At 69.5% G+C, this 111,756-nt stretch carries 106 protein-coding genes and 14 pseudogenes (1 of these 120 only partly in view); 61 read left to right on the top strand and 59 right to left on the bottom strand.

Features of this window, described 5'->3' with window-relative positions; genetic code table 11:
• A protein-coding gene (locus ACFZDK_RS45990; protein ID WP_390982500.1) for a winged helix-turn-helix transcriptional regulator crosses the window boundary here: on the bottom strand, window positions 1-112 show its 5' portion. The gene continues 386 nt to the left of window position 1, outside the view; the window shows 112 of its 498 coding nt (coding positions 1-112); it begins with the start codon at window positions 110-112; its stop codon lies beyond the left edge, outside the window.
• 105 nt (window positions 113-217) lie between these two features.
• Between ACFZDK_RS45990 and ACFZDK_RS45985 the strand changes: the two genes are divergently transcribed.
• On the top strand, window positions 218-1,114 hold the full coding sequence (locus ACFZDK_RS45985; protein ID WP_390982497.1) for a short-chain dehydrogenase/reductase: 897 nt from the start codon (window positions 218-220) through the stop codon (window positions 1,112-1,114).
• A gap of 34 nt (window positions 1,115-1,148) precedes the next feature.
• Here the strand turns inward: ACFZDK_RS45985 and ACFZDK_RS45980 are convergent, their stop codons facing one another.
• Window positions 1,149-1,832, bottom strand: a complete 684-nt coding sequence (locus ACFZDK_RS45980; RefSeq protein WP_390982595.1) for a WHG domain-containing protein — start codon at window positions 1,830-1,832, stop codon at window positions 1,149-1,151.
• 272 nt (window positions 1,833-2,104) lie between these two features.
• Between ACFZDK_RS45980 and ACFZDK_RS45975 the strand changes: the two genes are divergently transcribed.
• The 4 genes from ACFZDK_RS45975 to ACFZDK_RS45960 all read left to right on the top strand — a co-directional run bounded on the left by ACFZDK_RS45975 (window position 2,105) and on the right by ACFZDK_RS45960 (window position 5,850).
• On the top strand, window positions 2,105-3,073 hold the full coding sequence (locus ACFZDK_RS45975) for an enoyl-CoA hydratase-related protein (RefSeq protein ID WP_390982494.1): 969 nt from the start codon (window positions 2,105-2,107) through the stop codon (window positions 3,071-3,073).
• A 7-nt stretch (window positions 3,074-3,080) separates the two neighbouring features.
• A complete protein-coding gene (locus tag ACFZDK_RS45970; protein WP_390982491.1) occupies window positions 3,081-4,004 on the top strand; it encodes an alpha/beta fold hydrolase in 924 nt (307 codons plus the stop codon).
• Between the two features lie 48 nt (window positions 4,005-4,052).
• Window positions 4,053-5,528 carry an AMP-binding protein gene (locus tag ACFZDK_RS45965; protein ID WP_390982487.1) on the top strand — a complete coding sequence of 492 codons (1,476 nt, stop codon included), beginning with the start codon at window positions 4,053-4,055 and terminating at the stop codon, window positions 5,526-5,528.
• 145 nt (window positions 5,529-5,673) lie between these two features.
• Window positions 5,674-5,850: a hypothetical protein gene (locus ACFZDK_RS45960; RefSeq protein WP_390982484.1), complete on the top strand. Its 177-nt coding sequence runs from the start codon at window positions 5,674-5,676 to the stop codon at window positions 5,848-5,850.
• Window positions 5,851-5,972: 122 nt separating this feature from the next.
• Here ACFZDK_RS45960 and tnpA read toward each other — a convergent pair.
• Window positions 5,973-6,365: pseudogene (gene tnpA, locus ACFZDK_RS45955) on the bottom strand (IS200/IS605 family transposase).
• A gap of 69 nt (window positions 6,366-6,434) precedes the next feature.
• Here tnpA and ACFZDK_RS45950 point away from each other — a divergent pair.
• Both ACFZDK_RS45950 and ACFZDK_RS45945 read left to right on the top strand, forming a co-directional pair.
• Window positions 6,435-6,649: pseudogene (locus tag ACFZDK_RS45950) on the top strand (helix-turn-helix domain-containing protein); the annotation flags it as partial.
• A gap of 395 nt (window positions 6,650-7,044) precedes the next feature.
• Complete coding sequence (locus tag ACFZDK_RS45945) at window positions 7,045-7,455, top strand: CGNR zinc finger domain-containing protein (RefSeq protein WP_390982482.1); 411 nt, start codon at window positions 7,045-7,047, stop codon at window positions 7,453-7,455.
• A gap of 34 nt (window positions 7,456-7,489) precedes the next feature.
• Here ACFZDK_RS45945 and ACFZDK_RS45940 read toward each other — a convergent pair whose 3' ends face one another.
• Window positions 7,490-7,999, bottom strand: a complete 510-nt coding sequence (locus tag ACFZDK_RS45940) for a winged helix-turn-helix transcriptional regulator (protein WP_390982479.1) — start codon at window positions 7,997-7,999, stop codon at window positions 7,490-7,492.
• A 158-nt stretch (window positions 8,000-8,157) separates the two neighbouring features.
• On the opposite strand from ACFZDK_RS45940, the gene ACFZDK_RS45935 reads away from it, so the two are divergent.
• A complete protein-coding gene (locus ACFZDK_RS45935) occupies window positions 8,158-9,171 on the top strand; it encodes a zinc-binding dehydrogenase (RefSeq protein WP_390982476.1) in 1,014 nt (337 codons plus the stop codon).
• Window positions 9,172-9,671: 500 nt separating this feature from the next.
• Here ACFZDK_RS45935 and ACFZDK_RS45930 read toward each other — a convergent pair whose 3' ends face one another.
• Together ACFZDK_RS45930 and ACFZDK_RS45925 are read right to left on the bottom strand one after the other, a co-directional pair.
• On the bottom strand, window positions 9,672-10,682 hold the full coding sequence (locus ACFZDK_RS45930) for a 3-hydroxyisobutyryl-CoA hydrolase (protein ID WP_390982473.1): 1,011 nt from the start codon (window positions 10,680-10,682) through the stop codon (window positions 9,672-9,674).
• Window positions 10,683-10,687: 5 nt separating this feature from the next.
• Window positions 10,688-11,908: an iron-containing alcohol dehydrogenase gene (locus ACFZDK_RS45925; RefSeq protein ID WP_390982470.1), complete on the bottom strand. Its 1,221-nt coding sequence runs from the start codon at window positions 11,906-11,908 to the stop codon at window positions 10,688-10,690.
• 524 nt (window positions 11,909-12,432) lie between these two features.
• Between ACFZDK_RS45925 and ACFZDK_RS45920 the strand changes: the two genes are divergently transcribed.
• Together ACFZDK_RS45920 and ACFZDK_RS45915 are read left to right on the top strand one after the other, a co-directional pair.
• Window positions 12,433-12,642, top strand: a complete 210-nt coding sequence (locus ACFZDK_RS45920) for a hypothetical protein (protein ID WP_390982604.1) — start codon at window positions 12,433-12,435, stop codon at window positions 12,640-12,642.
• A gap of 86 nt (window positions 12,643-12,728) precedes the next feature.
• A complete protein-coding gene (locus ACFZDK_RS45915) occupies window positions 12,729-12,854 on the top strand; it encodes a hypothetical protein (protein ID WP_390982467.1) in 126 nt (41 codons plus the stop codon).
• 193 nt (window positions 12,855-13,047) lie between these two features.
• Here the strand turns inward: ACFZDK_RS45915 and ACFZDK_RS45910 are convergent, their stop codons facing one another.
• The 6 genes and pseudogenes from ACFZDK_RS45910 to ACFZDK_RS45885 form a co-directional block, all read right to left on the bottom strand.
• Window positions 13,048-13,884, bottom strand: coding sequence for a hypothetical protein (locus tag ACFZDK_RS45910; protein WP_390982464.1), 837 nt, complete (start codon window positions 13,882-13,884; stop codon window positions 13,048-13,050).
• An 81-nt stretch (window positions 13,885-13,965) separates the two neighbouring features.
• Window positions 13,966-15,075, bottom strand: a complete 1,110-nt coding sequence (locus tag ACFZDK_RS45905; protein WP_390982462.1) for a tRNA-dihydrouridine synthase — start codon at window positions 15,073-15,075, stop codon at window positions 13,966-13,968.
• Window positions 15,076-15,161: 86 nt separating this feature from the next.
• A pseudogene (locus ACFZDK_RS45900) lies at window positions 15,162-15,831 on the bottom strand (SDR family oxidoreductase).
• Window positions 15,832-15,833: 2 nt separating this feature from the next.
• Entirely contained in the window at window positions 15,834-16,235 is a 402-nt protein-coding gene (locus tag ACFZDK_RS45895; protein WP_086766085.1) for a RidA family protein, read from the bottom strand.
• Between the two features lie 48 nt (window positions 16,236-16,283).
• Window positions 16,284-16,937, bottom strand: coding sequence for an NAD(P)H-binding protein (locus ACFZDK_RS45890; protein WP_390982460.1), 654 nt, complete (start codon window positions 16,935-16,937; stop codon window positions 16,284-16,286).
• Window positions 16,938-16,986: 49 nt separating this feature from the next.
• Complete coding sequence (locus ACFZDK_RS45885; protein ID WP_390982457.1) at window positions 16,987-17,418, bottom strand: VOC family protein; 432 nt, start codon at window positions 17,416-17,418, stop codon at window positions 16,987-16,989.
• Window positions 17,419-17,546: 128 nt separating this feature from the next.
• Here ACFZDK_RS45885 and ACFZDK_RS45880 point away from each other — a divergent pair, with 128 nt between their 5' ends.
• Together ACFZDK_RS45880 and ACFZDK_RS45875 are read left to right on the top strand one after the other, a co-directional pair.
• Window positions 17,547-18,209 (top strand): FCD domain-containing protein, encoded by a 663-nt coding sequence (locus tag ACFZDK_RS45880; protein WP_390982454.1) that lies wholly within the window; start codon window positions 17,547-17,549, stop codon window positions 18,207-18,209.
• Window positions 18,210-18,263: 54 nt separating this feature from the next.
• Window positions 18,264-18,551, top strand: a pseudogene (locus ACFZDK_RS45875) (integrase core domain-containing protein); the annotation flags it as partial.
• Window positions 18,552-18,803: 252 nt separating this feature from the next.
• Here ACFZDK_RS45875 and ACFZDK_RS45870 read toward each other — a convergent pair.
• Window positions 18,804-19,697 (bottom strand): LysR substrate-binding domain-containing protein, encoded by an 894-nt coding sequence (locus ACFZDK_RS45870; protein ID WP_390982452.1) that lies wholly within the window; start codon window positions 19,695-19,697, stop codon window positions 18,804-18,806.
• A 139-nt stretch (window positions 19,698-19,836) separates the two neighbouring features.
• Between ACFZDK_RS45870 and ACFZDK_RS45865 the strand changes: the two are divergent.
• Together ACFZDK_RS45865 and ACFZDK_RS45860 are read left to right on the top strand one after the other, a co-directional pair.
• A pseudogene (locus ACFZDK_RS45865) lies at window positions 19,837-20,656 on the top strand (3'(2'),5'-bisphosphate nucleotidase CysQ).
• A gap of 43 nt (window positions 20,657-20,699) precedes the next feature.
• Entirely contained in the window at window positions 20,700-21,296 is a 597-nt protein-coding gene (locus ACFZDK_RS45860; protein ID WP_390982449.1) for an NAD(P)-binding domain-containing protein, read from the top strand.
• Between the two features lie 124 nt (window positions 21,297-21,420).
• Here ACFZDK_RS45860 and ACFZDK_RS45855 read toward each other — a convergent pair whose 3' ends face one another.
• Window positions 21,421-21,660, bottom strand: coding sequence for a hypothetical protein (locus tag ACFZDK_RS45855; RefSeq protein ID WP_390982446.1), 240 nt, complete (start codon window positions 21,658-21,660; stop codon window positions 21,421-21,423).
• A 74-nt stretch (window positions 21,661-21,734) separates the two neighbouring features.
• On the opposite strand from ACFZDK_RS45855, the gene ACFZDK_RS45850 reads away from it, so the two are divergent.
• The 3 genes from ACFZDK_RS45850 to ACFZDK_RS45840 all read left to right on the top strand — a co-directional run bounded on the left by ACFZDK_RS45850 (window position 21,735) and on the right by ACFZDK_RS45840 (window position 26,191).
• Window positions 21,735-22,574, top strand: coding sequence for a LysR substrate-binding domain-containing protein (locus tag ACFZDK_RS45850; RefSeq protein WP_390982443.1), 840 nt, complete (start codon window positions 21,735-21,737; stop codon window positions 22,572-22,574).
• Between the two features lie 646 nt (window positions 22,575-23,220).
• Window positions 23,221-24,132, top strand: a complete 912-nt coding sequence (locus tag ACFZDK_RS45845; protein WP_390982440.1) for an alpha/beta hydrolase fold domain-containing protein — start codon at window positions 23,221-23,223, stop codon at window positions 24,130-24,132.
• 169 nt (window positions 24,133-24,301) lie between these two features.
• Window positions 24,302-26,191, top strand: coding sequence for an AMP-binding protein (locus ACFZDK_RS45840; protein WP_390982437.1), 1,890 nt, complete (start codon window positions 24,302-24,304; stop codon window positions 26,189-26,191).
• 280 nt (window positions 26,192-26,471) lie between these two features.
• Here the strand turns inward: ACFZDK_RS45840 and ACFZDK_RS45835 are convergent.
• Window positions 26,472-26,906: pseudogene (locus tag ACFZDK_RS45835) on the bottom strand (alpha/beta hydrolase); the annotation flags it as partial.
• 126 nt (window positions 26,907-27,032) lie between these two features.
• The gene (locus tag ACFZDK_RS45830) at window positions 27,033-27,617 is read right to left on the bottom strand and encodes a WHG domain-containing protein (protein WP_390982434.1); all 585 of its coding nucleotides are present in this window, start codon (window positions 27,615-27,617) and stop codon (window positions 27,033-27,035) included.
• Between the two features lie 91 nt (window positions 27,618-27,708).
• Between ACFZDK_RS45830 and ACFZDK_RS45825 the strand changes: the two genes are divergently transcribed.
• From ACFZDK_RS45825 to ACFZDK_RS45810, 4 genes are all read left to right on the top strand, one after another.
• Complete coding sequence (locus tag ACFZDK_RS45825; RefSeq protein WP_390982431.1) at window positions 27,709-28,155, top strand: anthrone oxygenase family protein; 447 nt, start codon at window positions 27,709-27,711, stop codon at window positions 28,153-28,155.
• Between the two features lie 99 nt (window positions 28,156-28,254).
• Window positions 28,255-28,605: an antibiotic biosynthesis monooxygenase gene (locus ACFZDK_RS45820; protein ID WP_390982427.1), complete on the top strand. Its 351-nt coding sequence runs from the start codon at window positions 28,255-28,257 to the stop codon at window positions 28,603-28,605.
• Window positions 28,606-28,743: 138 nt separating this feature from the next.
• A complete protein-coding gene (locus tag ACFZDK_RS45815; protein ID WP_390982424.1) occupies window positions 28,744-29,139 on the top strand; it encodes a VOC family protein in 396 nt (131 codons plus the stop codon).
• Window positions 29,140-29,318: 179 nt separating this feature from the next.
• Window positions 29,319-29,747, top strand: coding sequence for a DUF4267 domain-containing protein (locus tag ACFZDK_RS45810; protein ID WP_390982421.1), 429 nt, complete (start codon window positions 29,319-29,321; stop codon window positions 29,745-29,747).
• 119 nt (window positions 29,748-29,866) lie between these two features.
• Here the strand turns inward: ACFZDK_RS45810 and ACFZDK_RS45805 are convergent, their stop codons facing one another.
• The 3 genes from ACFZDK_RS45805 to ACFZDK_RS45795 form a co-directional block, all read right to left on the bottom strand.
• Window positions 29,867-30,154 carry a transposase gene (locus tag ACFZDK_RS45805; protein ID WP_390982418.1) on the bottom strand — a complete coding sequence of 96 codons (288 nt, stop codon included), beginning with the start codon at window positions 30,152-30,154 and terminating at the stop codon, window positions 29,867-29,869.
• 483 nt (window positions 30,155-30,637) lie between these two features.
• Window positions 30,638-31,111, bottom strand: coding sequence for a WD40 repeat domain-containing protein (locus tag ACFZDK_RS45800; RefSeq protein ID WP_390982415.1), 474 nt, complete (start codon window positions 31,109-31,111; stop codon window positions 30,638-30,640).
• Window positions 31,112-31,448: 337 nt separating this feature from the next.
• The gene (locus ACFZDK_RS45795) at window positions 31,449-32,072 is read right to left on the bottom strand and encodes a TetR family transcriptional regulator (RefSeq protein ID WP_390982412.1); all 624 of its coding nucleotides are present in this window, start codon (window positions 32,070-32,072) and stop codon (window positions 31,449-31,451) included.
• Between the two features lie 225 nt (window positions 32,073-32,297).
• On the opposite strand from ACFZDK_RS45795, the gene ACFZDK_RS45790 reads away from it, so the two are divergent.
• From ACFZDK_RS45790 to ACFZDK_RS45770, 5 genes are all read left to right on the top strand, one after another.
• Window positions 32,298-33,386 (top strand): alkene reductase, encoded by a 1,089-nt coding sequence (locus ACFZDK_RS45790; RefSeq protein WP_390982410.1) that lies wholly within the window; start codon window positions 32,298-32,300, stop codon window positions 33,384-33,386.
• 146 nt (window positions 33,387-33,532) lie between these two features.
• Window positions 33,533-34,018 carry a 2Fe-2S iron-sulfur cluster-binding protein gene (locus tag ACFZDK_RS45785; protein WP_390982408.1) on the top strand — a complete coding sequence of 162 codons (486 nt, stop codon included), beginning with the start codon at window positions 33,533-33,535 and terminating at the stop codon, window positions 34,016-34,018.
• Complete coding sequence (locus ACFZDK_RS45780; protein WP_390982406.1) at window positions 34,015-35,007, top strand: FAD binding domain-containing protein; 993 nt, start codon at window positions 34,015-34,017, stop codon at window positions 35,005-35,007. Before ACFZDK_RS45785 ends, ACFZDK_RS45780 begins: the two co-directional genes overlap by 4 nt.
• Window positions 35,008-35,110: 103 nt before the next feature.
• Window positions 35,111-37,294, top strand: coding sequence for a molybdopterin cofactor-binding domain-containing protein (locus tag ACFZDK_RS45775; protein WP_390982403.1), 2,184 nt, complete (start codon window positions 35,111-35,113; stop codon window positions 37,292-37,294).
• 121 nt (window positions 37,295-37,415) lie between these two features.
• Window positions 37,416-38,645, top strand: a complete 1,230-nt coding sequence (locus ACFZDK_RS45770) for an XdhC family protein (RefSeq protein WP_390982401.1) — start codon at window positions 37,416-37,418, stop codon at window positions 38,643-38,645.
• Between the two features lie 6 nt (window positions 38,646-38,651).
• Here the strand turns inward: ACFZDK_RS45770 and ACFZDK_RS45765 are convergent.
• From ACFZDK_RS45765 to ACFZDK_RS45745, 5 genes and pseudogenes are all read right to left on the bottom strand, one after another.
• Window positions 38,652-39,295 (bottom strand): annotated as a pseudogene (locus tag ACFZDK_RS45765) (RNA-guided endonuclease InsQ/TnpB family protein); the annotation flags it as partial.
• A 137-nt stretch (window positions 39,296-39,432) separates the two neighbouring features.
• On the bottom strand, window positions 39,433-42,411 hold the full coding sequence (locus ACFZDK_RS45760; RefSeq protein ID WP_390982398.1) for a family 78 glycoside hydrolase catalytic domain: 2,979 nt from the start codon (window positions 42,409-42,411) through the stop codon (window positions 39,433-39,435).
• 214 nt (window positions 42,412-42,625) lie between these two features.
• Window positions 42,626-43,894 (bottom strand): extracellular solute-binding protein, encoded by a 1,269-nt coding sequence (locus ACFZDK_RS45755; protein ID WP_390982395.1) that lies wholly within the window; start codon window positions 43,892-43,894, stop codon window positions 42,626-42,628.
• Window positions 43,895-43,926: 32 nt separating this feature from the next.
• The gene (locus ACFZDK_RS45750) at window positions 43,927-44,748 is read right to left on the bottom strand and encodes an ABC transporter permease subunit (RefSeq protein ID WP_390982392.1); all 822 of its coding nucleotides are present in this window, start codon (window positions 44,746-44,748) and stop codon (window positions 43,927-43,929) included.
• Window positions 44,745-45,587, bottom strand: a complete 843-nt coding sequence (locus ACFZDK_RS45745) for an ABC transporter permease subunit (RefSeq protein WP_390982388.1) — start codon at window positions 45,585-45,587, stop codon at window positions 44,745-44,747. Before ACFZDK_RS45745 ends, ACFZDK_RS45750 begins: the two co-directional genes overlap by 4 nt.
• Before the next feature lie 436 nt (window positions 45,588-46,023).
• Between ACFZDK_RS45745 and ACFZDK_RS45740 the strand changes: the two genes are divergently transcribed.
• Window positions 46,024-47,061 carry a substrate-binding domain-containing protein gene (locus tag ACFZDK_RS45740; RefSeq protein WP_390982385.1) on the top strand — a complete coding sequence of 346 codons (1,038 nt, stop codon included), beginning with the start codon at window positions 46,024-46,026 and terminating at the stop codon, window positions 47,059-47,061.
• Between the two features lie 22 nt (window positions 47,062-47,083).
• Window positions 47,084-47,818, top strand: a pseudogene (locus ACFZDK_RS45735) (transposase family protein); the annotation flags it as partial.
• Between the two features lie 109 nt (window positions 47,819-47,927).
• Here the strand turns inward: ACFZDK_RS45735 and ACFZDK_RS45730 are convergent.
• Window positions 47,928-49,310 (bottom strand): serine hydrolase, encoded by a 1,383-nt coding sequence (locus tag ACFZDK_RS45730; RefSeq protein ID WP_390982383.1) that lies wholly within the window; start codon window positions 49,308-49,310, stop codon window positions 47,928-47,930.
• Between the two features lie 138 nt (window positions 49,311-49,448).
• Here ACFZDK_RS45730 and ACFZDK_RS45725 point away from each other — a divergent pair, with 138 nt between their 5' ends.
• Window positions 49,449-50,144, top strand: coding sequence for a TetR/AcrR family transcriptional regulator C-terminal domain-containing protein (locus ACFZDK_RS45725; protein ID WP_390982381.1), 696 nt, complete (start codon window positions 49,449-49,451; stop codon window positions 50,142-50,144).
• Between the two features lie 143 nt (window positions 50,145-50,287).
• On the opposite strand, the pseudogene ACFZDK_RS45720 reads toward ACFZDK_RS45725, so the two are convergent.
• Window positions 50,288-50,532 (bottom strand): annotated as a pseudogene (locus tag ACFZDK_RS45720) (transposase); the annotation flags it as partial.
• A 102-nt stretch (window positions 50,533-50,634) separates the two neighbouring features.
• Here ACFZDK_RS45720 and ACFZDK_RS45715 point away from each other — a divergent pair.
• Window positions 50,635-51,534: pseudogene (locus tag ACFZDK_RS45715) on the top strand (RNA-guided endonuclease InsQ/TnpB family protein); the annotation flags it as partial.
• A 65-nt stretch (window positions 51,535-51,599) separates the two neighbouring features.
• On the opposite strand, the gene ACFZDK_RS45710 reads toward ACFZDK_RS45715, so the two are convergent.
• Complete coding sequence (locus tag ACFZDK_RS45710) at window positions 51,600-52,769, bottom strand: helix-turn-helix domain-containing protein (protein ID WP_390982379.1); 1,170 nt, start codon at window positions 52,767-52,769, stop codon at window positions 51,600-51,602.
• Window positions 52,770-52,922: 153 nt separating this feature from the next.
• On the opposite strand from ACFZDK_RS45710, the gene ACFZDK_RS45705 reads away from it, so the two are divergent.
• Entirely contained in the window at window positions 52,923-53,159 is a 237-nt protein-coding gene (locus tag ACFZDK_RS45705) for a hypothetical protein (protein WP_054230435.1), read from the top strand.
• Window positions 53,160-53,230: 71 nt separating this feature from the next.
• Window positions 53,231-53,359, top strand: a complete 129-nt coding sequence (locus ACFZDK_RS45700) for a hypothetical protein (protein WP_390982375.1) — start codon at window positions 53,231-53,233, stop codon at window positions 53,357-53,359.
• Between the two features lie 622 nt (window positions 53,360-53,981).
• Here ACFZDK_RS45700 and ACFZDK_RS45695 read toward each other — a convergent pair.
• Entirely contained in the window at window positions 53,982-54,812 is an 831-nt protein-coding gene (locus ACFZDK_RS45695) for a transglutaminase domain-containing protein (protein WP_390982372.1), read from the bottom strand.
• A gap of 389 nt (window positions 54,813-55,201) precedes the next feature.
• Window positions 55,202-56,536, bottom strand: a complete 1,335-nt coding sequence (locus ACFZDK_RS45690) for a recombinase family protein (RefSeq protein ID WP_390982369.1) — start codon at window positions 56,534-56,536, stop codon at window positions 55,202-55,204.
• 131 nt (window positions 56,537-56,667) lie between these two features.
• Here ACFZDK_RS45690 and ACFZDK_RS45685 point away from each other — a divergent pair.
• Both ACFZDK_RS45685 and ACFZDK_RS45680 read left to right on the top strand, forming a co-directional pair.
• Window positions 56,668-57,015 (top strand): annotated as a pseudogene (locus ACFZDK_RS45685) (zinc ribbon domain-containing protein); the annotation flags it as partial.
• Between the two features lie 53 nt (window positions 57,016-57,068).
• On the top strand, window positions 57,069-57,239 hold the full coding sequence (locus tag ACFZDK_RS45680) for a hypothetical protein (protein ID WP_390982601.1): 171 nt from the start codon (window positions 57,069-57,071) through the stop codon (window positions 57,237-57,239).
• Between the two features lie 245 nt (window positions 57,240-57,484).
• Here ACFZDK_RS45680 and ACFZDK_RS45675 read toward each other — a convergent pair whose 3' ends face one another.
• A complete protein-coding gene (locus ACFZDK_RS45675) occupies window positions 57,485-57,865 on the bottom strand; it encodes a hypothetical protein (protein WP_390982366.1) in 381 nt (126 codons plus the stop codon).
• A 541-nt stretch (window positions 57,866-58,406) separates the two neighbouring features.
• Entirely contained in the window at window positions 58,407-58,733 is a 327-nt protein-coding gene (locus ACFZDK_RS45670) for a hypothetical protein (protein ID WP_390982363.1), read from the bottom strand.
• A 402-nt stretch (window positions 58,734-59,135) separates the two neighbouring features.
• Here ACFZDK_RS45670 and ligA point away from each other — a divergent pair, with 402 nt between their 5' ends.
• Complete coding sequence (ligA, locus tag ACFZDK_RS45665) at window positions 59,136-61,226, top strand: NAD-dependent DNA ligase LigA (RefSeq protein WP_390982360.1); 2,091 nt, start codon at window positions 59,136-59,138, stop codon at window positions 61,224-61,226.
• 497 nt (window positions 61,227-61,723) lie between these two features.
• Here ligA and ACFZDK_RS45660 read toward each other — a convergent pair whose 3' ends face one another.
• Window positions 61,724-62,062, bottom strand: coding sequence for a thioredoxin domain-containing protein (locus tag ACFZDK_RS45660; RefSeq protein ID WP_390982357.1), 339 nt, complete (start codon window positions 62,060-62,062; stop codon window positions 61,724-61,726).
• Between the two features lie 409 nt (window positions 62,063-62,471).
• Window positions 62,472-63,611 (bottom strand): helix-turn-helix domain-containing protein, encoded by a 1,140-nt coding sequence (locus ACFZDK_RS45655; protein WP_390982354.1) that lies wholly within the window; start codon window positions 63,609-63,611, stop codon window positions 62,472-62,474.
• Between the two features lie 86 nt (window positions 63,612-63,697).
• On the opposite strand from ACFZDK_RS45655, the gene ACFZDK_RS45650 reads away from it, so the two are divergent.
• Together ACFZDK_RS45650 and ACFZDK_RS45645 are read left to right on the top strand one after the other, a co-directional pair.
• A complete protein-coding gene (locus tag ACFZDK_RS45650; protein WP_390982351.1) occupies window positions 63,698-64,753 on the top strand; it encodes an FAD-binding oxidoreductase in 1,056 nt (351 codons plus the stop codon).
• Window positions 64,754-64,760: 7 nt separating this feature from the next.
• Window positions 64,761-65,879, top strand: coding sequence for a fatty acid desaturase (locus ACFZDK_RS45645; RefSeq protein WP_390982348.1), 1,119 nt, complete (start codon window positions 64,761-64,763; stop codon window positions 65,877-65,879).
• A gap of 493 nt (window positions 65,880-66,372) precedes the next feature.
• Here ACFZDK_RS45645 and ACFZDK_RS45640 read toward each other — a convergent pair whose 3' ends face one another.
• From ACFZDK_RS45640 to ACFZDK_RS45630, 3 genes are all read right to left on the bottom strand, one after another.
• Entirely contained in the window at window positions 66,373-67,716 is a 1,344-nt protein-coding gene (locus tag ACFZDK_RS45640) for an RNA-guided endonuclease TnpB family protein (protein ID WP_390982345.1), read from the bottom strand.
• 387 nt (window positions 67,717-68,103) lie between these two features.
• Window positions 68,104-68,556 carry a hypothetical protein gene (locus ACFZDK_RS45635; protein ID WP_390982343.1) on the bottom strand — a complete coding sequence of 151 codons (453 nt, stop codon included), beginning with the start codon at window positions 68,554-68,556 and terminating at the stop codon, window positions 68,104-68,106.
• Window positions 68,557-68,898: 342 nt separating this feature from the next.
• Window positions 68,899-69,135 (bottom strand): hypothetical protein, encoded by a 237-nt coding sequence (locus tag ACFZDK_RS45630; RefSeq protein ID WP_390982340.1) that lies wholly within the window; start codon window positions 69,133-69,135, stop codon window positions 68,899-68,901.
• A 207-nt stretch (window positions 69,136-69,342) separates the two neighbouring features.
• Here ACFZDK_RS45630 and ACFZDK_RS45625 point away from each other — a divergent pair, with 207 nt between their 5' ends.
• Together ACFZDK_RS45625 and ACFZDK_RS45620 are read left to right on the top strand one after the other, a co-directional pair.
• The gene (locus tag ACFZDK_RS45625; protein WP_390982337.1) at window positions 69,343-70,143 is read left to right on the top strand and encodes a glucose 1-dehydrogenase; all 801 of its coding nucleotides are present in this window, start codon (window positions 69,343-69,345) and stop codon (window positions 70,141-70,143) included.
• Window positions 70,144-70,189: 46 nt separating this feature from the next.
• Window positions 70,190-70,939 carry a glucose 1-dehydrogenase gene (locus ACFZDK_RS45620; protein WP_390982334.1) on the top strand — a complete coding sequence of 250 codons (750 nt, stop codon included), beginning with the start codon at window positions 70,190-70,192 and terminating at the stop codon, window positions 70,937-70,939.
• A 28-nt stretch (window positions 70,940-70,967) separates the two neighbouring features.
• Here ACFZDK_RS45620 and ACFZDK_RS45615 read toward each other — a convergent pair whose 3' ends face one another.
• The 17 genes from ACFZDK_RS45615 to ACFZDK_RS45535 form a co-directional block, all read right to left on the bottom strand.
• On the bottom strand, window positions 70,968-72,020 hold the full coding sequence (locus ACFZDK_RS45615; protein ID WP_390982332.1) for an MBL fold metallo-hydrolase: 1,053 nt from the start codon (window positions 72,018-72,020) through the stop codon (window positions 70,968-70,970).
• Complete coding sequence (locus tag ACFZDK_RS45610) at window positions 72,017-73,573, bottom strand: AMP-binding protein (RefSeq protein ID WP_390982329.1); 1,557 nt, start codon at window positions 73,571-73,573, stop codon at window positions 72,017-72,019. The genes ACFZDK_RS45615 and ACFZDK_RS45610 overlap by 4 nt, the downstream gene beginning before the upstream one ends.
• A 61-nt stretch (window positions 73,574-73,634) precedes the next feature.
• Window positions 73,635-73,955 (bottom strand): EthD family reductase, encoded by a 321-nt coding sequence (locus tag ACFZDK_RS45605; protein ID WP_390982326.1) that lies wholly within the window; start codon window positions 73,953-73,955, stop codon window positions 73,635-73,637.
• 28 nt (window positions 73,956-73,983) lie between these two features.
• The gene (locus ACFZDK_RS45600) at window positions 73,984-74,364 is read right to left on the bottom strand and encodes a nuclear transport factor 2 family protein (protein WP_390982324.1); all 381 of its coding nucleotides are present in this window, start codon (window positions 74,362-74,364) and stop codon (window positions 73,984-73,986) included.
• Complete coding sequence (locus ACFZDK_RS45595; protein ID WP_390982321.1) at window positions 74,361-74,711, bottom strand: nuclear transport factor 2 family protein; 351 nt, start codon at window positions 74,709-74,711, stop codon at window positions 74,361-74,363. The genes ACFZDK_RS45600 and ACFZDK_RS45595 overlap by 4 nt, the downstream gene beginning before the upstream one ends.
• Window positions 74,712-74,846: 135 nt before the next feature.
• Complete coding sequence (locus tag ACFZDK_RS45590) at window positions 74,847-75,473, bottom strand: TetR family transcriptional regulator (protein ID WP_390982318.1); 627 nt, start codon at window positions 75,471-75,473, stop codon at window positions 74,847-74,849.
• A gap of 101 nt (window positions 75,474-75,574) precedes the next feature.
• Window positions 75,575-76,423 (bottom strand): enoyl-CoA hydratase-related protein, encoded by an 849-nt coding sequence (locus ACFZDK_RS45585; protein WP_390982316.1) that lies wholly within the window; start codon window positions 76,421-76,423, stop codon window positions 75,575-75,577.
• A gap of 32 nt (window positions 76,424-76,455) precedes the next feature.
• Window positions 76,456-77,238, bottom strand: a complete 783-nt coding sequence (locus ACFZDK_RS45580) for an SDR family oxidoreductase (protein WP_390982313.1) — start codon at window positions 77,236-77,238, stop codon at window positions 76,456-76,458.
• On the bottom strand, window positions 77,235-78,011 hold the full coding sequence (locus tag ACFZDK_RS45575; protein ID WP_390982311.1) for a glucose 1-dehydrogenase: 777 nt from the start codon (window positions 78,009-78,011) through the stop codon (window positions 77,235-77,237). Before ACFZDK_RS45575 ends, ACFZDK_RS45580 begins: the two co-directional genes overlap by 4 nt.
• Window positions 78,008-79,222 carry an acyl-CoA dehydrogenase family protein gene (locus tag ACFZDK_RS45570; protein ID WP_390982307.1) on the bottom strand — a complete coding sequence of 405 codons (1,215 nt, stop codon included), beginning with the start codon at window positions 79,220-79,222 and terminating at the stop codon, window positions 78,008-78,010. Before ACFZDK_RS45570 ends, ACFZDK_RS45575 begins: the two co-directional genes overlap by 4 nt.
• A gap of 12 nt (window positions 79,223-79,234) precedes the next feature.
• Window positions 79,235-80,206 carry a phosphotransferase gene (locus ACFZDK_RS45565; protein WP_390982304.1) on the bottom strand — a complete coding sequence of 324 codons (972 nt, stop codon included), beginning with the start codon at window positions 80,204-80,206 and terminating at the stop codon, window positions 79,235-79,237.
• On the bottom strand, window positions 80,203-81,414 hold the full coding sequence (locus ACFZDK_RS45560) for an acyl-CoA dehydrogenase family protein (RefSeq protein ID WP_390982301.1): 1,212 nt from the start codon (window positions 81,412-81,414) through the stop codon (window positions 80,203-80,205). The genes ACFZDK_RS45565 and ACFZDK_RS45560 overlap by 4 nt, the downstream gene beginning before the upstream one ends.
• A 10-nt stretch (window positions 81,415-81,424) precedes the next feature.
• Window positions 81,425-82,573, bottom strand: a complete 1,149-nt coding sequence (locus tag ACFZDK_RS45555) for a thiolase family protein (RefSeq protein ID WP_390982298.1) — start codon at window positions 82,571-82,573, stop codon at window positions 81,425-81,427.
• Window positions 82,570-82,941, bottom strand: a complete 372-nt coding sequence (locus tag ACFZDK_RS45550; RefSeq protein ID WP_390982295.1) for an OB-fold domain-containing protein — start codon at window positions 82,939-82,941, stop codon at window positions 82,570-82,572. The genes ACFZDK_RS45555 and ACFZDK_RS45550 overlap by 4 nt, the downstream gene beginning before the upstream one ends.
• Window positions 82,926-83,714, bottom strand: a complete 789-nt coding sequence (locus ACFZDK_RS45545; protein ID WP_365681579.1) for an enoyl-CoA hydratase/isomerase family protein — start codon at window positions 83,712-83,714, stop codon at window positions 82,926-82,928. The genes ACFZDK_RS45550 and ACFZDK_RS45545 overlap by 16 nt, the downstream gene beginning before the upstream one ends.
• A 92-nt stretch (window positions 83,715-83,806) precedes the next feature.
• On the bottom strand, window positions 83,807-84,952 hold the full coding sequence (locus ACFZDK_RS45540; RefSeq protein ID WP_390982291.1) for an acyl-CoA dehydrogenase family protein: 1,146 nt from the start codon (window positions 84,950-84,952) through the stop codon (window positions 83,807-83,809).
• 97 nt (window positions 84,953-85,049) lie between these two features.
• Window positions 85,050-85,844: an SDR family oxidoreductase gene (locus ACFZDK_RS45535; protein ID WP_390982288.1), complete on the bottom strand. Its 795-nt coding sequence runs from the start codon at window positions 85,842-85,844 to the stop codon at window positions 85,050-85,052.
• A gap of 61 nt (window positions 85,845-85,905) precedes the next feature.
• On the opposite strand from ACFZDK_RS45535, the gene ACFZDK_RS45530 reads away from it, so the two are divergent.
• The 6 genes from ACFZDK_RS45530 to ACFZDK_RS45505 all read left to right on the top strand — a co-directional run bounded on the left by ACFZDK_RS45530 (window position 85,906) and on the right by ACFZDK_RS45505 (window position 93,750).
• Complete coding sequence (locus ACFZDK_RS45530) at window positions 85,906-86,979, top strand: alcohol dehydrogenase catalytic domain-containing protein (protein WP_390982285.1); 1,074 nt, start codon at window positions 85,906-85,908, stop codon at window positions 86,977-86,979.
• Between the two features lie 157 nt (window positions 86,980-87,136).
• Window positions 87,137-88,495 (top strand): FAD-dependent oxidoreductase, encoded by a 1,359-nt coding sequence (locus ACFZDK_RS45525; protein WP_390982282.1) that lies wholly within the window; start codon window positions 87,137-87,139, stop codon window positions 88,493-88,495.
• A 188-nt stretch (window positions 88,496-88,683) separates the two neighbouring features.
• Window positions 88,684-89,553, top strand: a complete 870-nt coding sequence (locus ACFZDK_RS45520; RefSeq protein WP_390982280.1) for a branched-chain amino acid ABC transporter permease — start codon at window positions 88,684-88,686, stop codon at window positions 89,551-89,553.
• Between the two features lie 12 nt (window positions 89,554-89,565).
• A complete protein-coding gene (locus tag ACFZDK_RS45515; RefSeq protein ID WP_390982278.1) occupies window positions 89,566-92,091 on the top strand; it encodes an ATP-binding cassette domain-containing protein in 2,526 nt (841 codons plus the stop codon).
• 91 nt (window positions 92,092-92,182) lie between these two features.
• Window positions 92,183-93,337, top strand: a complete 1,155-nt coding sequence (locus ACFZDK_RS45510) for an ABC transporter substrate-binding protein (RefSeq protein ID WP_390982276.1) — start codon at window positions 92,183-92,185, stop codon at window positions 93,335-93,337.
• A 230-nt stretch (window positions 93,338-93,567) separates the two neighbouring features.
• Window positions 93,568-93,750, top strand: a complete 183-nt coding sequence (locus ACFZDK_RS45505; protein WP_390982273.1) for a hypothetical protein — start codon at window positions 93,568-93,570, stop codon at window positions 93,748-93,750.
• Window positions 93,751-93,919: 169 nt separating this feature from the next.
• On the opposite strand, the gene ACFZDK_RS45500 is transcribed toward ACFZDK_RS45505, so the two are convergent.
• Complete coding sequence (locus tag ACFZDK_RS45500; RefSeq protein ID WP_390982270.1) at window positions 93,920-94,297, bottom strand: hypothetical protein; 378 nt, start codon at window positions 94,295-94,297, stop codon at window positions 93,920-93,922.
• A 253-nt stretch (window positions 94,298-94,550) separates the two neighbouring features.
• Here ACFZDK_RS45500 and ACFZDK_RS45495 point away from each other — a divergent pair.
• A pseudogene (locus tag ACFZDK_RS45495) lies at window positions 94,551-95,314 on the top strand (transposase family protein).
• 204 nt (window positions 95,315-95,518) lie between these two features.
• Here ACFZDK_RS45495 and ACFZDK_RS45490 read toward each other — a convergent pair.
• The 3 genes from ACFZDK_RS45490 to ACFZDK_RS45480 all read right to left on the bottom strand — a co-directional run bounded on the left by ACFZDK_RS45490 (window position 95,519) and on the right by ACFZDK_RS45480 (window position 97,553).
• Window positions 95,519-95,761, bottom strand: coding sequence for a DUF5302 family protein (locus tag ACFZDK_RS45490; RefSeq protein ID WP_390982267.1), 243 nt, complete (start codon window positions 95,759-95,761; stop codon window positions 95,519-95,521).
• Window positions 95,762-96,656: 895 nt separating this feature from the next.
• Entirely contained in the window at window positions 96,657-96,947 is a 291-nt protein-coding gene (locus ACFZDK_RS45485) for an aldehyde dehydrogenase family protein (protein ID WP_390982592.1), read from the bottom strand.
• Window positions 96,948-96,983: 36 nt separating this feature from the next.
• Complete coding sequence (locus ACFZDK_RS45480; protein ID WP_390982265.1) at window positions 96,984-97,553, bottom strand: TetR family transcriptional regulator; 570 nt, start codon at window positions 97,551-97,553, stop codon at window positions 96,984-96,986.
• Between the two features lie 255 nt (window positions 97,554-97,808).
• Here ACFZDK_RS45480 and ACFZDK_RS45475 point away from each other — a divergent pair, with 255 nt between their 5' ends.
• From ACFZDK_RS45475 to ACFZDK_RS45465, 3 genes and pseudogenes are all read left to right on the top strand, one after another.
• Window positions 97,809-99,215, top strand: coding sequence for a carboxypeptidase regulatory-like domain-containing protein (locus ACFZDK_RS45475; RefSeq protein WP_390982263.1), 1,407 nt, complete (start codon window positions 97,809-97,811; stop codon window positions 99,213-99,215).
• 239 nt (window positions 99,216-99,454) lie between these two features.
• Window positions 99,455-100,034, top strand: a pseudogene (locus ACFZDK_RS45470) (aldehyde dehydrogenase family protein); the annotation flags it as partial.
• 112 nt (window positions 100,035-100,146) lie between these two features.
• A complete protein-coding gene (locus ACFZDK_RS45465) occupies window positions 100,147-101,058 on the top strand; it encodes an NAD(P)H-binding protein (protein ID WP_390982260.1) in 912 nt (303 codons plus the stop codon).
• Between the two features lie 12 nt (window positions 101,059-101,070).
• On the opposite strand, the gene ACFZDK_RS45460 is transcribed toward ACFZDK_RS45465, so the two are convergent.
• Window positions 101,071-101,247: a hypothetical protein gene (locus tag ACFZDK_RS45460; RefSeq protein WP_390982257.1), complete on the bottom strand. Its 177-nt coding sequence runs from the start codon at window positions 101,245-101,247 to the stop codon at window positions 101,071-101,073.
• Window positions 101,248-101,518: 271 nt separating this feature from the next.
• On the opposite strand from ACFZDK_RS45460, the gene ACFZDK_RS45455 reads away from it, so the two are divergent.
• Together ACFZDK_RS45455 and ACFZDK_RS45450 are read left to right on the top strand one after the other, a co-directional pair.
• The gene (locus ACFZDK_RS45455; protein WP_390982254.1) at window positions 101,519-101,764 is read left to right on the top strand and encodes a hypothetical protein; all 246 of its coding nucleotides are present in this window, start codon (window positions 101,519-101,521) and stop codon (window positions 101,762-101,764) included.
• Between the two features lie 142 nt (window positions 101,765-101,906).
• Window positions 101,907-102,422, top strand: a complete 516-nt coding sequence (locus ACFZDK_RS45450) for a hypothetical protein (protein ID WP_390982251.1) — start codon at window positions 101,907-101,909, stop codon at window positions 102,420-102,422.
• Window positions 102,423-102,838: 416 nt separating this feature from the next.
• Here the strand turns inward: ACFZDK_RS45450 and ACFZDK_RS45445 are convergent, their stop codons facing one another.
• The gene (locus ACFZDK_RS45445; protein ID WP_390982249.1) at window positions 102,839-103,003 is read right to left on the bottom strand and encodes a hypothetical protein; all 165 of its coding nucleotides are present in this window, start codon (window positions 103,001-103,003) and stop codon (window positions 102,839-102,841) included.
• 447 nt (window positions 103,004-103,450) lie between these two features.
• Between ACFZDK_RS45445 and ACFZDK_RS45440 the strand changes: the two genes are divergently transcribed.
• From ACFZDK_RS45440 to ACFZDK_RS45395, 10 genes and pseudogenes are all read left to right on the top strand, one after another.
• Window positions 103,451-104,086 carry a hypothetical protein gene (locus tag ACFZDK_RS45440; RefSeq protein ID WP_390982246.1) on the top strand — a complete coding sequence of 212 codons (636 nt, stop codon included), beginning with the start codon at window positions 103,451-103,453 and terminating at the stop codon, window positions 104,084-104,086.
• Entirely contained in the window at window positions 104,083-105,420 is a 1,338-nt protein-coding gene (locus ACFZDK_RS45435) for a CopD family protein (RefSeq protein ID WP_390982243.1), read from the top strand. The genes ACFZDK_RS45440 and ACFZDK_RS45435 overlap by 4 nt, the downstream gene beginning before the upstream one ends.
• Before the next feature lie 50 nt (window positions 105,421-105,470).
• Window positions 105,471-106,478, top strand: a complete 1,008-nt coding sequence (locus ACFZDK_RS45430) for a plastocyanin/azurin family copper-binding protein (protein ID WP_390982241.1) — start codon at window positions 105,471-105,473, stop codon at window positions 106,476-106,478.
• Window positions 106,479-106,581: 103 nt separating this feature from the next.
• Window positions 106,582-107,106 (top strand): hypothetical protein, encoded by a 525-nt coding sequence (locus tag ACFZDK_RS45425; RefSeq protein WP_390982238.1) that lies wholly within the window; start codon window positions 106,582-106,584, stop codon window positions 107,104-107,106.
• Complete coding sequence (locus tag ACFZDK_RS45420; RefSeq protein ID WP_390982235.1) at window positions 107,094-107,807, top strand: plastocyanin/azurin family copper-binding protein; 714 nt, start codon at window positions 107,094-107,096, stop codon at window positions 107,805-107,807. Before ACFZDK_RS45425 ends, ACFZDK_RS45420 begins: the two co-directional genes overlap by 13 nt.
• A 263-nt stretch (window positions 107,808-108,070) precedes the next feature.
• Window positions 108,071-108,520 (top strand): annotated as a pseudogene (locus ACFZDK_RS45415) (3-oxoadipyl-CoA thiolase); the annotation flags it as partial.
• A gap of 113 nt (window positions 108,521-108,633) precedes the next feature.
• Window positions 108,634-109,326, top strand: a complete 693-nt coding sequence (locus ACFZDK_RS45410; protein ID WP_390982232.1) for a TetR family transcriptional regulator — start codon at window positions 108,634-108,636, stop codon at window positions 109,324-109,326.
• On the top strand, window positions 109,323-110,078 hold the full coding sequence (locus tag ACFZDK_RS45405) for an SDR family oxidoreductase (RefSeq protein WP_390982229.1): 756 nt from the start codon (window positions 109,323-109,325) through the stop codon (window positions 110,076-110,078). The genes ACFZDK_RS45410 and ACFZDK_RS45405 overlap by 4 nt, the downstream gene beginning before the upstream one ends.
• 152 nt (window positions 110,079-110,230) lie before the next feature.
• The gene (locus ACFZDK_RS45400) at window positions 110,231-111,109 is read left to right on the top strand and encodes an ABC transporter substrate-binding protein (RefSeq protein WP_390982226.1); all 879 of its coding nucleotides are present in this window, start codon (window positions 110,231-110,233) and stop codon (window positions 111,107-111,109) included.
• A 158-nt stretch (window positions 111,110-111,267) separates the two neighbouring features.
• A complete protein-coding gene (locus ACFZDK_RS45395) occupies window positions 111,268-111,390 on the top strand; it encodes a hypothetical protein (RefSeq protein ID WP_390982223.1) in 123 nt (40 codons plus the stop codon).
• The last annotated feature ends 366 nt before the right edge of the window (window positions 111,391-111,756 follow it).

Genomic DNA, 111,756 nt, shown 5'->3' with positions numbered 1-111,756 from the left:
GCCGGATCCCGTAGAACGCCTCTCGCAGCACCAACGGTGTCCACCAGTCCCCGAGCAGATCCATGGTCCGCGCGATCGAGCAGGGCCACTGCGCAAAGGATGTCCGCCTCATGAGGGCCAGCATAGGTTCGTCCAGTCTTGAGACCCAGCAGATGGGCCGAGCGCGAGCGGTGCGCGGACTCTTGTGCTCCCTCAATAACGAAGTTATGTTGCCGCCATGAAACGTGACTTGCTGGGCAAGAAGCTGGTTGTTACCGGAGCGGCACGCGGCATCGGCGAGAAGGTGGCCCGGCTGGCCGCCGCCCGAGGGGCCCGGGTGACCGTGATAGGCCTCGAAGCCGATCGGTTGCGCGCCCTCGCCGACGAGCTGGGTCCCGCCGCCGCCTGGCGTGAGGCCGATGTGCGCGACGGAGCCGCCCTACGGTCGGCGATCGACGAGGCCGCTGACGTCATGGGCGGCATCGACCTCGTCGTCGCCAACGCCGGCGTCGTGGCGTACGGGACGGTGCGGCAGACGGACGAGGCGTCGTTCGAGCGGGTCCTGGACATCAACCTGAACGGCGTGTTCCGCACCCTCAAGTACGCGACGCCCCATCTGGAGCGCAGCCGGGGCCACGTGCTGATCGTGGCGTCAGCGCTGTCGTTCATGCCGCTGGCCGCGATGGCCTCCTACGGCGCGAGCAAGGCGGGGGCCGAACTGCTGGCCCTGACCTACCGCCAGGAGGTGGCACACCTCGGGATCACGGCTGGTGTGGTGCACCCCTCCTGGATCGACACGGACCTCGTCCGGGGCGCCGAGGCGGACCTCCCCTCGTTCCAGGGCCTGCGCGCGCGACTGCCCTATCCGGGCAACGTCACCACCAGCGCCGACCGGGCGGCCGCCGCGATCGTCGACGGGCTCGCGCGCCGACGCAGCCGGGTGTACGTCCCACGCGCGGTCGTCGTGGCCAACTGGGCCAAGGCGGCGCTGAATTCACCGCTGGCCTGGCCCTGGGCGAGGCGCTTCGCCGCCCGGGCGGTTCCCTCCCTCGAACGCGAGGTCGCAGCGCTGGGCAGGCATGACCAGCTCACCCCAGGGGCCGATACCCCTGCCGCCGAGACCAGGTCGTCCTAGTCACGCCCGGGACAGCACCCAACCGCCCGACTTCTCAGCGGCCTTGGACGATCGAGTCGTACAAGCGCAGGCCGGCCTCGTGGGAGGCCTCCGCACGTTCCCGCTTGTCACCCAGCCCGACACAGAAGTTCACGCCCATCGGCAGGAGCACCTGCACCACGGCGTCGTCGAACTCGACGAAGTGCTCGGCCAGTTCGAGGGTGATGTAACCGTGCACGAAACTCCACAGCTGGGCGGCGATGACCTCGGGTTCCTGCCGCTCGACCCTGCCGGAGTCCACGAGCCGTTCGCACGCCGCGGTGACATGAGCGTGGGCCTCACGAAAGGCCGGGGAATGCCCGCTCAGGCGAAGGTCCGTGTCCGGCAGAGGCCGGTACGTCGCCCGGGTGGACAGCCCGAACATCAGGTCATAGAGGTGAGGGTTCTCGCGGGCCAGCCGACGGCAGCTCAAGTTCATGGCCAGGAGTTCGGCGATCGGGTCCTCCGTCACCGGCACCTGGGCGAACGCTCTGCCGAGTTCCTTGAACCCGTGGTCGGCAACAGCACTCATCAGCTCCGGAATCCCACCGAAGTGGCTGTAGACCACCATCGTCGACAGTCCGCTCGCGGACGCCACCGCGCGCACCTTCAGAGCCGACGGACCCTGTTCGGCCAGCAGACCGATGGCCGCCCGCACAAGCCGTTCCGGTGCGTCATCGACTCTCGCCCGCCCTGCCATGTTCCGCACGCCTCCACCGTTGACACACCCAAAATAACTTGGTTATGTAATTCTTCACGGCAATAGTACACATCGCATGTGACGTGCCGACCTGGATACGACGTTCGCCCTCGGACACGTCAGCGCTGGTCCAGTCTCCCGCCACCTTGTACGGCACAGCGTGTCGGGGCGGACTCGACCTCATCGCCGCGGCACGCATCCATGGCTGTCCCCAGGGGCCTTCCACCCCCATGCGCCTTCCACCCCATGAACTCAGCGCAGGAGCAGAACTCATGCCATACAAAGACAAGGGCCATCTGGCGATCGAGGACCGCGGGTCCGTCCTGGTCGTCCGGGTCGACGGCGGCCCGCACCAGGAGTTCGGCCTCGACATCGCCCAGCAGCTGGAAAAGCTGGTGACCCGAGCCGACCGTGATCCGAACGTCCGTGCCGTCGTCTTCACCGGGGCACATCCCGAGCGATTCGTCAGCCATGCCGCGGTCCGGTGGCTGCAGGAAGGTGGCGCCAGCAGCCCCACGGTCGGCCGGCGCGGTGCCGCCGCCGTCGTACGCATGGCGAAGCACGTGGACCGGTCCCGTCTCCTCGGAGCCGTGCTGCGCAGGACCCCGATGCGGGGGGCCCTCCAGCTGGAGCGTCTGCACTCGACCTTCCTCCGGATGAACCGCAGTGGCGTCCTCTTCGTGGCCGCCCTCAACGGTTCGGCTCTGGGGCTCGGCGCGGAGTTCGCCTGGGCGTGCGATCTGCGGGTCATGGCGGACGGGGACTTCTTCATCGGCCAGCCGGAGATCCTCCTCGGCATCATCCCGGGGGGAGGCGGCACCCAGCGGCTGACCCGCCTGATCGGCACCCACCGGTCCCTGGCCGCGATTCTCGAAGGCAAGCCGTTCACGCCCGCGGAGGCCCTCGCCAACGGGGCGGTGGACACGGTCGTCGCGCAGGACAAGGTGGTCGCACAGGCGGTCGAACTCGCTGAGCACTTCGGAAAGCGGTCGAAGGCCACGGTCGAGGCCGCCAAGAGGGCGGTGTACTTCGGCGGCTCCCTGTCGCTGGAGGAGGGCCTGCATGTCGAACGCGCCGAGTTCTTCGCCAGGATCTTGTCGAAGGAAAGTCAGGAACTCATGCAGGACTACATGGAGACGACGGACGGCACCGGCGAACTCCCGCTCTACACACCCGGCACCTACGCGCGGTCCCTCGCGTCGGGCAGCGTGCCGGGCCGTCGCCCGACGGACGGGCGGTGAGCCGACGATGACCACCGCGCAGTCCTTCACCCGTCGCGACATCACGTTCCCTTCCGGCGACAGCACCTGTGCCGGTTGGCTCTACCTCCCCACGGGCGTCACGTCTGCGCCCGTCGTCATCCTCGGACACGGTCTCGGCGCCGTGCGCGAGATGCGCCTGGACGCCTTCGCCGAGCGCTTCGCACAGGCCGGAATCGCCGCAGTGGCCTTCACCTACCGGCACTTCGGCGACAGCGGAGGCCACCCTCGCCAGCTCCTGTCGATCAAGCGTCAGCTCACCGACTGGGACGCCGCCATCGCCTACGTCAAGGCCCGCACGGACGTCGACCGAACCCGCATCGCCGTATGGGGCAGCTCGTTCGGCGGCGGCCACGCCATCACCGTCGCCTCACGCCACCCCGAACTGCGCGCGGCCGTGGCGCAGTGCCCCTTCACCGACGGTCTCGCCTCGGCGCTCGCGCTGGGGCCCGCCGCCTCGCTCAAGGTCCTCCCCGTGGTAGCCCGCGATCTGGCTGCCAGAGGTCGCGGAAAGCCGCCGGTGATGGTTCCGATCGCCGCCGCGCCCGGCTCGTCGGCTCTCATGAACGCCCCGGACGCCCTGCCCGGATACCTGGCACTGCAGCCGCCCGGGACGACGTTCCGGAACGAGGTGGCGGCACGGGTGATCCCGACCATCGCCGCCTACCGGCCCGGGCGTGCGGCGAGGAAGGTCACCATGCCGATCCTCTTCTGCGTCAGCAACACCGACTCCGTCACGCCCCCCGCCCAGACCCTTAGGTACGCGGACACCGCGCCCCGGGGAGAGATCAAGAGGTACGACGCCGGCCACTTCGACTTCTACACCGGCGAGACCTTCGAGGAACTGGTACGCGACCAGACCGAGTTCCTCACCCGCCAACTCCACCCGGCGCCCGTCGCACCGACTCCCTGACCTGCCCGCCGAACGGACCGCATCACACCGAGACAGGTACACCTCGCCATGAATGTCGCTTCTCTGCCCGACCGCCGCGCCGAGCTCGACCCCCACGGAGCCGCGGTCTCCGACCGACACCAGTCCCTCACCAACACGCAGCTGCTCAGCCGGATCCGAACGGCAGCGCGTCAGCTCCAGGACCGCGGAATCGGTCCCGGGGACGTCGTCGCCCTCAAGCTGACGAATCGCGTCGAGTTCGTCGTACTGCTGTTCGCCGCCTGGCGGCTCGGCGCCACCATCACACCGGTCAACCCGAGCATGACCGACGTCGAAGTGGTGCGACAGCTCCAGGACTCCGGTGCGTGCCTGCTGGTGGTCGAGGACGGCGCGGCCGTGGCGGCGCACGGTGTTGCCGTACTCGCCGTCGGCGGACTGCACGAAGGAGCGGTGGAGCCGGATCAAGCACCGCTTCTGGACCCGGCCACGCTGGCCCTGCTCATCTACACCAGCGGTACGACCGGGGTACCCAAAGGCGTGATGCTCGACCACGCCAACATCGACGCCATGGTGGAGATGGGGCGCCGGGCGCTGGAGTTGGGGCCGGCGGACCGCTGTCTGCTGATCCTGCCGCTCTTCCACGTCAACGGCATCGTGGTCAGCGTCCTGACGCCGCTGCTCGCCGGAGCCAGTGTCGTCATCGCGGGCCGCCGCTTCGATCCCCGCAGCTTCTTCGACCTCGTCGAACAGGAGCGCCCCACCTTCTTCAGTGCCGTGCCCACGATCTACAGCATGCTCGCGGCGCTCCCGGACGACGTTCAACCCGACACATCGTCCCTGCGGTTCGCGGTCTGCGGCGCCGCACCCGCCTCCGCCGAGCTGCTGGCCCGCTTCGAGGCACGGTACGGATTTCCACTGGTCGAGGGATACGGCCTGTCCGAGGGAACCTGCGGCTCCACCATCAACCCCGTCGGCGGCCCTCGACGCGCCGGAACCGTGGGGCTTCCCTTCCCCGGCCAGGAGATCCGGATCATCGACGCCGACGGCAGCGAGGTGGCGCCGGGCACGGACGGTGAAGTCATCATGAGGGGCCCCAACGTCATGCGTGGCTATCTCGGCCGTCCGGACGAAACCGCCAGAGTCGTAGTCGACGGCTGGTTGCACACAGGGGATGTGGGCCACCTCGACGCCGAGGGCTATCTGACCCTGGTCGGGCGCTCGAAAGACATGATCATCCGCGGTGGGGAGAACATCTACCCCAAGGAAATCGAGGACGTGCTGACAGGCGACCCATCGGTACTCGAGGCCGCGGTGATCGGCGTACCCGACGAAAAGTGGGGAGAGGCGGTCGTCGCCTACGTCCAGCCGTCACCGGGCGCAAGCGTCGATCCGACGGCACTGAACGCACTTTGTGCACGCAGCCTCACCGGCTACAAGCGCCCGACCGCGTTCTTCGTGGTGGAAGTCCTCCCAAAGAACGCGGTCGGCAAGATCGACAAAGCCTCATTGCGTGCCGATCACGCCGCCCTCCCTGCCCGGCCCTGATCAACCCGGATGACTTTGTGGGCTGCCTCGGCTGACGGCGCGCAGCCCGCCAGTCCGGGGCGAGTCCAGTTCCCGAGGCGACCCACAGCATCGGAAGTCCGCGCACGCCCAACTCGCGCGGACACGATGGGATGCTCGGCCGGGCGTGACCGATCAGCTGTTCCGCCGCCCGGATGACCTTCTCCTCGCGGGGTTGTGGCGCGTAACCCGGCGCGGCACGACATGGCACCTCTCCGCCACCGGCACGCAGATCTCCCAGATCGCGACCATGCTCGGCTACCGGAATTCAATCGCAGTGCATCGGCCTTCGGGCCGGTGGTGAAGCGATTCTGATGGTCGCGACGGGGAGCGTCGCGGATTCGTATCCGGCCGAGCCGGACACCGCAGTTCTTTGCCTGCGGCGCGGAGCACCGGGGGCCTGGTCCCCGCCGAGCTGGGCGGTGCTCACCCGGGCCGGTTGTGCCGTTCGATGTACTGCCGGAGCACGGAGAACGGGGCGCCGCCGACGGTTTGGCGAAGGAGGTCCCGGACCAGAGCTTGTTGGGCGCGCCAGGAGTGGCGCACCGGGTCGGGGAACTCTCCCCCAGCCTCCGGCCGGAAGGTGCCCCCAGGCGGCGGGAGGAGACACCCTTGAGGGAGTTGACCAGCTTGGGTCACGGCGGCCTTGGGCGGGAAGTTCACCAGCAGGTGGACGGGGTTGTCCGCACCGTTGAACTCCACCAGGCCGCACTCGAAGTCCGGGCACACCGGCCGCATCATCTCCTCCATCCGCCTCAAGTAGACACCGGTCAACACCTTGTGCCGAACTTTGGTAACGAAGACCCAGTGCACATGCATCACGACAGTGCCGATTAGTTCTGATCTTCTGCATCTCAACCCATAACCCACGTATGTAGGGTGACGGTCATGCAGCTCAGGTACGGCTTCCGCCTGTACCCGGACACCGGCCAGCAGACCGCGTTGGCGAAAGCGTTCGGGTGCGCCCGCAGGCCGGGCAGCCGTTCCCCAAGGCCGCACAGCTGTCCACCCGCCTGATCACCGAGGCCAAGCGGACAGCCGAGCGGTCCTGGCTGGGCGAGGTCTCCGCGGTCGTCCTGCAGCAGTCCCTGCGGGACGCCGACCTCGACCGACTCCTGGCGTCGTTCGACACGGACCACGGCGATCACGACACCGCGCGCGGCGCCCTCGTCGACTTCTACCTGTCGGCCGAGCACCGTGACCAGCCCGGCACCGGTTGTCCCACCGCGGGATTCGCAGGGGACATGGCTCGCGAGCCCACGGCTGGGGAGGTGCGCGAAACGTACGCAGCCGGGGTCGAGGAATTCGCCGCGTGGATGTCCACCGACGCCGCCGACGGCCTTCCCGTCGTGGCCACTCTGATCGGCGCGATCCTGCTGGCCCGGGCCACGGCGGGCACCGAACGATCCTGGAGTCGACCCACAAAGCCCTGACCGCACCACACGGGCCTTGACCTGGAATCCTGGACATCAGCCATGCGGCTGGGGCCCAACGCCGCGTGGTTAAGGGGCTGTTGGGCTCGTCACGGGGGGGTCCATGCGCCGGCAAGGACGTACTTCCCGTAACCGATCTTGCGGAGCCCCGCCGCTGCCGCCGTCCTGGCGTCGGGCCACGACTGTGCGAGGCGGTCGACCGAGCCGTCCTCGCGGAGCCTGCTGGCACCACGAGCATCGCCACCGATGCCTCAGCCGCGCTGGCACTGATCGCCCAGGACGCCGTCGAGCTGCTCCTGTCGGCCGAGATCCGGCGGGTACGTGTCTGCGGCGCGCACAGGTGCGCCCTGTGCTTCCTGGACCGCTCCCCCGCCCACAACCGCCGCTGGTACTGCATGTCCCGCTGCGGCAACCGCACGAAGGTCCGCCTCCACCAGGCCCGGGCCAGACGCAGCGAGCACACCTCGGCAGACTGAGCCCACCACGAGCCCCCGGCGCAACCGCACTCAGTCACTCGGCGGGCCTCATCCGAAATGCCGGGCCGGGGATGCTCTCGACGTCTTCCGCCTGCACGGCGTGGCCCCGTTCACAGCGGATCTGGGCGTCGACGTGCGCACCGCATCCACGGTGCCGTGCCAGCATGGCCGGGCCCTCCGGGTCGGCGCGGTAACGGTCACCCCACTGCAGGAGGCCCATCACAGCCGGGACCAGGTCCATGCCCTTGGGCGTGATCACGTACTTCGGCCGGCTCCGCGAGCCCGGCTCCCTGTAGGCCTCGGTGGCCAGGATCCCTTCCTCCACCAGCATCTTGAGCCGCGCCGCGAGGAGGTTGCGAGGACAACCCAGGACGCGTTCGAACTCACTGAAACGGGACGAGCCGTACCAGACCTCGCGCAGGATCAGGATCGTCCACTTCTCCCCCACGACCTCAAGGGTCCGGGCGATCGAGCAGTTCGAAATGTCCCGGTCCAGACGGGGGTCCTTGCCGGCGTCCTGAAGAGTTTCGGTCCTCGCATCCATGCAGCGATACTAACCTCTCCTGAGTTTACTTTTCTATACCCAGCAAGTAGCGTCATGACCAGCAGCTCTCCCCGCCGCACGCGAGAAACGGGCGCGCAGGGGACCTGCCCGAAGAATCACATCGACCACCGAAACACGCACACAGAAAGGCGGCCGACATGAAGGCCTTCGTCGTCGAGAAGTACGGCAAGGACGGCGCGCGCGCCACGGAGGTGCCCGAGCCCGCCGTCGGGGACCGGGACGTCCTGGTCAGAGTGAGCGCCGCCAGCATCAACCCGCTGGACAAGATGGTCCGCAACGGGGAGTTCAAGCAGCTCCTGAAGTACAAGACCCCATTCGTGCTCGGTCACGACGTGGCCGGCGTCGTGACTCGGGTCGGCTCCGCCGTACACGGTCTCGAAGTCGGCGACGAGGTCTACGCCCGCCCGCGCGACCTGCGGATCGGAGGCTTCGCGGAGTTCATCGCGATGGACATGGACGATGTCGCACCCAAGCCGGCCTCCCTCACCCTCGAAGAGGCAGCCGCAGTGCCGCTGGTGGCCCTGGCCGCCTGGCAGATCCTCGTCGACCGTGCCCACGTGAAGCCGGGCCAGAAGGTGCTCATCCACGCCGGTGCCGGCGGCCTCGGCTCGACGGTCATCCAGCTCGCCAAGCACCTCGGCGCCACCGTGGCGACGACCACGAACACCGACACCGAGAAGCTGGTCAGGAGCCTCGGTGCCGACATCGTCGTCGACTACACCAAGGAGGACTTCTCGCAGGTGCTGTCCGGCTACGACCTGGTGCTGGACTCCCTGGGCGGGGCGAACCTCGAGAAGTCGCTGACCGTGCTGAAGCCCGGCGGCCTGGCCATCAGTGTCGTCGGCCCGCCGGACGCCGCCTTCGCCAAGCAACTCGGCGCCCCCTCCTTCCTGGGCCTGGTCATGAACACGCTCAGCCGCAAGATCCGCAAGCAGGCCAAGGCGCTGGGCGTGCGCTACCAGTTCTTCTTCATGCAGGCCAACGGCTCCCAGCTGCGCAAGCTCGGCGCCCTCTACGACAGCGGGAAGCTCCGCCCGGTCGTCGACAGCACCTTCCCGTTCGACCGGACACTCGAGGCGATGGCGCACGTCGAGCAGGGCCGCACCAAGGCCGGCAAGGTCGTGGTCTCGATGGCGCCCGGCAACGACTGAGACGCGGCCGGCCACAGACCCTCCGTTCCGGCGCGGTCACCGGAGGGGGCGATACATCGCGAAGAGCCGCAGCTGTGGACGTTCGGTGCCATTTCGCACGCCGTATGCTCGCGGCACAGCACACCGCGCGGCTCCAGACGGCCGCGCAGACTGTGCCCGGCCGTGCCAAACAATCCGGCAGACCTTTCCCGGTTACCACTCGGTCCAGAACGCGGCAACCGCGACGAACGGTCGCATGCTATCGCCGTGGTCGACGAGATCGGACGCGGCCAGACACGCTTGCACCGACGGCGTACCGGCTGTCGTGGACAGCATCCGCCCGCATGGCTCCCGAGGGTCCGCTCGCGGTAAGCGCGAGGGCGCTCCGGATTCCTCCCGGCCCCGTCGAACGTCTGCCGCGGCAGTCTGCGGGGCCCGGCGCTCTCTCTCGTTGACGCGCGCGCCCCTCTTGCACGACCGGCCCCTTGCGCAAGGCAATGTCCTGCTCACGGCAGACATGCTCAGGACGGCAGCGTCCGTCCGCCGTGCGACGCATGTTGCCAGTGGGGAGTGCGGTCCTTGTCGACCAGAGCCGCGCGGACGCCCTCCAGGAAGTCGGGCGTGCGGATGGTCGTGCGGGTGAGGGCGAGTTCGGAGTTGAGGCACTCGCGCAACGTGTGCTGCCTGCCCCGGGACAGCAGGGCGTGAGTGATCTCCAGGCTCTGCGGCGAGGCGGACTCCAGAGCGAGCAACGCAGCTGCTGCCCAGGGGGTGTCGAGGTGGCGCAGGCGTTTCTCGATCTCGCCGAGGGTCGGCGCGCCGAACGCCCAGTCCACGTCCCCGCGTACCTCCGCCAGCCTGCTCTCCGCCACCGGGGAACGGCCGGCGAGGCGGTTCAGGATGACGTCCACCGGGTCGTCGGGGTTGTCGGCCAGGGCGTCCCCGACCGCGTCGAGCCCGCCCGCGGGAACGAAGTGCGTGGCCAGCCCCGTGTACAGGGCATCGGCGGCGTCGATCCGGTGCCCGGTCAATCCCAGGTACATGCCGATCGCGCCGGGCAGCCTCGGCAGGAAGTAGCTGGCCCCGACGTCCGGGAAGAACCCGATCCCGGTCTCGGGCATCGCCAGCACCGCGCGCTCGGTGACGACGCGGAAGCCGCCGTGGACGGACAGACCGAGACCGCCGCCCATGCACACTCCGTCGATGAGCGACACGATCGGCACGGGATACTCGGCGATCCGGGCGTTGAGCCGGTACTCGGAGGCGAAGAACCGCTCACTGGCCTCGGCATCCCCCGCGAGGCTGTGCTCGCGGATCGTGCGGATGTCTCCGCCGGCGCAGAACGCCTTCGTGCTGGTGCTGGCGATCACCACGGCGGACAGCGGTGTGTGCTCCCACGCGGCGAGCACACGGTCGATGGCGGCGACCATGCCTGTGGTCAGGGCGTTGAGTGCCTTGGGCCGGTTCAGCAGGATGCGGCCGACGCCCCGGTGGACGTCGGCGAGGATCTCGGCCGCAGTGGTGTCAGTCATGGTCGTCATCTCGTCGTCCGTATGAACCTGGCTGTCGCGGCCATCACGTTCCTCACTCGCCGGGTGTCAGGCGTAGATCTGCGCGTAGAGGTCCTGGATCTCGTCCGCGGTGGGTACGACGGGGTTGTTGGCGGGGGATCCGGACGCGAGCGCCTGCTCGGCCATGAGGGGCGACAGGCGGAACCAGTCGTCCTTGTCGATGCCGTGGGCTTGGGGGTGGGCACCTCAAGATCCTTGCACAGGGCGCGGAGCGCCTCCACGAGTCGGTCGGCGGCCATGGCGTCGCTGTCGCCGTCGGTGGCGGCTCCGAGTGCGCGGGCGCAGTCGGCGTACCGGCTCTCGGCAGCGGGCACGGAGAACGCGGTCACCGCGGGGAAGAGCATCGCGTTCGACAGACCGTGGGCGACATGGAAGTGAGCGCCGATCGGACGGCTCATGCCGTGCACGAGCGCCACGCTGGAGTTGGAGAAGACGATACCGGCCTGGGTGGCGGCGGGCATCATCGCCTCGCGCGCCTCGGTGTCTGCCCCGTATGCGTAGACGCGCCGGAGGTGCTGGCCGATGGCCCGGATCGCGTTCAGGGCGAGGCTGTCGGAGAACGGATTGGACTTGCGGCTCACGTATGCCTCGACGGCATGGGTGAGCGCGTCGATGCCGGTGTCGGCGGTCAGCCGGGACGGCATCGACAGGGTCAGTTCGAAGTCGACGACGGCGGCGACCGGCAGGAACGCCGGCCCCGAACAGAGCATCTTCTCGTCCGTGGCGCTGTCGGTGATGATGGTGAACTGGGTGGCTTCCGAGCCGCTGCCCGCGGTCGTCGGGACCGCGATCACCGGAAGCGCCGGGCCGAGGTTGGTGTGCGGGGCCTTGTAGTCCCGCATCCGGCCGCCCTGGACGCCCAGCAGGCCGAGGGCCTTGGCGGTGTCCACCGGGCTGCCGCCGCCGAACCCGATCACCGAGTCCGCCCCGTGTTCCCGCAGCACGGTCAGGCCCGCGCCGAGCGAGTCGGTCGTCGGATCCGGGACGGTGCCGACGAACAGGCGTGGCCGCGCTCCGGCATCCCCGAGCGTCGCCATCAGTCGTTCCGCCGCACCGGTGCCGGCGAGGAAGGCGTCCGTCACCAGCAGCGGGCGGCGCAGGCCCAGCTCTGCCACGACGTCACCCAGCTCGCCCACGGCACCGCCGCCGACGCGCAGGATCCTCGGGAGGGAAAGGCTGGAGATCATGGCGGCCCTTTCGGCAGGAACGGCGGGGCCGGTGGCGCCCGCTGCCCTGACTGTGGGGCCCCGCGCCGAGTGCGAACAACGACCAATAGCACACAGCCGCTGTGCAGAAATGCAGATACGGTCGGGCCGTGCACCCCGGTTCCCCGGACGAGAACCCCCCTCCGCGGCCGCTCGGCTCTCGCTCCGTCGACCCGCGCAAACTCCGCGCGGACGATCTGCGCTACCTGCTCGCGGTGTCCCGTACCGGCCGTCTGGTGACAGCCGCCGATTCTCTCGCCTATTGCGAGCTGTTGTTTCCAATGTCAATCGAGCTCGGTTCATCTGCCGTTCCAGTTCTCGGATCCGTCGTCATCCACCTCGCCGGCGGGCAGCACGTCGCGTCGTTCCTGGAAGCGTCAGCCAGTTCATGGTCGCCAAGAACACCGTGATCACGGTGATGGACCTGCTCCTCCTGAGCGCCAGCGTTCTGGGCCACGGACTTTCCGGCCTCGGCCGCTGAACTTCAGTGCTAGCTGTCGGCAGGGGTGAAGAGTTCCAGCAGTTGCCGCACGGGGCTGTGCCACGAGATCCGCGACGAGGACGTCGCCCGGCTGTCCCCGCTCAAGCACAGGAACCTCAACTGCCTGGGCCGCTACGGCTTCACCGCCTCCCAGCCGGTCAAGGGGCTGCGGCCCCTGCGCGACCCGGACGCCGCCGACCTCGACGATGACGACGACGACGGCCAGGAGGAGTGAGCGCCGCATCCGCCGCCCCAAGGCGGGTCGTTGTACGTCGGGAAGACCACCGCCGACCGGCGGGGCCGCAGAAGAGGGGCACCGAGATGAGCGTGACCGATCCGTACGACGAGCTGAAGCAGCACCTGAGCGAGGCCAAGGAGCGGTTCGCCGCCGACCGCGAGGGCGCGACGATGACCGTCCTCAGGACGACGGGATCTACCGGCACCTGACCTTCGCCTTCCCCAAGGCGTCCTAGAGCTGGTGCGAGGTCGTCACCTGGCCGAACATGCTCGTCCGGCGGGGCGACCTGGGCTGCGGTGCTCCGAGCTTCCTGAGCACCGGCAGCCTCGCCGTCTGTCGTCAACCTGTATCGGGGCATGCCTGCCCAGGGCCGCGATCGCTCTTGAGGGCTCGTATGCCACCTCAGACGCGGGGCTGAGCCTCCAGGAATCGGTGGAGGGATGCCGCCATGCTCGCCACGAACGCGTCACGGGTCCGGTCGGAGACCAGGTCCAGGGACAGGTACGGGTTGAGGTCCTCCAGTTCCACGAGGAGCAGCTCGCCTTCCCGGGTGCGGCAGGCGTCCACGCGCTGGATGCCGTGGTTGAGGGTGTTCCAGTCGATGAAGTGCCGAGCAAAGGCCAGGTCGGTGTCGGTGGGCTCGTAGGGCTCAAGGACCCAGCGCCGCTCAGGGTCGGGGGCGTGAAGGGCGTACTGGAAGGTGTCGTCGACGTAGTAGAAGGACACTTCGTAGCGGAAGTCGATGCGCGGCTGGACCAGGATGTCGCCGTAGGCGAGGTCGCTCAGCTGCTCTCGGGGCAGGAAGGTCAGGCCGATGGAGTCCGCGCCCGCTTTCGGCTTGACCGCGTACTGGGCGGCCTCGGGCAGCAGGTGCAGGTCCTCGGGCCGGTCGATGGTGGGGATGACCGGGTATCCGGCGGCGGTCAGGTCCAGCAGGTACTGCTTGCCGGCCATGTCGCCTCGGCCGGACAGCGGATTGTAGACCCGGATGTCACGGGCCACGGCCTGCTCCCGGAAGGCGTCGTGCTCCTTCTGGTAATGCAGCACGGGCCCGCTGTTACGGACCACCACCACGTCGAAGGCGTCCATCAGCGCGGCGGCATCCAGCGGGTGGCACAGGGCGATGTCGAAGGCGTTGCGCAGTCGGGAGGTCAGGAAGATGTCCTCGTCGCAGTAGCGCCGCCCCCGGGCTTGGTAGGCGAGATCGGTCACGAACAGAACTCTGCGGCGGTCGGTCATCGTGCAATCTCCCAGGGAGGTGGTGCAACGCATCGTGCCTGGTGAGGCAGACGGCTGGTGGTCAGAAGGGTGGCTTGAGGGTCAGCGCTTGCGGCGCTGGACGACGTAGGCGTACTGGTCCGGCCAGGTCGGCTCGGCATCGAGTGCGAGGGCGGCGTGCTGGGCCCAGTAGGGGTTGCGGAGCAGTTCGCGGCCGAGGAAGACGGCGTCGGCCTGGCCGGAGGCGATGACGTCCTCGGCCTGCTGCGGCTCGGTGATGATGCCGACGGCGGCGGTGGGGATACCGGCCTGGTTGCGTGTCTGGGCGGCGAAGGGGACCTGGTAGTTCGGCCCGGCGACGATCTTCGCGTCGCGGACCATGCCGCCGGTCGAGACGTCGAGCAGGTCGACGCCGTGAGCGGTCAGTTCCTTGGCGAGGCGGACGGTGTCCTCACCGGTCCAGCCCTCGCGGGTGTCCTCGCGGTTCTCGGTCAGCCAGTCGGTCGCCGAGGTGCGGAAGAAGACCGGCAGCTCGGCGGGCCACACGGCGCGCACCGCGTCGACGACCTCCAGAGCGAAGCGGATCCGGTTCTCGAAGCTGCCGCCGTAGGCGTCGGTGCGGTGGTTGGAGACCGGGGAGAGGAAGGAGTTGATGAGGTAGCCGTGGGCGCCGTGCACCTCGGCTACCTGGAAGCCGGCGGCCAGGGCGCGCTTGGCGGAGTCGGCGAAGTCGGCTACGAGCTGCTGGATCTCGGCCACGGTCAGCTCGTGCGGGACGGGCAGGCCGTCGTACGCGACCGCGCTGGGCGCCACCGTCTGCCAGCCGCCCTCGCTCCGGGGCACGTACCGGTCGGACAGCCAGGGCTTGTCGACGGAAGCCTTGCGGCCGGCGTGGGCGAGCTGGATGGCGGGGACGGCGCCGTACGCCTTGATGGCCTGGGTGATCCTGGCGAACGCCTCCTGCTGATGGTCGTTCCACAGGCCCAGGTCCCAGGGGCTGATCCGTCCGTCGGGGCGGACCCCGGTGGCCTCGGCCATGACCAGGCCCGTGCCACCGGCGGCGCGTGAGGCCAGGTGGGTGAGGTGGAAGTCGGTCGGCGCGCCGGTCTCCAGGCCGGTGGGGGCGGCGGAGTACATGCACATCGGCGACATCCACACCCGGTTGGGTATCTGGAGGGAGCGCAGCTTGAGGGGGGTGAACAGAGTGCTCACGGTGTTTCTCTTTCAGGTGGGGCATCGCAGGCCGGGACAACGCCGTCGATGAGGAGATGAGGGGAGAGGCGGAACGGCAGTTCAGTTCAGTGGGCGGCGTGGGCCGCCACGGCATCCGCGATAGGGGTGGCGCCGCCGATGACCTCGACGGTCCGGCCGGTCAGCCGCGGTTCGTCGAGCAGTGCCAGCAGGACGGCGGCGACATCGGCCCGGGAGATGGGGCCCGGACCGGTCCGCTCGGCGAGCGTGACCCGGCCGGTGCCGGGGGTGTAGTTGACCAGACCGGGGCGGACGATCGTCGCCCGGAGCGCGGACCGGGACCGCATCGCGTTCTCGGCCGCGAGCTTGGCCCGCAGATAGGTACGGAAGACCGGGTCGAGGCTCTCGTCGTCGACGGCCCGCAGATCGGCGCCCATTGGCGGAGAGCAGCAGACAGCGTCCGACACCGGCGCTCTCGGCGGCGTTCGCCAGCAGGATCGCCGCGCCGCGGTCCACGCTGTCCTTACGGCCCACCGAACTCCCGGGAACCGCCCCGGCGGCGAACACCACCGCGTCGGCACCCGTCAGATGCCGGGCGACCTCGTCGCCGGTGGCCTTCTCCAGATCCACGAGCCGGGCCTGGGCCCCGGCCTCCTCCAACACCTCGGCCTGGGCCGGGTTGCGGATGAGGCCGGTGACCGCATCGCCGCGCCGGGACAGCAGCTGTTCCAGGAGAAGGGCGACCTTGCCGTGCCCTCCGGCGATCACGACCTTCATGATCAGGCCGGCAGACGGGTGTCGAGGACGAAGTTGACCTCGATGAGCTGGCCCGGGAAGAACAGCGACGCGACGCCGATGGTGGAGCTGGTGGGGCGGTGGTCACCGAAGTAGGCCAGGTTCGCCGCGGCCATCGCCATGTTGTACCGCGGCAGGTCCACGATGAACTGGGTCTCGGAGACGACCTGGTTGCGGGTGGCGCCGTAGTGGGCGAGCACCTTCTCGAAGTTGGCGTAGGACTGCTTCAGCTGGGCGTCGAAGTCGCCCGGGTAGAGAAAGTTGCCCTGCTCGTCGTGCGAGAGCTGCCCGGAGACGTAGATCGTGTCGCCGACCTTGATGGCCTGGGCGAAACCGAACTCCTTCTCACCGGAGACGTCGTGGCTGTAGGAATCGATGGCGGTCATGGTGCTTGTCCTTGCTGAGGGTGCTGCGGTTGAGGTGCGGGTGTGAGCTCAGGCGGCCGCGAGGCGGGTGACGGCGTCCGCGACGGGGGTGTCACCGGAGGTGAGCTCGACGATCACGCGGCTGAGGGCCGGAGCGTGCAGGGCAGCGTCGAGGAACGCGGCGACGTCGTCGCGGTGCACGTCGCCGTACTCGACGGCAGGACCGGCGGTGACCCGGCCGGAGCCGGGGGTGTCCAGAAGGGTTCCGGGACGGACGATCAGCCAGTCCAGATCGGTGCGCGTCAGATAGACGTCTGCGGTCTTCTTGACCTTGATGTAGTGCTCGAAGCCCTCACTACGTGTCCCGTCGCGCAGCGCGTCGGGGAACACCGAGACGAGCACGAACCGCGCCACCCCGGCCAGCACGGCCGCATCGGCAGCCTTTTGAAGGCCACGGCCGTCGATCAGGGTCGTCTTGTCCTGACCGGTGCCGTGTGCGCCGGCCGAGAAGACCACGGCGTCATGGCCGCGCATCTTCTTGGCCAGGTCGTCGACCGAGTCGGCGATGAGATCACCGATGACGGGAGTCCCGCCGGCCGCCCGTACGGTCTCGCCCTGAGCGGGCCCGCGGTGCATGCCGGTCACGAAGTCACCGCGTGCGGTGAGGAGTGGGGTGAGGCGGCGGCCGACTCCTCCGGCGGCGCCGATCTGGAACACCTTCATGAGCTCGTCCCGTCTTTCGCGTGTGGGGGTGGGTGGTGTGGGCCGCCGGTCAGGCGGCGAACACCTGGGAGTCGTCGGCGAACGCCTTGAACTCCAGCGCGTTGCCGGCCGGGTCGAGGAGGAACATCGTCCACTGCTCGCCCTTCTGGCCCGCGAAACGCACGTAGGGCTCGATGACGAACTCGATGCCCGCCGCCTGCAGCCGCTCGGCAAGCTGCTGGAAGGCCGGGATCGTCAGGACCAGACCGAAGTGCGGCACGGGTACGTCGTGGCCGTCGACCGGGTTGTGTATGCGCTGGGCGCGCCCCGGTGCGAGGTGCGTGACGAACTGGTGGCCGTGCAGATTCCAGTCCACCCACGTGTCCGCACTGCGGCCCTGCTCCAGGCCCAGGACGTCGCCGTAGAAGCGGCGCGCGGCAGCCAGGTCGTCGACCGGCACGGCCAGATGGAAGCGAGGGATCGGGGAGTCGAGAACGGTCATGGCACTGCCCTTCCACCGGGGAGCGGCGCTGCCCGTGGGCCAACCCGCTCAACTTGTCCTAATGTTTACATCACGACAACATACGAATGTTAACATTAGGACATCAGTGGAGGAGGTGCAATTCGGGCATGAGTGATCAGGGCAAGGTGGCCCCCGCCCGCCGCCGAGGTCTGGCCGACGAGGTTGCGGACCGCATCCGCGAGGCCATCTTCAACGGGGCCTACGCCCCGGGCGAGCAGCTGCGCGAGGTGGAGCTGTCCGGCCAGATGGACGTCAGCCGCGGCCCGGTGCGCGAGGCGCTGCGGCTGCTGGAGCGCGAGGGCCTGGTGCACTGTGCGTGGCACCGGGGCACGACGGTGACGACGCTGTCCGCCGAGGACGTGGCTGAGCTCGACAGCCTGCGCGGCGCGCTGGAGGACCTCGCCGTACGGCAGGTGATCGCCCACGCCTCGGACGAGGACCTCGCGTCCATCGCGAAGACGGCCGACATGATGGAGCGCGCCGGGGATGCGCACGAGATGGTGCGCCTGGACATCGCCTTCCACGACGCGGTGTTCGCCGCCGCAGGACACCAGCGCCTCGCCGACGCCTGGGACGGCATACGGTGCCAGGTCCACCTGTTCCTGCTGACCCGGATCAGCCGCAGCACCGCCGGCTACCTCGACCGCATCCCGCGCGAGCACCACGGACTCGTCACCGCACTGCGCGCCCGGGACACCAACACCGCCCTCGACCTCTTCGCAGCACACCGTCGCCACGCCGTCGACATAGTCGCCGGAACCACTGCCTGAGTGTCGGCAGACGATCGAATGACGGCAGGCGGCCCGGGCGTCCTGGTTGAACTCGCCCAATACACGTCGTTCGCGTTCACCGCGCACCTTCTCGAGGCCGGCATCGACGCCTCGATCGGCACCGTCGGCGACGCCCTGGACAACGCGCTCATGGAATCCCAGATCGGCCTCTACAAAACGGAACTGATCAAGCCCCGCAGGCCCTGGCACGGCCTCGCCGACGTCGAACTCGCCACCGCAGAATGGGTCGACTGGTTCAACAACCAACGGCTCCACACCGCGATTGGAGACATCCCGCCCCACGAGCACGAAACCAACTACTACGCTCATCACCAGCCCTAACCGGCGGCTGGAGTCAACGCATAGGGCCTCCACCGATCCCGGAGCGGTTCAAGTTGAGGTACAGGAAATCCCGGTGAGATTGATCTGCACACCGGCGAGCCGCGATTGTGAGCCGCAGGCGTCGGTCTGGCCGCCTCCACGGCCAGCACCCGCACGGACAAGCCGCTGCTGACGTTCAAGCAGATCGCCGTGGTGGTCGCGTGGACCGTGGACGCATGAGTGACGCAGCCACGGCGCCGACTACGACGCTCCTCACAGGGTCAGCGCGGTTCGCGCCAGTCCGCGGAGCCAGGCGTGGGCGTGATCGGTGTCGTAGCGCTGATGCCATGACAGGTATATCGGTGCCGACGGCAGTTCGAGCGGGAGGGGGAGCACGACCAGGCCGAGGTCGGCGACCGCTGATCGCGTGGTGGCTTCGGGGACGCTGATCAGGATGTCGGAGCCGCGCGCGAACTCCAGAGCGGCCCCTTCCGTGGGCGCGGTCGCCACCACACGGCGGGTGAGGCCGAGCCGGGCGAGGGCGTCGTCGATGGCGTTGGTGAGGTTTCCACGTCGCGAGACGGTGACGTGTTCAGCGTCGGCGTACTGCTGTGCGGTGAGGGTCCTGACGCGGGTGAGGGGGTGCCCCTGCCTCGCGACGACGACGAGGCGGGTCTCGCCCACGTTCTCGGCACGGATGTCCGGTGCGCTCGGGCGGTTGGAGTTCGCCTCCAGGTCGACCTCGCCGCGCCGCAATTCGGGGGTGTCGATGCTCGATTCCGCGACGAAGCGCAGTCGCACGCCCGGCGCCTGTCCGCGCACGGCCGCGAGCAGTGCGGGGCCGCTCATGGCGACGAGGGAATCGTGCCAGCGGAGTGTGAACGTGCGCTCGAGCGTTGCCAGATCGAGTTCACGGCTCGGTGCCAGCACCCCCTGGACCTGGTGCAGCAGCTCGTGCACCTGTTCCCGGACGGCGATCGCATACGGCGTCGGGGTCATCGTGCGGCCGGTGCGCACGAGGATCTGATCCCCGGTCGTGCGCCGGATCCGGCCCAGACTCCGGCTCATCGCGGGGGCGGTGACGTGCAGGCGCGCCGCCGCCCCGGCCACACTGCCCTCCTCCAGCAGCGCGTCGAGCGCGGCGAGCAGGTTCAAATCCAATTGCATATGAGTAATTCTAACCGTGCCTGACATGCATTTGAAGTTAATCGCCGGGCTGCCTACCGTTGAGGCGCAAGCGCAAGAAGTAACGCGCAGTTCGGCCCTCGACCGGCCTCAGCACCCCTCCTCAGACGGGAATACCGCCATGTCCGAAACGCTCCAGACCACCGACGTCGCCGCCTCCGACGCCGACCTGCTCGCCCAGACCGCGATCGCCGTGCGTGAGGCGGGTTCGGCGCTGCGCGAGCGCTTCGGCGAGGTGGTCCGCTACCAGAGCCGCGAAGAGCTGATGCGCGCGCTGGCCGTCAACGACGACGCGGCTCTCGACATCCTGCGTCCCCGTCTCACGAGCCTGCGTCCGCAGGCCGGCTGGGTGGAGGACGAACTGGACGGCGGGGCGCTGCCGGCCGGCGAGTGGTGGGTCGTGGATCCGGCCGAGGGCAACGTCAACCACCTGCACGCCCTGCCGGAGTGGGCGGTGACCGCCACCCTCGTGCGGGAGAACCAGCCGGTGCTCACCGCAGTGCACCTGCCGTTGACCGGCGAGACCTACACCGCGCTCACCGGCGCGGGCGCCCACCTCGACGGCCGGCCGCTGCACGTCTCCCAGACCGCCGACCTCGGCCTGAGCATCGTGGCCACCAGCCAGGCCCGGCCGGACGAGGACGAAAAGGTCGTGCGGCGGGTCGGCTCCTCGATCACCGCGATGCTCTTCGACGCGCTCGTCGTCCGCGTCGCCGTGCCCGCGACCCTGCACCTGCTGAACGTAGCCGCCGGCCGGATCGACGCCTTCTGGCAGTTCGCCGGCGCCCGCGCGGACCTGCTTCCCGGAGCGCTGCTCGTCACCGAGGCCGGCGGACGGATCTCCGACGCCGAGGGCCGCCCCTGGACCCCCCCAGAGCCAGAGCTTTGTGGCCGCCGCGCCGGGCGTCCACGCCGAGGCCGTGTCCACGCTCTCGCGCTGACCGCGCACTACAACCCGCACGCCCACGGAAGGACCAGATCATCATGACCAAGATCGCAGTTCTCGGAAACGGCCGCGTCGGCGGCAACCTGGCCGCAGCCCTCGCCCGGGCGGGACACGAAGTGACAGTGGCGGACCGCACGCCGGGCACCGCCGCCGACGCCGCCCGGAATGCCCGGATCGTCATCAACGCCACCCCGGGCGCCGGCTCGCTGGACCGGCTCGCCGCTCTGCGCGAAGAACTCCGGGACAAGATCCTCGTCGACGTCTCCAACGCCACCACCGACGGACCGGACGGACTGCCCGCCGATCTGATCTACCCCGGCTCGAGCCTGGCCGAACAGCTCCAGAAGGCGCTCCCCGAAACACGCGTCGTCAAGACACTCAACACCATGCTCTTCCCGGTGATGACCTCGCCGGACACGCTCGCCCAGACACCGACCGTGTTCCTCTCCGGCGAGGACGCGCAGGCCAAGCAGAGCGTCCGCGAACTGCTCACCGACCTCGGCTGGCAAAAGGAATGGATCACCGACCTCGGCGGGATCCAGACCGCCCGCGCCACAGAGGCCGCGATCCTGTTCGTACCTCACGTCATCCGTTCCACCGGATTCACACCCTTCGCGATCTCAATCGCCCGCTGACTGTCGAGCTGCGCCGGCTGGAGGTAGCCGGAGCCGGCGCGTGGCATGGATGGGTTCCCGGTGGGACACGATCGTGGGATGTACTGTCCGACTTGGTGGCGGAGTCGACGTTGACCTAGGGGCGTCAGGCACAAACTCTCGCCTCGTCAGTCATCCGCCAGAACTTGAACCCGGCGACGTCCTCTTCGCCGGCGTCGTGCCAAGCCCGGCCCGCCGCATCAAGGAACCCCAGCCAGACCGCTACCGCAAAGGCGTACTTCCTCCGCGTGCCCGCGCTCGCGTTACGCATCCGCGCTGAGGCGAAGAACCCGTTGACCTCTGGCACCGACCAACCATCGGCCCACAGCAGCACCGGCTGTCCCATCTGCGTGCCGTGCGCGTGCGCCCACTCCGCCGGCGTCGGCCCCTCACAGTCACTGAAATCCCAGCAACAGTTGGTTGTGGCTAGAGACCGCCGGCGCACTCGGCGTGGATCACACGACCGTGTCACGCCGTATCGCCGCACTGGAAAAGAGCCTCGGCCTGCGCCTCATCGAGCGGGGCGCGGAGGGTTGGACACTGACGGACATCGGACGAGCCGTCTCGGACAACGCGCGCGTGATCGAGGAGGCCATCGACCGCGTCGTCGACACCGTGGCGGGCCAGGACTCACCGTCCCTGCACGGTACGGTGCGCGTCAGCGCACCCGACGGCTTCGGCACCGTCTTCGCCACGCCCGCCCTCGTACGGGTGCGCCGCCGGCACCCCCGGCTCCAGGTCGAACTCATCACCGCGACACGGCAGCTCGCCCTGCGCCCGTCCGGCTTCGATCTCGCTCTCGTCATCGGCGTACCCGCCAGCAGCCATCTGGTGACCGAGCACCTCACCGACTACACGCTGGGGCTCTACGCCAGTGACGACTACCTCAGCCGGTACGGCCGCCCCGAGACGGTGGCCGAGCTGCGCGAGCACCCGCTCATCTTCTACATCGAGTCGATGCTGCAGGTCGGCGACCTCGACATCGAACGCCATCTTCCCGGCATGACCCCGGCTTTCTCCTCGACGAACGTCTTCGCCCAGCTCGAAGCCACCCAGCAGGGGGCCGGCATCGGCGTCCTTCCGGCCTTCCTGGCCCAGCGGACCGGACTGCGCCGACTGCTCGCCGACGAGATCGACATCCGGCTCCCCATCACCCTGGCCGTCCGCCGCGAGGCCGTGACACACCCCGCCGTACGCGTCGTCTGGACCGCTCTGCGGCACGAGGTCGCGGAACGGGCCGCCGAGCTGCTTCCGGAATGACCGCTGAAGAGCTTCCGGTGCCGTGAACCTCCGCCGATCTCACTCTCCTGTCCGGCGAGCCGAGAGGCGGCGCCGAATGGGGAGTTGAGGCCCACTCGGATCCCGTTCGTCGACCAGGTCATCGGCGCGCCGGTGGTGCCGTCCTCGTGGCCGGTGCACGACTACCTCCCAGGCGTGCCGCCGGCAGTCATGCGCGCATCCTCGGGGGCTCATGGTTCGCTCGCCGTGGCGAGTTCACCGGGTTCGACGACGGTGTCGCCTGGTTCGTCCTGCGGCTCGGCGGACTCGGCGCGGCACGCAGGCGGCCCGCGCTGGAAGGGCCGCCCGCGACCTGGGAGAGGCACAAGTGCACCCCCAGCACGGTAAGCACTCGCGCGGGAGGCGCCGTACCAGACCTCGCGCAGGACGAGGTTCGCCCTCGCCACGCCCACGATCTCAGGGGCCCGGGCGATCGAGCCGTTCGACGTTTCCCCGGTCGAGACGGGGCCCATCCCGACGCCCTGAAGAGCCTCCTCGCGTCCATGGGTGTGACTCCAACCTCACCTGAGTTTACTTTCCAATACCCAGCAAGTAGCGTCATGGCCATCACATCGGCCCGGCTGCCGCGAGCACCCGGTACGGCACCCGCCTGAGAAGGAGCACCACCATGGGAGTAAGCCCACAGGCACACCAGTTCGCGGAGTTCCTCGCGAGTGTGAGCGCGAAGTCGGCGACGCCCGGCCTCGATCTGGCCGTCATCCGTGACATCGTCGACTCGAACCACAAGGCGTCGACCGAGCCGGAAGGCGTCACCTACGCCGAGGTGGACGCGAACGGCGTCCCCGCCCTGTGGGCCATCCCCGAAGGCGCCGATCCCGACCGGGCCCTGCTCCACTTCCACTTCGGCGGATCCGTCACCGCCTCCATGCACTCCGACCGCAAGGCCGCCGGCCACATCGCCAAGGCGGCCGGAGCCCGCTCGCTCGTCGTGGACTTCCGCCTGGCGCCCGAACATCCCCACCCGGCGCAGCTCGACGACGCCGAGACGGCCTACCGGTGGCTGCTCTCGCAGGGCTACGAGCCGCGGAACATCGGCAGCACCGGCCACTCGATCGGCGGCACCCTGGCGGTGATGCTGCCGCTGCGCCTGCTCGCCAAGGGCGAGCCGACCCCGGGCGCGATCGTCAGCGTCTCCCCGTGGACCGACCTCACCATCCGGAACGCGTCGGTGGACGAGAACGAGGACAACGACAAGATGCTCAGCAGGGGCACGCTCGAACTCTTCCGGGGAGCCTGGCTGCAGGAGCCCGGAGTGGACTTCGCCGACCCGCAGATCAGCCTCGTGAACGCCGATCTGACCGGCCTGCCGCCCACGACCGTCCACTACGGTGAGTACGAGACCCTCGCCGACGACGGCGCCCAGCTCGGCCGCCGACTCGCGGAATTCAAGGTCACCTCCGAAGTCCACCCGCTGCCCGAAGGCCAGCACTCGTTCGTCCTGGGCGCCGGTCGGGTACCCGAGGTGGATCAGGCAATCCAGCAGATGGGCCAGTGGCTCCGTAAGCACCTCGGCGCGTGAGCAGAAGCTGCACCTGACGGCCAGGCCGCCGCACCACCGGCATTGCCGGTGACAGGTCGCCGATCTCCGGCATCCTGCTCCGCATACCGGCCGGCATGCGGTACTTGTGTCCGACACTGTTCCGCACGCAGCCCCACCACCGTCCCTCGATGCCACGAAGGAGTGCGCGATGGGAACGTACGAGGATGTCTTCCGCGCCAGTACCGAGGACCGGGAGAGCTTCTGGCTGAAGGCGGCAGAGGGCATCGACTGGGATGTCACTCCGCAACGCGCCCTGAACTCCTCGGGCGCCCCGTTCTACCGCTGGTTTCCCGACGGGCGGCTCAACGTCTGTTTCAACGCGCTCGACCGGCACGTCGAAGCCGGCCGGGGCGAACAGCCCGCGCTCGTCTACGACTCCCCCGTGACAGGCACCCGCCGCACCTACACCTACGCGCAGCTGAGGCACGAGGTGGCGGCCTTCGCCGGAGCGCTCGCACAGCTCGGCGTGGGGCACGGCGACCGGGTGGTGATCTACATGCCGATGGTCCCCGAGGCCGCCGTCGCGATGCTGGCCTGCGCACGGATCGGCGCGGTCCACTCGGTCGTCTTCGGCGGATTCGCCCCGCACGAACTCGCCCTCCGCATCGACGACGCCGCCCCCAAAGTGGTGGTTTCCGCCTCCTGCGGCATCGAGGGCAAGCGTGTCATCGCATACAAGCCCCTGCTCGACCGGGCGATCGAACTCGCGGTCCACAAGCCCCAGAAGAGCGTGATCCTGCAACGCCCCCAGGAGCGGGCCGAGTTGGGGTCCGACGATCTCGACTGGGCCGATCTGGTCGCCGCCGCCGCGCCGGCCGACTGCATTCCCGTCCCCGCCACCGATCCCCTCTACATCCTCTACACGTCCGGAACGACCGGAAAACCCAAGGGAGTCGTACGCGACTGCGGCGGCTACGCGGTCGCCCTGCACTGGTCGATGGGCGCCGTCTACGACGTGGGCCCGGGCGAGACGATGTTCACCGGCTCCGACGTGGGCTGGGTCGTCGGGCACTCGTACATCGTCTACGGCCCGCTCCTGGCCGGCGCCACCACCGTGCTGTACGAGGGCAAGCCGGTCGGCACGCCGGACCCGGGCCAGTTCTGGCGCGTGGCGGCCGAGTACCGGGTCAAGACCATGTTCACGGCGCCCACCGCCTTCCGCGCGATCCGCAAGGAGGATCCGAAGGGCACGCTCACCGCGGGCTACGACCTCTCCGGCCTGCGTTATCTCTTCCTCGCCGGCGAGCGCCTCGACCCCGAGACCTATCACTGGGCGAGCGGCCTGCTGGGTGTGCCGGTGATCGACCACTGGTGGCAGACCGAGACCGGCTGGCCCATCGTCGCCAACCCGGTCGGAATCGAGGCCGCGCCCGTCAAGCCCGGCTCCCCCACCCGCCCGCTGCCCGGATGGGACGTCCGCGTCCTCGACCCCACCGGGCAGCCCGTGCCACCCGGCGTCGACGGCGCGATCGTCGTCAAGCTCCCCCTGCCACCCGGCGCGCTGCCCACCCTGTGGAACGACGACGACCGCTACGTCGCCTCCTACCTGTCCGCCTTCGACGGTTATTACCTCACCGGCGACAGCGGACACATCGACCAGGACGGCTACGTCTTCGTCATGGGCCGCACAGACGACGTCATCAACGTCGCCGGACACCGCCTGTCCACCGGCAGCATGGAAGAGGCCCTGGCCACCCACCCCGACGTCGCCGAATGCGCCGTCATCGGCGTCGCCGACGCCCTCAAGGGACAGGTGCCGCGCGGCCTCGTCGTCCTCAAGGCGGGCACCACCCGCGAACCGGCCGAGGTCGAGGCCGAACTCGTCCAACTCGTGCGCGAGCGGATCGGCGCCGTCGCCTCCCTCAAGGACGTCACGGTCGTCGCCGCTCTGCCCAAGACCCGCTCGGGCAAGATCCTGCGCAGGACGATGCGCGGCATCGCCGACGGCCGTGACGAACCCATCCCCTCCACGGTGGACGACCCCAGCGTCATCGAGGTCCTGCGCCCCGTTCTCCGCCGCGCCGGCCACACACCGTGAACGCCCGACACTCTCGACCCGGCCGACGCTGGGCGCGTTCACCGGACCGGCGTCGGCCCGGCTCGTCGACCAGGCCGGGGGTACATTTCCAGTGTGGGAACCGACACCCGCGCCTTCCTCAGCGACCTCGCTCGAGGGCTCGCCCCCCGACGTAGGAGTTGTGAGCGGGGACCATCACATCGTGCAGGCCATTGGCGTAAGGGACCGGGGGGCTTGATGGCCTCCAGTTCCGCCCGCACCTGATCGAAGGGGACTGCCAGGAGCTGGCCCGCCATAGCGATCATGCCCCTACGCGGCCGTCTCGGAGACCGCGGGGCCGTCGGCTGCGAGACGTGCTCAAAGTGTTCCTTCCCAGGGCGCGGGCCGATTCCGTCTCGGAGTAGAAGAGGTACAGCATGTCCTCCAGGCCGCCGCCGGGCTTGTACATGATGCCCAGGACCTGCTCGCTGAAGGGCGGCGCACCGGGCACCCAGCCGGTCGGGCCACTGCCCGCCACGATGATCTGGCGCACCAGCTCCCGGTGCCGCGCGGTCAGGCGCGGGGCCACGAAGCCACCCAGGGGCCAGCCGAGCAGGTCGACCTGCGTGCGGCCGAGTGCCTCGATGAACTCGACGGCGCCATCGGCGAACCCGTCGAGGGAGTCGCGCGGCTCGCCGGTGGTGTAGCCGACGCCGACGTTGTCGAAGACGATCACGTCGGGGGCGGAAAATCGCCGGCATCGTGCCGGCCGTACCGCACGGCGACCTACGGCTGCGCCATGCGGACGCGAGCGACCCGAAGCGTTGCCGCAGGCAGCGGCGGGGCCCGCGGGTCCCGGCCGCGTGCCCCTCGGAACGGTGTGTCAGAGCACGGCGAGCCGGTCCACCAGTAGTTCCACCCGCTGCCCGGCGTCCTCCGGCAGCAGCCGTCCCGCCCGGGTTAGGGTCGCCAGCCCGTGCAGGGACGCCCAGAACACCTCGGTGAACAGCCCCGGTTCGGCGCCCTCCCCGGCGACCCCGCCGAGGGTCTCCATCAGGGCGGCGAAGGCGTCCTTCAGCGGGACAGGGGTGTCTTCGACAGCGTATGGCAGCCCGTTGTCGAGCAGGAAGATCGCGTCGTAGAGCGCCGGGTTGCGCTCGGCGAAGTCCAGGTAGGCGCGGGCCAGGGCGGCGACTTGGGCGCGCGAGCCGTCCGTGGCAGCGGCGGAGGTCGCCGCCCGCACCGCCGCAGCCAGCTCGGCAGAGCCCTGCAGGGCGACGGCGCCGATGATCTCTCGCTTGCCGCGGAAGTGGCTGTAGAGGACGGGTTGGCTGTACTCGATGCGCTCGGCGAGCCGGCGAGTGGTGACCGCGTCCCAGCCCTGCTGCTCGGCGATCTCGCGGGCCGTCGCCACGATGAGGCGCTCGCGGCCCGCCCGCTCGCGCTCCTTGCGTTCCTGTACCGACATGGTTCGATCCTAGCGCCACTAGACGATCGAGCGGCACTAGTGCTAGCTTCGCCTCAACTCCTAGCAACGCTAGATACCTGGAAAGGCCGTCATGCTCAACGCACTTGAGGTCGTCACCATCGTGGTCGTCGGGGTGATGGTGGGGGTGGAGTTCTCCGTCCTCTTCGTCATGAACCGGATCCTCGACGCGCTGCCGGGCGACAGCGGTCAGCTCGGCCATGCTCACGGGGGCCGGATGCTCGGCGCTGTGATGCCGTTCTGGTACACAGGCTCGTTCATCCTCAGCGCGATCTGGGCCATTGCCGGGTGGCACCACGACGGTGCCCGCCTCGTCGTTGTCGCCGCCGGGCTGCTGATCCTCAGCGTGGTCATGTCGATGCTGCTGCTCGTCCCGATCAACAACCGGAACAAGACGTGGACCCCCGAGACCCGGCCCGAGGACTGGAAGGAGCAGCTGCGCCGCTGGGAGCGCTACCACTACGTCCGTGTCGCTGTCATCATCGCGGCCTTCGCCCTGCTGGCCGCCGCCCTCACCTGAGCCGGAACCCGGACGCCAACACCCCTCGAACTCCGCTGGTATCCGCAGGACGCGGGACCCAGCGCCCCCATTCACCGACAGCGAGAGGAAGTTCCGGACATGGCCAAGCTGCTGAACCTCGACCCGCTCACCCCGATGTTCGCGCAGTTCAAGGAGAAGACCGGGCCCATCGTCTTGGCCAACACCTTCGTCGTCCCGAAGGGGCAGACGGAAGCATTCCTGGTTCTCTTCAGGAGGCAGTCGGAGTTCATGAAGGCCCAGCCGGGATTCGTCTCCTTCCAGATGCACACGGGAACGGCGGGCAGCCGGCTTCTGATGAATATCGCGGTCTGGGAGTCGACCGAGGCGCTCGCCACGGCGTTCGGCAGCCCGGAGTTCCAGCGTCTGGCGGCCGAGTTCCCCGACGACATTGTGTCGTACCCGCACATCTTCGAGCAGATCGACGTCTGACACAGCCGCTGCTGCCCCGGGGCAGCCGAACAAGCCCGACCTTCCCCGGGCGGTCACCCGCCCGTGCACCATCCCGGACCGCTTCAGGCCGCCGATCACCTCACCTCGCGTAGCCCCGTCCCTGGCAAGGAGCCCGCCATGACCGTGGAGCTGAACCACACCATCGTCCCCACCCGCGACCCGCAAACTTCAGCGCGGTTCCTGGCCGGCATCCTCGGCCTGAGCGTCGATCCGCCGCTGGCACACTTCACGCCGGTCACACTGGCCAACCAAGTCAGCCTGGACTACGACCGGATGGACGACTTCGAGCCGCACCACTACGCGTTTCTGCTTAGCGACCAGGAGTTCGACGCCGCCCTCGCCCGCCTCCGGCGCGGTGGAATCACCCACTACGGCGATCCCGCATGCCAGGAGAGCGGGCAGGTCTATCACGGCAAGCGCACCGCAGGCCGCCGGGGCACCTACTTCCGTGACCCCGACGGACATCTCATGGAGATCCTCACCCCGGGCGGCACCGGGTCCTCGGGCCGATGACGGCCCAGTGAATCAAGGCTTCGTCGGCGGCGGGATCGCGAACCGGCAGGCCGGCACGGTCCAAGATGCCCCGAGTAGACGAACTTGTCCGCGCGCCCGTACCGGCCCGCGCCATCCGGCACGTCATCGGCCGCCGCTGAACCCTCCCACTCCAGTCTGAACGTCAAAGGAGAAGCGTCATGTCACTGAAGAACGTCAACACCGTCCTGGCCACCGCCTGCGCCTTGTTCGTTCTCTACCTCGGGTTGTCCTTCATCCTGGCCCCGGAGGCGTCCACGCAAGGCGTTGGCCTGCCGACCTGGTCCGCCGGCAACGGCGATGGTTTCCTCATCATGAAGGGCACCCGCGAATTCGCGATGGGCCTGGTCATCGGCATCCTGTTGGTGACGGGCCATCGCCGCGCCCTGGGCTGGGTCCTGCTGATGGAGGCCGTCGCCCCATTCGGCGACATGATCAACGTCTTGGCCCACCACGGCTCCATTGCCGCCGCGCTCGGCATCCACGGCCTGACCTCGGCGCTGATTGCGACGACCAGCCTGCTGATCCTCCGCGAGACCAGCAAGGACCACAAGACCCCCGCCCCAGCGCCCGCAGCGCAGCCCGCCTAACAGCTGCATGCCCCGAAGGGGTGGCCCGGCCAGATGACCGGGCCACCCCTTGCCTGTCAGCGACCGCAGGGAAGGGCCAGGGCTGTTGCAAAGTCCTTTGATCTTGGCGTAGTTGCTGGTCACGGGGTGATGCCGAGGAGGTCGAGTGGGCGGGTGAAGGGCTGGTAGGACATCGCCCGGAGGCCGACGGCGATGTTTGTGTGGCTGTGCTCGCGGAGCTTGTTGATCGCGAGGTTGCGCAGGGTGGACATGTTCTCCGGGCCGTGTCTGATGCGGACCTGGGAACGGTCCTCGTCGAACGTGGTGTCGCGGACGAAGTGCAGCCGGATCTCGATGACCCACTGTGACCTGATGAGCTGCGCGATCCTCTCCGGTGATGCTTCCCGGTTGGTCAGGTCGGTGATCACGTAGACCGGTCTCGCGGGTCCGCTTCCCGGTCTTCAGCCTGGTGCGGTGCCGGGTGATCCCTGGCGACCGTGACCCTGGCTATGCGGTCCCACCTTGGTGGTCTTGCGAGGAGCTCGAGTCCCATGTAAGGCGGGCCTTGGTCCACTCGTCGTTCTGCTCGGCCGACGCCGCGCCGGCGAGGGGGATCACAGCGGTGCGGTCGAGGAAGTTGGCGACCACGTCAGTGCGACGGCGGACTCCTTGCGGCCGACTGGACTCGGCGTAACTCCGATGTGTCGTTCCACCGCATCATGAGCCTAGTGCCCGCTTCCCATCTCGTACACCGACACGCTTCCGCACAGGGGACGGCCGCCTTCTTGCCTGCGCACAGCCCGGATGCTCTATCCCCTGAGCTACGAACACGCGGAACTGTCGGACAGTGGAGCGGCTGGAGGGTCGTGCGAGTTGTCGGCCCGTCGGGTGCCGCTGTTGCGGGGGTGTCCTCAACCGTTGCCTGGGCACACGTCCCGGTACAGCGCGTCCGGAATGTACGTGTGCCACTCGGCCGCTGTCAGCGTCGTGTTCGTGTGGGCGCAGATCCAGGTGGCGGCGTAGGCAGGGGTCACCCGATAGCGCTGGACGGGGGCGTGGCGGCTGGTGGCGTAGAGGGAAGTGCCGTCCGTCGTGAAGGCGAGGGAGGTGAGGGCCTCGCCGGGTGTGGTGAGGCCGCTGCCGAGGGGCTGCCGGTTCGCGGTGTCCCAGAGTTGGAGGGTTCCGGAGTCTCCGGCGACGGCGAGGTTGGCACAGTCGGGGCTGAAGGCGAGCGCGGCCACGGCTTCCGGGGCGCCGCTGCCGACGGGGTCCGAGAAGGCGTTGGGCAGGACGCCGAGCCGGTGGCCGAGGCCGCCGTCCCACAGGGCGACCCGGCCGGACGCGTCACCGGCCGCCACCCGGGAGCCGTCCGCGCTGAACGCCACCGCCTCCGTCTCTCGCGACTCGATACGCGCCCTGGTACTGCAGCAGCGCTTCACTGTCTGACCTGGTCTTTCGCCGGATGGCGGGAGCGTAGTGGGCCTCAATGGAGACCGCCCCTCGATCGTGCGACAACGCCGCTGGCAGTGACAGCGGCGGGGCCGTCTCCCAAGGTGATCACCGAGTGTGCCGCCGCGCAGTGGGACCTCGAACTGGACGGTCTCTTGCTGACCATCGGCTACCTCTTCGGCCCATCTCCCAGGCACCGTGCCGCTCGGCACAGAGCAGCCGTGGCCTGCCGCCCCGGTCGGCGAGCGCCGGTCGCCGACCTTGGGCGGGCGGTTACTCCATCAGCGCGCCCATGGCCCGATCGAGCAGGACAGCGAGAGAAACCGTGCCGTCGCAGGCCACCCACCCGCTCGCGGCCGCGTCCAGGCAGGCGAGGGCGGCTGCGACCAGCGCGGTCGACCTGGGATCCTCCGGCCGGCCAGGGCTGACTTCCAGGCGCCTGGCGATCTCCGGCACCATCTGTTCCTGCCATTGCAACTTCTTCTCGAAGTGCCGGGCGCGCAGTGACGGCGTCTGCTGCAGCAGGCGCAGAAAGCTCAGCGTCTGCTCGGGTGCTTCCTCGTTCACCCGCACCAGGACGTCGAAGGCCCGGCGCAGCGCCACCCAGGGCCGCTCCTCGTCGGGACGGGCGGCGAGGGCTTCCACGACTTGCTGGCCATCGCCCTCCAGACCGCCCAGCACGATGTCTTCCTTGGTCCCGAAGTACCGGAACAGGCTGGCGCGCGACAGACCCACTTCGGCGGCGATCTGGTCGGCGGTCGTCCGGTCGAAGCCCTGGGAGGTGAAGAGCCGGAGCGCCACTTCGGTGACTTCCGCCCGGACTGTTGCCCGCATGCGTTCACGCAGACCGGGCGGCTTCGGCGGGGTGCGGTTGGCGGTGCTGGCGGAGTCGGTCATACAAGGAATGTTACAGCAACGACTCGACTTGAGACTCAGTCTCGATTAGGGGCAGCATCTCAAACGCCCCGCTACAAGCGGACAGAGAATCTCATTGAGACTTAGTCTCAATCGGGTGTAGAGTCTCCGCCAGAGGCTTCATTGCGGACGGAGTGCTGCGAACCGGCACACCACCAGGCCGCCGCCTGCTTCTCTCACCCGACCCATTCCTTGAAGGAAGTTGCCATGACTATCGCGTTCGACCCCATCGACCTGAGCGGCAAGGCGCTGTCCAACCGCATCGCGATGGCGCCGATGACCCGCAGCCGCGCCGACGCTCCCGCGGCCACGGCGACAGAGCTGATGGCCACCTATTACGCCCAGCGTGCGAGTGCCGGCCTGATCATCACCGAGGGCATCCAGCCGTCGGTCGTCGGCCAGGGCTACACCAACACCCCCGGCCTGCACTCCGCGGCGCAGGTCGACGCCTGGCGGAAGGTGACCGACGCCGTCCACGCCCAGGGCGGCACGATCTTCGCGCAGCTGATGCACACCGGCCGGATCAGCCACCCCAGCCTGCTGCCCGACGGACTCACCCCCGTCGCCCCCTCCGCCGTCGCGGCGGCGGGCCAGGTGTTCACCTACCAGGGCCCCCAGGACTACGTCACACCGAAGGAACTGGCCCCCGACGACATCGCCCAGACGATCGCCGACTACGCCGACGCCGCGCGCAACGCGATCGCCGCCGGTTTCGACGGCGTGGAGATCCACGGGGCGAACGGCTACCTGATCCACCAGTTCCTCGCCCCCAACACCAATCTGCGTACCGACGGCTGGGGCGGCTCGCCCGCGGACCGGGTCCGCTTCGGCATCGAGGTCGCCACGGCCGTCGCGGAGGCGATCGGCGGCCACCGCACCGGCTTCCGCGTCTCCCCCGGCAACCCCTACAACGACATCGCCGAGACCGACCCGGCGGACGTGCTGGAGACCTACACCACCCTGATCGCCGGACTCGCCCGGCTGGACCTCGCCTACCTGCACCTGCTCGAGAGCCCGGACCGCGACCTGACTGCCCGGCTGCGCAAGGACTGGCCGACGGCCTTCATCCTCAACCCCTTCACCCACCCCGAGACCACCGGCCCCGAGGCTCTCGCCCGCATCGAGGACGGCACCGCGGACATCATCGCCTTCGGCGCGCTGTTCCTGGCCAACCCGGACCTGCCCGCCCGCCTCGCAGTCGGCGGCCCCTACAACACCCCCGATGCGGCCACCTTCTACGGCGGCGACCACCGCGGCTACACCGACTACCCGGCGCTGCACGCCGACAGCGCGTGACCTGAACAAAGATCACCATTCGCGAGCATGGCGAGGCAGAACGCGGTGTTCCAGGCCGCAGGCCAGAGTCCTTCTAATCCAGCCCTGTGCCTGATGGCGCCCCCCTCAAGAGAACGAGCCCTCGGGCGAACCGGAGGAATGACACGGTGGAGATCGAGCTGCGGATCAACGGGTCCGCCCAGAAGCTGGACGTCGCGCCACAGGTGAGCCTGCTCGACGCGCTGCGCGAGTATCTGGGCCTGACCGGCACCAAAAAGGGTTGCGACCAGGGCGCGTGCGGCGCCTGCACGGTGCTGGCCGACGGCCGGCGGATCAACGCCTGCCTCGCACTGGCGGTGCAGTACCAGGGCCGTGAGATCACGACCATCGAGGGGGTCGACCATCCGCTGCAGGAGGCGTTCGTCCGCACGGACGGTTTTCAGTGCGGCTACTGCACGCCGGGCCAGATCTGCTCGGCGATCGGCATGCTCGCCGAGCACAAGGAAGGCGCGCCCAGCGCGGCGACCGAGCACCTCGCCGACACCGGCGGAGAGCTGGACGAGACGGAGATCCGGGAGCGGATGAGCGGCAACCTGTGCCGTTGCGGCGCGTACAACGGCATCGTCGCGGCGATCAAGGAGGTCGCGAAGTGAAGCCGTTCGCCTACCTCAGCGCACCGGACACGGCCACGGCGCTGCGCACGATCGCGGACAGCGAGGACGTGAAGTTCCTCGCGGGCGGGACGAACCTCGTCGACCTGATGCGGGAGGGCATCGAGCACCCGGCGACGGTCGTCGACATCACCCGTCTGCCGCTGACCGGGATCGAGGAACTCCCGGACGGCACCCTCCGCGTCGGCGCGCTGGTGACCAACAGCCGTCTCGCGGCGGACCCGCTGATCAGGACCCGCTATCCGGTGCTGGCGCAGGCGATCCTGCTGGGGGCCTCCGCCCAGCTGCGGAACATGGCGACCGTGGGCGGGAACCTGCTGCAGCGCACCCGCTGCATGTACTTCTACGACGAGACCTCGGCGTGCAACAAACGCGCGCCCGGCAGCGGCTGTGACGCGATCGGCGGGTTCTCCCGCGGCAGCGCGGTGCTGGGGGCGAGCGAGCACTGCATCGCGACGCATCCCTCGGACATGGCGGTGGCGCTGGTGATGCTCGACGCGGTCGTCGAGGTCGAGAGCGTGCGCGGCATCCGGCGTATCCCGGTCGCCGACTTCCACGCGCTGCCCGGCGACACCCCCCACATCGAGACGGTGCTGGCCGCCGACGAGCTGATCACGGCCGTCGAGCTGCCGCCGGTGCCGGTCGCGGCGCATTCGCGCTACCGCAAGGTCCGCGACCGCGCGTCGTACGCCTTCGCCCTCGTCTCCGTCGCCGCCGCGCTGGCCGTCGAGGACGGCGTGGTCACCGAGGTGCGGCTCGCACTCGGCGGCGTCGCGACCAAGCCGTGGCGGGCCACCGAAGCCGAACGCGCGCTCCTTGACCGGCCGGCGACCGAGGAAGCCTTCCAGCGGGCTGCTGAAGCGGAACTCGGCGCCGCAGTGGGCGGACCGCAGAACATATTCAAGATCGAACTCGCGCAGCGCACGATCGTGGCGACCCTGCGGCAGCTGACCGACGGGAGCGCCGCCTGATGCCGAACTCAAGGGCAGTCCTTGTGAAGAACACCATCCCCGCCCGGCTCGCGAGACTCCCGCGTCAGGAGCGACCGGGCCGAACGGAAGAAGGCAGGGCGGCATGACCACGATCGGACAACCGCTCGACCGTGTCGACGGCGGGGTCAAGACGACGGGCGCCGCGAAGTTCGCCGCCGAGCACTTCTATCCCGGCCTCACGCACGCCGTACTCGTGCACGCCACCATCAGCCGCGGCCGGGTCACCGCTCTGCACACCGACGAGGCGAGCGCGGTGCCGGGCGTGATCGCCGTCCTCACCCACCTCAACGCGCCCCCCATGAAACCGGCGCCCAAGGCCGGAACATTCAATTTCATCGGTTTGTTCTCCGGGACCTCGGTGAACTACTTGCAGAGCGACGAGGTGCACTGGGAGGGGCAGCCGATCGCGGTGGTCGTCGCGGAGACCTCAGCCGCCGCGCGGGAAGCCGCCGCGCTGGTGCGCGCCGAGTACACCGTCACCAAGTCCTCGGTCGACTTCGAGGGGTCCGAGGAAGACGCACAGCCGCAACCGAACGACTCGTTCTTCCCCCGGGGGGCGAAGAGGGGCGATGCGGAGGCCGCGCTGGCTACCGCGCAGGTGTCGCTGGATCTTCGGTACACCACACCGCCGCACAGCCACAACGCGCTGGAGCTGCATGCCACCACCGCAGTCTGGGACGGCGACCGGCTGACCGTCCACGACGCGACGCAGTCGATCGACTGGTTCCGCACCCACCTCGCGCTGCGGTTCTCCGTGCCCAGGACGAACGTACGGGTGCTGGCGCCCTTCGTCGGGGGCGCCTTCGGCGGCAAGTTCTCGATCTGGCCCGGTACCATCCTCGCGGCGCTGGCGGCCCGGGCGACCAAGAGGCCCGTGCGGCTGGTGCTGTCGCGGGAGGCGGTCTACCGCACGGTGGGCGGACGCACCCCGTCCATCCAGCGGGTCGCGCTGGGAGCGGACCGTGACGGCAGGCTGACCTCGCTGCTGCATACCAGCGTCACCCGCGCCAGCGCGATCGGCGGTACTTTCGAGCAGGTCACCTCTGCGTCCCAGCATCTGTACGCGGCCGAGAACATCCTCGCGCGGCATGACCGTGTCCAGCTCGACCTGCTGCCCAGCACCTTCACGCGGGCGCCGGGCGAGGCGATCGGCACCTTCGCCTTGGAGTCCGCGATCGACGAACTGGCCTATGAGCTGGGCATGGACCCGATCGAGCTGCGCCTGCGCAATGACACCGCGGTCGACCCGATCGACGGCAAGAAGAAGTTCTCCCACCGCAAGCTGCCCGAGCTGTACGCGCTGGGCGCGGAGCGGTTCGGCTGGCATGAGCGCAACCCCGAACCGCGTTCGACGCGCGAGGGGCGGTGGCTGGTCGGGACAGGCGTGGCCACGGCGTTCCACCCGGCGTTGATGATGCCGGTCAACGTCATGGTCCGTCTGTCGGCCGACGGCAGCGTCCTGGTGCGCTGCGCCTTCCAGGAGATGGGCATGGGCGCGGCCACGGCCCAGGCCCAGATCACGGCCGACGCGCTGGGTGTGCCGTTCGACGCCGTCCGCGTGGAGTACGGCGATTCCGATCTGCCGATGGGGCCGGCCGCCGCTTCCTCTGTCCAGACAGCGAGCACCGCCGCCAGTGTGATGCAGGCGTGCGAGGAGCTGAAGCAGACGCTGAAGTCCATGGCCCGCAAGACCGGCGGCGACAGCCACGAGGAGATACTCCGGCGCGCGAACGTGCCGCACGTCGAAGCCAAAATCGGATCCGAGACGCGGCTCGGCCGCATCGCCGGGCGGGCACGGTTCCTCCCGGGCTTCCTGCTCGGGGCCCAGCGGTTGATCAAGGCTGCCTCCGGTGTGCAGTTCTGCGAGGTGAAGGTCGATGCGGAGACCGGCGAGACGCGGGTGTCGCGGTGGGTCGGCGTGTTCGACATCGGCAGGGTGATCAACGCGAAGACGGCGGCCAGCCAGGTGCGCGGCGGCATCGTGATGGGCCTGGGCCTGGCGATGGCCGAGGAGACCCTCGTCGACCCGCGCAACGGACGGATCATGAACCCCAGCCTGGCCGAGTACCACGTCCCGGTGCACGCGGATGTCCCGCCGATCGACGTGTCCTTCCTCGACCACCCGGATCCGAACACGCCCCTCGGCATCCTCGGCGCGGGCGAGGTGGGCATCGTGGGTGTCGGTGCGGCCGTGGCAAACGCCGTGTACCACGCGACCGGCAAGCGGGTGCGGGACCTGCCGATCACGCTGGACAAACTGCTCTGAAGCGACGGCGGTCAAAACCCCTCGTCGCGCCGGGCCCGTTCGGGCGCCTGCGGCGCGACGAGGGACTGAGCCGCCTCATGGCAGATCTCGCGCCATCCGACCACCACAAGAAAGAAACACCATGCTGGACATCGCGGACGAGCTGAACCGGTGGCTCGAGGAAGGACGCGACTTCGCCGTCGCCACCGTCGTGGCCGTCAGCGGCAGCGCACCGCGAGGGCCGGGCGCCGCGCTCGCCGTCGACGCCGACGGCACCGCCATCGGATCGGTCTCCGGCGGCTGTGTGGAAGGCGCGGTCTACGACCTGTGCACCCAGGCGCTCACCGACGGCGAGACGGTGCGCGAGCGGTTCGGATACAGCGACGAGGACGCCTTCGCCGTAGGACTGACCTGCGGCGGCGTCCTCGACATCCTGGTCACACCCATACCCGCCGACGCGCCCGGCAGGAAGACATTCCAGACGGCAGTGTCGGCCGCCGCCAGGGGCGAGGCGGCGGCGCTCGCCCGCGTGGTCCGAGGCCCGGCAGAGCTCCTCGGACGGGCGCTCGCGGTCCGCCACGACGGATCCTACGAAGGTGAACTCGGCGGACCTCCCAGCCTGGACCACACCGTCGTCGACGAAACCCGCTCCCTGCTGCACGCGGGCCGCACCGGCACCTTCGACATCGCGGCGAGCGGAGCGAGATGGGGGTCCCCCCGGACGGAGCCTGGGGGAGGATCCCACTGCGAACCGGACCTGACCCTGCTCGTCGAGTCGAACGTGCCGCCGCCCCGCATGCTCGTCTTCGGAGCCATCGACTTCGCCGCGGCCCTGGTACGCATGGGCAAGTTCCTCGGCTACCACGTCACCGTGTGCGACGCCCGACCCGTCTTCGCCACCCGGACACGCTTCCCCGAGGCCGACGACATCGTCGTCGACTGGCCGCACCGCTACCTGCGCCGTACCCAGACCGACGACCGCACCGTGGTCTGCGTCCTCACCCACGACGCCAAATTCGACGTACCCCTCCTGGAGACGGCCCTGCGCCTGCCGGCCGCCTACATCGGCGCGATGGGCTCCCGCCGCACCCACGAAGACCGCGACCGCAGGCTCCGCGAAATCGGCCTGACCGAAGCCGAACTGGCCCGCCTTCACTCGCCCGTCGGCCTCGACCTCGGCGCCCGCACACCCGAGGAGACCGCCCTGTCCATCGCCGCTGAGATCGTCGCCGCCCGCCACGGCGGATCAGGTCTCCCGCTGAGCGGCTCGCACATACCCATCCACCACGACCGAACCGACCTCCAAGTCAACGGGAACACCTCACCCGCCCTGACGGCAGGGGTCGCATCTGCCGGTGCGCTGTCCGTCTGAGGGCCCAGCCCGGCGCAGAAAACGCGGGGCACTGATCTTCGTCCCGTCGGACAGGACCGCGAACGCGGACAGGCCCAGGTCGATGCCGGACTCCGCTTCCACCTGCGGGAGGATGTCCGGCCCGGTGTCGACGACGAAGCTGAGGAAGTACTGGCCGGAGCTGTCCTTGGTGACGGTGAGAGAAGTCGGGGCTGCCGGAAGCCGGCGCGACCACGTGACCTTGAGGTTGCCGACCTTGGCCACGTACACCGTGCCGTCGTCGTTCAGGGAGAAGGCGTTGGTGTTGAGGCGGATCGACTGCCGGGTGTCCTTCTTCGACTTGTACCGGGGCGGCCCCACCTTCCGGCCCTGCCGCTTGCCCTTGACCGAGTCGAAGAAGTTCTTGTAGGCGGTGTCGAGGTCGCGAAGGGACTGTTGCAGGACGACCGCGGAGACGTCGGCGAGCCAGGCGCGTTCCTCGGTGCGCTTGGCCTGGGTGATGCGAAGCCGGGACAGCTCGGCCGACTTCACGTACGGCAGCCCCGCCGTGTGGGCTTCCTTCCGGTCGCGCAAGCAGTCGTTCCACACCACGCGGGCAACCCGAACGCACGGGCCAGCGCACGGCGCTGGGAGGCGTCCGGGTGGACCCGGTAGTTGTAGCGGAGCTGCATGATCCAAGATCCAACGGCGATTGGTCTCATGGGTGAGTCAATCGATTACAGGCGTGGCAGACATGTGGTTTCGGCGATGCACGTCCACTTGGTCATGAAACGTTTCAGTCGCGGGTGTGGGAAAGGGCCGCGCAGGGTCAGCGCAGGCTGCTCGTCAGGCGGTACGAGCCGGAGGGCAGCAGGTAGCAGGCGATGCCGTCGGCGTGCCCGAGGAAACGCACGCCGGCCACGCTGGACAGCGGGGTGCGTCCTTCTCGGACGGAGTCGGCGGAGACGGCTGTGAGTCGCAGCGTGGCCTCGCTGTTGGCCGGGACCGTCAGGTCGTACGAGAGGGTCGCGCCCGAGTCGCCGACCCGCCACTCGCTCCTGATCTCGCCGTACGGCGACTGGTGTGTGCCCGCGACATGGGTGATCTTGCCGGTGGGGTCGATGTGCGGTTGCAGCACGAAGCGCTTGAAGCCGGGGCTGTCCGGGTCACGGGCGATGCCGGCCATGTAGGCGTACATCCACTCCATGACCGCGCCGTACGCGTAGTGGTTGAAGGAGTTCATGCTGACCGGGCCGAACCCGTCCGTCCTGGAGTAGGAGTTCCAGCGCTCCCAGACGGTGGTGGCGCCGCCTCGCACCGAGAACAGCCAGGACGGCAGCGCATCCTGGTGCAGCAGCTCGTACGCCAGGTCCGAGCGGCCCTCGTCGCTGAGGACGGGGGCGAGGACGTTGACGCCGAGGAAGCCCACCGACAGCGTGTTCTCTGCGTACTTGACCCGGCTGCTCTTCGGATGGGCTGCCTTGTAGGCCGCGTCGTTTCCGATGTTGTCTGCCAAGTGATCGACAAGGGCGCGGCGTTGGGCCTCGGTGTCGTAGAAGCCGAGCTTGAGGACCCACAGCAGGGCCGTCTGGCTGTTGTCCTCGGTCTTCTGGTCGGGGTCGGAGCCCGGTTCGATCGGGGAGGCGTCGCCGAGGCTGGACTTCAGGGTGACCGTGCCGTCCTCGGTGCTGAGGTACGTGGTGATGAACGCCCTCTTGATGTCGCCGAAGAGCTGCTCGTAGGCGGCGGCCTCGGTCGGGCGGTCGGTGGCTCGGGCCATCTGTGCCATGAGGTGGGCGGCATAGCCGTAGTAGACGTCGCTCATGAGCTGGGCACTGGTCTTCTGCGGGGCGAGCCAGTCGCCGGTGAGGGAGCCCTGTCCGGCGTAGGTGTCGCCGGTCTGCTCCCGGATCCAGTCGAGGTAGCGGGTCATGGCCGGCCAACTGCTGTCGACGACGGCCGGGTCGCCGGTCATCTGCCACAGCGTCCACGGCAGCACGACCCCGCAGTCCGCCCAACCGCTGCCCCCGCCGGGGAAGTTGTAGCGTCCGCCCGGGGCGACGCCGGTGAACTGGGCCTTGTCCTGGCCGTAGATGGTCTGGGAGTCGATGACGGTGTGCTGGAAGTGGTCGAGGAAGGGACCGGCGTCCGCGTTGTACAGGCCCGTGATGGCGAAGACCTGGGTGTCGCCGGTCCAGCCGAGGCGTTCGTCGCGCTGCGGGCAGTCGGTGGGCACCCAGAGGTAGTTGCCGCGCTGGCCCCAGCGGATGTTGCTGATGAGCTGGTTGGTGTCGGCGTCGTCCGTGGTGAGGGTGCCGGTCTCGTGGATCGCGGAGGTGGCGACCTTGCCGGTCAGGCCGGTGATCGTGACCGTCTCGGTCGAGGTGACGGAGACGTACCGGAAGCCGTAGAAGGTCAGGGAGTCCTGGTGGGTCTCCCCGTGGCGGTCGCCCTTGAGGATGTAGGTGCTGGTGGCCTTGGCGCTGCGGAGGTTGGCCCGGTAGACGGAGCCGTCGGGGCCGTCGGCGCCGGCGCCGCTGTCGTTGAGCATCTCGCCGAACCGGAAGGTGACCTGGGCGCCTTCCGGGCCGCGCAGGCTGTAGCGGGGTACGCCCACCATGTTCTGGCCCAGGTCGAAGATCGCGGTGTCGCCGGCGCCGATGGTGACGTGGGCGGAGACCGCCCGGTGCGGGTCGCTCACCGTCCGGTCGGGGTCGACGACGACTCGGCCCTTGCCCTCGCCGGTGACGCCGGTGCAGACGGTGATCGACTGCGGTCGGCGGTCCCAGCGGTTCATCAGCCGGGCTGTCTCGGCCGGGTAGGCGAGCAGCTGGGCGTGCGGATACCTGGTCTCGTAGGGGACGCGTTCGGTGTCCGACCAGGCGGAGTCGTCGAAGCCGGACGACGTCCAGCCGGGCAGCTCCGCACGGGCGTCGTAGGTCTGGCCGTCGTAGATGTCGTCGGCCCGGTAGGGGCCGGTGTCGGTGGCCTTCCAGGAGCCGTCCGCCCGGGTGACGACGGACTCGCTCGTGCCGTCGGTGTAGCGGATCAGCAGCCTGGCCTTGAGGGCGAGGGCGTTGCCGTCCTCGGAGTAGTAGGTGCTTCCCTCGGAGATACGGCCGTTGTACCAGCCGTTGCCGAGGACGGCCGCCAGGGTGACGGCCGGTTCCCGGGCCACGAGGTGCGTGACGTCGTAGGTGAGGTAGTTGGCGCGCGCGTCGTAGTTCGTCCAGCCGGGGGCGAGCAGTTCCAGGGTTGCGGCGCCGTCCTGCGGGACGGTCACCTGGTGGCCGCTGACGTGGAGGTCGTAGACCCCGAGGGCGGAGACGTAGAGCCGCGCGTCGCGGACCCGGCCCCGCAGCGGGGCCTCGGTGCGCAGCATCGGGGCGCCTGGCGAGTTCGGCGTCTTGCCCGTCATCCCGATCCACTGCGCGTCGTCCCAGCCGGTGACGCCGTCCGTGCTCATCAGGCCCGTCTCGAACCAGGCCACGGGTCCGCTGCCGAGCCGGCGGCCCGCGGTGTCCCAGACGGTGACGGTCCAGTAGTAGCGGGTCGAGGCTTGAAGGGGCCCGCCGCCGTAGCGGACGGCCACCGAGGTGGCGGACCGGACCCGGCCGCTGCTCCAGACGTCGGCCCGGCCGCCGGTCAGCTTCCCCGGCGAACTGGCCACGGCGATCTCGTACGCGCCCTGGCTCCGCCCGCGTCCGACGGCCCGCATCCGCCAGCCGAAGCGGGGGTGCGCGGCGTCCACGCCGAGCGGGTCGGTGCGGTGCTCCACCGTCAGTCCGTACACGGCGCCATCCTCCATGGGGCGATTCGGTGCGGCCTGTGCCGTCGTGCCGCCGGTCAGGGCCGCCACTACCGGCACCGCGCCCGCGGTCGCCGCGAGCAGGGTCCGGCGGCGGGGTCCCGTCGTGCGCTGTCTGCCATCGTCTCCGCTTCCTCTCCCGTCAAGCCGCACGTCGCCCCTGTCGCGCTCGTCATGACTCACTCCGTCTTCCTCTCGGTCGCCGGCACCGCGCTCACGAGCCGGCCTTGTAGTCGGTGTCCATCTCCTTGAGGAGCTTGTCGGGCGTGGACTGCCCGCTGAAGATCTCCTGGAGGCCGCTGAGCATGGTCTGCTGCACCTTGGGGTTGGGCCAGCGCTGGTCCATGAAGGGCACGGTGCGGTTCGCCCGGATGAACGTGGACAGTTCGGTGAGCGAGGGGTCGACCGCGAAACCCGTGTCCGGGAGGGAGGGCAGGCCGCCCTGCTTCTTGGCGAACAGGTTCATGCCCTCGGGGGCCATCACGAAGTCCACGAACTTCAGGGCCAGTTGGGGGTTCTTGGCCTTGGCGTTGACGCCGTAGCCGGCACCCGCAGCGGCCGGGATGACGGTCTGGGAGGGCTCGTCCGTCGCCGGGAGCGCCTTGAGGGTGAAGGTGCCCTGCGGGTTCTTCTGCTTGAGGAGGGCGATGACCCAGTTGCCCTGGACGATGCCGAGCGTCTTTCCCGTGGCGGCAAGCTGCTGGCTGGCCTCGTAGTTGGTGCCCAGCGGGTTCTTCTGGAAGCAGCCGGTCTTCTCCATCGTCACGTATTTGTCCAGTGCGGTGGCCCACGGCGACTGAGCGAAGGTGGTCTGTCCCGCCTGCATCTTCTGGTCGAAGTCACGGTCCGGGCCGTAGACGGCGGTGGCGACCAGCGAGTAGAGCACGAGCTGGGTCACCCAGTTGTCCTGGATGCCCAGTGCGAACGCGGGGGTTCCCTTCGCCTTCGCCGCCCGGCAGAAGGCCAGCAGCTTCGTCCAGGTGTCCGGCGGGGTGAGCCCGGCCTTCTCCATGGCCTGCTGGTTGTAGACCGCGCCGATGCCGTTCTGCCCGAAGATCGCGGTGTACGTCTTGCTCTGGTACTGGGCGACGCTCTTGATCGCCTGGGGCATCTTCGCGGCCCAGGCCTGGTCGGAGAGGTCGCGCAGATAACCGGGTTTGGCGAGTACGTAGGTGGCGCCGGGGTTGCCGTTGCCCGGCCAGACCGACATCACGTCGGGTGCCGTGCCGGAGGCGAGCTGGGTGCGGATCTGCTGCTGGTACTGGTCGGCACCGCTGGTGGTGTACCGGACCTTGACGCCCGGGTTGGCCTTCTCGAACGCCTTGACGACGTCCTCGACAGAGCCCTGGTCGACCGAGGCAAGGGTCAGCGTCTTGGAGCCGCCGCCACCGGAGCCCCCGGCCTTGGTGCCGCCGCTGCAGGCGGCGAGCAGGGTGGCGGCCGTCGTCGTGGCGACCAGAGCCGTGAGTGTGCGTGTCTTCATGGTGTCTCCCTTGAGGAGCAGAAGGCGGGGCGTCATCCCCGCAGCCCTCCGGCAAAGCCGTTGATGATGCTGCGTTGCAGGAGGAAGTAGACGAGCAGGACGGGCAGGATGCTGATCACCAGCGCGGCGAAGATGAGGTTCCATTCGGTGACGTACTGGCCGACGAAGCCGGCGATCGCGACCGGCATGGTCTGCTGGGCGCTGCCGCTGAGGTACAGCAGCGGGGTGAAGAAGTCGTTCCAGACGGCGACCGCGTTGAGCACCAGGGCGGTCACGGTGACGGGTTTGAGCATCGGCAGGACCACGTGGCGGAAGCCCTGCAGCGGGGTGCAGCCGTCGATCAGCGCGGCGTCCTCGAAGTCCCGGGGCAGGGCGCGCAGGAAGCCGACGTAGAGGAAGACGGTGAACGGCACCTGGAGGCCCGAGTAGAAGAGGACCAGCGCCCAGGGGGTGCCGAGCAGGCCGAGGTCGCGCATGGTCTGGTACAGCGGGAGCGAGGCGAGCTGGAAGGGCAGCACCAGGCCGAGCAGGACGAGCAGGTAGGTGCCCCGTGACCAGCGTGCGGTGACGCGGGCCAGCGGATAGGCGGCGAGCGAGGAGACGGCCAGCACGATCACGACGCTGCACGCCGTCACCAGCACGCTGTTGGCGAGCGCCCCGCCGAGCGCGCCCTGTTGCCAGGCGTGGGAGAAGTTCTCGAGGGTGGGTGAGCTGGTCGGGCGGATGGGGGACGAGGTGTCCGAGGCCGGGCGGACGGCGAGGTTGACCAGGACGTACACCGGGAAGCCGACGACCAGCGCGACGGCGATCATGGCCAGTTCGAGGGCGAGGGTGCGGGGGCGGTAGCGGTTCATGACGCGGCCCTCTCGCTGCGGGACAGCAGGGCGTACTGTCCGGTGGACGCGACTGCGACGATGATCGTCAGCACCACCGCGAGGGCGATGCTGTAGCCGAACTCGCCCAGCGTGAAGGCGTCTTTGTAGATGAGCGTCGACAGGGTGTCGGTGGCGTGGCCGGGTCCGCCGCCGGTCAGCGCGTACACCTGGTCGAAGAGCTTGATCCCGCCGATGATCGACAACATCAGGTTGATGGTGAACGCCGGGGCGAGCAGCGGCCGGGTCACCGACCAGAAGCGGCGTACCGGGCCGGCTCCGTCGAGCGCCGCCGCCTCGTGGATCTCCTGCGGCACCGACTGCAGGCCCGCCAGGAAGATCACCATCGAGTAGCCGGCAAACTGCCACACGATCACCCCGACCACCGCCCAGAGCGCCAGGTCCGGGCTGCCCAGCCAGTCCTGCCGCCAGGCACCGAGCCCCACGGCGCCGAGCAGGCTGTTGACCGCCCCGTCCGGACCGAGCAGATTGCGCCACAGGTATGCCGTCACGATCGGGGTGATCACGGCGGGGGCGAACAGCAGCACCCTCAGCACGTGGCGGGACCTGATGGCGGAGTTGACGCCGAGTGCCAGCAGCAGTCCCACCGCGTTCTGTACGACCGTGATCGACACGGCGATCAGCAGCGTGTGCCAGATGGCCTGGACCGCGTCGCCGTCACGGAACATGTCGGTGAAATTGCGCAGGCCCACCAGGGCGTAGTGGGGATCGAGGCCGTCCCAGTCGGTGAACGCGTAGTACACACCGCGAGCGCTCGGCACCAGGACGACGAAGGCGAACAGCAGCAGGGCCGGCGCCATGAACCACCACGGAGGCGTGGTACGGGCACGACGGACCGAGACCGCGGGGGCACGGTTTGGAGGGTGGCCGCGGTCCGGGAGTTGGGCGTTCGGGGCGAGAGTCACAGGCGGACCTGCTTCCTTGAAACGTTTCAAAGAGCCCCGGTGAGGGGTGCATCGGCTGGACGGGCTGAGGTACCTGCCGACTTCTTGGGTTGTGGGATACAGGCGACGCCGAATGACGCACCCTCGGCGGTCCAGCGGGTAACGTTTCCCACCAGGTGTTGCCAGACCCTAGAGAGCGCTCTGCGTGACGTCAAGATGCCGCGCACGCTGCAGGATTGTTACGGTTGCGCGGCAAACAGGGCGGGCCCGGCCAGAGAGCTGCCCCTTACCGAGCTGGCGGTTCGTCCGTACACTTTCCGCCAACGTTGCCCACGGCGTCGGAGGAAGTCCTATGGAGCCGCCTGCATCGCCCCGCCGCGTCACCATCGTCGACGTCGCCCGTCACGCCCAGGTCTCCACCACGGCCGTGTCCAAGGTGCTTCGCAACGCGTACGGTGCCAGCCCGGAGATGCGGGCGAAGGTGCGCCGGGCGATCGACGAGCTGGGCTACCGGCCCCTGGCGGCCGCGCGGGCGTTGCGCGGTCAGACGTACACGATCGGCGTGATGCTGCCCGACATCCGCAACCCCTTCTTCCCCGAGATCCTCGACGGCATCACCGGCTGCCTGACGGACACCGAGTACCAGGTCCTCCTGGGCCCGGGCTGCAACGGCGAAAAGGAGGAGGCCCGGGTCATCGAAGCCATGATCGACCGCGGTATGGACGGCCTCGTCCTGGTCGCCCCCGTCTCGTCGCGCACCCGTCTGGAGGATGTCGCCTCCGTCGTGCCGACCGTCGTGGTCGGCCGCCACGGCCACTCGCCGGTGTACGACACCGTCGCGGACGACGACGTCGCGGGCGCGGCCCTGGTCGTCGGTCACCTGGCCGAGCTCGGGCACCGCCGGATCGCGCACATCGAGCACCACGAGACCGATCCGACACGCATCGCCGAGATGCCCAACACCCAGCGCGCCGACGGATACCGGCAGGCCATGCGGAACCTGGGCCTGGCCGAGGAGATCGACGTCGTCTCCACCAGCTACACCCAGCAGGGCGGATACGACGGCATGCAAGAGCTGCTCGCGCGCCCCCGGCAGCCCACGGCCGTCTTCGCAGGCGCGGACATCGTTGCCATGGGTGTCCTGGATGCGCTCACCGAAGCCGGCCTCTCGGTGCCCGGTGACGTCTCGGTCGCGGGTTACGACAACACGACCTTCGCGGCGTTCGGCCCGATCTCCCTGACAAGCGTCGACCAGGCCGGCCACGAGCTCGGCCGGAACGCGGCCCGGCTCGTCCTGGAACGCATAGCGGACCGCGGCAAGCCGCCGGTCCAGGTCAAACTCTCCCCCTCGCTGGTGACGCGCCGCACCACGGCCGCGCCGTCGGCATAGGTCGGTTCGTCAGGGTGGACATCGGCGGCGGATCGGCACAGCGAAGCGATCCCGGGCACTGGGGCCGTTCCGGCAGGCAGTGCTGGTGCTGCGCTGGTTCCGCGAGCGAGGGTGCGTGCACTGCCCGGCCCGCGACGCCGGTGTCTCCCAGGCCACCGGCTGCCGCTACCTGCACGAGGGCATCGACGTGCTCGCCGACCAGGCCCCAGACCTGCACGCAGTCCTGACCCGATGTCAGCGAGAAGGCATGACGCACGTCATTCTCGACGGCACACTGATCGAATCCGACCGCCTTGCCGGCGTCCGTGAGAACGGCAACGACCTGTGGTTCAGCCAGAAACACAAGGCGTTCGGCGGCAACGTTCCGTTCCTGTCCGCCCCGGACGGCACCCCGCTGTGGGTCTCCGACGTGGAGCCCGGTTCCACCCCCGACATCACCGCCGCGCGTATCCATGCCCTGCCCGCGCTGTACAGGGCGGCGGCCGAGGGCCTGCCGACCCTGGCGGACAAGGGCTACATCGGTGCGGGCATCGGCATTCGCATCCCCGTCCGCCGTCCAAGAGGCAAGTCCGAAAAGGCACTTCACGTCGACACCCGCATGTTCAACGCGTTGCTGCGGCACGTGCGAGCCCTTGGAGAGCGCACCGCCGCCGAGCTCAAGCAGCGGTGGCGCACCCTGCAGCACGTCACGCTCAGTCCCAGTCGGATCGGCGACATCGCCCGCGCCGCCCTGGTCCTCAACGGAGTCTGGAAGTGATCACCGCTGGAAAACCTCACTGTGGACCGACCAGCAATCTGGAGGTTGAGGTGATGGCCCTGCCTGACCAGTCGCGTCAGACAGGGCCCCGCGGGGTGCGGCGCACTGGTCAGGCCGGGTGGACGCGCTGGAACAGCCGCCCGGCGAGGTCGATTCCCACGACCGTGCCGGTCTCGTCGCGGGTGAAGAAGCCGCGCTGCCCCGTCAGGCCGCCGTCGGTGACGATGTAGTCGTCGGCCCCGCCGGGCAGCAGCCCGAAGTCGGCCGGCGGCAGGTCCGGCGGCAGCTCGGTGCCCGCGGACGCCCGGAGCTCCGGCTTGATCTGCACGGCGAGCTTCGGTCCGGCCTCGTCCATGCTGATGGTGAGCATCATGGCGTCGATCTCGTAGTTGCCGGCGAACTCGCGGATCCGCGCGGGGTCGTAAGGGAGCGGCTCTGGGTCCCGGTCGGCAACCCCCAGGTAGTGCTCGAGCGCCCAGCGGACGATGACCTGGTTGCAGGCCGGCCCGCTGTCCGGGCCCGCGTTGGAGGCCACGGCGACGGCGAAGCCCCGCTCGGGCACCGTGAGCAGCTCCGCGAACTGACCGTTCGCCGACCCACCGTGCCCGACGACACGAACGCCGTCCACGTCGCGCAGGAACCAGCCGATGCCGACGGCATCGCCCATCGAGCTGGAGCGCAGCCCGACCGTCGGCTCGGCCATCCGGTGCAGTGTCTCCGCGGACATCACCCGGGCGCCACTCTCCGAGCGGCCGTCGCCGAGGTGGAACCGGGCCCACCGGAGCTGGTCCGCGACCGAGGAGACGATGCCCCCGCCGGGGTTGTTGCCGCGGGAGTCCTTCCACCGCCGCGCTACGGCCAGGGCGCCGTCCTCGCCGACGTTGTGCCCGACGGCGAACCGCCGGGTCATCACCTCGTCGCCGGCGAAGAAGCTGTGGGTCATCCCGAGCGGTTCGAGGAGCAGCGAGGCGACGGCGCGCTCATAGGTCAGACCAGTGACCTTTTCCACGATCCGCCCGGCGAGGTTGTAGCCCAGCTGGCTGTAGGAGGCGCGGGCGCCGACCGGCGCGATCAGCGGAATCCCGGCGAGCTGCGCCACGTGGGTGGCCAGCGCGTCGTCGCCGTCGCCGGTGTCGGATGCGGTCCGGACGTTGAGCCCCGCGGTGTGGTTGAGCAGGTTCCACACAGTGATCCGGGTCGCGGCCTCCTCGTCTGGGAGTGCGAACTCCGGAACGTACCGGCGCACCGGCGCGTCCAGCCCGACCTGGCCGGCCTCGACCAGGCGCATCAGCGCGGTCGCCGTGTAGGTCTTGGTGACCGAGCCCAGCCGGAACAGCGTGTCCTGCGTGACCGGCAGCGGGTTCTCCAGGTTCGTCACGCCGTGGCACGCGAAGACCTCCCGGCCGTCCACCCATACCCCGACGGCAACGCCGGGGATGCCGAACTCCGTTGCCTTCGCCTCGACGAAGGCGGCCAGCGACTCCTGTGACATTTCTTGTCCCCCTCTTCCGCTCCCGCAGCCGCGTGACTTGCACCGCGTTCAAGTCGAACGTAGGGCAAGACTTGAACGCAGTGCAAGTGGCTTTTTGAACTTTGTGCAAGTCGCGGCCCGATGCCCTACCGTGGCCACATGCCCCGCGACACGCTGACCCGCGAACAGATCGTCCAGGCCGCCGTCGAGCTGCTGGACGCCGAAGGCCTGGAAGGCCTCAACATGCGCGCTCTGGGCAAGCGGCTGGGCTCCGCGGCCACCGCGGTCTACTGGCACGTCGGCAGCAAAGACAATCTCATCGCCCTCGCCGCCGACCAGGCATGGAGCGAGATCGCACTGCCCGACCTGACCGCCACCGGCTGGCGGACCGCAGCTGCCGCGGCGGCCAATGGCCTGCATGCAATGCTCACCCGCCACCCCTGGCTGGTGCAGGCCTTCGGCTCCTTCTTGATGTTCGGCCCCGCCAAAGCCCGCTACGACGACCACACCCTCGCCGTCTACGAGGCCGCCGGATTCACCGGCTCGCTCACCGACCAGGCGGCCGCCACCGTCTTCACCTTCGTGCTCGGCAACGCCCTCGGCCCGGCCGCGGCGGCCTCGCTCTCGAGAAAGCTCAGCGGCGACGGCAACGCCGAGCAGCTGATGCGCGACAGCATGGCCGAAGCCCGCGAGATCGCAGCGCAATACCCCCGGCTACGCGCCCGCCTCGAAACCCCCGCCGCCGGCTACGCCACGGCTCCGGACGACACCTTCGCCCTCGGCCTCCAGGCCCTTCTCGACGGCCTTGACGCCCGACTCGCCGGCCGACGCGCGAGCACCGCGCCCGGCGAGTAGGCGTAGTCATGACTCGCGCAGTCGATCCGCAACCGACGACTGTGCTTTATCGGTTCGCGGAGACATTTTACCGGGTTCCTTGCAGAAAGCCCCGGCGTTCACGCCGGGGATGAATGCATCTCAAGACTGCTCTGACGTGTACTTTAGAGCGGACGTTTCTGCTGCTCAATGTATTGGCGGACGATTGCCAACGGCACACCGCCGCACGATGCGGAGAAGTAGGAGGGCGACCACAGGTGTCCGTGCATGATGGCGCGGTTGATCCTGCCGGTGAACTCTCCCCCAGCCTTCGGCCGGGAGGTGCCCCCAGCCGTATCCGCCGGGCGGAGACGCCCTTGAGGCTGTTGACCAGCTTGGAGACGGCGACCTTCGGCGGGTAGTCCACCAGTGTCGATGCGATCTCGAACACGGTTGCTCGTTTCGCGCGCAATTCCAGTGGAATGTGATCTTCTGTCGCGAGTGGCCGCACGGCACTAATACGGTGATCGATATGCAGCTTCGCTACAACTACCGGGTCTACCCGGACGCCTCCCAGCGCCGTGCGCTGGCGAAGGCGTTCGGGTGCGCCCGTGTTGTGTGGAACGACTGTCTGAGTGAACGCAGGCAAGCACACGCGGCGGGACTTCCGTACGTGAAGTCGGCCGAGCTGTCCCGGCTTCGCATCACCCAGGCCAAGCGCACGGAAGAACGCGCCTGGCTCGCCGACGTCTCCGCGGTCGTCCTGCAACAGCCCCTTCGCGACCTCGACACCGCCTACAAGAACTTCTTCGACTCGGTCAAGGGCAAGCGGCAGGGCCGGAAGGTGGGGCCGCCCCGGTACAAGTCGAAGAAGGACACCCGGCAGTCGATCCGCCTCAACACCAACGCCTTCTCCCTCCAGGGCGACGGCACGGTGTACGTGGCCAAGGTCGGCAACCTCAAGGTCACGTGGTCGCGCCGGCTTCCGGCAGCCCCGACTTCTCTCACCGTCACCAAGGACAGCTCCGGCCGGTACTTCCTCAGCTTCGTCGTCGACACCGAGCCGGACATCCTCCCCGAGACGCAGACCGACGCCGGCATCGACCTGGGCCTGTCCGCGTTCGCGGTCCTGTCCGACGGGACGAAGATCAGTGCCCCGCGTTTTCTGCGCCGGGCCGAGAAGAAACTCAAGCGCCTTCAGCGGGAGCTGTCCCGCACGGCCAAGGGATCGAAGAACCGGGCCAAGGCCCGTATCAAGGTCGCGCGCCAGCACGCCAGGGTGGCGGACCGGCGCCGGGACTTCCACCACAAGGTATCCACACGGATCATCCGCGACAACCAAGCGGTGTATGTGGAAGACCTCGCGGTGTCCGGTCTGGGACGCACCCGGCTCGCCAAGTCCGTGCACGACGCGGGATGGTCCGCGTTCGTCAAGGGTCGTTCATACAGTCTTCCTGCAGCTTGCTGCTGAACAGGTAGCCGTGCTTGACGCGGATATCAGAAGGGCACGCCCGCGCGCTTGGCGAGGCGCGTAAGCCTCGGGTTGCTGCGGCGGTGCAGTGAGGTCAGCACGCGCATCAGCTCCTGGCTCGTCGGGTGGACGCGGGCCATCTCGGGGGCGATGTTCCAGGCTTCTTCGAGGGCTTCGAGAGCGGAGTCCCGGTCGCCCAGGGCCAAGTGCGACCGTCCCAGGTTCATGTGCAGTGGTCCGATGCGGGTCGCGGGCAGTGAGGTGCCTTCCCGGATGAGGTCGTCGGCGGTGTCCAGCGCTCGGCGGTGCTGGTCCATGTCGGAGTACGTCGAGATGACGTGGGTGGCGGTCTGGTCCGGCCCGAAGTGGATGCCGTGCTCGTCGGCGTCCGCGCCGTACTCCTCGGCCGTGCGCCATGCCGCCCGGATGTGCTCCCCGGCGGCGGCATCGTCCTTGAGCCGGCCGGCCAGGGTGAGCCCGCGCAGGTGCAGGATGCCCAGACCGAAGGCGCGGTCACGCCCCTCCAGCGTCGACTCGGCCTCAACGATCGCGCGGTCGACGATCGCCATACCGCCCGCGAAGTCTCCCGAGTTGAGGAAGGTCCCAGCCTCGTCCCTGGCAGCCACGGTGGCGGCGATCGGGTGAGCACGCTCTGAGGCCAGCCTCTGCTTCATGACGGCCAGTTCAGCAAGATGCATCCACCGGAACCTGGCGGCGAGCCAGTACACCACCGAATAAGCGTCAGCGACCCGGGTCCACGCGTCGGGCGATTGGGTGGCGTGTGCGTAGTTGGTCGACTTCGCCAGCACTGCGGGCAGCTCCTGGAGGACTGTCCCCAGCTCGGTGCGGTAGCGGTGCTCGTTCAGCCGGTCCAGTTCGCGCGGGAGGTCTTCGGGATGTGGTGGTGGGGCGTCCGGGATGTCGAAGCGCCGGATGGCGTAGTTGAGCGCGGCCAGGCTCGCCTCGTCTGTCTTGGCGACGGGTTCCGTGCCCAGCAGCTCATCGAGGGTGAGTCCCATGGCCTGCGCGAGGGACGCGGCGATGCCCTGGGTGAGGGCTCGGTCGCCGATCTCGATCTTGCTGAGCAGTGAAACCGACACGCCTGCCCGCCGGGCAAGGGCGACCTGGCTGAGGCCGCGTGCCTTGCGGCAGACGGCGACGTTCGTACCGGGTCCGGGAATCCTGATCGCGCTCATCCTGTACGTCTTCCCCGCTCGACGTCCGTTGCGTCCCATCGTCTCACTCCGCCGTTCCCGCACCCGGCCGTTGTGCAAGAGCTGTGCAAGTTGGTTGTGCACAGCGGCAGTTCTCTTGGGTGACACACGTATGCCCAGGTGGGACGAGGACTCATGACACAGATTGAGAAGCCAGCCACGATGCTCGATCACGGCACCCTGCCGTACCCGCAGGGCACGCTCGTCGAGGACAGAGCCTCGGGACGCACGGGTGAGCTCCAGGATGTGATCGAGGAACGGCTGAAGGACTCCGGCCGGGTCATCAGTCAGACCGCGTACATCCGCCCGCGAGGGGGTGGCATCGAGTGGGACACCCCTTTGGACCACGTCCGGCGCGCCGAGACCGATTAAGCGTCCCTACGAAGCGCGCGGCCCTCGTCGTCCCCGGTGACGTGATCGGCTACTAGGGTCAGTGGCGCAGGGTGAAGACGGTGAAGGCCGACCGGGGACCGATGGGCGGGCTGGCTGTCGTGGTCACCTGGGAGGAGGGCGGTACCGCACGCTTCCCCTCCGGGGACGAACTCCTCCTCGGCGAGCAGGACGCCGACTGACACGTCTTTTCCGCGGGTGAGCGGTGTAGGTGGGCACGTCGCCGGCCGCAGAGACTTTGGGCAGTAGCTGCCATGGGGCGAGTGAACAGGGGGCCCTACGCTCGCCCGGCGAATCGGGCAGGTACTGGACCTGCCCGCTGGTGTGCCCGACGGGCCCCCTGTTCTTCGAGGCTCGCCCCAGGGGAGCTGCGTAAAGTCTCGGAGGCCGTCGACCCCCAGCCCACTCGCCTCGGGCCCACTGCGGCCCGGGGCATCCGGCGCCCGCACGGGACCGGCGGTCACGCCGCACGCCCGGCCGGGGCGGCCGAGTGGCCCGGCGCGCCGTAGGCGCGCCCTTGAGGAAGTAAAGGCTGTTTCGACCGATGCGGGGTCGCCGCCGTCCGTTCCCAGTGGAAGTGATCTGCTGCTGTAGTCCTGATTTGGGGCTTCACTTCCGCTGGAACTGCCTGACCCCCAGGCGTCCCGCTGTAAGTGGTTGCAACCCAGCGGCGTTGTAAGCGGTGCCTTGTGGATCTGGTGCTGGTGCGGTGAGTTGGGGCCGATCAGATCCGGTGGGACGAAACCCCTCCTTCGAGCGGTCGCGTCGTTCGGCGCGATCACCAGGAAGGGGGTGTGGCGCACGTCAGCTGATCATGTGGTGAGGAACCGTGAGGTCCTCGTTGGCGAATAGACCGGGAAGGGCGGTCGGATCCTCTCCAAGACAAGCCTCAGCGACCATATCGATGAGCCGGTCGTAGTCGGGGCCGGTCTTGCCCTCGTAGGCCTCGGTCATCCGGCCCCACTCGTCCCAGGGCAGCATCTCCCGCTTGCAGAGGGCCGCAAGGTCGCGGACAGCATTGCCGCTGATCTCGGCAGGTCCCCAGGCGTGATCGGTGCCGAACACCCCGAACAGCTGTGGATCGATCAGCCCCTTGCGGTGCTGTATCCACGCTTCGCCGCCGGTCAGGAACTCGCCCGGTGCGAGGTCTTCCGGGCGCTCGACGTAGCCGTGGTCGAGATGTTCCGTGTCGACGCGTACCCAGCGCCGTTCGTCGGCGTTCCAGTACTCGGTGATCCAGTGGTCGACGCCGCGTCCGTTCAGGAAGCAGGTGCCGAAGCCGCACCTGGCCCTGGAGGGGATGTCCCGCGCCCGCAGGATCGCGCATGCGATGGTGGCGAAGTGGCGGCACGTGCCCACCACCCTTGTCTCGGGTGTCCGGGCGTGGTCCAGGGGAGCGGGGTCAAGCGCGGTCAGCGTGGCGACCAGTTCGTTCACCGGCCGGATGTTCTTCTCCGTGAGCCGCTCTCGGGGAAGGCCGAGCGCGGCGGCGTCGGTCGGCTGGATGACCAGGCTCTGTACGGCAGCACAAATGCCGACCGGGTCGGTCGGCAGGCCCTTGATGAGCCCTAATTGGTCGGCGGCAAGGCGAGTGAGCGGACCGGGCCGGGAGTAGTCGAGCGTGTCATCGGTCATGACCGGGGATCGTAGAGGGCCGGTCTGACACAAGGACCGCTTTGCTCAGTTCCACCGGGACTCGCTCACTTCGCCGAGCAGACCCAACGGGAAACCCTCAGAAGCAATGGGAACGGACAGCCGCGCTGCGGCACCGTGCTCTGTCAGACCCCGCTGTCATCATGTAAGGACGAGCGACAACCGAAGCGAATGGAGCAACGCCATGGACTGCCGCGACCCACCAACACCCCTGACCCGGAGGCATACACAGGTTGCCTGCACAGCGTTCCCAAGATGATCAACGCACACGCGCCGTCAGACGACAGGCGGCGAAGTTCCCGGCACGGATAGGACCGAAGAGCGCGGCACGGCTCGCACGGCTCCTCGGCCCTCATAACGATGACTGACGGCTAGTCGAGCGGGTTGGGCTCGATCTCTATGCGGTCGAAGTCCAGCCCCTGGCCCCGCTTGCTGATGGGATGGATGATCACGGCGGCGAACAGGAAGCGGAAGACGGCGTTCATGCGGGCGTAGTCCTTCTCCTCTTCCAGCCGTCGCCAGTTCTTCCGCGCGTCCGGTCCGACGATGCCTTCGAGCACCGCTACGGGCCGCTGCACGGTACGGCGCTGCCGCTCCTTGATCCTGTCCTCGATGACGCGGCGCATGGACCGGTACTCCGGAGTCGGGATCTCCTTGGACAACCACATCTGATTCAGCTCCGCGAGTTGCGCGGCGTCGTCCTCGTCGGCGGCCACGTCCTGTGACGGCCGGGTGGTGGTTGCGGGCTGGCGGCCAGTGATGTCGAGCTTCTCCAGCACCTCAAGGGCCACGTCCCGGGTGAAGGCTTCGAGCGGCTCGGCGGTGATGGCGCGCGTGCAGCGCTCCTGGCCGTAGGCGGCGGCCCGGGTGCACCAGTAGATCGGCTTCACCCGGTTGCTGCTGCCCGACATCCGCATGCCACAGGTGCACATCACCACCCCACGCAGCAGGTAGTAGCGGTGCCCGGCAGTGCTCTTGCCGCTGTGCGCAGCCCGGTAGGCACGGAGCTGCTGCGTCTCCTCCCACTGGCCCACATCAATGAGCGCGGGCCACTCGCCCATGCCGATCCGCTGTCCCCGGTGCACCTGGATTCCTGCCACGTACAGCATGGACAGCAGATTGCGGACCTTGTTGGGCTGCCACTGCGCCCCCTCGGCCGTCGTGAGCTGCCGTGCGTGCAGATCCTTGGCTATGGCGCTGGCCGTCTCTCCGTCCAGGAAGCGACGGAAGACCTCCCGGACGACCTCGGCCTCCTCCTCGATCACGGTGCAGCCGTCCTTGGCGTAGCCATAGCGGCGTCCACCGTGCGGCTTCCCGGCGCGGGCCCGGTCCTCCAGCGCTGAGCGGGTGCGGCGGGAGGTGTCATCGGAGGAACGGCAGGCGTGCGCCAACTCGATGCGCAGTATGAACCGGTCGTCCGGGTCCGACAGGTCCTTGCGGTTGGCCTGCCCGTGCAGCACCACGTGCTGATCGTCCGCGATGGTCAGCAGCTCTTCGAGGTCCTTGGGCTGCCGCATCAGCCGGTCGGGGTGGTAGACGATCACATGTTGGTACGCACCCTCACCCATCCGCACCAGTAACGCGTCCCAGCCCGGCCACTTGCGGTTGCGCCGCCACGCGGAGCGGTTGTTGTCCACAAACACATCCGCCACCCGCGCCCCCAGCCGCTCCGCCACCTCCCGGCAGATCCGTTCCTGACGGTCCACGCCCGTCTGGTCGTCGTCCCCAGCCTGCGAGATTCCGGCAGTAGATCGCCGCATCCTCACGAACTGCGTTGTTCCGCCTTGCCGTTGCCGCCTCTCGAGTCATATCCAGACTGTATGAACGACCACTGACATTCGTCGGCATGCTGGAGTACAAGGCACTCAGGCACGGCCGTACCTTCTCCAAGGTGGACCGGGCCTTCCCCTCTTCCCAGGTCTGCTCGGCCTGCGGTTTCCGGGACGGTCCGAAGCCTCTCCACGTCCGCGAGTGGGCGTGCGCCGAGTGCGGCACGGTGCACGACCGCGACCACAACGCAGCCCGCAACGTCCTCGTCGAAAGACGCCGTATCGTCGCCGCCGGACGGGCGGAGACGCCAAACGCCCGTGGAGTGCCGGTAAGACGGGCACACGTGCCCGCGCAGCGCGGTGAAGCAGGAAGCCCCCGGAAGGGTCACACGACCCAGGCCGGAATCCCCGGACTTCAGGCCAGGGAGCACGTCAAAGCCGCCACGCTGATCACTACGGCAGCTACGGTGTGTTCGAAACCGGCGACGGTGCGGTCTGCCGCGACCACCCCCGCGACTGGTTCTCCACCCTGCTCGTCGCGTTTCAGACCATCGACACCCGGACCATCACGGTGTCCCTCATGAACGGGCACGAGTCGACGGGGATCCAGATACTCGCCCGCAAGCCCACATCGGCATGAACGCCACTCAGATCCACAGGGTTTGACTCACCCACCTCACAGGGAACACGCACCCAACCAGATCGAAAAGGCGCTCTGGCTCCTTCTGGAACAAGGGTGTGGGGGCGGCGTGTTCGGTTGAGGGCGCGTTCCCCGTGTCGTGACGCCTTCCAGCCGGCAGACCGGTGGCCTACCGGCGGCCGGGCTGCGCCTCGCCCGTCAGGACCCGGGCTACGCCCTCACACGGCCGGCAGTGCCGGGCCGGGTCAGTTCTCAGCTCGCCGAAGTTCGTCGTCGTGCTCGCGCAGCCGGACACTGACCCTTGCGGTGGTGAACAGCGCGACGCCTACACCCGAGAGAGGGACGGACAACACCAGGGCAGCCAGCGGTGCTGGCCAGTCCCGGTCCGAGGCGCATTGCAGCGCCTTCTCGTGCGCGATCTCGGAATCCTCGAAGTAGAGGTCCCGGGGCTCGGAGTTGAACGGGGAGGAGCAGTCCACCGCGTTGTGGGTGGAGGTGTACGGAGTGAAAACCTCCCAGGCTGCGTACGCCCAGAACAGAAAAGCGCAGACCAGAAGCCCGATACCCCAGCCCTGGAGCCGGTCCGCCCGCATCCGGAAGTTCTGTTCGACTGCCAGTGGGTGCACGTGAGACTCCTCAGGCCGAAGTTGAGTGGCCCGCAGACTCTACGGAGCAGCGCGCAATGGCCGGGCAGGTGGGCCAGCACGGCCGGACACAACACCAGGCGGCGTCCGGCAGTTGCTGGGCCCGTGGGGTGCCGCGCGGTCCTCACGCGCCCTGCGTACGGCGGCCGCACGCGAGGCCGCGCCCGCACGTCGGCGCCGGGCACGGGCCGCCGAGAGCGCGGCCGATGCATCGTCCGGCACGGCCTCGGGTGCGGGGAACGCCCGGGCGATGAGCTCGCACATCACCCGGGCCTGCCATTCGGCCGCGTCCACGATGCCCTGGCCGACCAGGCCTGGCGGGGCCACTTGTCGGTGGGAGGCGACGGATCGGTGGTGGCCGTCGCTGGCCGACTCCCGTGTCCTCACGGGATCTTGGGGGGGGCGGCCGCCGCCCCTAGTCGACATCGTGGACGCCTTGCCTACCGTGCGGACCCTCCTTGCCGGCCGTAGGCGTCTGAGCCATAGCAGCCCGCAGGGGCGCCGCGGCACGCGGGCATCTATCTCACATGCCGTGTGTCTGCCGTCCCTCGAGTTCCCGCTTGGCCGCAAACGCCTTCGCCAGCACCGTGGTTCGGTAGGGATTCGTGGCGTCCAGGGCCGACGCCACCGCAATCGCCTCGTCCAACAGCGCCAGTTGCTGCTCGGGCAGCTCCCGCACCAGCGACGACGCGCTGGCCTCCACCAGGACGTACGCCAGCTTCGACCCGTACGCCTCCGGTTCGACCTGCGTGAGCAGGCGGTAGATCCGCAACCCTTCGGTGCCGCGTACCACCCGCCGGTTGGCACTGAGCAACTGGACCCTCGCCCGCATGACCATGTCCTGATCCATCGATCCCCCTCCGTTCTCCCACCCCCACCTGCACCCGTCCCGCGACGAGACAGCACGACGAACGCATCGACACCCGAGAGCGGATGCCGACACGGACGTCGGAGAGTGGATGACGACGAGTCTGCGGCCGGGCCACCACCCCGGACAAGCCTGAACGGACGTGCGCTCCGTCCTACCGAAAACCACGTCCGAGCAGGCATGATGGACCTGACACTCACTCAAACCCCTTCCCCCACCGCAGCGCGACGCCGAGCGGCGGGTCTCCGCTGCCGAGGAACGCAACCAGCCGGTGGTCCGTAACGGGACAGAACACCTCTGGCGGCGCCAGACCTGCGCTCCCTCGATCGGTTCGGGAAGTCCGGGAATGCACCGTTGTCAGTGGCGGGAGGCAGGATGCCGGTCATGACGACACCTGCAGCAGAGATCGTGGATGCCGGCGCCTACACACAGGCCGTCCAGAACGCCGTCGGGGCGGCGGCCGCCTACTACGCGGGCGGCACGTCGCCGCTGGACGACGACGCCTACGACCGCCTGGTGCGCGGGATTGCCGCGTATGAGTCCGAACATCCCGAGCAGGTATCGGCCGACTCCCCCACCGGGAAGGTGGCCGGCGGCGCGGTGGAGGGCGATGTCCCGCACACGGTGGCGATGCTGAGCCTGGACAACGTGTTCTCCCCAGAGGAGTTCACCGCCTGGACCGAGTCCCTCGCCCGCCGCATCGGGCACGAGGTCACCCGCTTCCACGTCGGCCCGAAGCTCGACGGGCTCGCTATCGCCGCCCGATACACCGGCGGTCGGCTCACTCGGCTCATCACCCGCGGTGACGGGACGGCCGGGGAGGACGTCTCGCACGCGATCGGCACCATCGAAGGCCTGCCCGAGCAGCTGGCCGAACCTCTCACCGTGGAGGTGCGCGGCGAAGTCCTGATGACCAGCGCCCAGTTCGAGTACGCCAACACCGTGCGCGTCGAGCATGGCGGGCAGCCGTTCGCCAACCCGCGCAACGCAGCGGCCGGCACCCTGCGGGCCACCGAGCGCCTCTACACGGTGCCGATGACGTTCTTCGGCTACGCACTCCTCCCCGTACCCGGCACCGACCCGGCGCTGGCCGAGCAGCTGACCGCGTCCGCGCACGGCGACCTCATGCGCCTGGTCGCGGAACTCGGCGTACACACCAGCGCCCGCACCGACGTCCCGGGCACCGTCGCCGAGAGCGTGGAGCAGGTCCTCGCCCGGGTGCAGGAGATCGGAGCGGCCCGTGCCGGGCTGCCGTTCGGGATCGACGGCATCGTCGTCAAGGCCGACCTCGCCGCCGACCAGCAGGCCGCCGGATCCGGATCCCGCGCACCGAGATGGGCGATCGCCTACAAGCTCCCGGCCGTGGAGAAGATCACCCGGCTGCTGGAGGTGGAGTGGAACGTCGGCCGCACCGGGATCATCGCCCCGCGCGGCGTCCTCGAACCGGTCGTCATCGACGGCTCCACCATCACCTACGCCACCCTGCACAACCCGGCCGACATCACCCGCCGCGACCTGCGCCTGGGCGACCAAGTCATGGTCCACCGCGCCGGCGACGTCATCCCCCGCATCCAGGCCCCAGCCGCTCACCTGCGCACCGGCGACGAGCAGCCCATCGCCTTCCCCGAGGCCTGCCCGCGCTGCGGATCGGACATCGACCGGAGCGAGGAACGCTGGCGGTGCACACAGGGCCGCAACTGCCACCTGGTCGCCTCCCTCACCTACGCCGCCGGCCGCGACCAGCTCGACATCGAAGGACTAGGCACCACCCGCGTCGTCCAGCTCGTCGACACCGGCCTCGTCACCGACCTCGCCGACCTGTTCACCCTCACCCGCGAGCAACTGCTCGGCCTGGACCGGATGGGCGACACCAGCACCGACAACCTCCTCACGGCGATCGCCACGGCCAAACAACAGCCGCTTTCGCGCGTGCTGTGCGCGCTCGGTGTGCGCGGCACCGGCCGCTCCATGTCCCGGCGCATCGCCCGCCACTTCGCCACCATGGAAAACATCCGTGCCGCCGACGCGGAGGCGATGCAGCAGGTCGACGGCATCGGGGTGGAGAAGGCTCCCTGGATCGTCGACGAACTGGCCGAACTCGCCCCGCTCATCGACAAACTCGCCGCAGCAAACATCAACATGACCGAGCCGGGCGTCACCCCGCCCGCCCCGTCCGACAAGGTGAGCACCGACGGCGAGAGGCCCGTGGCCGCCACGGAGGCGGGTCCGCTGGCCGGAATGACCGTAGTCGTCACCGGCGCGATGACCGGCTCCCTGGAAAAGCTCTCCCGAAACGAGATGAACGAGCTCATCGAACGCGCCGGTGGCCGCTCCTCCTCCAGCGTCTCCAAGAAGACCACCCTCGTGGTCGCCGGAGAGAACGCGGGCTCCAAGCGTGCCAAGGCCGAACAACTCGGCATCCGACTCGCCACACCCGACGAGTTCGCCGCTCTGGTCGCCGGCTACCTCAACTGACGCTCCGGCACAGCATGTTCCGCAGCTCACAGCGGCCTGTACGACGTGAACGAGGACAACGGCACGGCGGTTGACCGTTCATCCGCACGTGACCCAGTGTCCCCGGGCCTCACCCATTGCCCATGGGGACGATCGTCCAATTGAAGCCCCATGGAGCCTGCCGCCGAGAGGCGACCGCCCTCCGCACGTCACCACCCACGGCCCCGGCTGGTCTCCCCCGTCCAGCCGGGGCCCCTTCACGCCCCGATCCCTGCCACGGGAAAGATGGAGATTCCACGCGGCCAGCAGCACCACAGAGCTGTACGGCGCTACGAGAGAGTCACGGCGAACCCGGTTCATGCAGTTCCCGTTCGCTGCACACTATGGTTCGGGGGGATGCGTCATGACATTGACTGGACGCATGGGGGTATCACTGCGTCTGGTACTGGCGACGGTCGTTGCGGCTGTCGCGGTTGCGGTGCCGGCCGTCCTTGCCCCACGGTGTCCGCAGCGGCCGCTCAGAGGTGGCCGTCCAGGAACTTCCGTACCTCGGCGGTGGTCATGGGCCCCGTGCCGTGCGCCACCGCCTCTCCCTCCTTCAGCAGGACGTAGGACGGGGCTCCGGTGATCCCGTATCGCTCGGTTGCGGCCGGACAACGCGTGATGTCGGCGCGGACGACCGTCAGGCGGCCCGTGTAGTCGTCGGCGATGCCACCCACGACGAGGTCCATCACCCGGCAGGACTCGATTGCCTTGGGCCATGTCCCGGTGAAGTACGCGAGGACCGGAACTCCGCTCATCCCGAGGATGAAACTGAACTCCGCGTCCTCACGGGGTCGGTGAACCCGCTTCGTCATGGAAGCTCCTGACCTCACGTTCCGTCATTGCATCCCCATCATCCCTCGCGCGGTGTGCCAGGCCGGCCCGGTCGGTCGTCCGGCTGACCTGTCGGAAGGGAGGCACAGGGTCGTCGCAGAACCACGATGGTCCCCGGCTGCAGCCCGCCGCGCGCCCGTGGGTCAGCTCGTGCCAGGACAGCGCCCTCCACGATGACATGTAGCCGTTTTCCAGGGCATAGCGGGCTAATTCACCGTCCAGTCGAACCGTATCCGCCACCGCGCTTCCCAGAGACAGCGCCCCCGACGGGCCTCCTGAGGCCTTGTCCGGTCTTCACATCAGCCCCCGGTCTCAGCTGGCGAATACCGCTCTTACCCGGGCCGCATCAGCCAGCTGATGGCACACGGTCGCGGACGGTCGAAGTACGCGTCAGCTGACCCGAAGACCGACCGCCAACGTCAGTTCGAGGACCCGGTGTGGTGATGCGAGATCCGGAAAGAGCTCCCGCAGCTGCGACATCCGGTACCGGACCGTCTGGGGATGGACGAACAACGCCGCCGCCACCTCCTCCCGCCTGCCCTGGTGCAGCAGCCACGCCCGCAACGTCTCCTCCAGCCGCCGTGCGGTCGTAACCGGCAAGGTCCGCAACGGTGCGAGGGCTCGGGCACGCAGGTCTGCGAAAGCGTCCACGTCGGCGCTCAGCACCAGCTCGGGCAGGTGGTCCTCGGTGTCGCGAACATCACACGAGAGGGAGCGCGCGCGTACGGCTCGTGCGTACGAGGCGGACGCACGAGTCCATGGCCGGGCCGGGCCGGCCACGGCGGTTCGGTCGGTCAGCTGCCGCAAGAGATGTGACCGGTCGGCGTCGGGGACGAGCAGCACAGCGGTGGCGTCCGGCAGATCGTCGAGGACGAGGGTGCTCGGGTCGAGCGCGCGGTAGGCAGGCCGGGCCTGGGCGGCGGGCAGCAGGACCGCGGTCAGCGAAACCGGAGGCTGCCACCCGGCCCGTTGAGCAGAGGCCAGCAGCACGTCCGGGCTCGCGCCGGCGAGGAGGTCGCGGGCCAGCTGCTCCAGGTGGCGCTCCTGATCCCTGCCCCGGGCGGCCAGTTCGTCGGCGTGGCCCGCGGCGCTCGCGGCGGAGAGCTCGTCGATGTACGCGAAGGTCAGCTCGGCGAACTTGGCGACCTCGGCGGCGGGCAGACCTGCGGGTACGGCACCCGCTGCCAGGCACCGCCAGGCCACGCGGGCACCGACGCGGTAGGCGCTGAGCAGGGCGTCCATCGAACGGCCGTCGCGCACCTCGCCGCGGCCGAGCTCGTAGGCCGCGTCACCGCCGTCGCCGCCTGTGGCGTTCCCGCTCGCGAGGTCCAGGTAGTGTCCCAGGGCTGTGCGGACGGCTCGGCGGATGGTGGCGCCCATGTGGCCCGTAAGGGCGTTGGCGTAGGGAGGGACCTCGTCGATGATCGCCTGGACGACCTCGTCGGCGGTGGCCTTCAGCCCAGCCCGAAGTACGGTGACCGTCGTCTCGTCCAGGGCCAGTTCGCTGGCCCTCCGGATCACATGGTTCACGTTTTATTCCCTGCGAACAATTCTGCCGTCCAGATTTACGTCCTGCGGTCAGGACCTTACGCCCTGAGGCACAGCAAGCTGGAGCCATGACGAGTGCAACCCTCCGCAGCAGGGCGTGGAAACTGCTGGAGATGGTCACGACGCCGCTGCTGCCGTCGGACTACCTCGACCTGGTCAGCCCGCTGCGTGCGGGCGCCGACCTGCGGGGGCGCATCGAGGCCGTGCACCCCGAGACGGGTGACGCCGCGACCATCGTGATCAGGCCGGGGCGGGGCTGGCGCGGCCACACCGCCGGTCAGTACGTGCGGATCGGGGTCGACGTCGACGGGGTGCGCCTGTGGCGTGCCTACTCCATCACCTCGCCGACAAACCGCCAGGACGGCCGCGTCACGATCACCGTGAAGGCGATCCCGGACGGCAAGGTCAGCAACCACCTGGTCCGCAGGGCGACACCGGGCACGCTGATCCAACTCGACCAGGCGACCGGTGACTTCGTGCTGCCGCAGGCCAAGCCCGCCAAGGTGCTGTACCTGACGGCCGGCAGCGGCATCACGCCCGTGATGGGCATGCTGCGCGACATCGAGTTCGACGACGTCGTCCTGGTCCACTGCGCGCCGCAGCCGCACGACGTGATCTTCCGCAACGAACTGCACGACCTGGTCGCGGACAAGAAGCTGCAGCTCACCGAGGTCCACACCGACACAGACGGCATGCTCGACATCGCCCGTCTCGGCGAACTCGTGCCTGACTGGGCAGAGCGCGAGACCTGGGCTTGCGGGCCCGCGGGCCTGCTCGACGCCGCCGAGGACCACTGGACCGAGCACGGCGTCCAGGAGCGCCTGCACACCGAACGCTTCCGCCCCAGCATCGTCGTCGCAGGCGACGGCGGCGAGGTCACGTTCAGCGCCACCGGCAAGACCGTCGACGCGGACGGCGCCACGCCGTTGCTGGACATCGGAGAGGAGGCCGGCGTGCTCATGCCCTCCGGGTGCCGCATGGGCATCTGCTTCGGCTGCGTCACGCCGCTCAAAGCGGGCGCCGTCCGCGACCTGCGCACCGGCGAGATCACCGAGGCCGAGCCGGGCGTCCTCATCCAGACCTGCGTGTCCGCCCCGGCGGGCCCCTGCGACATCGAACGGTAGGAGCACCTTGACCGCCATCGACCCCACCGCCCACCTGACCGCGGAGCAGATCGAGGAGCTCGGCCGCGAGCTGGACGCGATCCGCGACGAGGTGATCGCCGGCCGCGGCGAGAAGGACGCCGCCTACATCCGTAAGGTCATCTCGGCGCAGCGCAAGCTCGAACTGGTCAGCAGGGGCGTACTGCTGTTCTCGATCTTCCCGCCCGCGTGGGTGATCGGCACCGCCGGGCTGTCCGTGGCGAAGATCATGGACAACATGGAGATCGGCCACAACATCCTGCACGGGCAGTGGGACTGGATGCGGGACCCGAAGATCCACTCCACCACCTGGGAGTGGGACCACGTCTCGCCGTCCGAGCAGTGGAAGCACTCGCACAACGAGCTGCACCACACGTACACCAACGTGATCGGCAAGGACAACGACCTCGGCTACGGCATCATGCGCGTCGACGAGGACCAGAAGTGGCACCCGTTCCACCTCGGCCAGCCGCTGTGGAACTTCATCAACGCCTGCTTCTTCGAGTACGGCATCGCAGCGTACGACCTGGAGCTCGGCAAGAACCTGCACAAGCGCCGCCGCAAGAACCCGGAGTTCCGCGCGCGGGCCAAGGCCGTGGGCCGCAAGATCCGCCAGCAGGTGCTCAAGGACTACGTGATCCACCCGCTGCTGTCGGGCCCGTCGTTCCTCCCCACGCTCGCCGCCACGTTCACCGCGAACCTGGTCCGCAACCTCTGGTCCCACTCGGTGATCATGTGCGGGCACTTCCCCGAGGGCGTACAGGTCTTCGAGCGCCGGTCGATCAAGGGCGAGACGCGCGGCCAGTGGTACCTGCGCCAGATGATGGGCTCGGCGAACATCAGCGGCAGCAGGGCCATGCACTTCATGACCGGCAACCTGTCCCACCAGATCGAGCACCACCTGTTCCCGGACCTGCCGAGCAACCGGTACGCCGAGGTCGCGGTGAAGGTGCGCGCGCTGTTCGAAAAGTACGAGCTGGAGTACGTCACCGGGCCGCTGCCCAAGCAGGTGTTCTCCGCGTGGCGCAAGGTCTTCCGGCTCTCGCTGCCGAACAAGAAGCCCAAGGTCAAGACGCCGGACCGCGAGCACGAGCTCGTAGCGGCCTGATTCCCGGTAGTGGTTCAGATCTTTCGGCCGTACCGGCGGCACCGCCGGGCTCGGTGAGATCCGTTGCGGACGGTGGGCGACCGCGACGTGAGACCGTACGACACAGGACCCGGTCAGGCCAATGTCCGGTTGCGCTGCCTGGACGTGCGCCAAGAGCTCAGCGCACACCCTGGTCTCCGTCGGCGTGGGCCGGGTGGTGCCGCACTCACGGCGGGGCACGAGCCTGGCTGCTTCGTTCCCGGAGATCGAATCCGGGAGCAGTCGGCTGCCGGACGCCACGGCACTGGACGGCGTCATGTGACCTGTTGGTGTGTCTCGGCCGCTGCTGTCTCATCGGATCTCCGCAGTGGGGCCTATGCGTCGGCTGCGCGCCGACGTCCCCAAGCCGTTCTTTCCCTCCGCCCGCTGCGGTGGCGCAGCGAGCGAACGGGTTCGGCGGCTGTGTTTCCTGCGGTGTGGCATCGGCTGAAGGCCGACCGTAGGCACGGCGGGGTCAGTGGCTGATGACGACCTTGCCGAAGTGGGCACCGCTCCCCATGTAGGACGCGGCGGCGGGCGCTTCCTCGAAGGGGAAGACGCGGTCGATCACCGGCCGCAGGTTGTGCGCCGTGTTGACTTCCTCCCCCGCCTGAAGGCGGGGGATTCCAGCGGTCGCCCGCTGGGTTTCCTGCTTCACCGACGACTGCCCCGTGCGGGAGGACTCCCGTTGAGGTCTTACACCGTCTCCACAGGCAGACGCCGCCAGCCCGGCGGCCAGGATGTTGCGCGCTGCGTTCACATCGCGGTCATGCACGGCGCCGCAGTCGCACGTCCACTCACGCACGTTCAGCGGCATCTTCGCCGCGACCGTGCCGCAGGCTCCGCACAGCTTCGAGCTGGGGAACCAGCGGTCGATCACGACGAGTTCACGCCCGTACCAGGCACACTTGTACTCCAGCATGGAGCGCAGTTCCGTCCACGCCGTGTCGGAGATGGCGCGCGCGAGCTTGCCGTTCTTCAGCAGGTTGCGGACGGTGAGGTCCTCGATCACGACCGTTTGGTTCTCACGGACGAGCCGAGTCGAGAGTTTATGCAGGAAGTCCCGGCGCCGGTCGGCGATCCGCGCGTGCACGCGGGCGACCTTGCGGCGGGCCTTCTCCCGGTTCGCCGAGCCCTTCGCCTTCCGCGACAACTCACGCTGCGCGCGGGCCAGCCGGGCACGGTCAGGCCGCTCATGCCGGGGGTTGGTGATCTTCTCTCCGGTGGACAGGGTCACCAGGGACGTGATCCCGGCGTCCAGGCCGACCACGTTGGTAGTGGCACGGGCCGGGGCGGTGGTGTCTTCGCACAGCAGGGACACGAACCAGCGCCCGGCGCTGTCGCGGGACACGGTCACCGTGGTCGGCTCCGCCTCTTCGGGGAGGGGACGCGACCAGCGGATGTCCAACGGCTCGTCCATCTTCGCCAGCGTCAGCTTCCCGTCGCGCCACTTGAAGGCGCTGCGGGTGTACTCGGCCGACGCGCGGGACTTCTTGCGGCTCTTGTACCGGGGGTACTTGGCGCGCTTGGCGAAGAAGTTCCCGAACGCTGCCTGAAGATGCCGCAGCGCCTGCTGAAGGGGAACGGAGGACACCTCCGTCAGGAAGGCCAGTTCCTCGGTCTTCTTCCACTGCGTCAGCGCGGCGGACGACTGCACGTAGGAGATCCGGCGCCGCTCGCCGTACCAGGCCCGGGTGCGCTCCTCCAGCGCCTTGTTGTAGACGAGGCGGACGCAGCCGAACGTGCGCGACAGCTCGGCTGCCTGCTCGTCCGTGGGGTAGAAACGGTACTTGAACGCCCGCTTGACCTGCCGCGTCACGCCTCACAGACTATCGGATTCCGTGTGAGCGGCGGTTGTCGGTCGGTGGCCGGTGCACGCCGGTCCGCCCTGGCGGCGAACCGGCTTTCCCTGCCCTGCTCCGCAGGAGCTTCGTTTCTCCCCCGCAAGCGGGAGGTACCCCCACCCCGGCCTGAAGGCCGGGGTATCCACGAAGGACAGACCCGATGAGCAGACAGACGAGCCCTTCTTCTCCGTGCGCCAGTTCGCCAACGCTGGCAGACCGCCGCATCCGTCAGAACCTGGACGTCTTCTCGTTCCGCATCGACGACGCCGACATGGAATCCATTCCCGGCCTGGATCGCGGAGCCGGCTCGCCTGGGGCGAGATGGACCCACCACATCCGCCTGAGGCACACGCCGCGCTCTCCTACGCTTCCAGGGTCCTCATCCGCGTCGCCCCGTGCGGCTGGGTGACGTTGCCATTGGCGTTTCCTCGCGCGTCCGGCCGAGTGATGCCCAGAGTTTCAGCAACGCTGACCTGGACGGGATGGGGACGTGGCCAGGCGTTCTCCGCTTCGAGTTCGGCGTTCCGCAGGCTCAGTGCCTGTATGTGGTTGGCGTAGGCGGCGATGGTGGCGCGCGCCTCCCGCTGCTCTGCCGCGTGTTGGGAGCGCAGCGTGCGGTCCGCTTTCTTGAGGCGGGCGATGTCCGCGGTCAGGGTGTCGGTCTGCGGGCGGGGGGGGGCGTCCGGTGTACGGAGCAGCTCGGCGATGATCTTCGAAAGGGGTGAGCGGTAGGAGGTGGCGCGCGAGATGCCAGCTTCCGTGCACAACGTGGTGACGGTGAGGGTGCCGGTTGTGTGTGCGGGGTTTCCGGTCACGATCCGTTCGAAGGTGTGGACGACGGCCTGTTCGGTGCCCGGCCATCCAGCAGGCCGTGCGCATCTGGACCACTTCGGTGGCCAGTTCCCGTGGGCCAAGGCCCGGCCGCCACGGGCGTCCGCTGCCGGGCCGGCTCGACAACCCGGTACGCAGGCCGCCGACTTGGTAGCCGGCCAGCCCCGCCAGCGCCCGGGCCACATGCCGCACCAGCCGAGGGCACGCCAGCCCAGAGAAGTCGTAGCACCGCTCGACCCCGCCGGAGAACCTCGCGGTGAACACCACCGGGACCCTTTCCGGCTCCGGCGGCAAGTCCTCCGGCGCGGGGAACAGCACCCGCCGGCTCACGACGCCTCCCCGGCCCGCTCCAGCGCCACGCTCTGCGCGTCCCACTCGGCCAGCGCGGCCGGCACGATCTCCTGCGCCTCGTCCAACACGTCGAGATACACGTAGATGGTGGCCTCGCGGGCATGGCCGAGCAGCAACTGGAGGGTCCGCATCGGATTCCCGATCAGCAGCCGCCGCAGCTCGGCGCGGGAGAGCGGCCCGTCCAATCGCTGACCCAGGGTGTGCGGATGCACCTCGATCTCGATCCCGAACGAAGCGCACCGCGCGTTCGCCCGCCGGAACACCGCCTGCCATGCGGTCGGCGCCAGCGGCCGCCTGTCATGATCGCCGCGAGCGGGACCGTCCCGAGCCTTGTGGCGCACTGCCCTCGAACCTAGACTCGGCAAAGTGAAGCAAGTTCAGTTCAGGTAACGGAACGGGCATTCGGGAGCAGACTCGTGGTGGGTTCCTTGGACGGCAAGACCGTGCTCGTCACCGGTGCGGGGCAAGGCATCGGGCGGGCGATCGCTGTGGAGATGGCCCGGCAGGGTGCGTCTGCGGTGGTCGTCGCCGATCGGAACGAGAAGACCGCGTACGAGGCTGCTGAGCTCGTGCATGCAGCCGGGGCGCGTGCCGAGGCGATTGTTTGCGATCTGCGTGTCCGGGGCGATATCGCGGACATGGTGGCGCACGCGGCCCTGCGTTTCGGGGGTCTCGATGTCCTGGTCAACAACGCGGGGGTGATCGAGACCGCGTTCACGGACGCACCGGAGCGCGGTGTCGACTCGCTTCCCGAGGAGGTCTGGGATGCGGTCTATGAGGTCAACCTGAAGGCGGTTTGGCTGACGACCAAGTTTGCCGCGCCGTATCTGCGTCGCTCGTCGCGCGGGCCCGCCATCGTCAACACGGCGTCCGTCTCCGGTCTCACCGGCTTTCCGAACGCCCCTGCCTACGGCGTCACGAAGGCAGGGGTGATTCATCTGACCAAGGTCACCGCCGTCGACCTGGCCCCGGTGCGCTGCAACTGCTTCTGTCCCGGCGTCATCGACACCCGGCTGACTCAGGAGTACTTCGCCGCCGCGCCGGACCGTGACGCCATGGAGTACGAACTGACCTCACCGCAGCTGGTGGAGCGGCTCGGACGCCCGGAGGAGGTCGCGAGGCTGGCGTGTTTCCTGGCCTCCGACGATGCCGCGTTCATCACGGGGGCGTCGTATGTGATCGATGGTGGCGCCCTGGCCTGGCTCGGCGTACGGGACTGACGATCGTCGGATTGGACCGAGGCACACCAAGGGAGCGAGGGGCCCGATGCAGGCGAGGCTGACCGGGAAGACGGCGCTGGTGACGGGTGCGACAGGAGGCATCGGCGAGGCTGTCGTGCGACGGCTCGCGGCCGAGGGTGCGGCGGTCGTGGTGACCGACCTCGACGCCGATGGCTGCGAGAAGTTGGCCGGTGAGGTCGGGGGCGGGGCGTTGGGGCTGGCTCTCGATGTCTCGGACGAGTCGGCGTGGCGCGATGCGGTTGCCCAAGCGATCGGCGTGCTGGGCGAGTTCTCCGTGCTGGTCAACAACGCGGGCATCGCCACGATGCACACGGTGGAGAGCGAGACCATGGACTCCTGGGATCGGGTTCTGGGCGTGACCCAGACGGGGGTCTGGCTGGGCATGAAGCATGTCGGTCCGTCCATCGAACGCGCCGGCGGCGGCTCGATCGTCAACGTCGCGTCGATCTTCGGCACGGTCGGCGGCTTCGGCGCCCAGTTCTCGTACCACGCGGCGAAGGGTGCCGTACGACTGATGACGAAGAACGCCGCGCTGCACTGGGCCGAGCGTGGTGTCCGGGTGAACTCCCTGCATCCCGGTTTCATCGAGACGCCACGCTCTCGCGAACTGTGGCGCGGAACGCCCCGGTTGACGGCGATGGTCGAGGGGACGCCGCTCGGTCGGCTCGGCGCGCCGGAAGAGGTGGCGGCGGCCGCCGCTTTTCTCGCCTCCGACGACGCGAGCTTCATGACCGGCTCGGAGCTCTACGTCGACGGAGGCTGGACGGCACGCTGAGGCGCCCGCTCGGCGACCTCAGGCGGCCTCAGGCAGCCGCGACCGCATACCGGTCGACCCCGTCGGCCTGGGTGCGCCGGGCCCGCCCGCGGGCCACGAGCACGTCCAGGTGCGCGGCCGTCTCGTTGACGGCGAGCATCTGGTCGAAGGCGCCCAGGTCCGCGAAGGTGACCTTGCGCCGGGTCCATCCCAGTTCCCCCGCCACCTCGTGCGCGGTGCGCGTGCGGTCGCCGAGGGCGGCCAGGGTCTCGGCGAGCCGGTCGTCGTGGTGGGTCAGCAGCTCTCCGACCCGTGCGTGCACACTGTCGCCGACCGGGCCGTGGGCGGGCAGCAGGCGCGCGTCTGCGAGCGTCGTCATCAGGGTCAGGGAGTCGAGGTAGTCGCCCAACGGCAGTGCGGGGCCGCCTAGTTCGAAGCCGATGGACGGGGTGATGTGCGGGAGGACGTGGTCCCCGGAGAACAGCAGTCCCCGCGCCTGGTCGAAGTAGACGACGTGCCCCTGGGTGTGGCCGGGGGTGGGGATGACCGTCAACCTCGCGTCCCCGAAGCGGAGTTCCTCCGCCCGCAGCCAGCGGTCCGGCGCCTCCCACACGGTGGCGTCGAAGTCTCCGTGGTACGTGGCGGTGACACGTTCGGCGAGATCGTGGGCGCCGGCCCGGCGCAGTGTGGCGAGCGAACTGACCGGTTCGTCCGTGCGCAGCTCTCCCAGCAGCTCCAGGCCGCGCCGCTCGCCGGCGCCGAGGTAGACCCGGGAGCCCAGCAGCCTGCGGAGTTCGACGGCCTGGGTGTAGTGGTCACGGTGGATGTGCGTGACGAGGATGTGGCTGATCTCGCCGAGGTCGTGGCCGAGTTCGGCCAGGGCGTCCTCGAGGGCCTTGCGTGACTCGGGGATCGACCAGCCCCCGTCGATCAGGACCAGTCCGTCCGTGAGTCCTTCGAGCGCGTAGACGTTGACGGCCCGTAGTCCGTCCTCCGGCAGCGGGAGGGGAACGCGGTGGACACCGGGGTGTACGGTCTCGGGTCCGCCCTGTGCCCAACGGCCGCGGTCGAAGCGGTGGGGGCGGGTCGTGGGGGTGGTCATGCATCTCCTTGCCGGTGTTGTCCGGGGTGTGCGGCGAGCCCCGTGTGCAGGTCGTGGGCGAGCCTGCGGGCTCCCGACCGGTCGAGCTTGCCGACGGTCGTCTGGGGCAACTCGTCGACCGTGAACGCGAATTCGGGCCACTTGGACTTGGAGAGGCCGGTGCGGGCGAGGTGGGCGGTGATCTCGTCGAGGCCGAGTTCGCCGCTGCCGTCCTCGACCACGACGAGCACGGCGGCGCGTTCGCCGAGGAGCGGGTCCGGTACGGGGGCCACGCAGACGCGGGCCACCGCCGGGTGCGCGGCCACGGCACGTTCGATCTCGGTGATGTCGAGGTTGCGTCCGCCGCGGATGATCACGTCCTTCTCCCGGCCCATGACGGTGACCGTGCCGTCCTCACCGGTCACCAGCAGGTCTCCGGTCGGGAAGTAGCCGTCCGGGCTGAGGGCCGGCGGCTCGACCTTGCCGTCGCGGGCGTAGCCGAGGAAGAGAGAGGGGCCACGGACCTGGGCCTGTCCGGTCTCCCCTGGCCCCAGGACGCTGCCGTCCGCGGCGACGGCCCTGAGGTCGGTGCCGGGGAACGGCCGTCCGTCCCGGCCGAGGCGGATCTCCTCGGGGTCGTCGGGCCGGGGCGAGGTGTGCCCGAGGCACTCGGACATGCCGAAGACGCGCAGGATTCTCGTGCCCAGCGAGCGCTCGGCGCGGGCGAGGGCGCCCTGGTCCATCGGCCCGCCGCCGACGGTGATCGCGCGGACGCCGTCGAGGATTTTCGAGCCGGCGGCTGCCGAGCCCATCTGGAGGGCCATGGTCGGCACGCACATGGTCCACCGGACGTCGTGTTCAGCCATGCGGGAGAGGGCTACTTCGCGGTCCCATCGGCCGGACAGGACGAGCGGTCCGCCGAGCATGAGCGCAAGGCAGACACCGAAGCAGTAGGCGGCGGTCGAGGAGAGCGGCACGACGGCGGCCACGGCGTCCCCGGTGTGCAGTCCGTTGACGTCGATCGTGCAGGAGCACGCGTACCGCAGGCCGCTCTCGGACTGTACGACGCCCTTGGGCCGGCCGGTGGAGCCGGAGGTGAGGCCGATGACGGTGCCGCCGGACCAGCGGGAGACATCGCGGGGCCCTCGACCGGCGCGGACCGCCCAGCCGTCGAGGGCCTCGGCCAACCGCGTGTCCGGCAGGGCCTGGTCGGCGTTCCACTCCTCGATCGCGGACGGTTCGGCGATCAGGACGTCCGGCCTGATGTCCTCGACGGCGGCGGCGAACTCGGCCCGGGTCGTGTGCCGGTTGATCAGCGCCAGGACATCGCCCGTCCTGCCCACGGCGAGGGTCGCCGCGACGGTGCGCCACGAGTTGTCGGCCTGGAGGAGGACGGTGCCGCCCTGTGGGCCGTTCGGAGCGTTCCCGGGGGTGCCGTCCGGGTTCATCGCCTCGGACAGCTCCGCCGCCCGTCGCAGCAGGTCGCGCGCGCCGTGGCGTCCGTGATCGTCGACGACCGCGGTGAAGTCGGCCTGTTCGGAGCGTTCGTGGAACTCCCACACTGTCTGTCGCATCCACTTCCTCGCCTCGTTGTGAAGGGATTCAGTTCAGGGAAGGCGGTGGGCCCCGCCGCGCTCAGCCGCCGTACATTGCCATCTCGCCGCCCATGACGGCGATCCGGCGTCCGCGCATGTCGCCGACCTGGGTGACGGCCGCCGCCCACTCCGGGCTCCGCAGGGCCTTGCGCAGGTCCTCGGCGCTGTCGAAGCTCAGGACGGACACACCGTCCCATCCCTCCGAGCGCGGCTCGAGGGCCGTGTCGATGTCGGTGTGCCGCCAGGACCTGAGGCCGGGAAGGTGTCGCGTGAGTTCGGCGTGTTCACCGCGCCACCAGGCGATGAACCGCTCGTGGGTCCACTCGGGCGGCCGGGCGGCCAGCAGGACGAGGTTGTACATGGTGCCCCTCCTTGGGCATCGCGCCATTTCAGGTGAACAGGACCGCGGGCGAGCGCCCGATCAGCAGCCGCCGTACCCGGCCCTGGTCGTCCAGCCGGGCGGAGGCCACGAAACTCGCCTCGGGCACACCGGACCTGCGCACCTCGCCGAGATACAGCTCGTCGCGGCCGACGGTGGACGCGGTGAGCAGGTGGTGCGTGCGGACGCCCACCGTGCGCTGGGCGAGGTACCCCTCCAGCGCGGCCCGGCCGCCGTGGAAGTCGGTGCCGCCGTCGCCGCCGGTGGAGAACAGGATGGAGAAGGAGAAGTCGTCGCTGATCAGGTGGAGGATGCGGTCGGCGTCGTCGCTGTCCAGGATCCCGAACCAGGTGGTCAGGAACGGGGCGGCGGACGTGGACGGGGCGCTCACGGCCGGTCCACGAGGTCGAAGTCGGGCGTGAAGAACGACTGGTAGCTCGCCATCAGCCCGCCGGCCGACACCTGTACGGCGGACAGAAACGCCCCCGTCGTCACGCCCTCGTCGACGACGAAGCCGTACGCCGTCTCGACGTCGCCGTCGACCGCGTACCGCACGATCTCGTGCCTGCGGTCCACCGCGTTCCGCCCGGCGATGTAGCCGGCGAATTCCTCGCGGGACGTGCCCGCCCGTTGCCCGCCCGGGAGGGAGATGAGGAACCGGAAGCCGGGTTCTAGGAGTTCGAGGGCCTTTTCCGGGTCCTGGCCGTCCATTCTGGCCATGTATTCGCGAAGCACCATTGCTGATCGCTCTCCCTCAGCGCCATGAGCCGACAAGTCTGCATCACATGAAACAACCTGAGTTCAATTCAGTTTGACTGTAAGGCCGCTGCCCTGCCGCCGACAATGGGCAGGACGTGACCTTGTGGTGCGGGGCTATTCCGTGACCATCCGCACCACACACCCTTCGATCATCTCGCTGATCTCGGACAGCGGGATCGCGCCTGTCGGGCGGTACCACCGCCAGACACTGACGATCATGCCGAGGACCGCCAGACCGAGAGTGTGGGCGTCCCGGACCGGGAAGGCGCCCTTCGACATGCCGCGCATGAGCAGGCTCGTCCAGTCCCGCTCGACCATCTGCACCAGCTGGCGGGCCGCGACGCGTTCGGTCTCCTCGCGCCTGGACTTGCGAGGGTTGGCGAGCAGCGACATGTTGGCCTGCAGAATGCGCATCTGGCGGATCTCCTGCTCGCTCACCGCGAACGCCGCCCGGACGGCGGCGCGCAGCTCCTCCACGGGGTCCGTCTCCTCACCCGTGGCCTCGACGAACTGGTCGTGCGAGCGCTGGAGCTCCAGACGCATGATGGTGAGCAGGCAGTGGGCCTTGGACTCGAAGTAGTGGTACAGGGCCGTCTGCCCGATACCGACCCGGTCGGCGACCTCCGACCACTTGGTGTTCTCGTAGCCGTCCTCCCCGAACCGCTCCACGGCGGCCACGAGGATCGCGCCGCGCTTCGACCTGGGCCCCTCCTCCGGATCCACGATCCGTGCCCTCGCCATCGTCTCTCCCTCTCCTTGACGGACCGTACCGATCATCGTCCGGTCGTCCGAGACTAGACCCAAGTTCAAGTCGGGTACGAATCGAGGTTCGGGCGGATCCGTCACGCACCGCCTGGCCGGACGGCGCCGGGTCGCTCGGGCCCGGGCCGCGGTGGCTCGGGCGGCGCGGCCTCGCACCTGGTGAAGTCGGGCCGGCGCCCCGCGAGAAACGCCGCCACGCCTTCCCGGCCCTCCGACGACACCGCCGCGGCGGCCAGCTGACGCCCCTCCGCGTCGAGGTGTTCGTCCAGGCCGGCGGAGAACGCCCCTCGGACCAGCCGTCGCGTCGCCCCGTACGCGGCCGTGGCACCGCGCGCCAGACCGCCCGCCGTCCGCACTGCTTCCGCCATCAGCCGCTCCGGCGCGACGAGCCGGCTGACCAGACCCATCTGCGCCGCCTCGGCAGCCGTGACATGGCGATTGGTCAGCAGCAGGTCCGCGGCCCGCTGTGGTCCGACGAGCCGGGGCAGCGACCAGCTGACCCCGGCGTCCGGCGTGTATCCGATCGCGGTGTACGCGGCCGTGAAGCCGGCGTCGGTCGCCGCGAGACTCACGTCCGCCGCCGCCACGAGCCCCAGCCCGGCGCCCGCGACGGCCCCCTGCACAGCCACCACGAGCGGGGCGTCCAGCCCGGCGAGGATCCGCAGTGCCCCGTGGAGCGCGTCGGTGACGTCCGTGAGGTGCGCCGCGAGGCGTTCTTCGGGCAGTGCGGCGAACTCCTTCAGGTCACCGCCGACGCAGAAGGACCGTCCCCGCCCGGTGAGCAGCACCGCCCGCGCCCGCGCCTTCTCGCACTCCCTCGCGGCGTCGAGCAGCGCACGTGCCATCGCCAGGTCGATCGCGTTGCCCGCCCCACGGCACATCTCCACCCGCGCCAGCCCGTCGCCCGCCACCTCGACCGAGACCCTCATCGCACCGTCGATCCTCATCACACCGTCGGCCCTCATCGCGCCGTCCACCCGCCGTCCACGGTGAGGACGTGCCCGGTGCAGTACGACGACGCGTCCGAGGCCAGATAGAGCAGTGCCCCGTCCAGTTCGCCCTGTTCACCGCCGCGCCCCAGCATGGTGCCGCGCTCGACCCAGCGCCGGGACCGCTCGTCGGCGAACAGCCCGTCGGTCATCTCCGAGCGGAACCACCCGGGCGCGAGCGCGTTGACCCGCACCCCTGCCGCGCCCCACTGTCCGGCCAGTTCCCGGGTCAGCCCGACGAGCCCGGCCTTGGACGCGGCGTAGGCCGCACCGCCCAGCGGGGCACCGGAGACGAGTCCCAGGACGGACGAGACGTTCACGACCGATCGCGAACGGCCGGAACCGGATGTCGGGGCCTCGGTCAGCAGCCGTGCGAGGTGGAAGGGTGCCACGAGGTTCACGGCCAGGACGTCCGCGAAGTCCTCGGCGCTCTCGTCCTCGGCGTGTACGGCGCCGGGCGCGCCCGCGTTGTTGACGAGGACGTCGATACGACCGCTCTCGTCCAGTGCCGTCTCCATCAGGCGCACGCGGTCCGCCTCCTGCGAGACGTCACAGACGACGGGATGGATGCGCGGATCCTCGTCGGCGATCTGCTTCAGCTTCTCCAGTCGACGGGCGGCGGCGAAGACGGTCGCGCCGGCCGAGGCGAGCACGGTGGCGAAGCGGGCGCCGAGGCCTGACGACGCCCCGGTGACCACCGCGGTCCGCCCGCGCAGCGAGAACAGCTCCGCCACCGGATCGGGGGCGGGGCTCACTCCTCCACCCCGATCGGCAGCACGGTCGCCCCGCCGTCCAGGACCAGCGTCTGTCCCGTCATCCAGGAGGAGGCCCCGGACCCCAGGAAGAGGGCGGCGTGGGCCACGTCCTCCACCGTTCCGAGTCTGCGCAGCGGCAGCCTGGCCGTGAGGATCGGCTCCCTCGGCTCCCAGACCGCCCGGGCCAGTTCGGTCTTGATCAGGCCGGGTGCGATGGCGTTCACCCGCGCCTTCGGCCCGAGTTCGTAGGCGAGTTGGCGGGTCAGGTGCAGCATGGCCGCCTTGGTGGCGTTGTACCAGCCGATGTGGGGGTCGACGACCAGTCCCCCGACGGAGGCGATGTTGACGACCGCTCCCCCGTGCTCGCTCATCCACGCCTGCCAGGCGCATCGGGTCCAGGCGACCATGCCGTACTGGTTGACCCGGACGGTCTTCTCGGCGCGCGGCAGATCGAGGTCGAGGAGGTCGCCCATGTAGGGGTTGGTGGCCGCGTTGTTGACCAGGATGTCGAGCGAGCCGTGGCGGGACACGGTCTCCTCCACGCAGCGCTCGGCGTCCTCGGGCTCCCCCGCGTTGGCGACGACTTCGTGGACGTCGCCGTCCCCCTTGACCCGCAGCAGTTCCTCGCGCGCCGCGGCCAGTCCGGCCGGCTTCCGGGCGGCGATCACCACATGGGCGCCCGCCTCCCGGTAGGCCCGCGCGATACCCAGACCGATGCCCCGCGAGCCGCCGGTGATCAGGGCGACCCGTCCCTGGAGTTCCTGTCCGTTCACGCCGACTCCTCCGGGTACTTGGCCAGTTCACGGCGCGCGACCGTCCGTAGATGCACCTCGTCCGGTCCGTCGGCGATCCGCAGCGCCCGGGTGATCGCGTACAGCCGTGCCAGTACGGTGTCGTCGCTGACCCCCGCGGCGCCGTGCGCCTGAACGGCCCTGTCGACCACCCTGTGGGCGACCTCCAGCGCGGCCACCTTGATCGCGGCCACCTCGGTGCGGGCGGCCGCGTTGCCCGAGGTGTCCATCAGCCAGGCCGCCTTGAGGACCAGCAGCCGTAGTTGCTCGATCTCGATGCGGCTGCGGGCGATCCACTCGCGCACGACGCCCTGTTCGGCGAGCGTGCCGCCGAAGGCGGTGCGGGTCAGGGTCCGGCGGCACATCAACTCCAGTGCCCGTTCGGCGAATCCGACCGCGCGCATGGCGTAGTGCATGCGTCCGGGCCCCAGGCGTCCCTGGGCGAGGGCGAACCCCTCTCCCTCGCCGCCCAGCATCGCCGACGCCGGCACCCGTACGTCCTCGAAGAGCACGTCGCCGTGGCCGCAGCGGTCGGTGTAGCCGAACATCGGCAGATCGCGCAGCACGGTGATGCCCGGGGTGTCGCGCGGGATCAGCAGCATGCTCTGCTGCCGGTACGTCGGTGCGTCGGGGTCAGTGACTCCCATGAGGATGACCAGTCGGCAGTCCGGGTCGAGGATCCCGGACGTGTACCACTTGTGCCCGTTGACGACGTACTCGTCGCCGTCACGGGTGATCCGGGTGCGGATGTTGCGCGCGTCGGAGCTGGCCACCGCGGGCTCGGTCATGGCGAAGCAGGACCTGATCTCGGCGGCCAGCAGCGGCCGCAGCCAGCGCTCCTGTTGCCGCGGTGTGCCGAAGAGGGCGAGCAGCTCCATGTTGCCGGTGTCGGGGGCGGAGCAGTTGAACACCTCGGGCCCGATCACCGACCGTCCGGCCAGCTCGGCGAGCGGCGCGTACTCGAGATGGGTGAGGCCCGCGCCCCGGTCGCCGTGCGCGAGAAAGAGGTTCCACAGGCCCTCTGCGCGCGCCTTCTCCTTCAACTCCCGCATGACCGGAGGTAGTCGATGTGGGTCGTCCGCCTCGGCGAGCTGCCGGTCGTAGACGGGTTCGGCGGGCAGGACGTACTCCTCCATGAACGCGGCCATGCGCGAACGGAGTTCGTCGGCCCTCGGGGAGAATCCGAAATCCATGGTGGCGCTCCTTCAGGACCGTCGGGCGAGGATGCGGCCGGCTGTGCGGATCATCTCCGCGATGGTCGGCGGCAGCCGTTCCTGGTCGGGGTCGTGGTGCTTGCCCTCGCGGTGCCGCCGCAGGTTGTGGCCCATGATCGCGGCCATCTTGGTGCGGGCCAGGGCACGGAACCAGTCGAGGGCGGGAGGTTCGGGACGGCCGTCGAGATAGGCGGTGAGCAGTTCTTCCTCGTCGGGCAGGCCGGGGACGGCGCGGCCCAGCCGGGGGAAGTTGCGGTGGTCGGCGAAGAGGAGGAACCAGGCGAGATCGATGCGGGGGTCGCCGTATCCCCAGATCTCCCAGTCGACGACGGCGGCCGGTCGTGCGCCCTGGCACAGGACGTTCCCGAGGCGGAAGTCGCCGTGGACGAGGGCGGGTGGAACGCTGTCGGGGATGCGGGCGGCCAGGGCTTCCAGCACGTCCTCGGCTCCGGGGCGGAGTTCGGACGGCACGGCGCGCATGGTGCGGCTCCATCGGTCCAACTCCCCTGCCGGGTCCAGCGGTTCGGCAGTCTCTGTCTTTCTCCAGTCGTGCAGGTCGCGCAGCACGTCGGCCAGGGCCAGCATCCGCGTCCGGCACAGTCCCGGATCGAGCCGGTGCTCGTCGAGGACCGGCTCGATCGCCTCGCCGGTCACGAACTCCATGGCGAACCAGGCGGGTTCGTCCTCGTCGACGGCGACTACCCCAGGCACGGGTACCGGTGACCCGGCGAGCGCGCGCAGCACGCGGGCCTGGCGCAGCACGTCGTTGCGGCCGACGGGGCGTTGGCCCGGTGGCACGGCTTTCACGACGTACGAGACCGGTCCCGCATTGATGGAGTACGTGAGGCCCGAGTGGCCGCCGGGCAGGGTGCGCAGCTCCCCCGGTGTCTCGCCGGGGTGTCGCTCCGTCAGTCGCTTCCGGACCCGTCGCGCGAGTCGGGTCGCCCCGGTCGTGGTGGTCAACGTCGGCCTCCCTTCGGTTCCTTGGGCAGGCCTAGCACCCGCTCGGCGAGGATGTTCCGTTGGATCTCGTCGCTGCCGCCGGCGATGCGGTAGCCGGGAGCGCCGAGCAGGTGCTCGGTCCAGGCGAACGTGCCCCACTCCCCCGTGTCGGCGGCCAGTCGCGGCCCGAGGAGCTGCTGGACGAGGTCGGTGGTGGCGCGCATCGTCGTGGTGGCGTGGAGCTTGCCGACCGAGGCCTCGGCTCCCGGTTCTCGGCCCGCCGCCAGTGCCGACGTCACGCGCAGCCCGGTGAGCCGCTGGACGAGGGTGCGGACGAACAGGTCGGCCGCCTGCTGGCGTTCGCCGTCGGTGAGCGGGCGCGGCAGGTGCCGGGCGAGGTCGAGTGCGCGGTCGGCGTTGTCCAGTCCGAGTCCGCCGGAGTCGAGGCGCTCGGCGGCCAGCACGGTCAGCGTGACCCGCCAGCCCTCGCCGACCGGGCCGAGCCGGTCGGTGTCCGGGACGAACACGTCGTCCAGGTAGACCTCGTTGAAGCTGGAGCCGCCGGTCATCTGCCGGATCGGCCGTACGGTGACACCCGGCGCGTCCATCCGGACGAGGAACACCGTGATGCCCGCGTGTCTGGGCACGTCCGCATCGGTGCGGCAGACGGCGACGCCCCACGTGGCGATGCGCGCGCCGGAGGTCCAGATCTTGTGGCCGTTCAGGATCCAGCCGTTGCCGTCCCGCACGGCGCGGGTCCGGACGGCGGCGAGGTCCGAGCCCGCCTCGGTCTCCGAGAACAGCTGGCAGGCGAGTTCGTCGGTGCGCAGCATGGGGCGCAGCCAGCGCCGCCGCTGCTCCTCGGTGCCCCAGATGCGGACGGCGGGGGCGACGAGCTGCTGGGTGACCGGGAAGATCTCGGTGCGCCGTGGCACGTCGAAGGCCGACTCCTCGGACCGGTACAACTGCTCGTAGTGGGCGGGCAGTTCACGGCCCCCGTACTCCGGCGGCCAGGCGAACGCGCCCCAGCCCTGGTCGTAGCGGGTGCGTTCCCAGTCCCGTGTCCGATCCGTCCGGGCGCGTTCCTCGGCCTCCGTCCAGTTCTCGAAGACGGCCACCGAGTCGTCGCCGCTGCCCCACTCCTCACGTGCGGGGCGCGCTGGTGCCACGCCCTTGAGCCAGCGGCGGGCCTCGACGCGGAACTCGTCCGGGCCGGGTATGCCGTCCATGGTCCTCCTTTCAACGGGTCAGCACGGTGCAGGCGCTGACGCCCGGCGCCCCGTAGACGTGGGTGAAGCCGGTCGACGGCTCGTTCGGCACCTGCCGCTCGCCGGCCCGGCCCCGCAACTGCTGGACGATCTCGTGCACCTGGCGCAGGCCGGAGGCGCCGATGGGTTCGCCGTTGGCGATGCACCCGCCGTCGGTGTTGACCGGCAGCGAGCCGTCGATACGGGTCGCCCCGAACGGGATGAGCGACTCCTGTTCGCCGTGCTCGCAGAACCCGCACTCGGCCAGGTGCATCACCTCGGCGCCGCTCTCGGTGTCCTGCAACTGGCACACGTCGATGTCGCCCGGCCCCAGTCCGGCCTCCTCGAAGGCGTGTTGTGCGGCGTCCGCGCTCACGCTCGTCGGCGTCCCGGGCGGTGCCCAGGGACTGAAGACCTCGAAGGAACCGAACCGGCGGGTCCGTACGACGGCCGCCCGCAACGCGATCGGTGTGCCGCCCAGTGCGCGGGCCGCGGCGCGACCGCACAGGACCAGGGCGACCGCGCCCTGGCCGGGCGAGCAGAACATGTACCGGGTCAGGGGGTCGTTGACCATGCCGGACGCCAGGATCTCCTCCGCGTCGAGCGGCTTGCGACGCCAGGCGTGCGGGTTGAGCACGCCGTTCGCGTACGCCTTCTCGGCGACCAGCCCGAGGGTGCGGGCGCTGATGCCGTGGTCGTGCACATAACGCTGGATCTTCATGGCGAAGAACTGTGTGGTCACCATCAGTCCGTCGCGGCCGTACGCCTCGTCGAGCCCCCAGTCGGCGGGCCGCGGGTCGAAGGCGCCACGCGGGTGCTTGTCGAAGCCAACGGCGAGGGCCACGTCCGCCGCCCCGGACCGGATCGCGTTCGCGGCCGCGACCAGCGCGCTGCCGCCGGTCGCGCAGCCGTTGCGCACGTTGGTGAACGGCACTCCTGTCAGGCCCAGTTCGGTGACCAGCGTGTCCGCGTTGCCGCCGGCGTCGCTGCCGCCGTAGGCGGCCCGCACGCGCGACCACGGCAGACCGGCGTCGGCGAGAGCGGCCCGTACCGCCTGGACTGCCAGCTCCCGGCCGCTCACCTCCGTACGGGCGAAGGAGGTGATCCCGGCGCCGCAGACGAACACCTCCGCTCCGCTCATACGACGGCTCCCGCGGCCCTCGGCACCCCGTCCCCCGCCGTGACGGTGAGCGCCATGCCGATCTCCGCTTCCTCGGGCCGGATGTCAAGGGCGGCCAACACCCGTACTCCCTCCGGCAGCTCGACGTATCCGACGGCGAACGGCGTGAATCCGGTGGCGGGCGGCGCGTACGGCGGCGACTTGGGCGCGTACCGCTGCACGGTCCAGGTCCACAGCGTGCCCGTGCCGGAGAGCACGACCGGCTCGGCCGGACCGCCGCAGCGCGGGCACGCCGGGCTGGCCGGGTAGGTGGCCACCGCGCAGTCCGCGCACCGGGAGCCGCGCAGCCGGCCCCCGGTCCGCGCACCGGCGTTCAGCGGCCCTTCCACTGCGGTTCCCGCTTGTCCAGGAAGGCCGCCACGCCCTCCGCCGCGTCCTCGGAGTTGAGCATCACGCCGACCGCGAGGTGCTCCATGACCATCAGCGACTGGATGTCGGCGTCGAGGCTGCGGTCGATGGTCATCTTGGTGATCCACATGGTGAACGGGCTCTTGTCGATGAGCTGGTCGGCGAACTCCTCGACCGTGGCGTCCAGCTTGTCGGCGGGCGCCGAGGCATTGATGAGGTCGAACTCGGCCGCCTCGACCCCGGTGAGCAGCTTGCCGGTGAGCATCAGCTCCTTGGTCTTGCGGACACCGATCATGCGCGGCACCCGGTAGATCGGGCCGGCGCCGCCGAACAGTGCGCGGCGGATGTGGAAGTCCCCGATCAGCGCGTCGTCCGCGGCGATCGCGAAGTCGCAGGAGATCATCAACTCGAAGCCGCCCGCGGTGACATGACCCTCGAGGACGGCGATCGACGGGGTCCTCATCGAGTACAGCCGGTCGCAAACCTTGGCCGACAGCACGGCGACGTCGATGGCGTTGGACCTGCCGACGAAGTCGGCCTTGAGACTGTCCAGGTCGAACCCGGAGCAGAAGGTGTTGCCGCGGCCCCGCAGCACCAGTACGCGCAGCTCGGGGTCCGCGTCGACCTCGGTGATGATCTCGTCCAGCCGGTTGAGGATCGGCACGGTCACGCAGTTCTTCTTGTGCGGGCGGTTCAGCCAGACCCGCGCCACGTGACCGTCCCGCTCGAACTGGATCTCGTCCTCGACTGCCATGAGCTCCTCCAAACTGAACTGAATTGAGTTCGATTCTGTGGGCAGTGGTTGCCCCTGTCAATGGACCGGTGAGCGGCGACCGCTCCCAGCGATCAGCCGGTACGGCCGGTAAGGCCGAGTAGACCGGCCAGGCGCAGCCGGTGGTCGTCCCCCGTGCCGAACAGCGCCTCGTCGGCCCGCGCCCGGCGCAGGTAGCGATGGGCGGGGTGCTCCCAGGTGAAGCCGATCCCGCCGTGGAGCTGCACGTATTCCGTGGTGGCCAGCCGGTACGCCCCGGTGCAGGCCACCGCCGCAGCGCTCGCCGCCACCGGCACGTCCGACGTCCCCGACACCGCCCCCTCGGCGAGGCAGGCGCTCGCGTACGCCGAGGCGGACCGCGCGCCCTCGACCTCGACGAGCAGATCGGCCAGCCGGTGCTTGACGGTCTGGAACGAGCCGATGGGCCGTCCGAACTGGGCCCGCTGCGACACGTACGCCAACAGGGCGTCGAGGGCATGCGCGGTGCCGCCGACATGCTCGGCCGCCAGACCCACCCGCCCGGCGTCGAGGACGGCGTCGACGGCCTCCGCCGCCTGTCCGGGCACACCCACCGGTTCGGCAGGCTGCCCCCGCAGGCGGACGAGCGCCTGACGGCGCGTGGGATCGAGGACAGGGCGGGCGATACGGTCAGAGGTCGCACCGTCCGGCTCGCAGGCGAACAGCCGCTTCCCGTCCGGTGCGCGTGCCGCGACCAGCAGCAGCTCGGCACCCTCTCCGTCGGGCACGAAATCGGCCTCGCCGCGCAGCACCCAGCCGTCCGGGCCCTGCTCGGCGGTCACATCCGCCGGGTGCAGGAAACCGGCGACCGTCGCCGTGAGCGCACCGGTGGCGATGCCCGGCAGCCAGCGCGCGCAGGCCTGCCGGTCGCCGCCGGCCAGCAGGGCGTGTCCGGCGAGTACGACGGTGCTCAGCAGCGGAGCGGGACACAGCACCCGGCCGCTCTCCTCCAGCGCCACGGCGAGGTCCGCGAAAGTGCCGCCGCCACCGCCGTACTCCTCGGGCAGGGCGAGTCCGTGCACGCCGATCTCGGCGGCGAGCCGGTGCCAGAGCGCACGATCGTGTCCGCGCGGGCTCTCCGCCTGTTCGCGGACTTCCTCGATCGAGCAGGTCTCGGCGAGCAAGCCCCGTAGAACTGCTCGCAGTTGGCGCTGCTCGTCGGTCTCCACCAGCAGCGAGGGATCGGCATCGAGCCGGAACATCCACATCTCCTTCGATCGCACCGTCCCAGGGATGCACGGTCGGGCGCGCGGGTGGCCGGCCACGAACAACCCGTGACCGCCCGCGCCGGACGGTCCCTCACGCCGTGAACCGCCCGCCATTGGCGAGCAGCACGGCCCCCACGAGGTTCGCCGCCTCCTCGCTCGCCAGAAACAGGGCGACATCGGCGATCTCCTCCGGCGTCGCGTACGGACGGACGCGTGGATCGGCGAACCCTCGACGAAGTGCCGCGGGAGTCCGTGCCGCCATGCCGGTCTCGGTCGGCCCCGGCGCCACCGTGTTGACGCGGACACCGAAGGCGATCGCCTCCTTGGCGACGGACTGGCTCAGCGCGTGCGCGCCGGACTTCGAGGCCGCGTAGTGCGGATAACCGGCCTGTGCGTCGAACGCCGAGGAGGAGCCGACGGTGACGACGGCCCCTGATCGGCGTGGCGCCATGACCCGCAGGGCGGCGCGCAGTACATGGAACGTGCCGTCCAGGTTGACGCGCATGACGTGCCGCCAGGCGTCGTCGCCGAGTCGGCCCGTCACCTCCGGCGGCCGGTCCGCGACGAGGGCCTCGGCGATCCACTCCTTGGCCGTGGGGTCGTCGACCCCGGCCGCGTGCACCAGGACGTCGAGCCGGCCGTGCCGCCGTACGATCTCGCCGAACGCGGTGTCGACCTGCCTCGGTTCGGCCACGTCGACGGTCAGCGGCTGCGCGCCCCGCAGTTCCTTCGCAACGGATTGCGCCGCCGGCCCGTCGACGTCCGCCGCGAAGACCTCCGCCCCCTGCGCGGCGAGTCGCCGGGCGACCGCCGCCCCGATGCCGGATCCCGCGCCGGTGACGAGCGCGATCCGCCCGTCGAAGCGCCCCGTGTGCTCGCCGCCCATCTGCGGTCACCACCCCATCCCGGGTTACTGAACTGACTTCATTTTTGTTACTGTCTCGCGTATGTCAACAGGCAGGACGAGAGCACTGCGGCTGACCCGCTGGGGCGGCCCGCCGATCCTCACCGAGGCGGCACGACCGGTCCCCACGGGCGAAGAGGTCCTCATCCGGGTGGAGGCGGCCGGCCTCTGCCGTTCCGACCTCCATGTGATCGACGCGCGCGAAGACGATCTCCCCTATCGCCTCCCCTTCACCCTCGGACACGAGGTCGCGGGCCGGGTGCTGGAACGCGGTCCGGCGGCCGCGGGTCCGGCGGTCGGCGAGCGGGTGGTCGTCTACGGCCCCTGGGGCTGCGGGAGTTGCGCACACTGCGCGGCCGGAGCGGAGAACTACTGCGACCGGCGCGCGACCCTGGACGCCGGGCAAGTCGGTACGGGAGCGGGACTCGGGCGCGACGGCGGGATGGCCGACCTGATGCTCGTGCCGTCCGGTCGGCTGCTGGTCCCGGTGAACGGCCTGACCACCGTGCAGGCGGCACCCCTTTCGGACGCCGGGCTCACCGCGTATCACGCCGTGGCCACCGTCCGGCCCGCCCTTCGTGATGAGGCGGGTGCGAGCGTGGTCGTCCTCGGCGTCGGCGGGCTCGGGCACCTGGCCGTCCAGGTTCTGCGCGCCACGACGAGCGCGCAGGTGCTGGCCGTGGACGTACGGGAGGAGGCCCTCGCCCTGGCCGCCGAGTGCGGCGCGCACTTCACCACGCTGCTGCGCTCCGGCACGGCGGCGGCCCTCCGGAAGCGGACGGGCGGGCTCGGGGCGGCGGCGGTGCTCGACTTCGTCGGCGACCCGTCCAGTCTGGGCCTGGCGGTGGACGTGCTGCGGGCGGGCGGGGAACTGGCCGTGGTGGGCAGCGGTGGCGGGGAGCTGACGGTCCGCAAGCCCGGCGCGCTGCCTCCCGGAACGCGGATCTCGTTGCCCTTCTGGGGAACTCTGCCCGAGCTGGAGGCCGTGGTCGGCCTCGCGCTCAAGGGCTTGCTGAGGGTGCGCGTCGAGGAGTTCGCCCTGGCCGACGCGGTGCAGGCGATCACGCGACTCCGCTCGGGCGAGGTGCGGGGGCGCGTGGTCCTGGTCCCCGACTGACACGCCCCGGCCCTCGCCGGACAACGTCCCGGCCCCCGGCCGGTGCGGCCGAAACCCATCCTGCCGCAGCCCGCTCCCGCACCCCTATCGACTCCAGAAGTGAGTTCAATTAGTGTCGTGCCCCACACTCGGCAACGCGAAGGCGGTGGGACCCGCTATGGGTGCGGAGACAGTGGATCTGCTGGTGATAGGCGGCGGTATGGCCGGGCTCTCGGCCGCCGCGAGGGTGGCCTCCGAGGGCGGCACCGTGGTCGTGGTGGAGAAGGCGGAACGCACCGGCGGTTCCGCGCGTTTCGCCGGTTTCGTATGGACGACGCCGAGCGTCGAGGAGATGCGCCGGGTCAATCCGGACGGCGACCCGGAGCTGGCCACCGCCCTGGTGGACGGGTTTGCCGACGGGGTGGCCTGGATCCGGTCGCTCGGCGTGGAGTGCCGGCCGCCGGTGCCCGTACTGGGCTTCGGCCGCGGGCACCAGGTCGACACGAACCAGTACCTGGACACGTGCGAGCGGCTGATCCGCGACCGGGGCCAGGAGGTACTGACGGGTACCTCGACCCGCTCTCTGATCACGGAGAACGGCGTGGTCAAGGGTGCGGAGTGTCTACTCCCGGACGGTTCCCCGCGCCGGATCGACGCCGCCTGGACCCTGCTGGCGAGCGGGGGCTTCCAGGGCGACCGGCACCTGCGCGCGGAGCATGTCCACCCCCACGCCGCGGAGATCGGGTTGCGGGCCAACCCTGACAGCCGGGGTGACGGTCTGGCGCTCGGGCGTACGGCGGGTGCGGCGTTCGGCCGGAAGGACGCGGGGTTCTACGGGCATCTGATGCCGGCAGGCGTCTCCCTCGCCGATCCGGCACGCTTCGTCGACCTCGCCCTCTACTACAGCGAGCACGCCCTGCTGTTCGACACGACGGGCGAGCGCTTCGTCGACGAGACGGCCGGGGACCATCTGACCACCATGGCGCTGCTCGAACGCCGGGAGGCCCGCGGCCTGCTGGTCGCCGACGCGCGCGTGCATCGCGAGTGGATCAGCGCCTCGTACGTGGAAGGCATCCCCGGCGTGGACAAGTTCCAGCTGTGCCATCGCGCCGGCGCCCGCGCGGCGGTGGCGGACAGCCTGGAGGACTTCACGTCGATGCCCGAGGAGTGGGGCTATCCCGGCGCCACGATCAGGGACCGTATCGAAGAGTTCAACGCCGCCATGGGCGCGGGCGGCACCACGATGCCCGGCCGGCTCCTGGACCGCCAACCCCTCGACGAACCACCGTTCTACGTCGTCGAGGCGGCCCCGGCGATCACTTTCACCTTCGGCGGCCTGCTGATCGACGCCGGTGCACACGTCCTGTCCGCGGACTCGGACGGACGGACTCCCGTCCCGGGTCTGCTCGCGGCCGGCGCCGACGCGGGCGGGCTGTACCGGCGCGCGTACGCGGGCGGCCTTGCCCCCGCGCTGGTGTTCGGCCTGGCGGCGGCACGGACCGCACTCACCGAAACACCGTCGGCCGTCGGCGGCTGAACCCCCTCGCCCGCCGGGTGTCGGCCTCCACCACGACCGCGTGGCACAAATCCCGTGCACGAGGCTTGCCCGCTCGGCACCGGAATGCCTAGCTTACTGAATTGAGTTCACTTTGACTCTGCGGTTCGTGAGGTGATCATGCAGCTCGCACGCCTGGCGCGAACACGCTCTTTTCCGAAGGAGGGGCTGTGAGTCAGTTCCTGCTCGTCCTGGTCAGCGGCGTGGCCAGTGGAGCCGTATACGGTCTCTTGGGCCTCGGGCTGGTCATCATCTACCGGGCCACGGACGTCGTGAACTTCGCGATGGCCTCGCTCGCGACTCTGGGCCTGTACGTGGCGGTCTCGCTCCACGACCGCGGTGTGGCGACGCTGCTGGGCGTCCTCGCCGCCGTCGCGATCACCGTGGCGGCGGGCCTGCTGGTCCGGGAGACGGTGATCCGGCCGCTGGGCCAGGGGCAGTTGTTCTCCGCCCTCGTCGTGACGATGGGCGTGTCCCTGGTCGCCGAGAGCACGGCCGGATCGATCTGGGGCGACCAGCCCAGGGCCTTTCCCAACCTGGTCGACGGGTCCGTGCGCTGGTCCGGCGCCGCGGTGCCGGTGCAGAGCCTCCTGACCATCGCCGTCGCGGCCGGGGCCATGGCCCTGGTCGGCTATCTCTTCGCCCGCACCACACTCGGCTCCGCGATGCGCGCCGTGGCCGAGTCCGCCGACACCGCCCGCGTGGTCGGGCTGAGCGCGCAGCGCCTGGCCAGGATCTCCTGGGCACTGGGCCTCGGCCTCGCCGCGCTCGCCGCCTGCCTGTACGCGCCCCGCGCCGGCCTGGTGCCCACCGCGCTCGTCGCGCCCCTGTTCCGGGCCTTCGCCGGCATCTTCCTGGGCGGTCTGACCAGCATGTACGGCGCCGTCGTCGGCGGGCTGACCATCGGCGTCCTGGACAACCTGGCGGCGAACTATGTCTCCGCCAGTTTCCGGGACACGTTCGTGTTCTCGTTCACCGTGCTGGTCCTGCTGATCCGTCCGCAAGGCATGTTCGGCACCCGCACCTTCCAACGGGTCTGAGGAGTCACGTCCATGGTCTTCAACCGTTCCCTCCTGGCGAGGGCCGCCCTCGGCCCGGCGGCCGGTGCGCTGCTCCTGGTGTTCATGGCCGCCGGCGCGATCCCCGCGTACCAGATGTACTCGGTGGGGCTCGCGGCCGTGTACACGATCGTCGTGCTGTCGGTCGGCCTGCTCGCCGGCTGGTCCGGCATCTGGTCGGTGGGCCACCCCGCGTTCTTCGCCATCGGCGCCTACTTCGCCGCGTACGGCAGCGGTCACGACTGGTCGCTGGAAGCGGTGGTCCTCGGTGCCGTCGCCAGCGGCGCCGCCCTGGGCGCCTTCCTGGGATACGCGGGTGCCAGGTTCTCGATGCTCTACATCGCCCTGCTGACGCTCGCCTTCACCACGGTGACCCTGGAACTGGTCAACCGCTGGAACAGCGTGACCGGCGGCGACCAGGGAGTGCCGGTCATCCAGCTGCGCAGCGCCCTCGGTCTGGGCACCGTCCTGGGCGGTGGCACCGGGGCCCAGTACCTCGCGGTCGGGGCCGCCGCCGTCGTCCTCGCGCTGGCCGTGCCGGCCGCCGCCTCGGGGCTGCGGATGCGGCTGGTGGCCGCCAAGTCGCATCCCCTGGCCGCCCGTACGATCGGTATCGCGCCGGAGGCCCAGTCCTCGCTGGCGTTCGCCGTGAGCGGGGCGTGCACGTGCTTCGCGGGCGTGCTGCTCGGGCTGCTCACCGGGTTCGTCAGCCCGGAACCCTTCTCCCTCGCCTTCGGCATCTCGCTGATCGCGGCCTGTGTGCTCGGCGGGGTCGGCACGATCCTCGGTGCCGTGGCGGGCGGGATCTATCTCACCTGGAACCCTTCGCTGTCGTCCGCCGTCGGGTTGCCCCAGCCGGTCGTGCAGGGCATCGTCCTGATCGGAGTGCTCCTCTTCCTGCCCGGTGGGGTCGTCCCGTTCCTCGCCAAGCCCGCCCGGAGCGTCCTGCGACGCCTGCCGCGTCGACCGGACTCCGAGGACCCGTCACCCTCACAAGCACCGGAAGACCTGGCACCGGTCTCGCCCCCGTCCGAGGCCGCGGACGGCGACCCCGTGCTGCTGCACCTGGAGCACGTATCGGTCTCGTACGGCGGTCTCAAGGCCCTGGAAGACGCCTCGCTGACCCTCCGGCAGAACGAGGTCCTGGCCGTCATCGGTCCCAACGGGGCGGGAAAGACAACTCTGTTGAACGCTCTGTCGGGACTGACCGGCAACGGCAGGGTGAGCGGGACCGCCGACTTCGCCGGTCGCCCCCTCCTCCGGGCCAGGGCCACCGCCCGGCGGCGGCTGGGCATCGGCCGCACGTTCCAGCACGCGGAGGTCTTCTCCGAACTGACCGTCGCGGAGAACGTCCTGTGCACCCGCCGCCGTATCACCGCCCGGCATCGGGCCGAGGTCGCGCGGCTGCTGCGCTCCGTCGGTCTGGCGGACGTGGCCGACCGCCGCCCCGCCGAGCTGCCGTTCGGGCTGCGCAAGCGTCTCGACCTGGCCCGTGCCATGGCCGAGCAACCGAAGCTGCTGATCCTGGACGAGCCGTTCGGCGGCCTCGACACGAGTGAACGGGCCCTGCTGGCGGGGCACATCCGCCGGCTGCACTCCGACGGCACGGCCGTGGTCGTCATCGACCACGTCCTCGACGACCTCTTCTCCGTCGCCCACCGGGTGCTCGCCTTCGACTTCGGCCGCACGATCGGCGAGGGCACCCCGGACGCCGTGCTGCAGGATCCCAAGGTGCGTTCGTCGTACCTGGGCACCGTCGACGGCAGGTCCCGGCCACCCGAGCACACGGGCGAACGGAGCATGGTCCGGCTGCACGGGGTCGGCCACGCATACGGCGGCGTGATCGCTCTGCGCGATATCGAACTCGACGTCCGCCAGGGCGTCGTGCTGGGCATCGCCGGAGCCAACGGAGCGGGCAAGAGCACATTGGCCGGCATCCTGCACGGCTCGCTCGCACCGACCCACGGCGGCCGCGAGACGACCGGAACCGTGCGCACCAGTCTGGCGCCCGAGGGGCGGGCCCTGTTCAAGACGCTGTCCCTGCGCGAGAACCTCGAAGTCGCGGCGTACGCGGCGGGCATCACCGGTGCGTCACTGCGCGAGCGGCTGGAGGAGACGGTCCAGTGGCTGCCGCCCCGCCTGCGCGACCGCATGTCCGCCCCGGCCGGCGCGCTGTCCGGCGGGGAACAGCAGATGCTCGCCATCGCCCGGGCCCTGATCGTCGGCCCGGACGTCCTGATCGTCGACGAACCGGCGCTCGGTCTGGCCCCGGCCCTGGTCGACGAGGTGTACGACCGGCTGGCCGGGCTGGCCCGCGACGGCCTGACGGTCGTCCTGCTCGAACAGCTGCTGAGCCGGGCCATGTCCGTGTGCCACGAGGTCGCCGTGCTGCACGAGGGCCTCGTCGCGGCCCATGGACGGCCGGGCGACCCCGCATTCGAGGCCCTGGCCGAAGCGGCGTATTTCAACGGCGGACCGGCAGCCGCCACCACCGCGGCGGCCACCGCCCGGACCTCCTGAGTCAAGTCGAAACCCGTTGTGAACGAGGTGGATTGTGTACCGGACAACAAGAAGGTTCCGCCGTGCTGCGGGAACGACAGCAGTCCTGGCCGTGGTGGTGCTGACCGCCAACGCGTGTGCCGGCCAGAACTCCTCCGGAGCGGCCGGCGGCAGCTCCTCGGAGATCCGCATCGGGGCGTGGCTGCCGCTCACCGGTGCCACCGCCACGTACGGCGTGGCCGAGAAGGCGGGCGCCGACGCGTACTTCAAGATGCTCAACGCCCAAGGAGGCATCAACGGGCGCAAGGTCCTGTGGACCGTCAAGGACAACGCGGCCGACCCGCAGCAGACCGTACAGATCGCCCGTGAACTGGTCGGCCAGGACAAGGTCGTGGCCATCGTCAACGCGAACGGCACCTCGCAGGCCGAGGCGGCCTTCCCGTTCGTCCTCAACCAGTCCAAGGTGCCGGTCCTCAACGAGGTGGGCGGCGCCGAGAACTGGTACAAGCCGACGCGCCCCGGCCTGTTCGGGACCCAGACCCTCTACGAGGACCAGGCCGCGGCGGTCGCCGCCTGGGCGGTACAGGACGGCGCGAAGAAGATCCTCGTCGTGCACAGCGACCCGGCCGCGTTCGTGAACGTGGCCAAGCAGGTCGAGCCCGTCGCGAAGAAGGTGAACCCGTCGGTCGAGGTGGACCGGCTGCCGGTCAAGTACCAGACCACCGACTACACACCCGTGATCAGCAAGGTGAAGTCCGCCAAACCCCAGGCGGTGATCCTGATCCTCACCTCCCCCGAAGCAGCCGCCTTCCTCAAGGAAGCCAAGCTCCAGGGACTCTCCCTGCCCACCTACGCCTACGCGCCCGTCGCCGCCGAGTCGACGATCTCGCTCGCCAAGGACGCCGCCGAAGGACTCAAGGCGGTGCAGCTGGTGAAGGCGCCCTCCGACAAGGACGCCGCGGTGCAGGAGTTCCGGACCGCCATGGCCAAGTACGAGCCGGGGCAGGACGCCGGATTCCTCGCCCTGTGGGGCTGGAGCAACGCGAAGGTGTTCGCCCAGATCACGAAGACCATCAAGGGACCCGTCACGTCCCAGGCCATCACTGCCGCCTATCAGAAGGCCGCCAAGGTGGACCCGGGAGTCTCCCCGGTGATGAACTTCAGCGCGACCGACCACCTCGGGACGCGCAGCGTGCAGCGAGTCGTCGTGAAGAACGGGGTCTGGACGTCCGTCGGCGACTTCTACACACCGCCGGCCCGCGACTGAACGCTCGCTCCTGCCCTGACCGGACGCGGCCGGCGGCCAAGACCCCTCCACACCGCGGCGTCGCCTCAGGTCAGCAACGGTGGGCGTCACCGGTCGGTGCCGGTCACCAGGTCGCCGAGGTTGCGCCACTGACACGCGGATGAGGCTCAATAGCCCACGGTGAAGCGGCGGTTGGGGTGTCGGGGGTCTCGATCTCGTCCACGAGTGCGACGGCGTAGTCCTCGTAGGAGATGCGGGCCTGGCCGTCCGCGCCGGTGACCGGGTGGCCAGGTCACGTCGTCACCGAGGTCGAGGTAGGCGTCGAGGGCCTGGATCTGGCCGATGGCGTGGGGTTGAACGTCTCCGGGAAGCCGGGTCTGTCGAAGAAGCGCACACCGTCGGCGTCGAGGACGCTCGCCCCGCCGCCCATGTGAAGGATGCAGGGCCCGATCGGGGCGCATTCCGGACAGATCAGGACAGGTAATGATGCCGGATGGGAGTATCGCCAAAGCGCGGGCAGCCACCATCGGCCCGAATCAGGAGGCTGCAGAGCTGAGCTTCTCCGTGAGCCTTTGCCAATCTCACGTTGAGGCCGCGCGGTGATCAGCTGCGGCGTTCGGCGCTGCTGTCGGTGATCGTGCGGAACAGCTCGCGAGCCCGCTCGCAGAACTGCTCGACCTCCGTGATGTCCGGCTCGTCACCGTCGGCCAGCATCCGGGCCTGGAGCTGCTCGGAGCGCAGGCCGCCGTAGCGGGCCCGCACCTCAGCGGTCACCGGCTGGACCGCGATGTGCAGGTGCTTGCGTGCGTCGTGGCCGTGCGACCACATACAGACGTAGGTCTGCTCGGGCTGGCACAACGCCTCCACGACACGAGCCGTATCGCGTAGCAAGGGGCCGAGTTCCGCCGCCGCCGCGTCGTCGAGCTCCGCGATGGCCACGACGTGCTCTCGCGGGCCGACGATCAAGGTGCCGAGATTCATCGGCCCGACGAGGTGATTCACCACCCACGCAGCGGTCTCGTGCAGGACACCCCCGGGCAATTCCCGGCGCCCGGCCAGAAGGTCACACCCAAGACACCCCGTCACATCCACGCGCACCAGCCTATACAGAGCCCGCGTCGATGATGCTGGCGGCCAACTTGATTGCTGAATCCGCAAGTTGGTCTGCGCAGGCGATGAAGCGTCTGGTAGACGGGTTCACGAACAAGATCGCCTGTACCACCAGGAGCTTCACGTGCTTGCCTGTCCCTCGGCCCTCGACCTGTCCACCCAACACCTGCGGTTCCTGACCGATCGGTTGGCCACCCACCGGACGGCACGCGGGACTCGGTGGCGCCGTCTGTCCGCCGGCCGCCAGGCGCTGCCCGTGCTGGCACACCTGCGCCTTGGGCACACATACGCGCAGCTCGCGGCCGGGTTCGAGGTGGGTGTGGGCACGGTGTACTGGTACATCACGGAAGCCGTTGGACTGCTCGCGGTGCGGGCGCCCGACCTCGCCACGGCGGTGGCGGCCGCCTCAGCAAAGGCGTTCGTGATCCTGGACGGGACGCGGCTGCCGATCGACCGGATCGCCGCCGACCGGCCCTTCTACTCCGGCAAACACAAGAGGCACGGCATGAACGTGCAGGTCATCGCCGATCCACATGGCAAGCTGCTGTGGGCCTCGCCCGCCCTGCCCGGCGCCGTGCACGACATCAAAGCCGCCCGAACCCACGGCATCATCGACGCCCTCAGCGAGGCGGGCCTGGCCTGCTGGGCAGACAAGGGCTACCAGGGCGCGGGCGGCACCGTGCGGGTCCCCTTCCACGGCCGGTGGACCGGCTCTCGACAGGCCAACGCGCGGTCAACGCCGCGCACGCCCGCATCCGCGCCCTCGGCGAGCAGGCCATCGCGACCTTGAAAATCTGGCGCCTGCTGCGGAAACTCCGCTGCAGCACCACCCGGATCACAAGCCACGCCCAAGCTGTCCTCACCCTCCACCTGACCTGCTCAAACTGAGGTTGGCAAAGGCTCAGTGCCCTCATCCCGGAATTCCAGAGCGGCGGCGCCACCGAGCCGAGCAACCGCAGCTGGGCCATTCCCCCAGGCGAATTCTCCGGCTACGCCCCGCCCGCGACGCGCGCACGGGCATGCGCACGTCGCGGGCCACTGCACGGGAAGCGCGAGTGCCGGTGCGGCGGTCAGACGGCGGGACTCATCGACTCAGCCGCCGCTCTTACGCCTGAACGACCGCTGGCTGGCAGCCGGGCCATGCGACGCACGCACCTTCGACGCATCCGGGTTGGCGGCAACATCGGCGGCGTCCGTCTGCGCACCACGCTTGCGCGCCAGGGCTTCGCGGAACTTGCGCTTGAGGTCGTAGTTGCCGTCGCTGTCCGGCGCCAGAGGGGACGTCTCGGGGGCAGGCGGCTCCGAACCTTCCGTAGATACGGGCTCTGCGGTCATGGGGACCTCCTGGGTTCGGGGGTGGGCAAGCACAGCTTGTCATGCCGGGCGCAGTGCGAGGCGCCGGCAACGTCATCCGCTCCGTTACGGCGGATGTCCCTCTCGCGGCCAAAGGCGTTCACTTCGAAGGTGAGGCGCACAGGACGGCTTCGGGCCGGGCCGAGGGTTGTCGATCCCGCGGCCAGGCTGCCAGGGCAATGGCTCTCAGCCGTTGCGACGCATGAGGGCGCCCTTGCGGGCCTCGCCGCACATGGCATAACCGCGCGCCGCTTATACCGATCGCCCCTGTGTACGGGTGCTGGCAGCGCGTCGGCCTGGAACAACCGTTCCCCTAGAAGGGCCCCACCCCACGGGCGAGCTGTCGAGCCACACATCAAGCCTTACGAGCGGGGCGCCGGGCGGGGCAGTTGGCCCATACCACGGGTGCAGATGAGCAAGCCGGACGCCGTCTGGCCCGATGCCGGCCATTTGCTGGCCCGGACCCGACGCTCAAGGCTCTGACCTGCGCAAACACCCAGACACTAGATCTTGGACGTGAACAGAGTACGAAGCATTCAGAACTCCCGGAAATCGCTCCCTGCCCGCTTTGTGCAGGTCAAGGGCTGTTCACTCAGCCTATAACGGACCGTTCTCCACCTGACGGCCGCCACTGAGGACGGACTTGCGCTGACCGCTTGCTGAGTATTCCGACAGGTCGCCGGTCAGGATTTCGCGGACTTCTCGCAGTCAGGCTATGGACCGGAGCCGGGAAGCCGCATCGAGATCCTGATCACGTCGCGATGGGACAAGACTCACGACTCCTCCGCCTACTACTGCCTGGCCGGCACCTTCGCCCTCAGCTTCCTGTCCAGTCAGGATGGACACCGTGGACACCGCCGCCTCGCCGGTGGTGCCGTCACCGGATCTCCTGCACGGCGGAACAGTCGGGTCCGGCGTCGTAGTGCCTTGTCCGGGGGGTGACTGTCGTGCTCAGGGCATGTGCGAACAGGTCCTTGCCGTGTCCGGAGTGCTTGAAGCCTCCGTACGTCGCCTCCGGGGTGGGTGTGCCGTGGGGGTTGCCCCGGACTGCGCCGAAGTCGGGTTCGGCGGTGGTCCGTTGCGCGCGTGGGTGATCGTTCGCCCTCAGGGACGCGGCCAGGCCGTACGGCCGGCGGTTCGCCAACTCGACGGATTCACCCTCTCTGATGAGCTCCGCGATCAGCGCCGGGTCGGGGGCACAAGCTCAGTCGGCCGCGGCGACCGCGTCCCTGATGAGTCGGCCGGCGGCCGCGTCGGTACGCGCGACGTCATGGGTCACCAGGCGGTCCTGGCACAGACCGCGCAGGCCGGAGACGAGCAGCGTGGCCACTGTCCGCGCCTGCTGTTCCGAGTGCCCCAGCCGGACGTAGGCCGCGGCGATCGGGCCGATCATGACCTCGACCGTCTCGGCGGCGATACTGCCGTACTGCTCGGGATCCGTGGCGGCCAGGCTGAGCAGTTGCAGCAGCATGCGGATCGGCCCGGACTGCTCCCCGACGGTCATCGCCTCCCACAGGGCATCGGCCGCCTTGCGCAGTCCCGCGGTGTCGCTGACGCCGTCGAACATCGCGTGGGCGTCGGGACGGCTTGCGGCCAGCACCTGAGCCAACAGATTCTCGCGGCTGCCGAAGTAGTACAGAAGCATGCGCTTGGTGGTGCCGATCGACTCCGCGAGCGGACCCAACGACATCTGCGCGACGCCGTGGTGCTGGAGGTGGTGCACCACCTGTTTCTGCAGTTCGGCACGTTTTTCGGCGTTGATGGGGCGAGGCACATCTTTGACTGTACCGATCGGTACGCGTATGGTCCAGCAGACGTAGATGTGCCGATCGGTACATTTATCGAATGGCGCCATGGCGATGGCCGGGCGCGTCACAGCCGAGAGGGACGCCGTGAAACTGGTTGAACCGCGAGAAGTGCAGGCCCTCCCGCACCGAAGCAGCGGCCGTCGGATCACCGGGCATTCAGTCGGCCGCGTGGTCCGCGAGCTCAGTGACATGGCTCCCCGTGGCGCCCGGGGTGCGGTTCTGTGAAACACCGGATCGAGCGTCCCCGCGGCGTCTCCTTGGTCAAAGTCCTGGCCGAGACCCTGACGGTCCCGGCCCTGCTCTTCCTCGGCCTGTTGTTCTGCTTCCCCATGGCCTTTCACCAGCCGCAGCCTGACCACGCGAAGCTTGTAATCGCTGGTGTCCCACTGGAACGCAGGGTCGACACCGCTCTGCAGAGCCAGCATCCCGGCGGGTTCGACGTCGCCGCCGTGGCAGACGCCCGGGAAGCTCGGAGAGCGGTGCTGGACCGGGACGCCGTGGCAGGCTTCGCCACGAAGGGCAAGCATTCCGTGCTGTACGTGGCGGGGGCCAACGGGGTGAGCCTCGAGCAGGCGCTGACCAAGGGTTTCACCCGGCTCGCGGCGCACGACCACCAGAAACTGACGGTCACGGACGTGGCTCCCACCACACGCAAGGACGGGCTCGGCACGACCCTGGTGTACTTCGCGATCGCCTGGAACATGCCCGGCTACATCCTCGCGACGTCCCTGCTGCGGGCGGTGACCCTCAACCGGCGCAGGAAACTGCTGATGGTCACGTGCTTCGCCGCAGTCGTCAGCGCTGTGGGCTTCTTCGTCGGTGTGGGGCTGGGCTACTTGCCCAACTCCCCCGCCGCCCTGGCGATCGCCTTCTTGCTCACCACGGCGGTGGGCACGTTCTCCCTCGGCATGGCGCCTTTCGTCAAGCACTTCTTCCCACTGGCGGGTCTGGGCCTGTACATCGTGCTGAGCGTTCCCTCCAGCGGCCTGGTCCCCGTCCAGCTGCTGCCGAGGTTCTTCCAGGTCCTGCACGCCGTCATGCCTCTGGGCAACGCGGTCGACGGCCTGAGAGGAGTCCTGTACTTCGACGACGCGGGTGTACTCAAGCCGGTCCTCGTGCTGTGCGCATGGATCGCGGCAGGCATGACCCTGCTGGGACTCGACGCGTGGCGGCACCACCGCGTGGCCGCACGACAGGTAGCCGAGGACGAGCAGGAGGACGTTCCGGAACCGCCGGTGGAGGACCCCTCCGTGGAGGCGCCCGTACCCACCGCGCTTCCGGTCCGTCCCCATCACTTCGGCGAGTTGTTGCCGATGCTGGAGGGCTTCGTCCGCGACAGAGAACAGCAGCCCGTCCGCCATGCCGCCGTGACCGTCATGGACACCAGCGGCCGGCAGCTGGTGCGGACCACCACGAACCCGCGGGGCGAGTACGCGGTGACCGGTCTGCCCGAGGGATACGTCAGTGTCGTGGTCTCACACCCCGGCCGAGACCCACTGGTCCACCAGAAACTGATGCAGTCCGGTGTGGCGGTCCGGGCCGACTTCACCCTGCACGACCGGTGCAACCGGACGTCTCGCGCGGCGGCTCACCCCCTCGATCTCGAACCCACGGGACGCGGATCCTGAGGAGCGCGCCCCGGCCCTCGGATCTGCCGCAACGCGGAACATGGAGCAATCGATTCCATGTCAGCAGCATTCCCGCGCGTGGCCACGATGGGCCCGTGCCCCGTGCTGAGAACGCGGCCCGGTCCGGGCGCAGCCAAGGCCCCTGAGGCGCAGCGACAGGAACCTCGCGGCCGGCGCCGTCATTCTCGAAGGAGTTCCGCCGATGAAGACCGTCACCCGTTGGATCGCAGACAAGCCCCACGCAGGCGCACCGCGACGAGGTGGCGCCGTACGTCCCTCGCGCGGCCGGCCAGGGAGCCGACGTGGTGCTCGACGGCCGCGGCTTCACTGTCGAGGGCCCGGAGAACGGGCACTGGATGGGCATCTCGCTCCTCGACAGGGCCAGCGCGGACCCGGACGCGTACCGCAACGAGATCTTCGGTCCGGTCCTGTGCGTGTTCAGGGCAAAGACCTACGAGGAGGCCATGAACATCGTCAACGGCTCCCCGTTCGGCAACGCCGGCGCCGTCTTCACCCGCAACGGCGGCACGGCCCGCCGGTTCCAGGTGGAGGTCGAGGTCGGGAGGGTCGGCGTGAACATGCCGATGCCGCTGCGAGGTGGGCAACCACTCCTTCGGCGGCTGGAAGGACTCGGCCTTCGGCGAGCACCGTATGGACGGCAGCGAAGTCGTGCACTTCTACACGACCGGCAAGGTCATCACGAGTCGCCGGCCTGATCCTGCCGAGACGGCCGCTCGGTCCCCGGGGTGCCGCTACGGCCGCAGGCCTGGTGCCGGGGCGGTCGGATTTCCGGGAACAGTGAGGCTTGCGTGGCGGTGAAGTACCACGCCGTCGCGCAACCGCGGAAGGCAGCCGGAGGCGAGGTCTCTTTCGCCAGACGTAATCGGAAGAGGGGTGCGCGATCGACGCGGGCCCGGATGGAGGCAGACATATGTCCGAGAAGAACCACGCCACGGTGGCGGTCACCGGGGTGACCGGGGCGCTGGGCAGCCGGATCGCAGCCCGGCTCGCCGACCGCGGCGTCCCACAACTCCTCGTCGGGCGCAGCCCCGACCGCATGCCCGAACTGCCTGGCGCCCAGCGACGCGGCCCGGCCGCCTACGCCGACGCCTCCGCCATGCGCAAGGCGCTCGAGGGCGCGTCGACCCTCGTCCTGGTCTCCGCACACCGCACGGTCCGCCGACTGGAGGAGCACGCCAGTGCGGTCGAGGCCGCGATCGCGGTCGGCGTGGACCGGGTTCTGTATGTGTCCCTCGTCGGTGCGGCGCCCACCGCCACGTACCTCAACGCCCGCGACCAGTGGCTGACCGAACAGTTCCTGGCAGGGGCCGGGATCCGCCACACGGTACTCCGGGCCGGCTTCTACACCTCGACGCCCGCCGCCCTCGCCGACGAGGAATTCGTCGTCGGCGGCCCCGCACCGACCGGGCGGGCCGCCTTCGTCACCCATGAGGACATCGCCGACGTGATCACGGCCGTCGCCCTCGACGAGGGGCCCCGCTCCGAGCACGACGGCGCGACGCTTGAGATCACCGGGCCCGAGGCCCTGACCCTCGACGAAGCGGTCACCCGGATCGCCGCGGCAACCGGCCGGCCCTACCGCTACGAACCCGAGACTCTCGAGGAAGCCTTCACGCGGCGATGGCGACGGGGCATGAGCGGGGAACAGATCGAAACCTGGATCTCGTGGTACCAGGCGATCGAGAAGGGCGAGATTTCCACAGTCACCGACGTCGTCCCACGGATCACCGGCTCACCGGCGACCCCGGTCTCGGACGCGGTCTGGTGGCCCGCACCGAACACCGCGCGCGGCACCGCCGAGCTCGGGCGAGGCCGAAGCTGAGGGCCACCGCTGTCAGGCGGCGAATCGGTCGGGGTCGGCGCCCTGCCGATCCGCCGCCCAGGACTCCGGCGGCTCGATCAGCGACTGCCCGAGAGCCAGCCGCTCGTAGAGCTCCGCACAGAGACGGACCGTGACGGGATCCACGCGCCGACGCAGCATGTGCGGGCGCAGCTCGGCCGGTCCGCTCACGCCCGGCGAGGCGATGATCGTTTGATCTCGGCCTTCCGGGCAGAGCAGACCGCAAAGGAGCTGTCCACATCGCGCGAACTGGTGACTCACGTGACTGTCAGATCCCGGATGAAGCCTGCAATGGGTACTCGCAGCGGTTCCCACCCGCCCAGGCGTCAGTCACCAGATCATGCGATGCGCCGCGCACGCTTCCCGTTCGAGACTGGTCGCGTGGGAAGTTACGACCCTCCAGAAATTACGAGTGATTGTTTTGCACACCAAGAACAAGATCGTGCGACGCATCGCGACCGCCGCTGCTTCACTGGCATTCGCCGGCGGCGCTCTCCTCACCGCAGGGGGCTCCGCCAACGCGGCTGCGCTTCCGGGCTACGCGCACGTCCCCGCCCGGACGGGTGCGGTGGTGGAGACGGGGACCGCCGGTGGGCACCACGGACAGGTCCGCGACTGTTCCATGTACGACCTCTTCTACCTGTGGATCTGGGAGCAGCTGAAAGCATTCGGGTTGGCACACCCGTAGCGGGGCACCACCGGCATCGGCCCGATCCCGATTTGTTCGGTGGCACGCCACAGGAATATCCGGAACGACGAATGCCGCTGTGCCCATGGGGAATCCGGGAAGCCTGCCGGTGTCGGAAGAAGTACGCGAGGACGGATCGCAAGTGACCAAGAAACACGCCGATCGCCGCGACCTCCCGGCGGACCGCCGCAGGAAGCACACCGCTGAGCTGCTCGCCGCGTGCGCCGCTTGTCTCATACCCTGGACCGTGATGCTGGGTGTGACGCTGCCGTCGTCCCGCCACGTCCACGAATGGCGCCTGACCTGGGTCGGATTCGACATGCTGCTCATCATGGCGCTGGCATCCACGGCGTTGCTGGCCTGGCGCCGCAGCCGTTCGGTCATCCTGTACGCGCACGCCACAGCAGTCCTGCTGATCTGCGACACCTGGTTCGACATCTCGCTCGACGCCGGCACCGAGGAGGTCTGGACGGCGGGAGGCCTTGCCCTGGTCACCGAACTGCCGCTCGCCGCCTTCCTCATTTATCGGGCACACTCCCTGATCGCCCTGCTGCCGTGGCCGCCCGCGCACACCGCCGCCGGCAACACCGCCCGGAGCCGGACGGAACCGGTCCCGGAGGAGGAGACCCTCCCCCCGGGGCTGCAGACCCGGGGATAGCCGGAGGGGTTCCTTCCAGGGCGTCTGTGCCCAGGTACTCGCGGATACACTTGGAGAAGTCGCGCCCTTCCCCGATCACTTCGCCCCGTGCGCCAAGCACGAGGGCGTAGTCGTCGGTGGCCACCAGGCAGACGCGGCCGTCGACCGTGTATGCGCCGGAATGCCCCACCGACAGGTGACTCCCTTCCGCACCGCGAATGCCCGGCAGTCGACCAGACGGCCGTCACCACTTGGGCATACGTCAGGCGTGTGGAGCGCGAGAACCAGGCGTTCTCGCCCGGCCTGCCGATGTTGACGACGGCGACAGCCGAGTACTCTCCGTCGGCCGATGATGAAGTCGGGAACAAGGACCTCAGCAATCCTCATTCTCGCTGGTCGGAGGAACTTTCTGCCTTCGTGATCACCAGTCGGACAGCTCACCTCGTGAAAGCGCGAGGTGAGGGTGCGTTCGGTCTGTCGAGAGTGAGGCCGGTCCCGGCGAGGAATCCGTCGAGGATGCTGTGCCGGTACTGCAGCGCCTTGAGCCGTCTGCGGACCAGGGTCTCCAGGTTGCTGAGGGTGCGGGCGACCAGCCGTTGCAACACAGGCGCCGGAACTGGTCTGCGGCATGAACCACGCTTTCCTGTGCGGGTACTTGACTGCTTCAGGCGACGGTGAGACCACCGCCGTGCCGACTCATCGTCCGGGCACCCGCTGCGTGGAACTCCGGACGGGTCCGGCACCCGGCGGCGACGCCTCCGAGTAGCGCAGACCTACGTCCAGCCCGCGGCGGTCAACCTTCGGCGGCATATGCATTCGAGACGATTCAGTGAATGAGTAAATGCAGAGTGCATTCGAATTCACGATCCCTCCATTTCCTTCACTCAATGCAATGCGCTAATTGACCCGGGAAGGTCCGTTCTCACAGTACGACCGGACTCGAATGAGAGGCAACGAAACGGGCGATTAACCGACGTGTAGCCCCCGGGAATCCTCACCCGGGTCCACTCCTGTGCACTGCCCTTCACGCACAGTTGTCAGGAGAGGCCATGTCCTTCTTCGCCAGGGCGTCCTGGCCCGGGGACCATCGCGACGAAATCGTCGCCGGTGCGCTCGTCGCGGCGGTGATCGTCGTCCTCGGGTACGCCTCGGGCATCGGCGCACCGGCGCCCACGAATCTCGACAGCGCCGCACCTCCGGCGGCGGGGGTTCCGTCCGCGTCACCCACTCCCTCGAATGGTTGGGCCGTGGGTCCCAGTTCCTCGGCTGGTGATGCGGGTTCCGGCACGGCGGGTGATTCCTGGTCCGCGAGCGGTGGTGCCGGAATTCCCGTCGCAAGCAATACGTCATCCGCAAGCGGGGACGGCGGTTACGGCACGGGGAATGGAGGCAGCGGGAACGGGCCAACACCCGAGCCTTCCGATTCGGCGTCGAATTTCCCCTCGCCAACCCCTTCTTCGACACCGTCCGGCAGTTGCGGTACAGGTGAAGTGCGCCTGGCGCAACCGCTGTTGGGGGGCGTGCTCACTCCGGTGACCGGTCTGCTGGACGGCCTGGTCGGCGGCGGCGCCTCCGGTGTCACGGCCTCCCCGATCCCCTCGCCGTCGCCCTCATCCGTCGATACGTCGTCGCTGTGTGTCGGCGTGGCGCCCTCGCCGTCGGTGATCCCGGAGGTGCTCCCGTGAGACGCCGCGTTCCGACCCTGTTCGGCATCGTCCTGGCCGCCCTGGCCGCCCTGCTGGTCTGCGCACCGGCCGTGTCGGCCCACACCGAGCTCGACTCCTCCGTGCCGAAGGAGGGCACCCGGCTCGCCCACACACCCACCACGGTGAAGCTGACCTTCAGCGAGCCGGTCGTCCTGCCCGACGTCCACGTCACCACCAGCGGCAAGCATCTGGCCCTGTCGCGGCCGGCCCGGGGTGACCGCAAGGGCAACGTCGTCGAAGTTGCCGTGCCCAAGACGACCGGCCAGGATCGCTTGAACCTGGTTTGGCAGGTGCGTGACATGGAGGACGGTCATCCGACGTCCGGAACGCTGACCTTCCCCCTCACGCCGAAGGCCGCCGGCTCGACGGCCCGGGACGTCGGCGCGCAGGCCGCGCCGACTCCGTCCGAGGCAGTGCGCACGGCTTGGGCGGCCACCCGCTGGGTCGGGTACCTCGCGCTCGCCCTGTATGTCGGGGGGATCGTGTTCGTGGGCACTCTGTGGCCCCAGGGTGCCCAGGATCGCCGCACCCGCCGGATCCTCGCGGTGTCCTGGACGGCCGGGCTCACGGCGAGCCTGGTCGCCCCGGGGCTGCAGGGCACCTACGGGGCGATGGGCACGCTCGGCGATGCGTTCCAAACGGCCACCTACACCGACCTGTTGAGCACCGAGGTCGGCATCGTCGACGCCTGTCGGGTGCTGATGTGGGTGCTGGCGGCCATCGTCCTGGCCGCCTTGCTCCAGGGCGGCGAGCGGTCGGCCCGGTCGCCCGGATGGCGGGTCGGCGCCCTCGCCGTCAGCCTCGGCATGCTGCGTACCACGGGCATGAGCGGCCACAACGCCGAGGGCACGCACCCCGGTTGGGGTGCGGTGGCGGACCTGGTGCACCTGCTGGGCGTGTCCGTCTGGCTGGGCGGCCTCACGCTGCTGTTGCTCGGCGTTCTGCCCCGGCGCCGTCCGGCGGAGCTGTCGGCCGCCGTGTCCGGTTACTCCGTGCTCGCCGGGGCCTCCGTTGCGGCGATCGCCGTGGCAGGCGCGGTCCTGGCCTGGCAGGTCGTGGGCTCGTTCGGGGCCCTGTTCCACACCGGCTACGGGCGCCTGCTGCTCCTGAAACTCGCCGTCCTGGCCGCGGTGTTGCTCATCGCCCAGCGCAGCCGCAGCTGGGTGAAGACCCGGCTCGACATCGCCGTCCTGCTGCGCGGTGACCGCGCCACCGTACGGCCCTTCGTCTACTCGGTCGCGGCCGAGACGGGGCTCGTCCTCGTCGTGCTGGCCGCGACGAGTCTGCTGGTCACGTCCGCTCCCGGCCGCTGACCAGCACCCTGTCCCACCCCCCTCTCACCTTGCAAGGGAGACGCACCACCATGCGCACTGAAGAAACCACCGCACCCCCGCCGCGCCACCGGCACTCCCGGGTGGGCAACCGGGTGCTGCTGGCGACCGGCCTGGGCGCCGGAATCACCGGCGTCGCCGCTCTCGGTCTCCTCGGGGCGTCGAGCGGAGCCGCGGCCCCGGCGACGGCCGCACCGGCGTCCGACGCCCACTCGATATCCCAGCCGGCCGCCGCCCAGTCCAAGGCGGCCGACTACACCATCGAGATCAAGAACTACAAGTTCACGCAACCGAACCTGACCGTGAAGGTCGGCCAGACCGTGAAGTGGGTCAACGAGGACACCGCTCCGCACACGGTCACCACCACCAGCGGCCCGGCCAAGTTCGACTCCGGCACGCTGAACAAGGGTGACAGCTGGTCGTACACCTTCACCAAGGCCGGCACGTACGAGTACTACTGCGCGGTCCACCCGGACATGACGGCTTCCATCACCGTCGTCGCCGACGGCGGAGGCAGCACCCAGGGCGGTGGTACGGGCGGTTCCACAGGTGGTTCCACAGGTGGTTCCACGGGTGGGTCGACCGGTGGCTCCACGGGCGGCTCCACCGGAGGTTCCACCGGCGGCTCGACCGGCGGGAGCAGTGGCTCGGGCGGGATGAGCGGCGGCAGTGGCGGCAGCGACGAACAGTGCCACAGCGTGCAGCAGGTCCTGCTGCCGATCCTCCAGCACCTGGACAAGGCCCACCTGGAGGAGTCCCCCGGACAGCAGGTCCAGGACGCGCTCAACCTCGACAGCTACCTGAAGATGCACACCGTCTGGCTGGAGTCGATCCTCACCCCGGCCGTCAACGGCGGTGGCGCCATCGCCGACGACACCCTCACCGTGGTCCTCCAGCACCTCAACTCCGCACACCTGGAGGAGTCCCCGGGCCAGCAGGTCGCGGACATCCTCAATCCCGACCAGTACGTCAAGACGCACACCGTGTGGGCCGGGCACCTTCTCGCCCCCACCACCAACTACCTCATCAACTCCTGCTGACCCCCCTCAGCAGGACGTGGCGGGCCGGCCGAGTAGCAGTCGGCCGGCTCGCCACCGCCCCATTGTCCTTCCCGTCGCTCAGTTCGCCCACCGAGGTGCCGAGATGACCCCTGAAACCCTGCCGACCGCCACCCTGCCCCCGCCCCGGCCGGGCCCGTCCTGGCTGCCCCGCCTCGGCACCTACACGGCCGCATCGAACCGCTGCATCGTCGAACTGACCTCCTGTCTGGGTCCGTTGGTCACCCTCCGCCGGCGCCTCACCCCCGACGACGCCACGCTCACCGTTGCAGCGGAACCCGCAGACTGCGTCCTGGGCCTGAAGCTGACCGGCCCTGCTCTCGGCGGCGAGGAACTCTCCTTCGTCAGCACGACGATCGAACCCGAGGCGGAGGGTTCGCGGCTGCGTGTTCCGGGCGAACTCGCGACCGGTGACACGACCGTGCCGTCCGTGCCGGCGACCCTGACGCTGCGCGTCGTCGAGCGCACCGACGCCTGCCTTCTCGTCCTCGGCACCAGCGATGTGCCCTATGGCCCGCTACGCCGCACGACGGGCTTCACCCTGTCCCGCATCCGCCCCGCAGACCGCCTGCGGCTGCTCGTCGCCGCGGAGTTCACATGCCCCGCCTGAACACCCTCCACACCCTGCGCATCCTGCTCGCCGCGCTCCTCACCACGGGAGTCGTCGCTTTCCTCGACCCCCCGGCCGCGCAGGCCGCCGGTCACCAAGCCGTCATGTCCGGCTACGCGTTCAGCCCCCGCTCCCTCACCATCACCGCCGGCGACACCGTCACCTGGACCAACGAGGACCAGGCTCCGCACGACGTGAAGACCACCTCCGGCCCCGAGTCCATCCACTCACCCTTGCTGAACAAGGGCGGCACCTGGAGCCACACCTTCACCACCGCGGGAACCTACTCCTACGTCTGCACCGTCCACCCCGGCATGGCAGCCCAGCTCGTCGTCCAACCCGCCGCCGCACCCGCCCCCACCACACAGCCAACCACCCACGGACACACGGGTCCGGCCCCCTCCTCGGCCCACCCGACACGGGTCCCGTCGCCCAATCCATCGTCCGCTGAGACCCACCACAGCGGCATGGCAGCAGCCACTGCCACGCAAAACCCCTCGCCCACCGCCGCGGCAGCGGTACCGGCCGCTTCGACGCAGCCTGACGTGACCGCCCCGAGCGACACCTCCGCCCGTCGCCCCCTCAACCCGCTGCTCCTTCTGGCGGGCGTCGTCGCCGGCGTCGCTGTGCTGTGCCTGCTGCTGGTCGGTTCACGCTCGGCCGCCGGCGCGTCACGGGACAACGGCATGGCCCCGAGTTGAGGTCGAGTCCGAGCCCGCGTCCACTGCCCCGCTCTCTCCGACACCCGGCGCTCCAGGCGCGTCGGTCGAGCGAGGTCCGGGGGGCGAGGGCTCGGGCTGATACGTCGTCATCGAACTCCTCGCCGTCGCCCTCCGCGCCGCGATGATGGAGTGGATTTGCCACGGACGCCCTCGTCACCGCCGTCGGCCTATGGGCACCTGGCCCCCGGCTCGGCCGCGTAACGCACGAACGAGCCGAGTGCCGTACTCAGGGCCCACAACCAGGCAACGCCTCCCCGCTCAGCGACGGCGCCGCCGCCCTGCTCCTGGCCGACGAGGACGGTCTGAAGGCCATCGGCCGTGAACCGCTGGCGCGCGTCCGCGCCACCGCGGTGTCCGCGATCGACCCGGACTACTTCGGCCTCGCCCCCGTCGAGGCCGTCGACCGGGCGCTGGCCAAGGCCGGCCGGACCTTCGCCGCTCTCGACGTGCTGGAACTGAACGAGGCCTTCGCCGCGCAGGTTCTGGGGTGTGTGGCCGAATGGCCCGAGTTCGATCCGGCGATCCTCAATCCGCTGGGCGGTGCCATCGCCCTCGGACACCCCCTCGGCGCCTCCGGCGCCCGCCTCGCCGGCACCGTCGCACACCAACTCGCCCGCCGCGGCTCCGGCACCGGCATCGCGACCCTCTGCATCGGCGTCGGCCAAGGCCTCGCTCTGGTCCTCGAACGCTGACACGGGCCTGGTCCCTCGAACGCTGACACGCGCCGCCCGCATCGCCACCGATCCCGGCTGCGACGGTCCCGCCCGGACGACATGCCTTGACGGTACGCAGGGAGGCACCCAGGATGAAAACCATGGAAACTAATCCAGTATCGAAAGTTTCCGAAGAGGACAGGCAGCGCGCCGAGGCGATCGTGGAGGCAGCCGGCCGGTTGTTCCTCGCGCCGGGCCTGGCACGGGTGAGCATGGATGATCTCGCGCGTGAGCTCAGGATGAGCAAGAAGACCATCTACCGTTGCTTCCCGGACAAGCGCAGTCTGCTGGCCGCAGTGCTGGACCGGCAGTTCGCGGCGGTGGAGCGCACACTGGCGATGTCGGCCGAGGACGCGGAAGGCCAGCCGTTCGATGTGCGGGTCCAGCGGTTCCTGGTCGCGGCGGGCACCGAACTGGGGCGGATCGGCGCTGCGCAGCTCGCCACGGGGCGTGGCGGAGACCCGGTCCTGCGCCACTACGTGGAACAACGTGTGGACACGGTGATCTACCGGCGTGTCGACGAGTTGTTCCGGGACGGTCACCGGCGGGGACTGCTGTCCGCGCCGCCCGAGCTGCTCGGTGAGATCACGCGCGGCGCCTTGGAGCGGCTGTTCACCTCCCGGCTGCCCTACGAACTGGAATGGACCGCCGCGCATCTGCTGCGGGCGACCGTCGACACCGTGCTGTACGGGGCGATCCGCTCCACCGGCCCCGCGATCGACGGCGAACGGCTCGGGGCGGTCATTCCGACGGCCCGCGACGAAGAAAAGGAGGTGGGCCCATGACCGGGACGACCGGCAGGGTGGCACTGGTGACAGGGGCCAGCAGCGGAATCGGTGCGGCCACCGCAGGTCTTCTGGCCGCGCGTGGGATGCGCGTGGTGGTCAACTACCTCAGCAGCGCCAAGGCGGCCGGTGAAGTGGTGGCCGACATCGAGGCCGCCGGTGGCCAGGCCATGGCCGTGCAGGCTGACGTACGCGAGGTGGCGGCGGTCGAGAGCCTGGTGGAGCGGGTCGGGGCCGCATGGGGCGGCATCGACGTACTGGTACACAACGCTCTGATCCCGTACGTGGTCAAGTCGTTCCGGGAAATGTCGTGGGACGAACTGGGCGGCAAGATCGACGCCGAGATGCACGCGGCCTTCGCTGTCACCAAAGCCGTCCTGCCCGCCATGACCGAACAGGGCTGGGGACGCATCGTCTATCTCGGTACCGGCCTCAGCCGCCGGCCCCGGAAGGGCATGATCGCGCTGGGCACGTCCAAGGCCGCACTGGAGCAGTTCGCCCGGTACCTCGCTCAGGAACTGGCACCACAAGGCATCACGGTCAATGTCGTCGCACCCGGCCCAGTGGAGACCCGCACCGCCGTTGACGTGCTCGACGATGCGACAAGGCAGCAGCAGGTGGCGGCCACCCCCCTCGGCCGCCTGGCGCACCCGGCCGATGTCGCCCAGGCGGTCGCCTTCTACGCCGACGAGGACAACGCGTTCATGACGGGTACCACGGCCGCGGTCAACGGCGGACTGGCCATGTACTGACGCCTCGCCGACGCCCCGGCACACGGGGCCGTCCGGCCCGGGTCCGGCTGACGGCCGGATCGTATCCGGTACACCGTCACCCGAACCCGGCCACTGCGGCGCCGTCAGCGGGCCCGGCCGTGCGACGGTGACACGATCAAGGACAAGCACTCATGTACACGATCGATCTTGCCTACGTCGGGCGGGGCCTGCACGAGGAACTGGCCGCCTACATCGCCGACCAGGAGGACTTCTACGCCGACGAGGGCGTCCACGTCGCGCTGCGCGACGGCTGCACGTGGGACGAGGAGCGGCTGCGCCGCTGCGCCACCATCGGGCTCGGCCGGGCACTGCTGTCCCGGCTGACCGACGGCACTCCCTGGGTCGCCCTCAACGTCAACACCCACCGGCCGCTGTTCTGGTTCCTCGCCCGCTCCGGCCTGACCTCCCTGTCCGACCTGGCCGGCCGACGGCTGGCGGTGCATGCCCCGCACACCGCGCCGGGATGCTTCACCAGGATCGTGCTGCGCGGGGCAGGCCTCGACCCGGACCGGGACATCAAGTCCGTCGTCCGCCCGCCCGGCGACTACGGCATGGACCTGCGCCGGCTGCGCGACGGCGAGATCGACGCCGCGCTGGTCGGCAGCACCATGGCGCCGGAGGCGGTGGCCGCCGAACACGGCTGGAATGTACTGGGCTGGATCGGAGACCACTTCCAGATCCCCACCGTGGGCCTGGCCGTCGACCCCACATACACCGACCCGGACAGCCCCGCGGTCCAGGCCGTCCTCCGGGCGCACCGGCGCGCCCTGCGGGTGATCCACAACGACCCCGACACCACGGTGCGGCACATGCAGACGTTCCTCGGCGGGCACACGGCGGTCGAGGCCCACGCTCACTACAAGACGTTCATCGCACCGCATTTCACCGTCGACGGCCAAGCCGATCCGGCCGTCGGCAACAGGGCGATCACCGCGGTCGCCGCCGAACTCGGCGTCCCCGCCACCGTCACCGCGGCCGAGTTCTACCGCACGGCCACCACCACGTCCTAGAGGTGGGTCTCTCAAACGGCGTCCAAGAATCCGTGCCACGGACGCCGTGTCGAGGGTGCGGTCCTCCCTGTCCTTGAGCCGCCCGACATCGGTGTGAACGGGGTCCGTGTGTATCTCCCCCGCCGAGTGCCCACCCCAAGGTCATCTCACGGCCCGGCATGCTGACATTCCGTCAGGCGAAGCGGATCGCGGCGGAGGACCCCGAGCTGTACCTCATCGCGCGCTGCCCGGCCCGCCCTTCGACGCGCCGGGCGCTGGAAGCCATCGCCGCACGGCGGTGAGCGACCCGGCAACGCCTGCGCCACGGCATAGGCACGAGGCTGACCGGCATGCGTCCGGTACGGCCCTCTCCCGACGGCCCGGCCGCGGTGGTGCTCTCGTCTTCCTTGCTGGCGGAGAGCAATACTCCGCGGGGATGAATGGGTCACGCGATCGCCACGCACTGTGACAGTGCGCCGCCTTCTCACTGTCATATTGGTGACGTGACGACATGGATGCTGTCTGATGGGGGCGCTACCCAGACTCCTTGTTACCTGGTGTGGGCAGAAGTTAAGAGGATGTCTCACGTGGCGAATTTTGCGAGTTTCTTGTAGCAGGTCAGGGCTGCGGCGAGGCCGAGGAAGGCGAGGAAGTGGCTGCCCTTACGT

Origin of the sequence: Streptomyces sp. NPDC007901 (genome assembly GCF_042959465.1) — a bacterium.
Lineage (GTDB): Bacteria > Actinomycetota > Actinomycetes > Streptomycetales > Streptomycetaceae > Streptomyces.
The sequence above is the reverse complement of the archived record's forward strand: the minus strand, read 5'-3'. Positions and strand labels throughout refer to the sequence as shown.

Excerpts from the sequence above, each read along its gene's own strand:
- ACFZDK_RS45965 (WP_390982487.1), top strand. The coding sequence starts at position 4,053 with ATGAATGTCGCTTCTCTGCCCGACCGCCGCGCCGAGCTCGACCCCCAC.
- ACFZDK_RS45925 (WP_390982470.1), bottom strand. The coding sequence starts at position 11,908 with ATGATCTCCAGCCTTTCCCTCCCGAGGATCCTGCGCGTCGGCGGCGGT.
- ACFZDK_RS45560 (WP_390982301.1), bottom strand. The coding sequence starts at position 81,414 with ATGGACGGCATACCCGGCCCGGACGAGTTCCGCGTCGAGGCCCGCCGC.
- ACFZDK_RS45975 (WP_390982494.1), top strand. The coding sequence starts at position 2,105 with ATGCCATACAAAGACAAGGGCCATCTGGCGATCGAGGACCGCGGGTCC.
- ACFZDK_RS45610 (WP_390982329.1), bottom strand. The coding sequence starts at position 73,573 with ATGCGACAGACAGTGTGGGAGTTCCACGAACGCTCCGAACAGGCCGAC.
- ACFZDK_RS45940 (WP_390982479.1), bottom strand. The coding sequence starts at position 7,999 with ATGGATGCGAGGACCGAAACTCTTCAGGACGCCGGCAAGGACCCCCGT.
- ACFZDK_RS45620 (WP_390982334.1), top strand. The coding sequence starts at position 70,190 with ATGCAGGCGAGGCTGACCGGGAAGACGGCGCTGGTGACGGGTGCGACA.
- ACFZDK_RS45400 (WP_390982226.1), top strand. The coding sequence starts at position 110,231 with ATGTACACGATCGATCTTGCCTACGTCGGGCGGGGCCTGCACGAGGAA.
- ACFZDK_RS45790 (WP_390982410.1), top strand. The coding sequence starts at position 32,298 with ATGACTATCGCGTTCGACCCCATCGACCTGAGCGGCAAGGCGCTGTCC.
- ACFZDK_RS45855 (WP_390982446.1), bottom strand. The coding sequence starts at position 21,660 with ATGGGACAGCCGGTGCTGCTGTGGGCCGATGGTTGGTCGGTGCCAGAG.
- ACFZDK_RS45525 (WP_390982282.1), top strand. The coding sequence starts at position 87,137 with ATGGGTGCGGAGACAGTGGATCTGCTGGTGATAGGCGGCGGTATGGCC.
- ACFZDK_RS45585 (WP_390982316.1), bottom strand. The coding sequence starts at position 76,423 with ATGAGGGTCTCGGTCGAGGTGGCGGGCGACGGGCTGGCGCGGGTGGAG.
- ACFZDK_RS45980 (WP_390982595.1), bottom strand. The coding sequence starts at position 1,832 with ATGGCAGGGCGGGCGAGAGTCGATGACGCACCGGAACGGCTTGTGCGG.
- ACFZDK_RS45930 (WP_390982473.1), bottom strand. The coding sequence starts at position 10,682 with ATGACTGACACCACTGCGGCCGAGATCCTCGCCGACGTCCACCGGGGC.
- ACFZDK_RS45815 (WP_390982424.1), top strand. The coding sequence starts at position 28,744 with ATGACCGTGGAGCTGAACCACACCATCGTCCCCACCCGCGACCCGCAA.
- ACFZDK_RS45440 (WP_390982246.1), top strand. The coding sequence starts at position 103,451 with ATGTCCTTCTTCGCCAGGGCGTCCTGGCCCGGGGACCATCGCGACGAA.
- ACFZDK_RS45420 (WP_390982235.1), top strand. The coding sequence starts at position 107,094 with ATGCCCCGCCTGAACACCCTCCACACCCTGCGCATCCTGCTCGCCGCG.
- ACFZDK_RS45795 (WP_390982412.1), bottom strand. The coding sequence starts at position 32,072 with ATGACCGACTCCGCCAGCACCGCCAACCGCACCCCGCCGAAGCCGCCC.
- ACFZDK_RS45545 (WP_365681579.1), bottom strand. The coding sequence starts at position 83,714 with ATGGCAGTCGAGGACGAGATCCAGTTCGAGCGGGACGGTCACGTGGCG.
- ACFZDK_RS45810 (WP_390982421.1), top strand. The coding sequence starts at position 29,319 with ATGTCACTGAAGAACGTCAACACCGTCCTGGCCACCGCCTGCGCCTTG.
- ACFZDK_RS45405 (WP_390982229.1), top strand. The coding sequence starts at position 109,323 with ATGACCGGGACGACCGGCAGGGTGGCACTGGTGACAGGGGCCAGCAGC.
- ACFZDK_RS45395 (WP_390982223.1), top strand. The coding sequence starts at position 111,268 with ATGCTGACATTCCGTCAGGCGAAGCGGATCGCGGCGGAGGACCCCGAG.
- ACFZDK_RS45590 (WP_390982318.1), bottom strand. The coding sequence starts at position 75,473 with ATGGCGAGGGCACGGATCGTGGATCCGGAGGAGGGGCCCAGGTCGAAG.
- ACFZDK_RS45910 (WP_390982464.1), bottom strand. The coding sequence starts at position 13,884 with ATGACCGACCGCCGCAGAGTTCTGTTCGTGACCGATCTCGCCTACCAA.
- ACFZDK_RS45705 (WP_054230435.1), top strand. The coding sequence starts at position 52,923 with ATGACACAGATTGAGAAGCCAGCCACGATGCTCGATCACGGCACCCTG.
- ACFZDK_RS45740 (WP_390982385.1), top strand. The coding sequence starts at position 46,024 with ATGGAGCCGCCTGCATCGCCCCGCCGCGTCACCATCGTCGACGTCGCC.
- ACFZDK_RS45840 (WP_390982437.1), top strand. The coding sequence starts at position 24,302 with ATGGGAACGTACGAGGATGTCTTCCGCGCCAGTACCGAGGACCGGGAG.
- ACFZDK_RS45770 (WP_390982401.1), top strand. The coding sequence starts at position 37,416 with ATGCTGGACATCGCGGACGAGCTGAACCGGTGGCTCGAGGAAGGACGC.
- ACFZDK_RS45555 (WP_390982298.1), bottom strand. The coding sequence starts at position 82,573 with ATGAGCGGAGCGGAGGTGTTCGTCTGCGGCGCCGGGATCACCTCCTTC.
- ACFZDK_RS45695 (WP_390982372.1), bottom strand. The coding sequence starts at position 54,812 with ATGACCGATGACACGCTCGACTACTCCCGGCCCGGTCCGCTCACTCGC.
- ACFZDK_RS45760 (WP_390982398.1), bottom strand. The coding sequence starts at position 42,411 with ATGGAGGATGGCGCCGTGTACGGACTGACGGTGGAGCACCGCACCGAC.
- ACFZDK_RS45915 (WP_390982467.1), top strand. The coding sequence starts at position 12,729 with ATGAGCGTGACCGATCCGTACGACGAGCTGAAGCAGCACCTGAGCGAG.
- ACFZDK_RS45830 (WP_390982434.1), bottom strand. The coding sequence starts at position 27,617 with ATGTCGGTACAGGAACGCAAGGAGCGCGAGCGGGCGGGCCGCGAGCGC.
- ACFZDK_RS45895 (WP_086766085.1), bottom strand. The coding sequence starts at position 16,235 with ATGACCGCCATCGATTCCTACAGCCACGACGTCTCCGGTGAGAAGGAG.
- ACFZDK_RS45535 (WP_390982288.1), bottom strand. The coding sequence starts at position 85,844 with ATGGGCGGCGAGCACACGGGGCGCTTCGACGGGCGGATCGCGCTCGTC.
- ACFZDK_RS45595 (WP_390982321.1), bottom strand. The coding sequence starts at position 74,711 with ATGGTGCTTCGCGAATACATGGCCAGAATGGACGGCCAGGACCCGGAA.
- ACFZDK_RS45660 (WP_390982357.1), bottom strand. The coding sequence starts at position 62,062 with ATGACGAAGCGGGTTCACCGACCCCGTGAGGACGCGGAGTTCAGTTTC.
- ACFZDK_RS45540 (WP_390982291.1), bottom strand. The coding sequence starts at position 84,952 with ATGTTCCGGCTCGATGCCGATCCCTCGCTGCTGGTGGAGACCGACGAG.
- ACFZDK_RS45935 (WP_390982476.1), top strand. The coding sequence starts at position 8,158 with ATGAAGGCCTTCGTCGTCGAGAAGTACGGCAAGGACGGCGCGCGCGCC.
- ACFZDK_RS45775 (WP_390982403.1), top strand. The coding sequence starts at position 35,111 with ATGACCACGATCGGACAACCGCTCGACCGTGTCGACGGCGGGGTCAAG.
- ACFZDK_RS45725 (WP_390982381.1), top strand. The coding sequence starts at position 49,449 with ATGCCCCGCGACACGCTGACCCGCGAACAGATCGTCCAGGCCGCCGTC.
- ACFZDK_RS45530 (WP_390982285.1), top strand. The coding sequence starts at position 85,906 with ATGTCAACAGGCAGGACGAGAGCACTGCGGCTGACCCGCTGGGGCGGC.
- ACFZDK_RS45890 (WP_390982460.1), bottom strand. The coding sequence starts at position 16,937 with ATGAAGGTGTTCCAGATCGGCGCCGCCGGAGGAGTCGGCCGCCGCCTC.
- ACFZDK_RS45615 (WP_390982332.1), bottom strand. The coding sequence starts at position 72,020 with ATGACCACCCCCACGACCCGCCCCCACCGCTTCGACCGCGGCCGTTGG.
- ACFZDK_RS45745 (WP_390982388.1), bottom strand. The coding sequence starts at position 45,587 with ATGGCGCCGGCCCTGCTGCTGTTCGCCTTCGTCGTCCTGGTGCCGAGC.
- ACFZDK_RS45650 (WP_390982351.1), top strand. The coding sequence starts at position 63,698 with ATGACGAGTGCAACCCTCCGCAGCAGGGCGTGGAAACTGCTGGAGATG.
- ACFZDK_RS45490 (WP_390982267.1), bottom strand. The coding sequence starts at position 95,761 with ATGACCGCAGAGCCCGTATCTACGGAAGGTTCGGAGCCGCCTGCCCCC.
- ACFZDK_RS45425 (WP_390982238.1), top strand. The coding sequence starts at position 106,582 with ATGACCCCTGAAACCCTGCCGACCGCCACCCTGCCCCCGCCCCGGCCG.
- ACFZDK_RS45500 (WP_390982270.1), bottom strand. The coding sequence starts at position 94,297 with ATGAATCTCGGCACCTTGATCGTCGGCCCGCGAGAGCACGTCGTGGCC.
- ligA (WP_390982360.1), top strand. The coding sequence starts at position 59,136 with ATGACGACACCTGCAGCAGAGATCGTGGATGCCGGCGCCTACACACAG.
- ACFZDK_RS45515 (WP_390982278.1), top strand. The coding sequence starts at position 89,566 with ATGGTCTTCAACCGTTCCCTCCTGGCGAGGGCCGCCCTCGGCCCGGCG.
- ACFZDK_RS45860 (WP_390982449.1), top strand. The coding sequence starts at position 20,700 with ATGACCAAGATCGCAGTTCTCGGAAACGGCCGCGTCGGCGGCAACCTG.
- ACFZDK_RS45825 (WP_390982431.1), top strand. The coding sequence starts at position 27,709 with ATGCTCAACGCACTTGAGGTCGTCACCATCGTGGTCGTCGGGGTGATG.
- ACFZDK_RS45985 (WP_390982497.1), top strand. The coding sequence starts at position 218 with ATGAAACGTGACTTGCTGGGCAAGAAGCTGGTTGTTACCGGAGCGGCA.
- ACFZDK_RS45885 (WP_390982457.1), bottom strand. The coding sequence starts at position 17,418 with ATGACCGTTCTCGACTCCCCGATCCCTCGCTTCCATCTGGCCGTGCCG.
- ACFZDK_RS45820 (WP_390982427.1), top strand. The coding sequence starts at position 28,255 with ATGGCCAAGCTGCTGAACCTCGACCCGCTCACCCCGATGTTCGCGCAG.
- ACFZDK_RS45505 (WP_390982273.1), top strand. The coding sequence starts at position 93,568 with ATGCGGGCCTGGCCGTCCGCGCCGGTGACCGGGTGGCCAGGTCACGTC.
- ACFZDK_RS45970 (WP_390982491.1), top strand. The coding sequence starts at position 3,081 with ATGACCACCGCGCAGTCCTTCACCCGTCGCGACATCACGTTCCCTTCC.
- ACFZDK_RS45750 (WP_390982392.1), bottom strand. The coding sequence starts at position 44,748 with ATGAACCGCTACCGCCCCCGCACCCTCGCCCTCGAACTGGCCATGATC.
- ACFZDK_RS45880 (WP_390982454.1), top strand. The coding sequence starts at position 17,547 with ATGAGTGATCAGGGCAAGGTGGCCCCCGCCCGCCGCCGAGGTCTGGCC.
- ACFZDK_RS45845 (WP_390982440.1), top strand. The coding sequence starts at position 23,221 with ATGGGAGTAAGCCCACAGGCACACCAGTTCGCGGAGTTCCTCGCGAGT.
- ACFZDK_RS45605 (WP_390982326.1), bottom strand. The coding sequence starts at position 73,955 with ATGTACAACCTCGTCCTGCTGGCCGCCCGGCCGCCCGAGTGGACCCAC.
- ACFZDK_RS45430 (WP_390982241.1), top strand. The coding sequence starts at position 105,471 with ATGCGCACTGAAGAAACCACCGCACCCCCGCCGCGCCACCGGCACTCC.
- ACFZDK_RS45870 (WP_390982452.1), bottom strand. The coding sequence starts at position 19,697 with ATGCAATTGGATTTGAACCTGCTCGCCGCGCTCGACGCGCTGCTGGAG.
- ACFZDK_RS45730 (WP_390982383.1), bottom strand. The coding sequence starts at position 49,310 with ATGTCACAGGAGTCGCTGGCCGCCTTCGTCGAGGCGAAGGCAACGGAG.
- ACFZDK_RS45410 (WP_390982232.1), top strand. The coding sequence starts at position 108,634 with ATGAAAACCATGGAAACTAATCCAGTATCGAAAGTTTCCGAAGAGGAC.
- ACFZDK_RS45570 (WP_390982307.1), bottom strand. The coding sequence starts at position 79,222 with ATGGATTTCGGATTCTCCCCGAGGGCCGACGAACTCCGTTCGCGCATG.
- ACFZDK_RS45755 (WP_390982395.1), bottom strand. The coding sequence starts at position 43,894 with ATGAAGACACGCACACTCACGGCTCTGGTCGCCACGACGACGGCCGCC.
- ACFZDK_RS45465 (WP_390982260.1), top strand. The coding sequence starts at position 100,147 with ATGTCCGAGAAGAACCACGCCACGGTGGCGGTCACCGGGGTGACCGGG.
- ACFZDK_RS45670 (WP_390982363.1), bottom strand. The coding sequence starts at position 58,733 with ATGGATCAGGACATGGTCATGCGGGCGAGGGTCCAGTTGCTCAGTGCC.
- ACFZDK_RS45710 (WP_390982379.1), bottom strand. The coding sequence starts at position 52,769 with ATGAGCGCGATCAGGATTCCCGGACCCGGTACGAACGTCGCCGTCTGC.